The 89,299-nt window shown below is 41.3% G+C and carries 87 protein-coding genes and 1 tRNA gene (1 of these 88 running past the window's edge); 39 read left to right on the forward strand and 49 right to left on the reverse strand.

What is annotated here, in order from left to right; translation table 11 throughout:
* From CRO16_RS10610 to CRO16_RS10660, 11 genes are all read right to left on the reverse strand, one after another.
* Positions 1–904, reverse strand: the 5' portion of a protein-coding gene (locus tag CRO16_RS10610; RefSeq protein WP_097056347.1) for a glycosyltransferase. 104 nt of this gene lie to the left of the window's left edge; the window shows 904 of its 1,008 coding nt (coding positions 1–904); it begins with the start codon at positions 902–904; the stop codon falls past the left edge of the window.
* Between the two features lie 94 nt (positions 905–998).
* A complete protein-coding gene (locus tag CRO16_RS10615) occupies positions 999–1,820 on the reverse strand; it encodes an enoyl-ACP reductase FabI (RefSeq protein WP_097056348.1) in 822 nt (273 codons plus the stop codon).
* A 49-nt stretch (positions 1,821–1,869) separates the two neighbouring features.
* Entirely contained in the window at positions 1,870–3,522 is a 1,653-nt protein-coding gene (gene recN / locus CRO16_RS10620; RefSeq protein ID WP_097056349.1) for a DNA repair protein RecN, read from the reverse strand.
* Positions 3,523–3,802: 280 nt separating this feature from the next.
* On the reverse strand, positions 3,803–4,693 hold the full coding sequence (porD, locus tag CRO16_RS10625) for a type IX secretion system protein PorD (RefSeq protein WP_097056350.1): 891 nt from the start codon (positions 4,691–4,693) through the stop codon (positions 3,803–3,805).
* Entirely contained in the window at positions 4,686–5,897 is a 1,212-nt protein-coding gene (gene coaBC / locus CRO16_RS10630; RefSeq protein ID WP_097056351.1) for a bifunctional phosphopantothenoylcysteine decarboxylase/phosphopantothenate--cysteine ligase CoaBC, read from the reverse strand. The genes porD and coaBC overlap by 8 nt, the downstream gene beginning before the upstream one ends.
* A 6-nt stretch (positions 5,898–5,903) precedes the next feature.
* On the reverse strand, positions 5,904–6,230 hold the full coding sequence (locus tag CRO16_RS10635) for a DNA-directed RNA polymerase subunit omega (RefSeq protein WP_394341395.1): 327 nt from the start codon (positions 6,228–6,230) through the stop codon (positions 5,904–5,906).
* Positions 6,231–6,245: 15 nt separating this feature from the next.
* Entirely contained in the window at positions 6,246–7,055 is an 810-nt protein-coding gene (locus CRO16_RS10640) for an outer membrane protein assembly factor BamD (protein ID WP_245859006.1), read from the reverse strand.
* A 104-nt stretch (positions 7,056–7,159) separates the two neighbouring features.
* Positions 7,160–8,032: a 4-hydroxy-tetrahydrodipicolinate synthase gene (gene dapA / locus CRO16_RS10645; protein WP_097056353.1), complete on the reverse strand. Its 873-nt coding sequence runs from the start codon at positions 8,030–8,032 to the stop codon at positions 7,160–7,162.
* Complete coding sequence (locus CRO16_RS10650) at positions 8,029–8,544, reverse strand: DUF6913 domain-containing protein (protein WP_097056354.1); 516 nt, start codon at positions 8,542–8,544, stop codon at positions 8,029–8,031. The genes dapA and CRO16_RS10650 overlap by 4 nt, the downstream gene beginning before the upstream one ends.
* A gap of 55 nt (positions 8,545–8,599) precedes the next feature.
* Complete coding sequence (locus CRO16_RS10655; protein ID WP_097056355.1) at positions 8,600–9,298, reverse strand: hypothetical protein; 699 nt, start codon at positions 9,296–9,298, stop codon at positions 8,600–8,602.
* Positions 9,299–9,407: 109 nt separating this feature from the next.
* Positions 9,408–10,010, reverse strand: coding sequence for a hypothetical protein (locus CRO16_RS10660; protein ID WP_143544514.1), 603 nt, complete (start codon positions 10,008–10,010; stop codon positions 9,408–9,410).
* A 259-nt stretch (positions 10,011–10,269) separates the two neighbouring features.
* Between CRO16_RS10660 and CRO16_RS10665 the strand changes: the two genes are divergently transcribed.
* From CRO16_RS10665 to CRO16_RS10680, 4 genes are all read left to right on the forward strand, one after another.
* Positions 10,270–11,022: a 5'-nucleotidase C-terminal domain-containing protein gene (locus CRO16_RS10665; protein ID WP_097056357.1), complete on the forward strand. Its 753-nt coding sequence runs from the start codon at positions 10,270–10,272 to the stop codon at positions 11,020–11,022.
* On the forward strand, positions 11,022–11,933 hold the full coding sequence (locus tag CRO16_RS10670; protein WP_097056358.1) for a bifunctional metallophosphatase/5'-nucleotidase: 912 nt from the start codon (positions 11,022–11,024) through the stop codon (positions 11,931–11,933). The genes CRO16_RS10665 and CRO16_RS10670 overlap by 1 nt, the downstream gene beginning before the upstream one ends.
* A gap of 316 nt (positions 11,934–12,249) precedes the next feature.
* Positions 12,250–14,235, forward strand: coding sequence for a hybrid sensor histidine kinase/response regulator (locus tag CRO16_RS10675; protein WP_179670525.1), 1,986 nt, complete (start codon positions 12,250–12,252; stop codon positions 14,233–14,235).
* Between the two features lie 193 nt (positions 14,236–14,428).
* Complete coding sequence (locus CRO16_RS10680) at positions 14,429–14,686, forward strand: hypothetical protein (RefSeq protein WP_097056360.1); 258 nt, start codon at positions 14,429–14,431, stop codon at positions 14,684–14,686.
* Here the strand turns inward: CRO16_RS10680 and ligA are convergent.
* From ligA to CRO16_RS10710, 6 genes are all read right to left on the reverse strand, one after another.
* Entirely contained in the window at positions 14,678–16,669 is a 1,992-nt protein-coding gene (ligA, locus tag CRO16_RS10685) for an NAD-dependent DNA ligase LigA (protein ID WP_097056361.1), read from the reverse strand. The two genes, CRO16_RS10680 and ligA, sit on opposite strands and share 9 nt — an antisense overlap.
* Positions 16,666–17,331 (reverse strand): VOC family protein, encoded by a 666-nt coding sequence (locus CRO16_RS10690; RefSeq protein ID WP_179670526.1) that lies wholly within the window; start codon positions 17,329–17,331, stop codon positions 16,666–16,668. The genes ligA and CRO16_RS10690 overlap by 4 nt, the downstream gene beginning before the upstream one ends.
* Entirely contained in the window at positions 17,328–18,173 is an 846-nt protein-coding gene (gene prmC, locus CRO16_RS10695; RefSeq protein ID WP_097056362.1) for a peptide chain release factor N(5)-glutamine methyltransferase, read from the reverse strand. The genes CRO16_RS10690 and prmC overlap by 4 nt, the downstream gene beginning before the upstream one ends.
* Positions 18,174–18,344: 171 nt before the next feature.
* Complete coding sequence (locus CRO16_RS10700) at positions 18,345–18,830, reverse strand: GNAT family N-acetyltransferase (protein WP_179670527.1); 486 nt, start codon at positions 18,828–18,830, stop codon at positions 18,345–18,347.
* A gap of 311 nt (positions 18,831–19,141) precedes the next feature.
* Positions 19,142–19,516 carry a hypothetical protein gene (locus CRO16_RS10705; RefSeq protein ID WP_097056364.1) on the reverse strand — a complete coding sequence of 125 codons (375 nt, stop codon included), beginning with the start codon at positions 19,514–19,516 and terminating at the stop codon, positions 19,142–19,144.
* A gap of 146 nt (positions 19,517–19,662) precedes the next feature.
* Positions 19,663–20,715 (reverse strand): helix-turn-helix transcriptional regulator, encoded by a 1,053-nt coding sequence (locus tag CRO16_RS10710; protein ID WP_097056365.1) that lies wholly within the window; start codon positions 20,713–20,715, stop codon positions 19,663–19,665.
* A 237-nt stretch (positions 20,716–20,952) separates the two neighbouring features.
* Between CRO16_RS10710 and ribD the strand changes: the two genes are divergently transcribed.
* From ribD to CRO16_RS10730, 4 genes are read left to right on the forward strand one after another with little or no spacing between them, the layout of a single operon-like run.
* Positions 20,953–22,002, forward strand: coding sequence for a bifunctional diaminohydroxyphosphoribosylaminopyrimidine deaminase/5-amino-6-(5-phosphoribosylamino)uracil reductase RibD (gene ribD / locus CRO16_RS10715; protein ID WP_097056366.1), 1,050 nt, complete (start codon positions 20,953–20,955; stop codon positions 22,000–22,002).
* Positions 21,995–22,603, forward strand: a complete 609-nt coding sequence (locus CRO16_RS10720; RefSeq protein ID WP_097056367.1) for an HAD family hydrolase — start codon at positions 21,995–21,997, stop codon at positions 22,601–22,603. Before ribD ends, CRO16_RS10720 begins: the two co-directional genes overlap by 8 nt.
* A complete protein-coding gene (locus tag CRO16_RS10725) occupies positions 22,600–23,475 on the forward strand; it encodes an EamA family transporter (RefSeq protein ID WP_097056368.1) in 876 nt (291 codons plus the stop codon). Before CRO16_RS10720 ends, CRO16_RS10725 begins: the two co-directional genes overlap by 4 nt.
* Positions 23,466–24,083 (forward strand): IMPACT family protein, encoded by a 618-nt coding sequence (locus CRO16_RS10730; RefSeq protein WP_097056369.1) that lies wholly within the window; start codon positions 23,466–23,468, stop codon positions 24,081–24,083. The genes CRO16_RS10725 and CRO16_RS10730 overlap by 10 nt, the downstream gene beginning before the upstream one ends.
* On the opposite strand, the gene CRO16_RS10735 is transcribed toward CRO16_RS10730, so the two are convergent.
* Positions 24,077–24,475, reverse strand: coding sequence for an acyl-CoA thioesterase (locus tag CRO16_RS10735; RefSeq protein ID WP_097056370.1), 399 nt, complete (start codon positions 24,473–24,475; stop codon positions 24,077–24,079). The two genes, CRO16_RS10730 and CRO16_RS10735, sit on opposite strands and share 7 nt — an antisense overlap.
* A 213-nt stretch (positions 24,476–24,688) precedes the next feature.
* Between CRO16_RS10735 and dnaA the strand changes: the two genes are divergently transcribed.
* The 3 genes from dnaA to CRO16_RS10750 all read left to right on the forward strand — a co-directional run bounded on the left by dnaA (position 24,689) and on the right by CRO16_RS10750 (position 27,303).
* Positions 24,689–26,116: a chromosomal replication initiator protein DnaA gene (gene dnaA, locus CRO16_RS10740; RefSeq protein ID WP_097056464.1), complete on the forward strand. Its 1,428-nt coding sequence runs from the start codon at positions 24,689–24,691 to the stop codon at positions 26,114–26,116.
* A gap of 2 nt (positions 26,117–26,118) precedes the next feature.
* The gene (locus CRO16_RS10745; RefSeq protein WP_097056371.1) at positions 26,119–26,574 is read left to right on the forward strand and encodes a low molecular weight protein-tyrosine-phosphatase; all 456 of its coding nucleotides are present in this window, start codon (positions 26,119–26,121) and stop codon (positions 26,572–26,574) included.
* 69 nt (positions 26,575–26,643) lie between these two features.
* Positions 26,644–27,303: an SAM-dependent methyltransferase gene (locus tag CRO16_RS10750; RefSeq protein WP_394341400.1), complete on the forward strand. Its 660-nt coding sequence runs from the start codon at positions 26,644–26,646 to the stop codon at positions 27,301–27,303.
* Here the strand turns inward: CRO16_RS10750 and CRO16_RS10755 are convergent.
* The 4 genes from CRO16_RS10755 to dapF form a co-directional block, all read right to left on the reverse strand.
* Positions 27,281–27,955 (reverse strand): peptidoglycan-binding protein LysM, encoded by a 675-nt coding sequence (locus CRO16_RS10755; protein WP_097056373.1) that lies wholly within the window; start codon positions 27,953–27,955, stop codon positions 27,281–27,283. The two genes, CRO16_RS10750 and CRO16_RS10755, sit on opposite strands and share 23 nt — an antisense overlap.
* 195 nt (positions 27,956–28,150) lie before the next feature.
* Entirely contained in the window at positions 28,151–29,194 is a 1,044-nt protein-coding gene (mltG, locus tag CRO16_RS10760; protein ID WP_097056374.1) for an endolytic transglycosylase MltG, read from the reverse strand.
* Positions 29,194–29,715, reverse strand: a complete 522-nt coding sequence (locus CRO16_RS10765; RefSeq protein ID WP_097056375.1) for a GNAT family N-acetyltransferase — start codon at positions 29,713–29,715, stop codon at positions 29,194–29,196. Before CRO16_RS10765 ends, mltG begins: the two co-directional genes overlap by 1 nt.
* Positions 29,709–30,497 (reverse strand): diaminopimelate epimerase, encoded by a 789-nt coding sequence (gene dapF / locus CRO16_RS10770; protein WP_097056376.1) that lies wholly within the window; start codon positions 30,495–30,497, stop codon positions 29,709–29,711. Before dapF ends, CRO16_RS10765 begins: the two co-directional genes overlap by 7 nt.
* 133 nt (positions 30,498–30,630) lie before the next feature.
* On the opposite strand from dapF, the gene CRO16_RS10775 reads away from it, so the two are divergent.
* From CRO16_RS10775 to CRO16_RS10815, 9 genes are all read left to right on the forward strand, one after another.
* Entirely contained in the window at positions 30,631–31,995 is a 1,365-nt protein-coding gene (locus CRO16_RS10775; RefSeq protein ID WP_097056377.1) for a trypsin-like peptidase domain-containing protein, read from the forward strand.
* Positions 31,996–32,122: 127 nt separating this feature from the next.
* Positions 32,123–33,571: a glyceraldehyde-3-phosphate dehydrogenase gene (locus CRO16_RS10780; RefSeq protein ID WP_097056378.1), complete on the forward strand. Its 1,449-nt coding sequence runs from the start codon at positions 32,123–32,125 to the stop codon at positions 33,569–33,571.
* Between the two features lie 113 nt (positions 33,572–33,684).
* Complete coding sequence (locus tag CRO16_RS10785) at positions 33,685–34,752, forward strand: DUF748 domain-containing protein (protein ID WP_097056379.1); 1,068 nt, start codon at positions 33,685–33,687, stop codon at positions 34,750–34,752.
* A 171-nt stretch (positions 34,753–34,923) separates the two neighbouring features.
* Positions 34,924–35,505, forward strand: coding sequence for a hypothetical protein (locus CRO16_RS10790; protein ID WP_097056380.1), 582 nt, complete (start codon positions 34,924–34,926; stop codon positions 35,503–35,505).
* Positions 35,506–35,571: 66 nt separating this feature from the next.
* Positions 35,572–36,258, forward strand: a complete 687-nt coding sequence (gene trmD, locus CRO16_RS10795) for a tRNA (guanosine(37)-N1)-methyltransferase TrmD (RefSeq protein WP_097056381.1) — start codon at positions 35,572–35,574, stop codon at positions 36,256–36,258.
* Positions 36,259–36,374: 116 nt separating this feature from the next.
* Positions 36,375–36,725 (forward strand): 50S ribosomal protein L19, encoded by a 351-nt coding sequence (rplS, locus tag CRO16_RS10800; protein ID WP_097056382.1) that lies wholly within the window; start codon positions 36,375–36,377, stop codon positions 36,723–36,725.
* Between the two features lie 530 nt (positions 36,726–37,255).
* Positions 37,256–39,478, forward strand: a complete 2,223-nt coding sequence (locus CRO16_RS10805; RefSeq protein WP_097056383.1) for an NADP-dependent isocitrate dehydrogenase — start codon at positions 37,256–37,258, stop codon at positions 39,476–39,478.
* A gap of 107 nt (positions 39,479–39,585) precedes the next feature.
* Positions 39,586–40,527, forward strand: a complete 942-nt coding sequence (locus CRO16_RS10810; RefSeq protein ID WP_097056384.1) for a serine hydrolase — start codon at positions 39,586–39,588, stop codon at positions 40,525–40,527.
* 99 nt (positions 40,528–40,626) lie between these two features.
* Positions 40,627–41,568 (forward strand): LysR family transcriptional regulator, encoded by a 942-nt coding sequence (locus CRO16_RS10815; RefSeq protein ID WP_097056385.1) that lies wholly within the window; start codon positions 40,627–40,629, stop codon positions 41,566–41,568.
* 43 nt (positions 41,569–41,611) lie between these two features.
* Here the strand turns inward: CRO16_RS10815 and CRO16_RS16335 are convergent, their stop codons facing one another.
* From CRO16_RS16335 to CRO16_RS10830, 3 genes are all read right to left on the reverse strand, one after another.
* Entirely contained in the window at positions 41,612–41,809 is a 198-nt protein-coding gene (locus CRO16_RS16335) for a hypothetical protein (protein WP_097056386.1), read from the reverse strand.
* A 132-nt stretch (positions 41,810–41,941) separates the two neighbouring features.
* The gene (locus CRO16_RS10825; protein WP_097056387.1) at positions 41,942–42,742 is read right to left on the reverse strand and encodes a TIGR00266 family protein; all 801 of its coding nucleotides are present in this window, start codon (positions 42,740–42,742) and stop codon (positions 41,942–41,944) included.
* A 77-nt stretch (positions 42,743–42,819) separates the two neighbouring features.
* A complete protein-coding gene (locus CRO16_RS10830; RefSeq protein WP_097056465.1) occupies positions 42,820–43,275 on the reverse strand; it encodes a DUF4442 domain-containing protein in 456 nt (151 codons plus the stop codon).
* Between the two features lie 144 nt (positions 43,276–43,419).
* On the opposite strand from CRO16_RS10830, the gene CRO16_RS10835 reads away from it, so the two are divergent.
* Genes CRO16_RS10835 through CRO16_RS10845 form a run of 3 tightly spaced genes read left to right on the forward strand, consistent with a single transcriptional unit; the run spans position 43,420 to position 46,023 of the window.
* Positions 43,420–43,917, forward strand: a complete 498-nt coding sequence (locus tag CRO16_RS10835; RefSeq protein WP_097056388.1) for a DUF4870 domain-containing protein — start codon at positions 43,420–43,422, stop codon at positions 43,915–43,917.
* A 59-nt stretch (positions 43,918–43,976) separates the two neighbouring features.
* A complete protein-coding gene (locus tag CRO16_RS10840) occupies positions 43,977–44,321 on the forward strand; it encodes a PadR family transcriptional regulator (protein ID WP_029037413.1) in 345 nt (114 codons plus the stop codon).
* On the forward strand, positions 44,314–46,023 hold the full coding sequence (locus CRO16_RS10845) for a PspC domain-containing protein (protein ID WP_097056389.1): 1,710 nt from the start codon (positions 44,314–44,316) through the stop codon (positions 46,021–46,023). The genes CRO16_RS10840 and CRO16_RS10845 overlap by 8 nt, the downstream gene beginning before the upstream one ends.
* 210 nt (positions 46,024–46,233) lie before the next feature.
* Here the strand turns inward: CRO16_RS10845 and trxB are convergent, their stop codons facing one another.
* Positions 46,234–47,205, reverse strand: a complete 972-nt coding sequence (trxB, locus tag CRO16_RS10850; RefSeq protein WP_097056390.1) for a thioredoxin-disulfide reductase — start codon at positions 47,203–47,205, stop codon at positions 46,234–46,236.
* A gap of 143 nt (positions 47,206–47,348) precedes the next feature.
* On the opposite strand from trxB, the gene CRO16_RS10855 reads away from it, so the two are divergent.
* Together CRO16_RS10855 and CRO16_RS10860 are read left to right on the forward strand one after the other, a co-directional pair.
* Positions 47,349–47,993, forward strand: a complete 645-nt coding sequence (locus CRO16_RS10855; protein ID WP_097056391.1) for a trimeric intracellular cation channel family protein — start codon at positions 47,349–47,351, stop codon at positions 47,991–47,993.
* Positions 47,994–48,128: 135 nt separating this feature from the next.
* Complete coding sequence (locus CRO16_RS10860; protein WP_097056392.1) at positions 48,129–48,482, forward strand: hypothetical protein; 354 nt, start codon at positions 48,129–48,131, stop codon at positions 48,480–48,482.
* A 107-nt stretch (positions 48,483–48,589) separates the two neighbouring features.
* Here the strand turns inward: CRO16_RS10860 and CRO16_RS10865 are convergent, their stop codons facing one another.
* The 10 genes from CRO16_RS10865 to CRO16_RS10910 all read right to left on the reverse strand — a co-directional run bounded on the left by CRO16_RS10865 (position 48,590) and on the right by CRO16_RS10910 (position 56,819).
* Positions 48,590–49,498 (reverse strand): NAD(P)-dependent oxidoreductase, encoded by a 909-nt coding sequence (locus CRO16_RS10865; protein WP_097056393.1) that lies wholly within the window; start codon positions 49,496–49,498, stop codon positions 48,590–48,592.
* A gap of 158 nt (positions 49,499–49,656) precedes the next feature.
* Complete coding sequence (locus CRO16_RS10870; RefSeq protein WP_097056394.1) at positions 49,657–51,198, reverse strand: acyl-CoA carboxylase subunit beta; 1,542 nt, start codon at positions 51,196–51,198, stop codon at positions 49,657–49,659.
* Between the two features lie 19 nt (positions 51,199–51,217).
* Entirely contained in the window at positions 51,218–52,660 is a 1,443-nt protein-coding gene (gene accC, locus CRO16_RS10875; RefSeq protein ID WP_097056395.1) for an acetyl-CoA carboxylase biotin carboxylase subunit, read from the reverse strand.
* Positions 52,661–52,709: 49 nt separating this feature from the next.
* Positions 52,710–53,195 carry an acetyl-CoA carboxylase biotin carboxyl carrier protein subunit gene (locus CRO16_RS10880; RefSeq protein ID WP_097056396.1) on the reverse strand — a complete coding sequence of 162 codons (486 nt, stop codon included), beginning with the start codon at positions 53,193–53,195 and terminating at the stop codon, positions 52,710–52,712.
* 124 nt (positions 53,196–53,319) lie between these two features.
* The gene (locus tag CRO16_RS10885) at positions 53,320–53,706 is read right to left on the reverse strand and encodes a DUF3703 domain-containing protein (RefSeq protein ID WP_097056397.1); all 387 of its coding nucleotides are present in this window, start codon (positions 53,704–53,706) and stop codon (positions 53,320–53,322) included.
* Between the two features lie 91 nt (positions 53,707–53,797).
* The gene (locus tag CRO16_RS10890) at positions 53,798–54,286 is read right to left on the reverse strand and encodes a DUF2231 domain-containing protein (RefSeq protein ID WP_097056398.1); all 489 of its coding nucleotides are present in this window, start codon (positions 54,284–54,286) and stop codon (positions 53,798–53,800) included.
* A 2-nt stretch (positions 54,287–54,288) separates the two neighbouring features.
* Positions 54,289–54,603, reverse strand: coding sequence for a hypothetical protein (locus CRO16_RS10895; RefSeq protein ID WP_097056399.1), 315 nt, complete (start codon positions 54,601–54,603; stop codon positions 54,289–54,291).
* 79 nt (positions 54,604–54,682) lie between these two features.
* Positions 54,683–55,303, reverse strand: a complete 621-nt coding sequence (locus tag CRO16_RS10900; RefSeq protein ID WP_097056400.1) for a class I SAM-dependent methyltransferase — start codon at positions 55,301–55,303, stop codon at positions 54,683–54,685.
* Entirely contained in the window at positions 55,296–56,348 is a 1,053-nt protein-coding gene (locus CRO16_RS10905) for an MBL fold metallo-hydrolase (RefSeq protein WP_097056401.1), read from the reverse strand. The genes CRO16_RS10900 and CRO16_RS10905 overlap by 8 nt, the downstream gene beginning before the upstream one ends.
* Positions 56,349–56,354: 6 nt before the next feature.
* Complete coding sequence (locus CRO16_RS10910) at positions 56,355–56,819, reverse strand: methyltransferase family protein (protein WP_097056402.1); 465 nt, start codon at positions 56,817–56,819, stop codon at positions 56,355–56,357.
* A 134-nt stretch (positions 56,820–56,953) separates the two neighbouring features.
* Between CRO16_RS10910 and CRO16_RS10915 the strand changes: the two genes are divergently transcribed.
* Complete coding sequence (locus CRO16_RS10915; RefSeq protein WP_097056403.1) at positions 56,954–57,787, forward strand: TlpA family protein disulfide reductase; 834 nt, start codon at positions 56,954–56,956, stop codon at positions 57,785–57,787.
* A gap of 76 nt (positions 57,788–57,863) precedes the next feature.
* Here the strand turns inward: CRO16_RS10915 and CRO16_RS10920 are convergent, their stop codons facing one another.
* Complete coding sequence (locus CRO16_RS10920; protein WP_097056404.1) at positions 57,864–59,663, reverse strand: hypothetical protein; 1,800 nt, start codon at positions 59,661–59,663, stop codon at positions 57,864–57,866.
* A gap of 342 nt (positions 59,664–60,005) precedes the next feature.
* The gene (serA, locus tag CRO16_RS10925) at positions 60,006–61,898 is read right to left on the reverse strand and encodes a phosphoglycerate dehydrogenase (protein WP_097056405.1); all 1,893 of its coding nucleotides are present in this window, start codon (positions 61,896–61,898) and stop codon (positions 60,006–60,008) included.
* Positions 61,899–62,220: 322 nt separating this feature from the next.
* On the opposite strand from serA, the gene CRO16_RS10930 reads away from it, so the two are divergent.
* On the forward strand, positions 62,221–62,649 hold the full coding sequence (locus tag CRO16_RS10930) for a hypothetical protein (RefSeq protein ID WP_097056406.1): 429 nt from the start codon (positions 62,221–62,223) through the stop codon (positions 62,647–62,649).
* 144 nt (positions 62,650–62,793) lie between these two features.
* The gene (locus CRO16_RS10935) at positions 62,794–64,107 is read left to right on the forward strand and encodes a rhodanese-like domain-containing protein (protein WP_097056407.1); all 1,314 of its coding nucleotides are present in this window, start codon (positions 62,794–62,796) and stop codon (positions 64,105–64,107) included.
* Positions 64,108–64,188: 81 nt separating this feature from the next.
* On the opposite strand, the gene CRO16_RS10940 is transcribed toward CRO16_RS10935, so the two are convergent.
* The gene (locus CRO16_RS10940) at positions 64,189–65,658 is read right to left on the reverse strand and encodes an SLC13 family permease (RefSeq protein ID WP_097056408.1); all 1,470 of its coding nucleotides are present in this window, start codon (positions 65,656–65,658) and stop codon (positions 64,189–64,191) included.
* Between the two features lie 137 nt (positions 65,659–65,795).
* Between CRO16_RS10940 and CRO16_RS10945 the strand changes: the two genes are divergently transcribed.
* The 6 genes from CRO16_RS10945 (at position 65,796) to CRO16_RS10970 (ending at position 71,600) form a co-directional block, all read left to right on the forward strand.
* Positions 65,796–66,257: a hypothetical protein gene (locus CRO16_RS10945; protein WP_097056409.1), complete on the forward strand. Its 462-nt coding sequence runs from the start codon at positions 65,796–65,798 to the stop codon at positions 66,255–66,257.
* Between the two features lie 277 nt (positions 66,258–66,534).
* Positions 66,535–67,758 carry a hypothetical protein gene (locus tag CRO16_RS10950; RefSeq protein ID WP_097056410.1) on the forward strand — a complete coding sequence of 408 codons (1,224 nt, stop codon included), beginning with the start codon at positions 66,535–66,537 and terminating at the stop codon, positions 67,756–67,758.
* Between the two features lie 137 nt (positions 67,759–67,895).
* A complete protein-coding gene (locus tag CRO16_RS10955; RefSeq protein WP_097056411.1) occupies positions 67,896–68,330 on the forward strand; it encodes an RrF2 family transcriptional regulator in 435 nt (144 codons plus the stop codon).
* Between the two features lie 14 nt (positions 68,331–68,344).
* Positions 68,345–69,292 (forward strand): quinolinate synthase NadA, encoded by a 948-nt coding sequence (nadA, locus tag CRO16_RS10960; RefSeq protein WP_097056412.1) that lies wholly within the window; start codon positions 68,345–68,347, stop codon positions 69,290–69,292.
* Between the two features lie 5 nt (positions 69,293–69,297).
* Positions 69,298–70,824 carry an L-aspartate oxidase gene (gene nadB / locus CRO16_RS10965; protein WP_097056413.1) on the forward strand — a complete coding sequence of 509 codons (1,527 nt, stop codon included), beginning with the start codon at positions 69,298–69,300 and terminating at the stop codon, positions 70,822–70,824.
* A 77-nt stretch (positions 70,825–70,901) separates the two neighbouring features.
* Positions 70,902–71,600 carry a hypothetical protein gene (locus tag CRO16_RS10970; RefSeq protein WP_097056466.1) on the forward strand — a complete coding sequence of 233 codons (699 nt, stop codon included), beginning with the start codon at positions 70,902–70,904 and terminating at the stop codon, positions 71,598–71,600.
* Here the strand turns inward: CRO16_RS10970 and CRO16_RS10975 are convergent.
* The 3 genes from CRO16_RS10975 to trhA are packed head-to-tail and all read right to left on the reverse strand — an operon-like array spanning position 71,584 to position 72,988.
* Positions 71,584–71,913 (reverse strand): DUF202 domain-containing protein, encoded by a 330-nt coding sequence (locus CRO16_RS10975; RefSeq protein ID WP_245859009.1) that lies wholly within the window; start codon positions 71,911–71,913, stop codon positions 71,584–71,586. The genes CRO16_RS10970 and CRO16_RS10975 overlap by 17 nt on opposite strands.
* Positions 71,900–72,277, reverse strand: coding sequence for a rhodanese-like domain-containing protein (locus tag CRO16_RS10980; protein ID WP_097056414.1), 378 nt, complete (start codon positions 72,275–72,277; stop codon positions 71,900–71,902). Before CRO16_RS10980 ends, CRO16_RS10975 begins: the two co-directional genes overlap by 14 nt.
* 60 nt (positions 72,278–72,337) lie before the next feature.
* Positions 72,338–72,988, reverse strand: a complete 651-nt coding sequence (trhA, locus tag CRO16_RS10985; RefSeq protein WP_097056415.1) for a PAQR family membrane homeostasis protein TrhA — start codon at positions 72,986–72,988, stop codon at positions 72,338–72,340.
* A gap of 221 nt (positions 72,989–73,209) precedes the next feature.
* Here trhA and CRO16_RS10990 point away from each other — a divergent pair, with 221 nt between their 5' ends.
* From CRO16_RS10990 to CRO16_RS11000, 3 genes are all read left to right on the forward strand, one after another.
* Positions 73,210–73,554: a hypothetical protein gene (locus tag CRO16_RS10990; RefSeq protein ID WP_097056416.1), complete on the forward strand. Its 345-nt coding sequence runs from the start codon at positions 73,210–73,212 to the stop codon at positions 73,552–73,554.
* 69 nt (positions 73,555–73,623) lie between these two features.
* Positions 73,624–73,794, forward strand: a complete 171-nt coding sequence (locus CRO16_RS10995; protein ID WP_097056417.1) for a DUF1059 domain-containing protein — start codon at positions 73,624–73,626, stop codon at positions 73,792–73,794.
* A gap of 139 nt (positions 73,795–73,933) precedes the next feature.
* On the forward strand, positions 73,934–75,304 hold the full coding sequence (locus CRO16_RS11000; RefSeq protein ID WP_097056418.1) for a short-chain fatty acid transporter: 1,371 nt from the start codon (positions 73,934–73,936) through the stop codon (positions 75,302–75,304).
* 16 nt (positions 75,305–75,320) lie between these two features.
* Here the strand turns inward: CRO16_RS11000 and CRO16_RS11005 are convergent, their stop codons facing one another.
* The 3 genes from CRO16_RS11005 to CRO16_RS11015 form a co-directional block, all read right to left on the reverse strand.
* A complete protein-coding gene (locus CRO16_RS11005) occupies positions 75,321–75,782 on the reverse strand; it encodes a hemerythrin domain-containing protein (protein ID WP_097056419.1) in 462 nt (153 codons plus the stop codon).
* A gap of 9 nt (positions 75,783–75,791) precedes the next feature.
* A complete protein-coding gene (locus tag CRO16_RS11010) occupies positions 75,792–76,406 on the reverse strand; it encodes a hemerythrin domain-containing protein (protein WP_245859011.1) in 615 nt (204 codons plus the stop codon).
* A gap of 269 nt (positions 76,407–76,675) precedes the next feature.
* Positions 76,676–82,552 (reverse strand): HAMP domain-containing protein, encoded by a 5,877-nt coding sequence (locus tag CRO16_RS11015; RefSeq protein WP_143544519.1) that lies wholly within the window; start codon positions 82,550–82,552, stop codon positions 76,676–76,678.
* A 253-nt stretch (positions 82,553–82,805) separates the two neighbouring features.
* Here CRO16_RS11015 and CRO16_RS11025 point away from each other — a divergent pair, with 253 nt between their 5' ends.
* Positions 82,806–83,489: a site-2 protease family protein gene (locus CRO16_RS11025; RefSeq protein ID WP_097056422.1), complete on the forward strand. Its 684-nt coding sequence runs from the start codon at positions 82,806–82,808 to the stop codon at positions 83,487–83,489.
* 3 nt (positions 83,490–83,492) lie between these two features.
* Here the strand turns inward: CRO16_RS11025 and CRO16_RS11030 are convergent, their stop codons facing one another.
* The 4 genes from CRO16_RS11030 to CRO16_RS11045 form a co-directional block, all read right to left on the reverse strand.
* The gene (locus tag CRO16_RS11030; protein ID WP_097056423.1) at positions 83,493–84,350 is read right to left on the reverse strand and encodes a universal stress protein; all 858 of its coding nucleotides are present in this window, start codon (positions 84,348–84,350) and stop codon (positions 83,493–83,495) included.
* An 11-nt stretch (positions 84,351–84,361) separates the two neighbouring features.
* A complete protein-coding gene (locus CRO16_RS11035; RefSeq protein WP_097056424.1) occupies positions 84,362–85,987 on the reverse strand; it encodes a BCCT family transporter in 1,626 nt (541 codons plus the stop codon).
* Positions 85,988–86,020: 33 nt separating this feature from the next.
* Positions 86,021–87,163 carry a hypothetical protein gene (locus CRO16_RS11040; protein WP_245859013.1) on the reverse strand — a complete coding sequence of 381 codons (1,143 nt, stop codon included), beginning with the start codon at positions 87,161–87,163 and terminating at the stop codon, positions 86,021–86,023.
* 429 nt (positions 87,164–87,592) lie between these two features.
* Positions 87,593–87,666, reverse strand: a tRNA-Pro gene (locus tag CRO16_RS11045).
* A gap of 520 nt (positions 87,667–88,186) precedes the next feature.
* Here CRO16_RS11045 and CRO16_RS11050 point away from each other — a divergent pair.
* Positions 88,187–89,077 (forward strand): arsenite methyltransferase, encoded by an 891-nt coding sequence (locus CRO16_RS11050; protein ID WP_097056426.1) that lies wholly within the window; start codon positions 88,187–88,189, stop codon positions 89,075–89,077.
* The last annotated feature ends 222 nt before the right edge of the window (positions 89,078–89,299 follow it).

Genomic DNA, 89,299 nt, shown 5'->3' on the forward strand with positions numbered 1-89,299 from the left:
ATTGCACCAGTACCGCTCCTACGGAAAGCAGAGCGATCATCAGGTCCTTGTTCAGGTAAAGAGAATGGAGAAACAATATGAAAAAGTAGCACACGTAAAGCCAAAGCAACCAGTACCCTCCAAAAATGGCAAAAAGGACAGCTGTTATTAATCCAAGGCTAAAGATCGAGGGAAACCAGTAAGTGATCTTAGCCGATTGCGGATGCCATTTATTCAGGATAGGTCTTACCATTCCGAATTTTTTGACCTGAGTGTAAAATTTTTGCCAGTCAATACGTCGCTTGTGGTAGACAAAAGCCTCAGGAAATAACCGGGTTGAAAAATGCCCTTTTTGAAGCCTTAGTGCCAAATCGGGATCTTCCCCCGGATGAATCCTTCCGAAGCCATTAGTTGCCAAAAAAGCCTTTTTGGACAAGCCCATATTAAAGCTGCGAGGCTGGAATTTACCCAGCATTTTCTTGCCGCCACGAATTCCACCGGTAGTGAGAAAAGAGGTCATGGCATAATTAATTGCCTTCTGCAAATCGCTGAATCCTTCATGAGCTGCATCGGGACCGCCAAAGCAATGGACGAAATCTTCCCGCAGTTCTTTATCAACTTCGGCTAAATACTGCGGCGGCAGGATAACGTCACTGTCCAGGATCAAAAAGTAGTTTCCGGTCGCTTTTTTCATTCCGAAATTTCGGGAATCTCCGGGACCGGAATTTGGCTTATAAAAATAGCTGATATTCAGGCGACCGGTGAAATCCAACACCACCTCTTCCGAAGGAACAGTAGAACCATCCTCAATGATCACCACCTCAAAAGGGTGATTATAATCAAGCTTTTGCATGCTCTCCAGCAGCTCCCTTATCTCCCCGGGACGGTTGTAAACAGGAATAATGAACGAAAAGGAAAGCTCCATGGCACAAATGTATTAAAGAATAAGATGCAAAAATAAAAGGCCCCAAAAATGATATTTTTGAGACCTCTCACCTATAGAAATTTGAACTAGCTTACTATTCTTTTCCCTTGATAAATGCTTCCATTACCTGCTGGCTCACTCCCATATTGGAGAAACCGCCGTCATTGAAGAGATTTTGAAGGGTTACGCGTTTTGTAAGATCCGAGAACATAGCTACGATATAATTGGCGCAGTCCATTCCCGTTGCATTTCCAAGCGGCGACATCTCATCTGCATAGGCGATAAATCCGTCGAAACCTTTTACCCCTGTACCTGCAGTTGTAGGTGTCGGGGACTGGGAAATGGTATTTACTCTTACTTTTTTCTCCTTTCCGAAGAAATACCCGAAACTGCGGGCAATTGACTCAAGATATGCTTTATTGTCGGCCATATCATTATAATCTGGAAACACCTTTTGGGCAGCGATATAAGAAAGTGCCATTATACTTCCCCACTCGTTCATCGCATCCTTTTTATATAGGCTCTGCATGGTCTTGTGAAAAGAAACAGCCGAAACATCCCATCCCTTGGCTGTATAATCATAATTCATGTTGGTATAATGATTCCCTTTTCGCACATTGACCGACATTCCTATCGAATGCAGGACAAAATCCAGTTTTCCATCAAGGATCTCCATGGCTTTTTCTACCAGGTTGTCAAGATCTTCTACACTTGTAGCATCTGCAGGAATGATCTCTGCATTTGTTTTTTCAGCAAGTTCTTTGATATTCCCCATTCTCATGGCGATAGGTGCGTTGGTAAGGACAAATTGCCCTCCTTCTTCATGCACTCTCAAAGCTGTTTTCCAGGCGATAGAATTCTCATCCAGGGCTCCAAAAATGATCCCTTTTTTTCCTTTAAGTAGATTATATGACATGGTTTGGTTTTATAGTGTTTGTTAAGCGGGTAAATATAAGAAACATCTTTTAATTCAATAGTGCTTTAGCATGTGCCACGGCAGATTCACTGATGTTTTTCCCGCCAAGCATCATCGCGAGTTCCTCAATTCTTGCTTCCCCCTGCAATTCTCTAATATTAGTAATTGTGCTGGTCGCTGCATCTTCCTTATATATCTTGAAATGCCTGTCCCCTTTTCCTGCAATCTGCGGAAGATGGGTGATCGCAATCACCTGCATGTTTTTCCCCATTTTTTGAAGGATACCGGCCATTTTCTGTGCGATATCTCCTGAAACCCCTGTATCGATCTCGTCAAAAATGATGGTTGGCAAATTGCTATAGGTCGCAAGTATACTTTTTACCGCCAGCATGATCCTGGAAAGTTCCCCGCCAGATGCTGCTTTTTTAATATCATTAAAACTGCCGCCTTTGTTTGCCGCCAGCAACCAGGTAAGTTTATCCTGCCCGTTGCTGAAGAATTCCTTTTGCTGCTCCAGCTCTATCTTTAAAGTAGCATTCGGCATTCCCAGGTCTTCCAGGATGGTCTGAACTTCATTTATAAACTTCGGAATAATGCTTTTCCTGGAGGCATGTATTTCTGAGGCTATTTTGTGAAGCTCTTCTTTCTTCTCAAAAATGGCTTTTTCTGAACGAGCTATTTCTTCATCGGCATTTTCTGAAACCGATATCTTTTGCGCCAGCTCCTCCTGAATCTGCTTTAGCTCATCAACAGTAGCAACATTGTGTTTCTTTTGAAGGTTGTATAAAACCTGAAGCCTGGAATTTACCTCCTCGAGCTCGGCCGGATTCGCCTCCACTTTGTCTAAAGCCGATTCCAGTTCTGTAGCGATATCATCAATTTCAATATTGACGCTTTGCAGGCGCTCGAACAGTTGATAATAATTCGAAGATATTCCTGAAATTCTCTGCAGGTTATTTTTAGCTTCCCGTAAAGAAGCCGCTGCCCCTATTTCTTCCTGCTGAATGTTATTGATCGCACTTCCCAATTGCTCGGTAAGTTGTTCGACATTGCTCAATTCTTCATAGCGCTCCTCCAGCTCCTCCTGCATTCCGGTGGTGAGCTTTGCCTGCTGCAGTTCGGTGTGGAGAAAGAGGTTGTAATCGTATTCCTTTGTGGCCTGCGCCTGCTCTTCTTTTAGCTCTAATAATTGCTTCTGAAGTTTTTTAAGCTGCTGCAATCCCGCCTGATATTCCTTTAACTTTCCTGCATTTTTGGCAAGAGAGTCGATCACAAGGAACTGATATTCGTTATCTCCCAGGCTCAGGGTTTCATGCTGACTGTGAATATCTAACAGCCTCTCTCCAAGGACCTGTAAAGAAGAAAGATTTGCAGGAGTATCATTAATAAACGCCCTACTCTTTCCTGAAGGCAGGATCTCTCTCCTTATGATGGTCTGTTGTTCATAATCCAGGTCTTCTTCAGCAAAAAGGGATTTCAGGTCGTAAGCTGCGATATTGAAACTTCCTTCTATTACACACTTTTTATCCTGGTCCCTTATTGCACTAAAGTCGGCACGTTTCCCAAGTAAAAGAGAAAGCGCCCCAAGCATGATGGATTTACCCGCGCCGGTTTCCCCTGTAATAATGGTAAAGCCACTTCGAAGATCCATCTGAATGTCTTCAATAAGGGCGTAATTTTTTATAGAAAGGCTTGTAAGCAAGAGGTTTTAATTTGAGTTTAAAGATAAGGGAAATTACAATTCACCTAAAGCAATTAACTAGAAGCAAATTTAAAAGAATAGAAATTGAAGCACCAAATTACGAAAGGATTTAAAATTCAAAATTCAAGGTTCAGAATTCTATTTAGAAAATTGCATTGCCAAAGGTTTCCCGGAGATAACGCAGATCTGCACAGATTTTTTCAACCTTAAAAGGTCTTGACTTTTGGCTCTTGAATCTTGGTTCTTTCGAAACTGATCACTGATCAACGATCACTGAATACTAATACCTGATATTTCCCCATTTTTCAGAGTGATTGGGTGCCATGCTATTCAATGCATCTACAACTTCTTTAATGTCAACTGAAGGTCCGCCGCTAAAGATCTGGGCAACCTCATCGGCTTTGGCATCGAAAAAGGTACGCAGGAGCAGAGAATTAGGTCTTCGGCTGTTCATCCGGTTAAGATTAACAATGGCCGTAGCAATAGCTTTCTTTCCTTCGGCCGGGGACATGTGCATCACGTCCAGCCCGTTTCGGTGGTAATTATAAAGCGCATTGCGGTATCCCGAGTAAGTATTGGAAAGCAGGTCGGCATTTAGTTGATATCGGGAACGGTTACCATCTGTGGCTTTCCAGCCGGGATGAGAACTTTGTTGCGCAGTTCCTACAATTTGATTTGCGGTTTGAAAATAAGATGTGCCTCCCTGTTCACTAAAAGTATCGGCATCCAAACCAAGGATAGTGTATACATAAAAGCTCACCGTGGAAACCAGGTTGGAGTCGAATTGATTGGGGCTGTAACTGAATGGCTGATATTCGGTATAATCAAAAGCGAGTTGCTCATCATTAAAATTGAATACCGGGCTTACCATAGTAGAACCGTAAACAGGTCGTGAGGATTGGACCTGGATAGTGCCCGCAAAACTATTCCCGTCATAACTGGTGATATTGATGAACATACTGCAGTTAATTCTTTCGTGAGGCAGGAAATCCTTGTTGGTCCATCGGGTCTGATTGACAAATTCGGTCAGGGAATTCTGAAGCGTTTTAAAAACGGAAGCATTTGCCTGCCCCGTTTTTTCCGCACTAACCACCACCTGACAATTAAGCTCCTGCCCTACCGCCGCCGTAGTGAACATGACCAAAAACAATACAACAAAAACTCTACTCATTGCTTAACAGGATAATTTCGTTCAGAATATCTTCTGCAACTTCTTTTTTTGATTTAAGATCAAAGGTTTTGACATTTCCGTCTTTAAACAGGATCTTGATCTTATTCGTTTCAGATTTAAATCCGGCGCCTGAATCATTCAGCGAATTTAAAACGATGAAATCCAGGTTCTTTTTCTTCAGTTTTCCTGCGGCGTTTTCCTCCTCATTCTCAGTTTCCAAAGCAAAGCCAATTAGTAACTGATCCTTTTTAGCCTCACCCAAAGTAGCCAGAATATCGGGATTTTTCACAAGTTCCAGCTGCATAATTTCTGAATTCTTCTTGATCTTCTGCATCGCCGATACCTTTGGCCGGTAATCGCTCACCGCAGCAGCTGCTATAGCTATATCAACTTCAGGAAAAAATTTTGTCGCTGCATCAAACATTTCCAACGCACTCTGCACCCTTACCAGCTCAATGTTCTCATGAGGATTTGCCAAGTGAGTGGGTCCTGAGACCAGGATCACTTTGGCACCTGCCGCATTTGCTGCAGCAGCGAGTTCAAATCCCATTTTTCCACTGGAATGGTTTCCTATAAAACGCACGGGATCAATTGCTTCGTATGTAGGGCCGGCAGTGATAAGTACTTTTTTATTAATAAGAGGAAGACCTTCAGCGAGATGATCTTCAATAAAAGCTACGATATCCTCAGGTTCTGCCATTCTTCCTTCCCCCGATAGTCCGCTGGCCAATTCTCCCGAAGTAGCAGGGATCATCACATTTCCGAAGGAAATAAGTTGATCAAAACTATTCTTTGTAGAAGGATGCTTGAACATATCCAGGTCCATCGCCGGAGCAAAGTAAACAGGACATTTAGCCGAAAGGTAGGTGGCAAGGAGAAAGTTATCGCTGTTGCCGGTAGCCATCTTTGAAAGCGTATTGGCAGTAGCCGGTGCAATTAGCATGAGATCTGCCCAAAGGCCATACTCCACATGATTGTTCCACTGTTTGCCATGATCATCCTCTTTTGTAAAAGAAAAAACCACCTCATTCTTTGAAAGGGTGGATAAGGTAAGAGGGGTAACAAATTCTTTAGCGGCAGGCGTCATGATCACTTTCACCTGCGCCCCGGCCTTAATAAATAACCGGACCAAAAATGCTGTTTTATAAGCGGCAATACCCGCGGTAACGCCGAGAAGTATTTTTTTGCCGCTTAATACAGACATATAATTTTATTCTTCGCTTTTAGTATTGCGATAGTAGATCTTGTCATCAAGCCACTCCTGAACTGCTAAAGCGTGAGGCTTTGGCAATTTTTCGTAGAACTTGGAAACCTCGATCTGCTCCTTGTTCTCAAAAATTTCGTCCAAACTGTCATTGTAAGTCGCAAATTCATCAAGTTTCTCAAGAAGCTCTTTCTTGATCTCGGAGTTGATCTGCGTCGCTCTCTTTGAAATTATTGAGATCGCCTCATAAACATTGTTAGTCTTCGCATCGATCTTGTTCTTATCAAGAGTCGTTGTGTTTATTGGAGCATCTGTCTTCTTTAAATCTATCATAGTCTCGTCTCAGATTTATAGTTGTTGTTCTTTTTGTTCAATATCTTTAATCGCGGCATTTGCAAGTTCAATGAATTCTCCTTCAGGATAATACCGTTGATAATCTTCATAATAGCTGCGCGCTTTTGCCAACCTTTCGGGCATGGCGTAAGCATAACTGTTGATTGCATAGAGATAAGCCGATTCTAACCTGTAATAGAAAGCCTGCTCTCTAAACGGGGACCCGGGATAATCTGAAATAAAATTGTCAAAAGCTGTAACGGCAGCAATGTAGTTCTCTGTATGATGATACTGCTTTGCAATTTCATAAGCCTTTTTTTCAAGCTTTACCCTAAGCTCGGTGACAAGGGTATTGGCCTCATCCATTTTTTCACTTTCCGGAAAACGGTTAATATATCCCTGTAATTTGGTGATCCCCTGTTGGGTTTCGGTTTGATCCAAATAATATGGAGGAGAAAGGAAGTAGTAACTTTTTGCGCCTTTAAATGCAGCTTCTTCCAGCTTCTCACTTTCAGGATAAGTTTCCACGAAACGCTCAAACTGGTAACCCGCAAGATAATAATCTCCTAATTCGTAGTAGGTATCAGCATACAGGAAAGACAATTTTTGCCCCTGAGGTTTCCCTCTGAATTCCGGCATAAGCTGTTCAAATAATCTTAATGCTTTACGATACTTTCTTCTGCTGTCTTCCTCTTTGGCTTCATTATAAAGCTTTTCGGCAGTGGAATATTTTACCGCCGTATCCTTGGATTTAAGTACCTGCTGATATTCTCCACAGGAGATAAAGAGAAAAACTACACTTAGTAAGAGAAATATTTTCTTCATTCTAAAAATTAACATCCGGCAAAAATACTCTTTTCTGCCTTATTATAAAAACTTTAGTTTCAGCCGAAATTCTGCTTAAATAGAGGTCTGAAACTTTTTTAACTCTAGAAATTATCAATGAATGCGTTGATCTTTCCCGAAAGGCCTTCCGTAGACCTTACCAGCGGCAGGCGCAGTTTATTTTCCACAATTCCCTTTTTCTCTAAAAGAGCTTTTATACCTACCGGATTCCCTTCAGCAAAAATCAGGTCAATGGAAGGTGCTACCTTGTAATGTAATTCATAGGCCTCATCTACTTTTCTCTCAAGTCCCCAAGCTACCATTTTGGAAAATTCTGCCGGGAGCCCCTGAGCAATTACAGATATAACCCCGTGACCTCCTGCCAGTACCATAGGCAGGGTGATCATATCATCTCCCGAGATCACAAGGAAATCTTTTGGAACCAAAGAGATCAACTTCATGGCCTGCACCATATCTCCTGCTGCTTCCTTGATCCCTATGATATTTTCAATTGCCGAAAGCCGCTGCACAGTTTCAGGAAGCATGTTTGAACCCGTTCTTCCCGGAACATTGTACATGATAATTGGCTTGGGAGAAGCGGCTGCAACTGCTTTATAATGCTGAAAAATTCCTTCCTGAGAGGGTTTATTATAATAAGGCGAAACCGACAGAACAGCATCAAAAGCTGAAAGATCTGTCTGTTTTACTTCCTCCACCACTTTTGCGGTGTTATTCCCGCCAATCCCGAGTACTAATGGGATCCTGCCGTTATTTTCGGAGATAACTGTGTCAATAACCAGTTCCTTCTCCTTAGAAGTCAGGGTAGCGCTTTCGCCTGTGGTACCAAGTACTACCATATAGTTTATGCCATTGTCGATCTGGAAATTCACCAGCTTTCTCAGGGCCTCCACATCTACCGACAGGTCATTTTTGAACGGCGTGATCAAAGCCACTCCCGTCCCTATAAATTTGTTCATGCTGTTGTTGTATTTAATATTTTGAGATATTTCTTTAATTCGGTTATAAAAATTTTCGGTGAGGAAAGTGCTGCGGAAATATTGAGGTCAAAAATACCCTTTTCATCTATTGTTTTTCTACCGACTTTCAATCTTGCCCGGGAAACGGAAACGAGGAAATCGGCCATTTTATTTTCTTCCGCAGTAAAAGAAATTAGCACGTCATATTCAGAATTAAGAAATTCTGAAGCTGTTTCGCCGGTTTTACCATTCCATCCAAAATCCTTTCGGGTAATCACAGGGGTGTCAAAAATTAAATTTTGAGCAGACTTTTCCAGGCAAAAAACCTGCAAAAATTCATCCTGTTTCAGGTGCAAGTCATCCTTTAGGTGTTGAAAAGCTCTAAAAATTGTTTCCTCTTCAGAATCCAAAATAATTCCCAGTTTTGGACTGCCGGCATTTCCTGCGGAATTTTCGGCCATACCCAGCAATTGTTTTCTCGCAAGAGCAAGCTTGATATCAAATATTTTCACGAAGCGAAATTAGGAATTAAAGGCTTTCAAAATGTTGTGCAGATTACCTTTTTTGCTAGACAAGATGTAACAGTCGCAGTTTTTTTTCGCGGGTGACAAAAAACAGGAAGGAAAGTTTTAATGCGGCAAATTTGATAAGAGAAGCCACGACCTCCACACTAATATCCCTAAAATAAAAAACCTCCATATCCCGTAAAACATCTGCAAAAATAAAGGAGAGCGTAAGGCAGATGAAGAATACCGATTTTTTAGAGAATGAGTTCAAATAATAAACCAGGGCAGCCACTGCCAGGAAAAGTATATTTAGATAGTAAATGATGTACAGGGAAAAGGTAAGGTCATTGCCCAGGTTTCTCTCTATTTCCATGATATGACTGGATAAAAGATAGACGTAAATGGCAATAATTGCAACAAAGTAGAGGGTCGTGAATTTGCTTCCTCTTTCATACTCTGTATGCTTAATAGCTTCTCTCGAAAGAAAAATATAACTACCCAGCCAAAGGCCAAGGGTGATCTCCCTAAAATACCAGATGTTGCCCATACATCCGGAGACGGTAGCCGCGATTGCGAAGCTTAAAAAGAGGAAAATATTAAGGTTCTTAATGTGTATCTTTCTATGGTAATATGCAATTAGCGGAAGAAAAAACAACACCTCTCCTGACCTCCTCAGCAGAAAATCTTCATTAATAATTCCCGCGAGATTGACCATCATGGCAAGAATTGCTAAAAATCCCAATAAGATCTTTTGTTTCATTTCGGGGGAAATTATGTGCAATATAAAAATTTCAGGAATAAAAAATAATATTCCTTCAATAATTAGTGATAGAACCCAAAAATAGATGAAGATTTCTTAAAAGACATTTTTAAAACCCTGGCAAGCTTGAGGTTTTTCTGCGATGAATGGCGTGTTCTACAAAGGCGTAAAACGAAATCACGTGAAACAAAGGGAAAAAAATATTTACACTAACATCAGAGATCACAAACATCTTGAAGAACAAAGAAAGTTCAGAAACCAATAGAGACGCTGCACCCAGCATAAGCCAAAGCGAAGCATAATGGGATTTTAAAAGATACTGGGTAAATGTAAGGGCAAGCAGGAAGATCAATCCTGCGAGGTAAAAGTAAGTTATGGCCCTATGGGAAGAGGTCACCTGTGGCACGAGCTCGGCAATAGTAAAAAATAAGAACCCCAAAAACCCATACATAATGATTAAGGAGAGGATCTCAATGTTGAGCATTGTGGACCTTTGAAAAGAAGTAAAGGAAAACATGTAAATGATAATTATTGCAAAGGCAAAAGTAAACATGATCCAGAAGGCATGATCAAAAAATCCCGCAACTATTAATAGATCCCTTATATAAAAGAGCAGCAAAGCAATAACCATGGCAAGGAACCACTTTTTCACTCTGTATCTGTAGTACAGGATCAAAGAGGGTACTAAAAAAAGACTGGAAATTGTGACCATCAGGCCGATTTTAAAAATTGATCCTATAATAAACATTACTCCAAATCCAAGAAAGAATAGTAACACCTTAAGACTTGTCTTCAATATTTGATCAATTTTTATGGGAAATTCCTCCGGATTTATTGCTGAAAATTAAAACAAATTTTCATTTCTTGTACCTATGCTTTAATAAAGTAGATAAAAATATCCTGTATAAAGAAAACTGAACCCCTGGAAAGGTTTTAAAAATTTTAATTTTGTCCCACATTTACTCCACTTCATGAAAAAATTTTCTTTTCTGCTGTTCCTATTCCTTACTTCCTGTAAATTCAGCAGTGACTACACTCCCGCCAGGATCGAAGGAAAGCAACTGCAAATTACCGACTCAATTCCTGCCGACGAGTCTCTCTCTGAATTTATACAACCCTACAAAGAAAATATCGATCGGGAAATGAACCAGGTACTCTCCTACTCTTCATTTGATCTTACCAAAAGAGACGGAGAGCTGAATACTGCTATAGGAAATATGATGGCCGATGCCGTGATGGAGCTTTCTAATCCTGTTTTTAAATCGAGGACCGGAAATAGTATTGATATAGTGCTTCTGAATCACGGGGGAATTCGTTCCTCCATTAGCAAAGGACCTGTTACTACCAGAACTGCATACCAGGTGATGCCTTTTGAAAATGAAGTAGTGGTTGCCAAAATGAATGGAAAATATGTAAGGCAAATGGTGCATTATCTTATAGATGCAGGCACAGCTCATCCTGTTTCAGGTTTAAAATTGGAAATTGGAAAAGATAACAGTATAAAGAAAGTTCTTATTAAGGGGCAACCTTTGGAAGACAACAAAGATTATTATGTTGCTACTAATGATTACTTGTTGAACGGGGGAGACAACATGGTGTTTTTCTCTAATGCTTCTGAAGTCACAGACCTTGATTACAAAATCAGAAATCTGTTGATGGATTACTTTAAACAACAAGATACTATTGCACCGGTAAGGGATTATCGATTTATAAGAATTAACTAATGAAAAGACGCGCATTTTTAAAAAGCAGTGCAGCGGCAGGAGCATTTGCCGGAGCAGGTAGTTTGGGACTTCTTTCCTTTACAGCCTCAAAGAACCTGAAACATATCACCATTTTACACACCAATGATGTTCATAGCCACATAGAACCTTTTGAAAAAGACCACTCCCAATATCCGGGAATGGGTGGCGCTGCAAGACGGTACACCTTGATCGAATCCATTAGGAAAGAAAACCAAAATACCCTTTTACTGGATGCAGGAGATATTTTTCAGGGAACACCCTTTTTCAATTTTTACGGAGGAGAACTGGAGTTCAAGTTAATGAGCAAAATGGGCTATGATGCCGCCACAATAGGGAACCATGATTTTGACAATGGCATAGAAGGACTTTATGCGCAACTGCCGCATGCGGAATTTCAGTTTTTGAGTGCCAATTATGATTTTTCTAATACCATTATGGAGGGACGTGTCAAGCCATACCAGGTATTTTTGAAAGATGGAATAAAGATCGGGGTTTTTGGTCTGGGAATAGAGCTGGAAGGCCTGGTGGGGAAAGACCTTTATAAAGAAACAGAATACCTGGATCCTTTGGAGATAGCAAAGGAAACAGTTAAAAAATTAAAGCAGGATGAAAAATGTCAAATTGTGATCTGTCTTTCTCATTTAGGATATAGTTACCGCAGCGAAAAGATCAGCGATATGAAGCTGGCACAACAAACAAAGGATATTGATCTCATTATTGGCGGTCACACCCACACGTTCCTCCCCCAACCTACAATAGCTCAAAACAGCGAAGGAAAAAATGTGCTCATCAACCAGGTGGGTTGGGCCGGAGTAAACCTGGGAAGAATAGATTTCTACCTTGACGACTCGGGAAATGTTGACAGCACAGGAGCTACAATCATTGTTTAGAATTATAACTGCAGATGTCAAAGATCTTCGGGGAATAATCAGGGAGAAATGATCTTTATTAATAAATGACCATTATAGTAATGACAACTTTATAGAAAATTTATTAATCTGCTGCTCCCTACATCCCTGCGCATTCAATTGATTTATGTTAAATTAGTAACTTCCTGCAGGATTGCAAGGAATACTTTTACTCCCCCCAATAGAGTCTGAATTTTATTTTAAAATTCCAGCCGGTAAGGGCAACGCCGGCAATACTATGGGACAGCATAAAAAATATTGTAAATTTCTTTTTCTCCTTCTTCTTTGCGGTTCCGCAATGGCTCAGATTAAGGAACCGGTAAAGATTGGGGTCTACAACAATTCTCCAAAGGTTTTTTTAAATGAAGATGGTGAAGCAGATGGGATCTTTATTGATCTTCTGGAACATGTCGCCGAAAAAGAGGAGCTTGAGATCACTTTTGTTTCCGGGGAATGGCAGGAACTAAAGGATCTGTTATCAAAAGGGAAAATAGATATTCTTCCCGACTTTGCTGTTTCCGAAGAAAACGATAGTCTTTTCACCATAAACTCAATACCTGTTCTAAGTTCATGGCTCGAGGTGTATGCAGTGAAAGGAGCCCGATTGTATTCCATAAGAGATCTCAACAACAAAACCATCGGTGCGCTAAAAGGATCAATTCAGCAGCAATACCTGGAAGAGTATTTACAGGATGAACTGGCACTGGCTTTTGATCTCGAGATTTGTGACACATACCCCCAATGTATTGAGGCTCTAAGAGCCGGAAAAGCAGATCTTCTTGTCGCCTCAAGATTTTTCTATTTTTCAAATCATTTTCCTGAAGACATCTCCCCCACCGGAATCATTTTTAAACCCGCCGATCTTTATTTTGGGTTTCAAAAGGAAGCAGATACTCAACTTATACAGTTGATCGATCGAAACCTGGCAGAAATGAAAAATGATCCCAACTCTGCCTATTACAGCATCCTTCACTCCTGGCTTGATCCTGCCTTTCGAAAACAACAACCAAAATATTTCCTGTGGATCCTTACAGCCCTCTTATCTATTTTACTGGTGGTGCTGGTGTTTACCTTCGTTTTGAAATATCAGGTGGATCTGCAAACAAAAGCACTTTGGAGAAAGAACAGACAGTTGACCCGAGCCAAGGAAAGAGCCGAAGAAAATGAAAGGCTCAAAACTATTTTTCTTCAAAACATGTCTCATGAAATAAGAACTCCCATGAATGGGATCATAGGTTTTTTAAGCCTCCTAAAAGAACCCAATCTCGATCCTGAGTCCCGGGAAAAATATATCGACATTGTCAATAAAAGCGGAAAAAGATTACTTACCACCATTAATAACATTATTGAGATCTCTAAAATAGATTCCCGTCAAATTGAAGTTAAAACCTCTATTGTAGACCTCAAGGAGGTGATGAATTTCTACTATAATTTTTTCCTCCCCCAGGCAAAAGAAAAAAAGATTCGTATAGAGTTGAAAAATGATATTCCTCCCGAAAAAGCTTTTATAAAGACAGACAAATTTATTCTGGACAACATCCTTACCAATCTCATTAATAATGCGCTTAAATTCACAAATACAGGAGTAGTGGAGATTGGCACCTCTTTGGAAGGCGAAAAAGTAAAATTCTACGTCAAAGATTCGGGGATTGGAATTCCGGAAGGGCGTCAAAAGGCCATTTTTGAAAGGTTTGTGCAGGCGAACCTCAACATGACCCGGGCCCATGAAGGTTCAGGTTTAGGACTCTCAATCGTAAAAGCCTATGTAGAAATTTTAAAAGGAGAAATATGGCTGGAATCAAAAGAAGGGGAAGGTTCTACTTTTACTTTTACCATTCCTTACATTCCTGCAGAACCCACCACAAAAACAGAAGAGCCGGTTAATCTTACAGAAGCTTTACAGGGCGAGCACCTAAAGATCCTTATTGCCGAAGATGACAACATAAGCTTCTTATTCATCCAACAACTGCTCAACAAACCGGAAATCACCCTTTTAAGAGCAATAGATGGAAAACAGGTAATTGAGCTGGCCAGGACCAACCCCGATCTTTCACTCATCTTAATGGATATAAAAATGCCGGTAATTAACGGGATCGATGCCACACGTAAAATAAGAGAATTTAACTCCACTGTTCCTATAATTGCCCAAAGTGCATATTCTTTCACAGGGGAACAGGAACAAGCTCTTAAGGCAGGTTGCAATGATTATATGACCAAGCCTATAAATAAAGGCAGATTACTGACAATTATTAGAAAATACACCCGGATACCTGACAAAAGCTAAATTTCATAGCCCTTCAAGCTAATAGAATTATGGTATCCTTAAGATTTTTATGTTTGAGCAGGAGACAAACATGATTTAAATCATGATGCAACTCTATACCATGATCTAATTTTGCAGACTGATAATCAGTAGAACAATAATTTGGACGGCAACAGGAACAAATATTTTCCTTCCCGCGGGTACAGCAGCAAATATGCAAAAAGAAGTTAAGGAAAGAGGTGAAATTCTCAAACTTGGGTTAAACCCTTTAAAAGCTTCTCCCGCTTCTGCAGTTAAACCTAATTTTGGCGTACCAATTATTGCTGAAAAAAGTAAAAGTAATGATCAGAAAAATGCTTTACAGAGAGTACAACAGGTTATGCTTCCAGGAAAAATCCATGGTTGCGATCATCCTTATCATGACAGTCATTCTTACAGCGATCCTGAATTCCGGCGCATAAGGCTACTTTAACATCTTCAGAAATTCCTTCTCGTCAATGATGGGGATGGAAAGGCTTTCGGCTTTCGCAAGCTTGCTGGGCCCCATATTCTCACCGGCAACCACATAATTGGTTTTAGAGGAAATAGAACCTGAAACTTTTCCGCCGTTATCTTCGATCAGCTTTTTAAGATCATTCCTTGACATCTCAAAGACTCCTGAAACTACAAATGTTTGTCCTTCTAATTTATTGGTTTGGTTCGCGAGCTTTTCTGCAGATATTTCAAGCTGCAGTCCATAACCTTTCAGTCGTTTAACGTTTTCCACATTCTCTTTAGAAGCAAAGAATTCCACCACGCTTTCTGCAATTCGGGTACCAATTTCATCTATAGCTTCCAATTCCTCCTGTGAGGCTGCCATAAGATTGTCTATGCTCTTGAAATGCTTCGCCAGCTTACGGGCGACTGTTTCGCCCACATACCTGATACCAAGGGCAAACAGAACCCGGTCGAAAGTAATTTGTTTGGAGTTTTCAATTCCGGTGATAAGATTCTCAGCCGACTTTTCGGCCATCCGCTCCAGGGGCAGGATCTGCTCCTTTTTCAATTCATAAAGGTCGGCATAATTCCCAATTAGCCCTTCATTTACCAGCAGCGCAACTGTCTCTCCTCCCAGGCCTTCTATATCCATGGCCTTTCTGGAAATAAAGTGCTGAATGCGCCCAATGATCTGCGGCGGGCAACCATTAAAATTAGGACAATAATGCTGCGCCTCCCCTTCATTTCTAACCAGTGGAGTATCACATTCGGGACAATTGGTAATATATTCGGTAGGTTTGGATTTTGGGTCACGTTTGGTAAAATCCACACCAATGATCTTTGGGATGATCTCCCCTCCTTTTTCCACATACACTTCATCCCCTTCTCTAATATCCAGTTTTTCAATCTGGTCGGCATTATGTAAGGATGCTCTTTTTACTGTCGTTCCACCCAATTGAACCGGTTCAAGATTAGCCACCGGAGTTATAGCCCCGGTACGACCCACCTGATAGCTGATCTTGTTTAGATGAGTGGATACCTGTTCTGCCTTGAACTTATAAGCCATAGCCCACCGGGGGGATTTCGAAGTGTACCCCAATTCCTCCTGCTGGTGCAGGCTGTTTACTTTCACTACAACCCCATCGGTTTCATAAGGCAGATCATGACGATGGGTGTCCCAAAAATTGACAAAATCAAGTACCTCTTTTAAACTTTTAGCAAGCTTCGCTTCTTCAGGAACCTTAAATCCCCATTCCCGGGCTTTTTGCAGACTTTCATATTGTGTTTCAATTCCATGGTTATTTCCCACCACGTTATAAAGCAAACAATCAAGGGGTCTGCGGGCAACTTCTGCACTATCCTGAAGCTTCAAACTTCCGGAAGCAGTATTTCTCGGGTTTGCATAGGGCTCCTCCCCTGCTTCGACTCTGGCTGCATTGAGATGTGCAAAGCCTTCATAAGGCAATACAATTTCTCCCCTAATCTCAAATTTCTCGGGATAATCCCCCTTCAGCTTTAGAGGCACAGAGCGAATAGTTCGCACATTATTGGTCACGTCATCTCCTTTAAAACCATCTCCACGGGTAACAGCCTGCTTAAATTCCCCTTTTTCATAAGTTAGGCTAATAGAAGCCCCGTCAAATTTAAGTTCACAAGTATAGTTCACTTCCCCGTCAACCTGTTTTCTGATCCTTTTCTCCCAGTTCTCAAGATCTTCCTTTGAATAGGAATTATCCAGGGAGTACATGCGATGCTCATGCACCACGGTCGCAAAATTCTTGGTCACGGCACCGCCAACCCGCAGCGTTGGAGAATTCTCATCATAAAACTCCGGATGTTTTTCCTCCAGCTCCTGCAGCTGTTTTAATTTCTGGTCAAAATCGTAGTCAGAGATTTCGGGCTTATCCAGTACATAATACAGGTAATTATGCCGGTGCAGTTCTTCCCGCAGCTGCTTGATCTTATCTTCAGGTTTCATAGAAGGCTTAGTCTTTCGTTTTTATATGAGGCTCCAAAAATGGCATTTTGGACAGATATTTTTATATCAAATTCTGAAGCAAATGCTTTATCTCCAACCGGGATCCAGTCTTTTTGTTCTTTGTTGATGATAATGAAAAGTCCTTCATCATCTCCTGTAGCGCAGAAATGTTCGTAATCGCCGGTGAATTTGGTCAGCCCGAAATGGTCGTTCAAAAAATTGAATTTTTCATGCACATCACTGGTAGCAAGACCGATCTCACTGATACCTAAAATACTTGCTGCGGAAAATTCTCCGGAAGCTGGTTCAAACAAATGGCTCCTGGAAATAAACTCTACAATGTTTTTATCCCTGTCGTAGAAATACATGGATTTTGCTTTCCAGGCAGGAAAGTCAATGAGCTTTTGATCCCCATCGGGTAAAATTTCTACCCGCTCTTCAAGCCATGCCAGCGCTTTCTCTTCCTGTCTCGCCGGAATGTGAAAAGCTATGTGATATGGCTTCGCAGTTTTTTTGTATTGAAACTCCAAAAGGGATTGAGGCAACTGCACCTGAAAGTTTGCTTCTGAAACCTTCTTCACCGGGAGCCCCAATACTTCAGCATAAAACTGAAATTGCTCTTCAATGTTCGAAGAATAAAGCTTCAAAAATTCGATCTTCATGATTTAATGCCCCTTAACATACGGTCTACCCCGAAAATATCCTTTTTAAGGCGGGTTTGGAAATTTTTTTCAGTTAAAAGTGTCTCAGTCTCTTTTCCCAGGTACTGGTTGATCTCAAAATATAATTTTCCTCCGGGAGTTAAATGCTTTGCAGCCAATTTAGTGATCTTGCGGTAGAAAATGAGAGGATCATTATCCTTTACATATAGAGCGGTTTCCGGCTCATGTTCAAGGACATTCCGCTGCATCTCAGTTTTTTCGAGTTCCCGTACATAAGGCGGATTTGAAATGATAAGGTCATACTGCTGAGAAAGTGCATCTGTGTTCAATATATCCTTTTGAAGAAATTCTACCGACACCTGGTTAAGTTCCCCATTTCCCCTTGCGACTTTTAGCGCCTCCCCGGAAATGTCTATAGCTGAAACCTTCGCCTGCGGCATATTTTTAGCCAGGGAAATCGCAATACACCCACTTCCGGTGCCAATATCCAGAATTTTGAGTGCTGCAGAAGGTTCTAAATCCGCCAGTATCCATTGAACAAGCTCCTCGGTCTCGGGCCTCGGAATGAGAACATTCTTGTCAACTTTAAATTTTAATCCGAAAAATTCTGTTGAGCCGGTGATGTACTGAATAGGTTCATGACCCTGAAGTCGATAAAGAGCCTGCTCCAGCCTTTGCATTTGTTCCTGAGAAAGCTCCCGCTGCGGATCGAGTGCAAGATCTAATCTTGTAAGTCCGCAGAATTCCTGAAGCAGAATAAAAAAAAACGAGCCAGCTTCCTCTTTAGGATAATCTTCCTGTAAGGTGTCAAAAAAGTAATCTTTAAAGGCTGTTATTTTCATTCTTCTTTAACGAGTATAATTTTCCCACAAAGCTCACTAAGATAACTTTCAGCTCACAAAGAAATCAGGTTCACTTCTACATCACTTTCCCGCAGATCAAGCAGACTTCCGCAGATTCAAAATTCTCTTCAAATCGATTTGGAATTTGGGGTTTGTGATTTGGAAATTGATCTATAGATCTCTTATCATCCACACCGAACAGTTATAATGACCGGTATCTCCCAAGGGACCTTCAAGTTTTGTGAATCCGCTGCGGGTATACAATTTTTGAGCATGCTCCATATAAGGCATAGTTTCCAGGTAGCACTTTTTAAAACCTTCCTGTTTAGCGAAATTGAGGCACTTGTGCATCATTTCGGCACCGGCACCCTTCCCTCTTATTTCAGGTAAAAAGTACATTTTTTGAAGCTCACAAATTTTACCGTCGCCATTGGCTAAGGGAGCGATCCCGGCTCCGCCTATGATTTTACCATCTTCTTCCACCACAAAATATGCCTGCCCCGGCTTGTCATATTCACTATACATATCGTTGAGAGAAGCATCTTCATAGGCAGTCCCTACTTTGGGAACTCCCATTTCTACAAGAACGCTCTGCACTACCTGTTTAACCTGCAGGTTATCCTTTGGTTCAATTTGTCTTATCCTGTAATTCTTCATTGGAATTAATAATTAACAGGCGTAAAAGTAATATTTAAGGAAGTCTCTGCCAATTGAGGAAGGATACCTGAGGAAAGAAATTTCTTTAACTGATTTTTATCATCTTTTTTTCAAGAACTAACCTTTATATTTAATCGACAAATGCTCTATTAATTTTGATTTCAGTCTGAATATCTGGCATTTAGGTAAAAATATTCTGGTTATGGACTACGGACCTTTTATTCTGGGTGGAGTTATAACAGTAATACTCTTTGCCATCTACTGGATTTGGAGTAACTATTTTGAATGATGGTAAAAGGTTTTTTAAAAACTTAAAGATCTATCAGCATCCAGGTAAGCAGACAAATGATTAGAATTAAACTAAGCAATACTCCCAAAATCAAAGGATATTCCACCAGTCTTTTTTCTCTCCTCACCAGATTGTTTTCGGAATAAATTAATTGGCGGTCTTTCACAAAATTCTTCACTCCACCCTTGCTTACGGCATTTTTTCCAAGTCTTGTAATGTAACAATGATCTCCTTTGAGGGTCAACAAACCAAGACTTTCCAACAAATCAACGGTTTCTGGGGGCACATCCGGAAAACCGCAGGTTACATCCATATTAAAAAATAACTTTAGCAAGAGGAGATCGCAGGAGGCGAATAAATTTTCTGTTTTCTGATCGTATTGATCATTGTATTCCATAATAGCGTTTATACCAGAAGCAGAATTTCATTTCATCCTACTGTACAGAAGGACAGGCAAGAAAACTATTTCCTTAAAAACAAAAATCAAATAAAATGCTAAAGAACTTTAACGGTTTTGGAAAACCTTTGCCACTATTGAACCTTTTAAATGGTTTCCCCTTCCTGTAAAAACATAGAAGATTCATGTTTCTGAATTTCCCTGGGAAGGACACCATATTTATTTTTAAAGATCTTAGAGAAATAACTTCTACTATTAAGGCCAATTTCTTCTACAATTTCACTTATTGTTTTTTCTCCCTCCGAGAGCAGAGAAAGTGCCCTTGAAAGTCGGCCATCTCTAATGAATTCATTTAGGGTTTGGCCATAAATGGTCTGGAATGCCCTTTGAAGTTTGTTCAGATTCATACCCGCCATTCGGGCCAATTGAGGATTAGTCTCCAGGTTCTTAAGATTTTGATTGATGTGTTCAGAAACCCTGTCAACGGCTTTATAGTCTCTCCTACTAAGGTTTTGATAAACGTCACCATCTTTTTCTTTACGGTAACGGGAAAGCATATAAGATAAAATTTCAAGGGATTTTGCCCGCAAAAAATTGATCCTTGGAAAGCCGGTTTCTTCACAATTGAACACCTCTCTTATAATATCTGAAACCTTGAGACTAAATTTTCCGGAATGATATTTACCCTGTAGCGCATTTACATCTCCAAAAAGTGTATAAAACAAAGGTTCTACCTCGCTTAGCTTAAAAGGAAGAGATTTCTTGAATTTTATTCTATCAATTTCAATATAACACAGCTCCACCTCTGTATTTGCCGGAAAGGTCATCACATGTGATTCACCCGACTTGGGAGCAATAAAATAATGTTCATGGTTTCCAATTTCAATTTCCTCCCCCAGCCCTGTATGGGAATTAATCACTTTCCCATTAAGGCAGTGGACAAGCCTTACTGGGTTTATTACCACATTACGCAATTCCATTTCAACCTCCTCTTTAAAGGTGCACTGGAACGTATACAGACCCAACCCATTATAAAAGTTTATGGCTGTGATCTTTCCTTTACCCAGGGAATTGGGAATAAACAAAGTGTATTCAGACAATTTGCATCTATAGCCAATCTTAAATTGAGCGGCCAGTTTAGGAATGAAATCATTCACATCCTGCAAATCTATATTAAAGCGGTGCATAACCTTATCCATTAAATAAAGGGGTCAAAAAAACATAAAATTATGCGTATGGGGAATATTCTTTTCTGCTTCTTGAACCAAAAAATAAAAATAATTATTAATAGGTTTAAATAGTGTTAAGGATTTGTTGAATAACGCTATTGAAGGAAACGAATCTGTCTATTTCTTTCCATTCCTATGAGGAAAATGACCTCCATCCCAATAAAAATCCTGGTATTGTTACTTCTAATTAAATAGTATTTTTGCGAGGTGACTGTACATGATAACTATATAAAACGTTGCATACAGCTTGCTGAAAACGGCCTGGGAAGAACTTACCCCAACCCGGTAGTGGGCAGCGTCATCGTCTATAATGACAGGATCATTGGTGAAGGCTGGCATCATAAAGCGGGAGAAGCCCATGCAGAGGTAAACGCAGTGGCTTCGGTAAAAGAAAAGAGCCTGCTCTCAAAATCCACTATATACGTTAGCCTGGAACCCTGCAGTCACTATGGCAAAACTCCTCCCTGCAGCAATCTTATTATCGACAGCGGGATCAAAAAGGTGGTTATAGGTACGGTGGATCCTTTTTCGGAAGTAGCGGGAAAGGGAATTAAAAAACTACTGGATGCAGGCTGCGAGGTAAGAGTTGGAGTGATGGAAAAAGAGTGCAGGGAATTGAACCGGCGCTTTTTTACTTTTCATACCAAACAGCGGCCTTATATCATTTTAAAATGGGCTCAAACCGCCGATGCCTTTTTAGCTCCCCTGCCACAAAAAGATGCTGAACGTAAGCCGGTTTGGATAACTAATAAATATTCTCAGCAACTGGTCCATAAATGGAGAGCCGAAGAACAGTCCATCATGGTGGGAACAAATACCGCTGTTGCCGATAACCCCAGGCTGAACACGCGTCTCTGGAAAGGTAAAGATCCGGTGAGAATAGTGTTAGACCGAAAGCAAAGAATTCCCGCCGATTCTCACCTTTTTGACAATTCAGTAAAAACAATTTTTCTTACCGAAAATCCTTCCCCAGAAAGAGCTGCCGAAAATGTCATTTTTGAGCAGGCAGATTTTTCCAGGAACCTACCTCAACAGGTGTGTGAAGTACTCTACCGCCATGAGATCCAGTCGGTGATCATAGAGGGAGGCCGGCAAACACTGCAGACATTTCTCGACGCCGGAATTTGGGATGAAGCCAGAGTATTCGAAGGAAGCATCAGGTTCACTGAGGGCATTAAAGCTCCCGAAATTACAGGGGAATTGAGTTATGATTCAGAAATTACAGGCGACCGATTAAAGATCTACAGGAATGATTAAAACCATCATATTTGATTTTGGAGACGTTTTTCTAAACCTCGATAAACCCGCGACTGCAAGAGAATTAAAGAAGCATGAAATTTCAAATTTTTCAGAGGCAATGCTTCAGAAGAACAGGGAGTATGAAAAAGGCCTGATGACTTCGGAAGAATTCGTTGAAGAATATTGCAGCTCATTTCCGCAGCTAAATTCAGAAGTATTTACCGGCTCCTGGAATGCCATTCTGCTTGATTTTCCGAAGCACCGATTGGAATTTCTGAAGAGGTTGAAAAGAGAAGGAAAATACACCCTGATCTTGCTAAGCAATACCAATGACATTCATATCGACTGGGTGAAGGAAAATGTGGAATTCTTTGACGAATTCAAAAATTGTTTTGATGGCTTTCATTTGTCTCAGGAAATAAATTTACGCAAGCCCGATGCCGAGATCTATGAATATGTCCTGGCACAGCACGGCGTCACTCCGGAAGAGACTTTATTCATTGATGATACTTCCGAAAATACCAAAGCTGCAGCTGAACTCGGAATACAGGTATGGAATATCGACCCTGCAAAAGAGGATGTAACAGATCTTTTCACCATTAAAAAGGACCTCTTTTGATCTACCTGCTGCTAAGTGTTCTCTCCTCGAGTGTGATCTTCGTGATCTTTAAATTATATAACAGATTTAAGATCAACACGCTGCAGGCCATTATTTTCAATTATTTTTTCGCCTTTGCATCGGGGATGCTTATCGACCAGAGGATACCCGGGCAAAGAGTTTTTTTTGAGCCCTGGTTTCCCGGAACGGTTATCCTGGGATTTATGTTCATAGCGGTTTTTTATCTCGCGGCGCTCACCACCCAACGCAGCGGCTTATCTGTGGTATCTGTAGCTACAAAAATGTCGGTGGCCATTCCGGTTTTCTTTGGGATTATTCTTTACAATGAAAGCACGGGTATTATCAAGATATCGGGAATTCTTCTTGCCCTGGCGGCTGTTTATCTCACTTCTATTAAAAAGAAGGAAGGAATTAAGATCCAAAAAAGGAATTTGATCTTTCCTTTACTGGTATTCTTTGGAAGTGGAATAATAGACACTACCATAAAATTCCTGGAGACCTCTTACGTTGTGGAAGCCGATGTCGCGCTCTTTTCTTCGACAATTTTTGCCATCGCAGGTTGTGTGGGAGTGAGTATTTTGATCATTCAGGCCTTTATGGGAAAACTGAAACTGAGTTTCAAAAATGTGCTCGGAGGCATTGCTTTGGGAATTCCCAATTTTGGGTCTATTTATTTCCTGGTGCTTGCCTTGAGGACTAAAGGAATGGAAAGTTCCACTATATTCCCGTTAAATAATGTAGCCATTGTAATGATCTCCACTTTCCTGGGGATTCTTTTGTTCAGGGAGAAAATGCTGCCTAAGAACTGGATCGGGATAGCTCTCGCTGTGGCCAGTATCATTCTAATCGCAACTTCGGAATCATGGATGTAAAGGATACTTACAGAACGATCACAAAAGCTTCGGAAGAAGTGCTGTACAAAGAGAAGAACAGCAAATTCTTTGGTTATGCTTTTCCCGTAACTTCCGAAGAGGAAATAAAAGATCATCTCGAGGAACTAAAGAAGAAACACCACGCCGCAAGACACTGGTGTTACGCCTGGCAACTTGGAAAAGAAGATCCTCATTACAGGGCAAATGATGATGGAGAACCATCAAACTCAGCCGGAATGCCAATCTATGGACAGATCCAGTCCTTTGATGTCACCAATGTCCTTATAGTGGTAGTAAGATATTTTGGAGGCGTGAAGCTCGGAGTGGGCGGATTGATAAGCGCTTATAAAACTGCGGCGCAAATGGCCCTGGAAGCATCAATGATCGTCACCCGCACGATCGATGTCAAATTCGAGATCAAATTCGACTACCCCGAAATGAATAAGGTAATGCGGGTGATCAAAGAAAATAATCTGAATGTGGAAGACCAGATCCTGGAGCTGGATTGCAGGATCATCTTGTCTGTTAGGAAAAAGGAGGCCGAAAGGATCTACGAAAAATTTGATGCCACCTATAAAGTTTCTATCACAGAACTGGAGGATCAATAACCCAGCTTTTCCAGAACGTACTGCGGACATTTGATAGGTTTGTTCCTGGCAATGTCCATAAAGATGAGTGTAGTTTCAGCTTCTGTAAGTAGTTCATCGTGTTGATTAAAGATCTCATACTCAAACTCGATCCTTACCCCGGGTTTACCTTTCAGAGTTGTTTCAATTCTTAGATCATCATCGAACTTAGCAGATTTTTTAAATCGGAGTTTTAGTTCATAAACAGGAAGCATCACCCCCTCCTCTTCCATCTTTTTATATGAAATACCAATGTTGGCAAGCCAATCTATACGGGCGATCTCAAGATATTGTGCATAATTACCGTGATAGACAACACCCATTTGATCTGTCTCGGCATATCGAACTTTAACATTGGTTAAGTGGCTTTTCATGTTTTTTTTTGGTGATTATTTGATTGGGTTTTGTACTTTCACAGATGAACGAAGTATGCTAAAATTTTTGTTAAAATTCAAGTACAAAAAGGTTTTTTTTTCAGATAATTTGTTCACATATTTGTTGCTCTAATCAACCCGGGAGAAAGAAATTTTTCTCTTTTTCTTATGGAAGTCACAACTAACGAAATTATTAAAAATTTAGAATCCGGAATGTCAGAAACTGCGCAATCAGTTTGGAATAGCTGTCTAGCTTTCATTAAAGATAATATTACTCCCCAGGCATATAAAACCTGGTTTGAACCTATACAAGCAGTTAAACTTTCGGACAAAGCTTTAAGCATTCAGGTACCCTCAAAATTCTTCTATGAGTGGCTTGAGGAACATTATGTTAAACTTCTTAAAGTTTCGTTAAATAGAGTTCTTGGGGAACAGGCAAAATTAGTCTATGTCATTAGGATGGAAAACACCTATGGTAATAAACAACCTTTCACCGAAAAGATACCCAGTACGAATAGATCCAATGTCGCTTCCCAGGAAGTTGATGTGCCAATAAAGAATAAAAATCCGGAGCTTAAAAATCCGTTTATCATCCCCGGGATAAGAAATGTAAAGATCGAATCCCAGTTAAATCCCAATTATAACTTCGATAATTTCCTTGAAGGAGATTCGAACAGGTTAGCGCGCTCAGCAGGATTAGCTGTAGCCAACAAGCCGGGAGAAACTTCTTTCAACCCTTTGCTGATCTTCGGGGGAGTAGGATTAGGGAAAACCCACCTGGCGCATTCGATAGGGATCGAGATCAAAGACAAGTATCCTGAAAAGACGGTTCTTTATATTTCTGCAGAAAAATTTACTCAGCAGTATATCGAATCTGTAAAAAAGAACAACAGGAATGATTTTATTCATTTCTACCAGATCATTGATGTGCTCATAGTTGATGACATCCAACTGCTTTCGGGAAAAGCAGGAACTCAGGATGTGTTCTTTCATATTTTTAATCATCTGCACCAGAACAGAAAACAGGTGATCCTTACCAGTGACAAGGCGCCGGTAGATATGCAGGATATCGAACAGAGATTGCTCTCCAGGTTTAAATGGGGCCTTTCTGCCGAACTGCAACATCCTGATACTGAAACCCGCGTATCTATCATCAAAAGCAAGTTATACCGCGACGGTGTTGACATGCCCGAGGAGATAGTGGAGTTCCTTGCCAATAACATTAAAACGAACATCAGGGAGCTTGAGGGGGCGATCATTTCTTTAATTGCTCATTCTTCCTTTAACAAGAAGGATATTACCCTTGACCTGGCTAAGAAGATCGTAGATAATTACGTCAAGAATACCAAACGTGAAGTTTCCATAGACTACATTCAGAAGATCGTAAGTGAATATTTCCAGATGGATGTGGAAACGCTCCAGTCAAAAACCAGGAAACGTCATATTGTACAGGCCCGCCAACTGGCGATGTTCTTCGCAAAGAAATTTACTAAAGCCTCTTTGGCGAGCATAGGTTCCCAAATTGGTAAGAGAGACCATGCAACGGTTCTTCACGCCTGTAAGACTGTGGACAACCTCGCTTCAACCGATAAGCAATTCATGAAGTTTGTTGAGGACATCAACAAAAAACTGACCCTTTAGATATGAAAACCCGGATCCTGATGGTGTGTCTTGGCAATATTTGCAGGTCACCCCTGGCCGAAGGCATTCTCAAATCAAAAGTAGATCCCAATAAAATTTTTGTGGATTCTGCCGGAACCAGCAATTATCACGTGGACGATTCTCCCGATCCCCGATCTATTGCTATTGCAAGAGAGAAGGACCTGGATATCACTTCCCAACGCGGGAGACAATTTTCTGTTAAGGATTTTGACAATTTTGACAGGATCTATGTGATGGATATGTCAAACTACCACGATGTGATTTCCCTTGCGAGAAGCGAAGAGGACAGGAAAAAAGTTTCCCTTATCCTCAACGAGATCTTTCCGGAAGAGAACGTGGAAGTTCCCGATCCTTATCATGGCGGTACAGATGGGTTTACAAAAGTCTATGAAATGCTTGATGAAGCCTGCGAGGTAATAGCTCAAAAACACCAATAATTGAATAATCCTTTCGCTTACTCCGGAAAATTATATTTACTACCTACTACCTTGGGAGATAATGACCCGATGGAAGTTTTACCCGCGAGTGTTCAACAGAAGGTTCAGCGGCTGGAAATTTTTATTGCTGAAAATGAAAAGACCGCCCGTCGCGCTATCAAAAAACTGGTGCCTGAAAAGTCCCAACCTTCACTTAAATTTTTTCTTCTCAATAAACATACAGATCCCGCAGAGATTCCCTCATTTTTGAATGCCTGTAAAGAAGGTGAAGATATTGGCCTTTTAAGCGAAGCAGGTTGTCCCGGGGTAGCCGATCCAGGAGCCGAAGTGGTAAAGATAGCCCACAGGGAAAGAATTCAGGTGGTGCCTATGGTTGGCCCTTCCTCTATTTTACTTGCAATGATGGCTTCAGGAATGAACGGACAAAATTTTGCTTTTAACGGCTATCTCCCAATTGACAAGGCAGCCAGAAAAAGCGAGATCAGAAATCTCGAAAAACTTTCAGTAGAAAAGAATCAGGCGCAGTCTTTTATTGAAACTCCTTACCGGAACAACAAAATGCTGGAGGATCTGATTCAGATCTTAAATCCTTCCACAAGAATTTGTGTTGCCTGTGATCTTACCCTTGGTACAGAATTTATTTCTACCAGAACAGCTTCAGAATGGGCTAAAACAAAAATGGACCTTCATAAAAGGCCCACTATTTTTATAATACAGAAGGATTACTAACCTTCGCCGACCTGTCCGGCACTACGAAGGAGGTGTCATATCCCTCAAATTTCTTGAAGTAATGTTTGATCGAAGTTCCAAATCCGTCATTAAAGCTATTGGTCCCGTTGCTGCGAAGAAATTTCTTTACATTTCCCGGACCGGCAAGATGAGCTGCTGCTAAAATTCCCGACTCGGTGATATTTATACCATTTACAACTTTATTGGTAAAGCGCTCAATGTCCCTTCTAAGGATCCATTTATTGCGGGCAGCGTTCGCATAAAATGCAGCTTCCTGCAACTCGGGAGAATTTAAGAAAAGATTAGTATCCCTAATCCCAATCAATTTAAGAGTGCCTCTTCCAAATTGATATTTTCCCATATAACCAAAATCATTGATCACTTTATAATCTCCACCCGACTCCTTGAAGCCAAGAGCTTCTTTAAAGGCTACATATGATTTCCCTAATTCGGGATATGCGCGTAGGCTGTGATCCATAACCGGAACCTCTGGTGCGGCAGGAACATCGTAGACCAGTTCCTCATTCACCGCCAAAAACTCATTTAAAACTGCATCTGAAAAATCATTGGCCTTTTTAGTAGAAAAGCCGTATATAAATATAGATGCTCCTAAAACCGGTAATACTGAAAATTTTGCAATTCTCTTCTTCATCCTTTTTAATTTTACGTTCAGAAAAAGCTGTAAGAATTTTCCAAATCGGCCTGCAAATGTAAGAATTTTTTTAATAATCTTACAATCAGGATGTTAAACCCTTCTTAACAACTTTTCGGTTGAATTCGGGATGTTGCATAGAACGTGCCAAAAGAGGTTTTAGTATTGAAAACTGTGCTATACCGGAAAATAAAACTATCTGTTAATTCTCTGCTCATTGATCCAGCGCACGTATTCTCTCTTGTTTGCATTGTGCTGGGCCAGAGTTTTAGCGAATTTATGATACCCAAAATTTTTTACATCTGCCACAAAATAAAAGAAATCATGGTTCTCATAATTGAGCACGGCATCTATGGAGGAGATATCGGGCATAGTGATAGGCCCCGGAGGTAAATCGATATTCTTATAGGTATTGTAAGGCGAATCTATGGTGAGATCTTTATACAGCACCCGTTTTATAATAGTATCAAAGTTATTAAGATTATCCTTTAACGCATAGATCACAGTTGGATCTGCTTCAAGTTTCCATCCTTTTTTAATCCGGTTCATGTAAACACCTGCTACTTTTTTCCTTTCATCCACCTTAGCTGTTTCTTTTTGAACGATGGAAGCAAGGACCATTACTTCATGAGGGCTAAGACCAATTTCTTCAGCTTTTTTTAATCTTTCCGAAGTCCAGAACCGATTGTATTCTGTTCTCATTCTCTCCCTGAATTCTTCTGCTGAAGTATTCCAGTAAAATTGATATTTATTGGGAACATACATTCCCAAAGCATTGTGTTTATTGAATTCATACTGTTTCAAAAAAGCTGAATCTCTCATGACTTTTAACAAGGCTAAACTATCGGCTTCAATTTGACCGGCCACTCTGCCGGCAAGATCTTCCAGGCGCTCTTGGTTATTAAAGGTCACCCATACCGGCTCATTGGTACTTCTAAGAGTATTAATAATATCATTATTGCTCATGCCTTTCTTCAGGATAAATCTTCCTGCTTTGATATTAGTAACATATCCTTTCTTTTCTGCAACCAGATCAAATTCCTGCCGGTCATCTATATATGGATATAATTCCTCCCTTACATCCTGGTAAGATGCACCTGTAGGGATGTAAACATCAACGGTATCTTCTGAAAAAGCTGTATTAGAAGAGAAAATGACATTGTAAATGTAATAAGAGAAACCTGCCAAACCTACCAGGCCTAAAAGGGCAATTATGACTAATATTTTTTTGATGTACATTAATTTATAAGTTGATAGGTGAGTTCTGCTTTGTATTCTCCGTTCACAAGATTCCAATCCTTTTTATTGGCAATAAGCTCAAATCCTGCTTTTTCAAAAAGTATTTTACTGGTAGTGTTATCTTCTCCCACGTGTGCATAAACCTGGTGCAGCCCCAGATGGGTAAAGCAATATTTACAGATCAATTCTAAAGCTTCGGTCCCATAGCCTTTTTTTCTGTTCTTCTCATGAAAAATAACAATTCCCAGGGCTGCTCTACGATTCTTAGGATCAAAATCAAAAATGTCGATAAAGCCAACTGTATCCCCGGCAATAGTACAGATTACCAAACGAAGCTGCTTCACCTCATAGATATCCTTATGGGAATTTTCCAGGTATTGCTTTAGAATGTAACGGGAGAAAGGATAGCTTGTGGCACTTACCTCCCAGAGATCTTCCTTGTTCTCCACCTCGAATAAAAAGTCAAGATCTTCCGGTTCCAGGGCACGCAAATAGACCAATTCTCCTGTTAATGTTAACATGATATTTCTCCTTTAAAAACTTGTTTTGCAGGTCCTGTAAGCCAGATATCTTTAAAGGTATCTCCTGCCGGAGTAAATTTTACTGAAAGCTCTCCTCCCGGAGTGCTAAGGTGAACGGTTGATGCTGAAGTTTTACCTGATGCATGTGCAGCCAGGGCCACCGCTGTAACTCCTGTTCCACAGGAAAGAGTTTCATTTTCCACTCCCCTTTCATAGGTTCGCACCTTAAAAGTAGCTTCATCCACAAAAGTCGCAAAATTTACGTTGGATCCGCCGTGTGGGGCATAAGTTTCTGAATATCTTATGGCGGCACCTTCTTTTTTGACATCCACTTCATCCACATCTTCTGAAAAAATGACATGATGAGGGGAACCTGTATTAAGGAACAGGGCATTTTCCTTCTTTTCTATTCCTGTCACATCCATCATTTTTAAGCCTACCAGTTCATTCTGAATAACAGCTTCATGAAATCCGTCAATTGCAATAAAAGCCGCTTCTTCTGAAATAATGCCTAAATATTTCGCAAAGGCTACGAGACATCTGCCACCATTCCCGCACATGCTGCTTTCATTTCCGTCAGAATTAAAATAGACCATTTTAAAATCATCCCGGGGATCCTCAGAATTTTCCAGCAGGATCAATCCGTCTGCTCCTATACCAAATCTTCTGTCACAGAGAAATTGAATTAGATTGGTATCATTTTTGGATAAAACTGAAGTACGATTATCTACCATTATAAAATCGTTCCCGGTTCCCTGATATTTATAAAATGTAAGATTCATCGGGTGAAATTTAGGGACCAAAGATACAACAAACCTAAAAAAATGGTTGACGATAAAAATTTGATTAAGATCGAATCGTTAATTATTAAACATGGGAATTATAAGTACAATTTTAATTAAATCGATACATAAAATGAAGAAAGTTTTCAGCCTAGTTATGATTTCTGTTCTCGGCGGAATCCTCACCCTTGGAGGTTACCTCCTGTTTTTTGATAATGATCAAATTTTTGTCCAGGAGAGTCCGGGAATTCCCGCTTATACTCCGGTGAACATGAGCAGTTTGCCTGAGGCTGCTAATGCCGATTTCACCGAAGCCGCCGGCAAAACAGTAAATGCCGTGGTGCATGTTAAGAACATGGCCATCACCAGAAACCCTTTTTATGGCACCCGTGAAGGAAGAACATTGCAGGGTACCGGGAGTGGCGTCATTGTTTCGCCAGATGGTTATATTGTCACCAACAACCACGTGATCCAGAACGCCAACCAGTTACAGGTAACCCTGAACAATAACAAAAGTTATATGGCCGAGGTTATAGGAACAGATCCCAACACCGACATTGCACTTTTAAAGATTGACGCAGAAGACCTGGAATATCTTCCTTTTGGAGATTCAGATAATGCAGAGATCGGGGAATGGGTCCTGGCAGTTGGAAATCCATTTAATCTTACCTCCACCGTCACGGCCGGAATAATTTCAGCAAAATCCCGGGATCTAGGGATGAATAATCATCCTTCTTCTTTTATACAAACAGATGCAGCTATTAATCCAGGAAACAGCGGAGGTGCTTTGGTAAATATTTATGGCGAACTCATAGGGATCAATACTGCTATCACCTCCCAAACAGGGACCTATGTGGGATATGCATTTGCCGTGCCTTCCAATAATGCCAGGAAAATTGTGGAAGACATCCTTGAATTTGGAGATGTACAGCAGGGAATTTTAGGTATTCGTGGAGCCCAGGCTGCAAACCTTCCAAAAGAATTAGAAGTTAAAATTTCTGAAGGGGTTTATGTATACCAGGTGGAAGAAGGAAGTGGTGCAGACAAAGCCGGAATTAAATCTGGAGATATTATTAGAAAAATAGACGATGTGGTAATCAACAAATTCTCAGATCTTACCGGCTATATAGGTTCTAAGCGTCCCGAAGATGTGGTGAAGGTTCAGGTAATAAGAGATGGAGATAATAAAGTCTTTGATGTAAGGCTTACCAAGTATGAAGTATTTCAAATAAAGGAAATAGGTCTTGAAGTGGCCAATGCTACCTCTGCAGAATTGAAACAACGTAATATTTCCAACGGAGTGAAGATCACCCGTGGCCTTACCCCTCAAATGCAAAATGAACAACTATATGGCACCATCATTATTGCCATTGATAATGAGCCGGTAAAGAATATTGAAGATGTAGAAAGGATCATGAATAGCAGGAAAAGCGGAGATCCCATTTCTGTGACTTTTGTAAGTCCGAATGGAGAAAAACAGAAATATGTCTGGAGATAAATTTTATCATCATCAATACAATTTAAAATACCTGCAAAACAGCAGGTATTTTTTTTGTTAAAACCTCTTTACGAAAACGTTTGAAATATATATTTTTGCCGCAGTTTGTAAAACAACAACAATCAAAATGAACTCGAACGAAGTTTACGAAAAAGAATTAGCCTTCCAGGCAGATCGCCGTAGGGCTGCAGTCCAATTTATTAAAACTGTCAGTGACCTTTGGTATGACAAATCCATCGAGCTTGTGCTTTTCAGGAATCAGTTAATAGACAGGAATGTCAGCGACATTCTCGACCTTCATGAATATGCAGGGGAATTTGTACAAAAACCTATTTCCATCTTTGATTCCGTAGAAATTGCAGAAGCCATTCAAAGGTTGGATTTTCCTCCTTCAAAACTGGATATTGGAAAGTTAACCTATGAATATCACCTGGAAGATCAAAAGCATGCAAATGCCACTGCTTTTGTTTCAGATAAACTAAAGGCTGCCAAAAAAGTTGAAGAACTTACTCCAAAGGATGTAGTGCTTTATGGCTTCGGAAGGATTGGAAGATTGGTTGCAAGGGAATTGATGACCCGCACAGGAAAAGGTAGTCAATTACGTTTAAGAGCTATTGTTACCCGCGGAAAGATCGATGAAACTGTTCTTGAAAAAAGAGCCAGTCTCCTCAAAAATGATTCTGTGCACGGAGATTTCTCCGGAACCGTTTCCTATAATACCGAAAAGAAGTGCCTTATTATCAATGGCACCACAGTTCATATGATCTCTGCAAATGAACCTGAAGAAATTGATTACACCGCTTACGGAATTAAAGATGCCCTTATTATTGATAACACTGGCGCCTTTAGGGACCAGGAAGCACTTACCAGGCACCTTAGCTCCAAAGGCGCAAGTAAAGTTTTGCTTACTGCCCCGGGAAAAGGTATTCCAAATATTGTTCATGGCGTTAATCACACAGCGTATAATCCCGATGAAGTTTCCATATTTTCGGCAGCTTCCTGTACAACAAACGCTATAACCCCTGTACTAAAAGCAGTACAGGATTCTTTAGGAGTAGTACACGGGCACCTGGAGACCATACATGCATATACCAATGACCAGAATCTGGTGGACAATATGCATAAAAAATACAGAAGAGGACGTGCTGCCGCACTCAACATGGTTATAACCGAAACAGGCGCGGGACAAGCTGTTTCCAAAGCCCTGCCTGTTTTTGACGGAAAATTAACCTCCAACGCAATTCGCGTTCCCGTTCCTAATGGTTCTCTTGCCATTTTGAATTTACAGGTAGAAAATCCTACTTCTAAAGAGGCCGTGAACGAGATCATTAAAAAATATGCCCTGGAGGGAGATCTTGTAGAACAGATCAAGTATTCTATCGATAATGAATTGGTATCTACAGATATTGTTGGTTCTGCCCAGCCTTCGATCTATGACAGCAATGCAACCATTGTGTCAAAAGACGGCAACAATGTAATACTTTATGTGTGGTATGATAACGAATACGGTTATAGCCATCAGGTAATAAGATTGGCAAAGTATATCGCAAAAGTGAGAAGATTCACCTATTATTAATTGGGAGTTTAGTTAGTGAAGAGACCCGCCTTTTTGAGGCGGGTTTTTTATTACTTCCTTAACTCATGACTTATTTGAATTTTTGAAACTTTACTTCTACAGATTAGCCGGTCATGCAAAAAAAGAGATTTTGGCTTTTGGCGCTTCTTGGTCTCCTTATTTTAGCAAGGATACTCCTGCCATATTTCCTGGAAAGGTACATTAATGGTGTACTAAGGGATATTCCGGGTTATACCGGTTATGTAGAAGATGTTGACGTAGCACTATATCGGGGAGCCTATGTGATTGAAGGGCTGCACCTGGATAAGGTCAATGCTGAAGTTTCTACTCCCTTTTTAAATTTTCCAAAAGCAGATATCTCCATAGAATGGCGGGCGCTATTTAAGGGAAGAATAGTTAGTGAGATCATTTTACATGAACCCATTGTCAACTACATCTATGAAGACCAGAAAAAAGAAACTCCCGAGGGAAAACCTGAAGTAGCCGACTGGCAAAAGGCGCTCATGGATCTCGTACCCATCGAAATCAACCATTTCCAGGTAATAAATGGAAAATTCAGTTATGTGAAGTTTTCTGAAGATCCAAATATTGATCTGGTTATGGAGCACATTAATCTTATTGCTACAAACCTGAGAAATGTGGAGAATTCCGATAATGTTTTGCCTTCATCGGTACATGCCACAGCCGTATCTTTTGGAGGAGGTAGTGTATTATTGGAAGGAAGAATAGATATCATGAGGCAAATTCCCAATCTGGATATGGAATTCTCCCTTCAAAAAGCCGATGTAAGGGCATTAAACGAGACCTCCTTAAAGTTTGCCGGTGTCGATTTTGCGCGGGGAACTTTTGAACTTTACGCAGAGGCTGCAATTGCAGATGGATATATAAAGGGATATATAAAACCAATGTTCATAGATACCGAGCTTATTGGAGAGGAAGATCAGGGTTTTTTTGAAAAGTTATGGGAAGGTTTTGTGGGTGTTTTCAAATTTTTATTTAAAAACCAGGGCACAGATACTCTTGCCACACGCACTCCTTTTGAAGGAGATCTTAATGAGATTGACACCGGAGTTTTTAAAACCATTCTCAATATATTTAAGAATGCCTGGTTCAATGCCTTTTCTGCAGAGGTTGAGGAGGATATTGATTATCGTGATGCGAAAGAAGCCTCAAAAGATTAACTAAAAAAAATTCTGAAGGTAGAAAATTGTGCAGTTTTAATTCTTTAGTTTTGCACCGCTTTCTCATCGGGTACAGATATTCAGGAAGTTAAAGGGGAAAAAATATATTTCTCTTTGGCAATATCGGGTATCAGGTTCCGTTGTGGTAGTGACAAAAAAAGAATAACTGTTATGAACAAAATCCTATTTTCCTCCCTTTTACTGCTTTACATTAACGTTACTGTTGCCCAGGTTTCTACTGAAACTACTATTGATGAAAAGTTTCAGGAATTAATTACAAATTCTAATAATTTCAAAGGATACAAAGTAGTTGACACAGATCAACTCACCACTTTACAAAAATTAACTTCCAATCGCATAGCTGAACTTAAGGAAGAGATCGCAGCTTCTAAACAGGCAACTGATGCCCAGGAGGCACAAATGGCTCAATTAAGGTCCGATCTTGAATCTATGGAAGCACAATTAAACACTGTGACCTCTGAAAAAGATAATATTTCCTTTCTTGGTATGTCTTTAAGCAAAGCCGGGTACAACACCACTATGTGGAGTATCATTGGAGTCCTTGTATTGGCGCTGGCTTTATTCGTTGTTAGATTTAAAAGAAGCCATATTCATACTACCGAAGCCAGGAAGAATCTCAATGAACTTGAAAAGGAATTTGATGCTTATCGTGTAAAAGCATTAGAAAAAGAACAAAGACTCGGTCGCCTTTTACAGGACGAAAAAAACAAGCAACTTAAGCTGGCGAAATAAGAAAAAGGCTTCTGTTCTTTTGACTAACTTTGACGTTTCAACCGGCAAAGCCGAATTCCCTTTGTTATGCGCATTGATATTATCACCGTAGTTCCCGAAATCCTCACCAGTCCTTTTGAAGCTTCCATCTTAAAGAGAGCCATTGAAAAAGGTCTGGTAGAGATACATCTCCATAACTTGAGAGACTATGTGACCGACAATTACAAACAGGTAGACGATTACCAGTTTGGTGGTGGTGCCGGGATGGTCATGATGATCGAACCCATAGACAAATGTATCTCAGCTTTAAAGGCTGAAAGAGACTACGACGAGGTGATCTACATGACTCCAGATGGAGAAACCTTAAAACAGGGAGTTGCCAATCAACTGTCATTAAAGGAAAATTTAATAATCCTTTGCGGCCACTATAAAGGAGTGGATCAAAGAGTAAGAGAACACTTTATTACCCGGGAAATTTCTGTGGGAGATTATGTATTATCCGGTGGAGAACTTGGAGCTGCTGTATTATGTGATGCGGTAATAAGGTTGCTACCGGGTGTTTTAGGGAATGAAACCTCTGCCCTCACCGACTCTTTTCAGGATAATCTTTTGGCTCCTCCAATCTATACCAGGCCGGCTGAATACAAAGGGTGGAAGGTGCCGGAGATTCTCACATCAGGTAATACCCCAAAGATCGAGGAATGGAGAGAAGAACAGGCATATAACCGCACAAAAGAGCTACGTCCCGATCTTTTAAGTGAGGAAGAAAAATAAATAAATTCTTCCTTTTAAGATTAAGAAAATTTATTACTTTTGCACACGTTTCTGAACCAACCTCTGGCGATCATCGTGAATGTTGCTTTAGACTTTATTTTTAAACCATTAGAAACATGGAATCCTTAATTAAGTTTGTACAAGACGAATTTGTAACAAAGAAAGATTTCCCTGATTTTTCAGCCGGAGATACAATTACTGTTTATTATGAAATTACTGAAGGGCAAAAAACCCGTACTCAGTTCTTCCGCGGGGTAGTGATCCAAAAAAGAGGGACAGGATCTTCTCAAACTTTTACTATTCGAAAAATGAGTGGAACTGTAGGTGTAGAAAGAATCTTTCCTTTAAACCTACCGGCTCTTCAAAAGATCGAAATCAACAAGCGTGGTAAAGTTCGTAGAGCAAGGATCTACTACTTTAGAGAACTTACCGGTAAAAAAGCACGTATTAAAGAAAGAAGAAGATAATCTTTCAAATATACCATTCAAAAAAGCCTCAGAAATTGAGGCTTTTTTTTATGCTTAAAATTTAAGAAATAATTATAACTCGCTGAACCCAAAATACTTGCAAAACCCAATTTCCTTTCGTAAATTTAATACAGAGTTTAAAGCAAAAGAATGTCGCAAGGAATTCTACTTCTAAACTCAGTGTAAAGCAAGATCTTTACATAGGTTTTTACTCTTTTGAACAACAATATACTTAAAATGTATAGTTTGGTTTAATTCAGTAAAAACGTTTGAACCAATACACACACTCTTTTGGGACATGTATTGATTCAAGTTGAAATAACAACATTGCTTGTGAAATGATAGATTTCACTTGAGAATGTAAAAGTTCAGCAATTGATATTGTTATTTCAATAGAGCCATTTCATTATTCAAATAGTGAAATGGCTTTTTTTTTGTCCTTTTTCGACCCCTTTCTTCCCAACATCCCCTGTGAAATAAGCTATAAAAATGGTAAATTGCACATCCTTGAAAAAATAAACACAAAACATATGTCACGAACTACCAGGATCATTTATACAAAGACGGATGAGGCTCCTGCTCTCGCAACCTATTCTTTACTACCTATTGTTGAATCTTTTACAAAACCTGCCAATATCGCTCTAGAAACGCGGGATATCTCCCTTGCGGGAAGGATACTCTCCCAGTTTCCGGAAAGATTAAAGGCAGATCAGCAGATTTCAGATGACCTGGCAGAACTCGGAGAACTGGCAAAGCAGCCGGAAGCAAACATTATTAAGCTGCCAAACATCAGCGCTTCCATTCCGCAGCTAAAAGCCGCTATTGAGGAACTTCAGAAAAAGGGCTATGACCTTCCCAATTATCCTGATGAACCAAAGACAGAGGAAGAGAAAGAAATTCAGGCAAAATACGATAAGGTTAAAGGAAGTGCGGTAAATCCCGTACTCAGAGAAGGGAACTCAGACAGACGAGCACCTAAAGCTGTAAAAAACTATGCAAAGAAACATCCGCATTCCATGGGAGAATGGAGCAAAGACTCCAAAAGCCATGTGGCCACTATGGGCAAGGATGATTTTCGCGACAATGAAAAATCTGTAACTGTTTCCGAGGCTACTACTGTAAATATTCAGCTGGTTGATAATTCAGGAAATACTACCATCCTCAAGAAAAACCTGAAGCTTCAAAAAGGGGAAATTATTGATGGTACTTTTATGAGCAAAAAGGCCCTCTTAAAATTTCTGGAAGAACAGGTAAAAGATGCCAAAGAAAAAGGCGTTCTTTTTTCGCTTCATATGAAAGCTACCATGATGAAGGTTTCCGATCCTATTATTTTTGGACATGCAGTAAGGGTTTTCTTTAAAGATGTTTTTGATAAGTATGGAAAGGAACTGCAGGAAGCAGGCGCCGACCCAAATAGTGGCCTAGGAGATGTTCTTAGCGCGATCAACAGCCTTCCTGAAGAAAAAAAGAAGGAGATCAATGCTGCCATCGAAGCCGATCTTAATGAGGGCCCCGATGTAGCAATGGTAAATTCAGATAAAGGAATTACCAATCTGCACGTACCCAGTGATGTGATCATTGATGCTTCTATGCCTGCAATGATAAGGACTTCAGGAAAAATGTGGAATGCTGAAGGGAAACCACAGGATACCAAAGCAGTGATCCCCGATAGCAGCTACGCCGGATTATACGAAACTACCATCGAATTCTGTAAACAGAATGGTGCTTTTGACCCTACTACCATGGGAACGGTTCCCAATGTGGGTTTAATGGCTCAAAAAGCAGAAGAATATGGATCTCATGACAAAACTTTCGAGCTTAAGGAAGCCGGAAAGGTCCAGGTGATCACAGAAGAGGGAAAAGTTCTTATAGAACATGAGGTGGAAAAAGGGGATATTTGGAGAGCCTGTCAAACCAAGGATGCACCGGTTCAGGATTGGGTGAAACTGGCGGTTTCCCGTGCCAGGGCTACAAATTCTCCGGCAGTATTCTGGCTGGATAGCGACAGGGCTCATGACGCAGAGATCATCAAAAAAGTTAAAGAATATCTTAAGGATCACAACACAGAAGGACTGGAGATCAAGATCATGTCTGTGGAAGATGCTACGCAATTTACACTCGAGCGACTAAAAGCCGGAAAAGATACCATTTCGGTGACCGGAAATGTACTAAGAGATTACCTGACTGACCTCTTCCCTATTCTTGAATTAGGAACCAGTGCAAAAATGTTGTCTATCGTACCTCTTATGAATGGCGGCGGATTATTTGAAACCGGCGCAGGAGGTTCTGCTCCCAAGCACGTACAACAATTTGTGGAAGAAGGACATTTAAGATGGGATTCTTTGGGAGAATTTCTTGCTCTCGCTGTTTCCCTGGAACATCTCGGTGAAAAATATGGCAATGAAAAGGCATTGGTGCTGGCCGATGCATTAGACAAAGCCACAGAAGAGTTTCTTGAAAAAGATAAATCCCCATCCCGAAAAGTGAATGAATTGGATAACCGGGGTAGTCATTTTTACCTTGCGCTCTACTGGGCACAGGCGGTGGCTGAACAAAACAGGGATAAAGAATTAAAAGAACACTTCTCTAAAATAGCAAAACAGCTTAAGGAAAATGAAGAACAGATCCTTCAGGAATTAATAGATGCTCAGGGCAAACCTGTAGATATTGGAGGCTACTACAAACCTGAAGAGGATAAGATCAGCAAGGCGATGAGGCCAAGTAAAACACTTAATAATATTCTGCACTCATAGAATTATCATAAATGCAGTTTCTAAAAGTCGCTTTTCATTAAGCGGCTTTTTTTGTTTTTATTAAATTTTGAATCTCTTTGTATCTTTCAGTTTAAAAATATTTGATCATGACAAGCCAGGCTAACCTACTTCTCCTCTTTTCTCTCTTAATTTCTGCAACCTCTACAGTGTTTTCTCAAAAAAGACAAACAGACAAGGAACTGGAAAAAGCTTTAAAAGAAATAACTTCAGATTTTAATGGTGACGTTGGGATCTATGTCTATAACTTAAAAACAAATAAGGAAGCAGCTATTAATGCCGATACGATTTTTCCAACAGCAAGTGTCATAAAAGTGCCTATTTTACTCGGAGTTTTCCAGAAGATCATCAATGGAGAGCTCAAATACAACGAACCTTTGGTTTATGACGCCAAAAGAGCTTACGGCGGTTCCGGGTTGATGCAATTCTATAAAGACAGCACGCAGACCGATCTACGTACTTCCCTTGCACTTATGATGGGTTATTCAGATAATACCAGTTCCCTCTGGAATCAGGAATTAGCAGGCGGCGGAGAAGGGATCAACACGCTACTCGAATCTCTGAATTTTCAGGATACCCGTGTAAATTCCCGTACAAAAGGCAGAGAGGATATCTGGAAAAGATATGGTTGGGGACAGACCACTCCGCGGGAAATGACAGATATTCTGGTAAAAATACGCAGGGGAGAAATGTTTAATTCTGCTGCCAGTGAAGAGATGTACCGCCTAATGACTAATAGCTTTTATACAGATTATGCCCTCTCGGAGATCCCTCCTTACGTTCAAAGTGCGAGTAAACAAGGGATGGTAGACGACTCGAGGTCTGAACTGGTTATGGTCAATGCTCCTTCGGGAGACTACGCGTTTTACTTTACCACCAAAAACATTGAAGACGAGTCATGGGAATATGAAAACGAAGCCTGGGAATTATCCCGGGAAATTTCCGCTTTTCTGTGGAATTATTTTGAGCCGGAATTGACCTGGAAACCTGCTGAAGGCACAAAAGAATTGACTACAGGAATAAAATACTAGTGTAGAGCTGTGTTATCTTATTATAGAGAGGGTGATAAAAATCACTTAAAACTATAGAATTAATCAATACTTTTGCAGAAGTAAAAAAGTAATTACAAGATGACCATCACTCAACTGCATTATGTTCTTGCGGTAGCCGAACACCAGAATTTCACCAAAGCAGCACAAAAAGTATTTGTAACACAACCTACCTTAAGCATGCAGATCCAGAAGCTGGAGGATGAGTTAGATGTATTGATCTTTGACAGAAGTAAAAAACCCATTGAACTTACCGAAACGGGAAAAAAGATCGTGCAGCAAGCCAGGAATATCGTCAATGAAAGCGATCGTATCAAGGATATTGTAGATCAACAAAAAGGATTTGTTGGCGGACTTTTCAGGCTTGGAGTCATTCCCACGGTCATGCCGACCCTGCTTCCCATGTTTCTTAATACCTTCATTAAAAAATATCCTAAAGTCCGATTAAAGATAGAGGAACTACATACCGAAGCTATTATTGAGAAATTGCAGGATGGGCATTTGGATGCGGCAATTGCAGCCACACCTTTAGAGCTTCCTAATATTAAGGAACAGGTTCTTTATTACGAACCTTTTGTTGGATATATTCCACCGGGCCATAGGCTTCATAGTCAAAAGAAAATTGAGGTAGACGATCTTGACCTCAATGATATTTTGCTTCTTGAGGACGGTCATTGTTTTAAAGATGGAATTTTAAACTTATGTAAAGCTACAAGGAATGCCAACGGAGATCGTTTTCAGCTGGAGACGGGAAGTTTTGAAACCATGGTCAAGCTTGCCAATGAAGGGTTGGGAATGACCCTATTACCTTATTTGCAGACCATAGATATGAAAGAAAACGAGCAAAAGAACCTGCGGATGTTTTCTGAGCCCATCCCCGCCCGGGAAGTAAGTCTTATCTTCAACAAAAGCGAATTGAAGATGCAGATCATTGAAGCTTTAAGAAGTACAATTGCAGGCGTTGTTAAAGGTGCTATAGCTTTTCAAAATGTAAAGATCATTAGTCCCCTCTCCAAAAAGTAGGAATAATAAAAAAGCGGCTTTAAAGCCGCTTTTTTATTTAGATTTAAGGATTAAGGTAAATTAGACACTGGTTTAATTCCGGATTCTGCCGAATTAAGGTGAAAATGTAAAGCTTCAATTCCTCAATTTCGTAAGGTAATAATCTTTGAAGCGCTTTTTTCACCTCCTTGCAGAAAAGCGTTACATCAAAACTTACTTTACTAAGCACGGTCTTGGTGTACTCAAACATCGCTCTTGCCATAGTTGTGATAAATAATTAGTTAACCTGATTAGAATAAGTAGTGGTTATCTATAAGCGAAATCGTTTTCGTTGACTAATTAAAAATACATTTTTTTATTGAAATGACCTGAACAAGAAGCTAATTTAACAACATTAAAATCTATTATCTCCTCCTACCATATTCCCGAGCCCACCAAGAATACTTCCTTCTCCTTTGTCCTTACCGCCTCCCTGAGGTGCCGCCGCTAAAATTCTTCCCGCAAGCCTGCTAAAGGGCAAGGATTGAACAAAAACAGTTCCCGGGCCAGTAAGGGTGGCATAGAATAATCCTTCCCCTCCAAAAAGGCTGTTTTTGATGCCGCCTATAAATTCAATGTCGTAATTCACATCTTTGGTAAATCCTATAATACAGCCTGTATCCACTTTTAATTTCTCACCAGGCGACAAAACTTTTTTTGCAGTTGTCCCTCCCGAATGGACAAAAGCCATCCCATCGCCTTCCAGCTTTTGCATAATGAATCCTTCTCCACCAAAAAATCCACGCCCCAGTTTCCTGCTGAATTCTATGCCGATAGCCACTCCTTTAGCAGCACATAAAAAGGCATCTTTCTGGCAGATGAATTTCCCGCCATATTCTGTAAGATTGATTGGTATTACCTTTCCCGGATATGGGGAGGCAAAGCTTATTTTCTTCTTTCCCGGGACCTGATTCGTGAAAATAGTCATGAACAGGCTCTCCCCTGTCAACAACCTTTTTCCGGCTCCAAGAACTTTTCCCAGAAATCCTTCATTCTGTTTAGATCCGTCACCAAAAATGGTATCCATCTTTACGCCGTCTTCCATCATCATAAAGTTACCGGCTTCAGCAATAACCGCCTCCTGTGGATCTAATTCCAGCTCCACGTATTGCATCTCCTCTCCAAAGATCTTGTAATCAATTTCATGTGCATTCATCTTATAAAAGGTTTAAGGTTTAATATTTAATGTCTAATGCTTTAAGTTCAGGGCTTCAGGTTTAACTATTATAATCTTTAACTCTTCGCCTTTACTGTCCATTCAAATTCAAAAACAGAAACCTCTTTTCCTTCCTCATTCACTCCGCGGGAGCGCATCCAAAAGGTTTGTCCTTCGCCGGTCTTAAGAGTTTCTTCTATTGCAGAGGAGATCAAATGACCATCGTTACAAATAAAGGAGATCTTCCCGGTCGCTTTTTTGGAGAAGCGGGCATTATTTTGAGCCACCAGCATGGAGACAGGCTTTCCGGATTTTTGGATGGCGCTCATCACCAGAGCCCCCGTACTTAATTCAGCCGCCATAGCCTGTACTGCAAAATACAGGGAGTTAAAAGGATTTTGATTGATCCAGCGATGAGTTACTCCTGTTACACAGTTATCTGAATCAATTTCTTTAACCCTTACTCCACAAATCCAGGCACTGGGTAACTTGAACATTAGAAAAGAATTCAGTTTTCGGGAGGAAACTTTCATAGTTATTAAAGGTTTTTCTAAAAGTATTACAATTCCTGAACATGCTAAAATGTTAAATTTTAAAGCCTCGTAAAAAAATACAGTACTTTGTTTTGCATAATACCATCTTAAAGATATATATTTGTATAAGAAAATCAATTAAAAATGACTCAATCAATCAAACCAGACAAAACAGTAGCAGCCTTAATCCACCTGTCTACTTTTTCACAGTTCTTTTTCCCTTTTGGAAATTTCATATTTCCATTGATCTTTTGGACAGCTAAAAAAAATGATCCCTTTGTAAATGAGCATGGGAAGCAGGCTTTGAACTTCCAGATCAGCTTTTTCCTATATGTACTTTTTATTGTACTGGCAGGTATTGCCGGTGCCGTAATTATTGGAGTGAATCTTAACATAGAAAATTTTTACTGGAATGACCATGGACATTTCATAGGTAGCCCAGAAAATGCTACTCCTGTGATCATTTATGTAATGATCATGATCTTCCTGCTCCTTAGCCTGCTGATTCTTAATTTATATGCAGTAGTATCGGCCACTGTAAAGGCGGGAGAAGGAAAATTATATAAGTATCCGCTCACGATCAATTTCCTGGGTGCTTCAGGAGCTCTTCCAGCTTCCGAAGCTACTTCAGAAAAAGAATAAATATTAATCATCAATCAATCAAAAAATGAACAGTTCCTTAACAATCAAAACCAAACACTATGAAGATTGAAAACACTAAGGCTCAAATGCGTAAAGGTGTTTTGGAATACTGCATCTTATCTGTACTTAAAGACAATGATGCCTACGTAGCCGAAATTCTCGATACTCTGAAAAGTGCCAAACTGCTGGTGGTGGAAGGTACAATTTACCCACTGCTCACCCGACTGAAAAATGCGGGGCTGCTAAACTACCGCTGGGAAGAATCCACAAGTGGTCCCCCGCGAAAATATTATGGCCTAACCGAAACCGGAAAGATATTTTTAAAAGAGCTCACCCACACCTGGGATGAACTGCAAACCGCAGTAACAATCGTAACCACCCAAAAACCTAAAAACCATGAATAAAACAGTCAATATAAATCTCGCCGGCGTTTTCTTTCATATAGATGAAGATGCTTATGCCAGGCTGCAACATTATCTTGAGGCTATAAGACGGTCCCTAACCAATACTCACGGGCAGGAAGAGATCATTCATGATATTGAGGCTCGTATTGCTGAACTTTTTTCTGAAAAGATCAAGACAGAGAGACAGGTAATAGGAGTTCGCGAGGTAGATGAGGTGATCGCTGTTATGGGACAGCCGGAAGATTATGTGCTCGATGAGGAAATATTTGAAGATGAACCTGTCTACACTAAAAGAAGAGGTAAAAAGCTTTTTCGGGATACAGAGAACAGCTACGTAGGAGGAGTTTCGTCAGGACTCGCTCATTATACAGGGATAGATGCCTTATGGATAAGGTTGCTATGGATCCTGCTTACTATTTTCTCAACAGGTGCTTTTATCCTTATTTACATCGCTCTCTGGATCTTTGTTCCCGAAGCTAAAACCACCGCAGATAAACTCGCCATGCATGGCGAGGAGGTGACCATTAGCAATATTGAGAAAAAGATACGTGAAGGTTTTGATGAAGTTTCGGGAAAGGTAAAGGATATCAATTACGAAAAATACGGATATAAAGCCAAAGCAGGTGCCAGTTCCGCAGCCACCGCAGTGGGAGATGTGGTAAAATTTCTGCTCAACCTGTTCGTAAAACTAATTGGTGTCTTCCTATTGTTAATAGCCGGGGCTACGCTAATAGGATTGTTTATAGGTCTATTCTCCATAGGAACATTTGGGATTATTGAAGCGCCCTGGACAGATTTTATTGAGATCACAGGTCCGGGAGCCGATAGCATCTGGATCATTTCTGCACTCGCTTTCTTTGCAGTAGGAATTCCATTTTTCTTCCTGTTCATCCTGGGGTTAAAGATCCTCGTGAAGAATCTAAGGTCTATAGGAAAAACTGCAAAACTGGTGTTACTGGCGTTGTGGATCATCTCTATACTCGGACTTGTTTTCTTCGGAATACAGGAGGCTACGGAAAGAGCTTTTGACGGTGAAGTAAGGATTTCTGAAACTCTTCCGGTCACTTCAAACGACACACTGTATATCAGTATGATGGGAGATCCGCAGTTGAATTCTACTCCCTACCGTTCCGGAGACTTCAATATTTCCTATGATCAAAATGACCAAAAGGTCATCTGGTCACAGGATGTGCAGTTGATCGTTAAATCTACTACAGATTCTGTAGGAAGAATGGAGATCATCAAATACGCTGAAGGAAAAAATTATGAAGAAGCACGTGCCAGAGCCGAAAACATCAACTATTCGACCTCTTTCTCTAACGGAAGACTTGAACTGGGCGGTATCTTAACCACAGATCCTGAAAACAAGTACAGGGACCAACGGGTACAGGTAACCTTGTTTCTGCCAATTGGAGCAGTGATCTATGCTGCAGACAATACTTATTCCTTCCACAGGAATTCAGATTATTACGATGATATTCTGCATAATGGTTATGAGGAGAGACACCTAAGGATCACCAGGGAAGGCACCGAGTGTCTCGACTGTCCTGCAGAAGAAGAAGAAGAAGAAGATCCCTGGGGAGACTCAGAGGAAAGTGAAGACATGGAAACCGATTGGGATACTGAAGCTGCAGAAGAAAATGCTTCAGAAGTACCAAATACAAACCTACGGGACACAACTGCAGTTGACACAATTCCATAATTATGAGTGTGCTCATCGAAGTAATAGTAGGAGCAGTACTTTCAATTTTGATGAGTGCTGAGGTAAAAAGAGACATGGTATCTAACGATGTGAAATTAGAACAGGTCTCTGAAGTCACTGTTCAGATAAATTGTAACAGATAAAGATTTTTGGAAACTAAAAAGGCTGCCATAACCGGCAGCCTTTTTTATTACTATACTCTATGATTCATTACTCTGTGGTAACTTCTTCACTACTTTCAACAGCCGCAAGATATCTTTCGGCATCAAGAGCCGCCATACAACCCGTACCGGCAGCAGTGATCGCCTGCCTGTATTCTTTATCCTGCACATCGCCTGAGGCAAATACCCCCGGATAATTGGTTTTTGTTGTTTTTCCCTGAGTGATCAAATACCCGGTGCTGTCCATATCCAGCTGACCTTTGAAAATTTCGGTATTTGGCTTATGCCCAATTGCAATGAAAAGACCTGTGATCTTGATCTCTTCTTTTTCTCCGGTTTGATTATTGAGCATTCTCAACCCTTCAACCACCTGATCTCCCAATACCTCATCAACTTCAGTATTGAATCTAAGGTCAATATTCTTAGTATTGAATACCCTATGCTGCATAGCCTTAGATGCCTTTAATTCATCCTTTCTAACCAACATAGTCACCTTATTACAAATGTTTGCCAGATAGGTAGCTTCTTCGGCTGCGGTATCACCACCTCCAACGATGGCTACATCCTGGCCTTTGTAGAAAAATCCATCACATACAGCACAAGCTGAAACTCCGCCTCCTCTCAATCTCTGTTCACTGGGAAGCCCAAGGTATTTTGCCGTTGCTCCTGTAGAAATTATTACAGATTCGGCTTCTATCCAGGTTGAATTATCTACGCATATCTGGTGTATTCCACCCATTTCATTGCTTAACCTCACTTCGGTCACCATACCTATCCTTACCTGGGTCCCAAACCTCTCAGCTTGCTTTTGTAGGTCTATCATCAATGCAGGGCCATCTATTCCCTCTGGATAGCCAGGGAAATTATCAACTTCGGTAGTTGTGGTAAGTTGGCCACCCGGTTCCATCCCCGTGTACATTACAGGATGAAGATCTGCGCGGGCAGCATATATGGCCGCAGTATAACCAGCCGGACCGGAGCCTATGATAAGGCATTTAATTCTTTCTTTAGTTTCACTCATTACTGTAGAATTTTTCTCAAAACAAAAGTACTAACTTTCATAGAAAATTTTTCGGTTAAAACATACAGATTTGTTATTCAGGTATAAAGCTTCCGCATTTTGAAGATGTTTCTTTACTCCTGCTATTCCTTTACCTTTGTCGCATGGTTGAACTTTCATTTTTCAACATTTTGGATCTTTTGGGTACCAGTGCTTTTGCGATTTCAGGAGCCCTGGCCGCAATGAACCGGCGGCTTGATCTTTTTGGAATTTTTATCATCGCCTTTGTGACAGCAATTGGAGGAGGTACTATTAGGGATATTCTTATTGATAACACCCCGGTGACCTGGATGGAGAATACTGTTTACATTTATTTAATTGGAGTTGTCACCATTATTACCATCATTTTTAGAACGCAGCTCGACCGACTAAAAAAGTCTCTTTTTCTCTTTGACTCCATCGGCCTTGGGATCTTTACAATTACCGGAGTAGAACTGGGGATACAAAACGACCTCAACCCGATCATTTGCATTACCCTTGGTGCAATGACCGGAACATTTGGTGGGGTGATAAGAGATATCCTATGTAATGAGATCCCTGTCATCTTTAGAAAAGAGATCTACGCTACAGCATCTATAATGGGTGGCCTGGCTTTCATCCTCCTTCATGAATTATATTTCAACCAGGATGTCATCTATATAATTACCTCCCTAACGGTAATAATCATAAGGTTGATGGCTGTAAAATTCAAGATCTCTCTTCCCTCCTTTTATCTTTCAGAAGAGAGAAATCCTAATTTAGATCTTTAAGCTTTTACCTTAACAGGAAAAGATTTACAGAATTTTTTATCCCTCACTGTAACGAACTCGTTTTCAGACAGTCTTTAAAGTAAGAAGTCAAAATCCCCCAGGAAAATTGATTATTAACTATTAAAGATTTGTGTCATGGGACGATTAAAAATTTTATTGGTAACGCTGATTTTTACTATTAGCACTGTTATTTTTGCTGAAAGATCCGCAAGAATATATGACCTTCAAGGGCTTTCTGCCGAGATAGAAATGTTACTTAGAGATTCTGATAAGCCTCTAATGGAAGGAAATAGCGTAACCGTATTTTTCTCCATTTCTGAAGATAAGACCATTCAATATGTTACTGTAGCAGCACCAAATGGTGAAATGAGCCAACTGCTTCAGGAAAAACTTTTCGATCACCAGCTCGACGGAAATAAATGGAGAGAAGGTATCATCTATGAATTAACTATTGAAGGTAGAACTTCTGTGGCCTGTCTTTCCAAATAAAAATTTCCGGGTTTCTTTACAACTACCCAATTCTTCAAAAACTAAAATAACCCGTGCTACCAGGCCGGGTTATTTTTTTACAAGTTTCCTGACGACTACCTGCCGCATCAATGAAAAATCTCTTCTGAACTATCCTTTAAATTCTGTAAAACCTTTTCTGAAAGGCGCTTCTGTGTTTCTGCTGCCCAGCCCGCACTTTTTGTGGCAGTGATCATTCCGCGTAATTCTTCTGTCCCTTCCGAAAGTTCCTTTTTCCCATCCCCGTCAAAAATGGCAAAATTCCCTCCTTTCTTTATCCAATCCACAAATTCTGCTTCTTGAAATGGCAACCCCAGGGAGGTGTTGATAAGGATCTTCCCCGTCCCAAAAATGTCAAATTCCTTAGCTCCTAATATTTTTGTGTTTTTTGGGAGATGAAGAGAGACCACATCCACCGAGCTGAGTAATTCTTCCAACTCCAGGTAAGTCACTCCCTTTTTCTCCCATTCTTTTTTCCTGCTTCGGCTAAAGTAATACAGATCAGCTCCAAAAGGAAGAAGACATTGCGCCAGCAACTGGCCGGTAGTACCCAGGCCAATAATCCCGATTTTCTTGTCGGTTAATTCTACCGGCATTTCCTTCCATTGGTAATCTCCAAGGCCGTGAAACAGCCGTATCAATTCTGAAATAATGAATTCCGCCACCCCGGGATCGCCGTAATCTTTGATTCCTTTTACCAATATACCTCTGCTACGGGCAAAATCCACTGCAACGTTAGCAGATTCATTATCATACAGACTACAGGCCATCCCGATATATTTGAGATTGGAACATTTTGATAAAATCTCCTTATCCAATTTTGTCCTCCACGAAACAATTACTGCATCTGCATTTTTTATCCTTGCAATGATCTCTTTTCTGCTCCCCGGATAGTCTTCAAAAACCTCAATTTTCTCTTCACTATATCCCTGAAGCTCTTCCAGCGCCCACGGCTCTAGCTTAGTATGATCAACACAAACGATCTTTTGGAATTTCATAAATAGATGTTAGATATGAGATGTGAGATGTGAGATGTGAGATGTGAGACTTTAGATTTTTGTTGCAGGTTACAGGTTGCTGGTTGGGGTTGAATTGACCGTCACACGTTGAACTTTGATTTTAGAACCTGAAACCTGGAACCTGAAACTTTGAACCTTTAGAGCGGAATATTGCCGTGTTTCCTATCGATCCTCAATACCTCTTTATTCTCCAGCATACTAAATGCCTTTAATAATTTTCTTCGGGTATCACGTGGTTTGATTACCTCATCTATGAATCCTCGTTCTGCAGCTTTAAATGGGTTCGCAAATTTTTCCGCATACTCCTGCTCTTTTTCTGAAAGCTTCAGCTCAGGGTTTTCTGCTTCCTTAATTTCCTTTCTAAAAATGATCTCGCTGGCACCTTTTGCTCCCATCACCGCAATTTCGGCTGTTGGCCAGGCAAAATTGAGGTCGGCACCAATATGTTTGGAGTTCATCACATCATAGGCACCCCCATAGGCTTTTCTGGTGATCACCGTCACCCTTGGCACGGTAGCTTCACTCAGTGCATATAATAATTTTGCACCATGTAGAATGATCCCGTTCCACTCCTGATCGGTTCCCGGAAGGAAACCCGGAACATCCACCAGCACCAGTAGCGGAATATTGAAGCAGTCGCAAAAACGGGTAAATCTGGCGGCTTTTCGGGAGGAATCCACATCCAGAACGCCTGCCAGACTCATGGGTTGATTGGCTACTATTCCAATACTCCTGCCCCCTAGTCTTGCAAAGCCGACGATAATATTATCGGCGTAATTCTTATGGATCTCAAAAAAGCTGTTTTCATCGATGATCCCTTTGATCACCCCGTGCATATCATAAGGTTTACTGGAGCTGTCTGGTACTATATTCTCCAGCTCTTCGCGAAGCTCATCTCCCAGTTCAAAATCGAATTTTTCGGGAGTATTTTTATTGTTCTGTGGCAGGTAGCTCAACAACTTCTTAATGTCTTCAAGACAGCTGATATCGTTTGCAGAAGTAATGTGCGTGACCCCGCTTTTTGTAGAATGTGTACTTGCACCTCCAAGCTCTTCGGAAGTTACTTCTTCATTCGTTACAGTCTTCACCACGTTCGGCCCGGTTACAAACATATAGCTGGTATCCTGCACCATAAGTGTAAAGTCTGTCATAGCGGGAGAATAAACAGCTCCCCCCGCACAGGGGCCCATGATTGCAGAGATCTGCGGGATCACTCCCGAAGCCTGTACATTGCGATAAAATATATCAGCATAACCACCCAATGACCTCACCCCTTCCTGTATCCTTGCTCCGCCTGAATCGTTTAAACCAATTATTGGGGCTCCCACTTTCATGGCATGGTCCATAACCTTGCAGATCTTTTCGGCATGGGTTTCAGAAAGGGAACCTCCAAAAACGGTAAAATCCTGGGCAAATACATAGACAAGTCGGCCGTTGATGGTCCCGTATCCCGTGACCACGCCATCCCCGTAATACTGCTGCTTTTCCATACCAAAGTCGGTAGTGCGATGGGTTACAAGGATGCCGATCTCTTCAAAAGAACCTTCATCAAGCAGGTAATCCACCCGCTCCCTGGCAGTAAGTTTTCTTTGTTCGTGTTGCTTTGCAATTCTTTTCTCACCTCCGCCTTTTAAGGCTTCAGCGATCTTTTTATTTAACTTTTCGGTATTCTCACTCATAGCTTTTCTGCTTCCGAAGTTATTTGTTGGGTAATTTTAGTTGCTGCCGGTCCTTAAGATATTCCCGAAGTGCAATAATTGAAGCCAGCTCTGCCTCTTCTTCAAACTGATTACGCAGCTTATCTGCCGAATAATATTTTTTGACGAAATGAGTATCGAAATTTCCGCTCCTGAAGGCTTCATGTTCAAAAACAAATTTCCCGAAGGGAAGCGTCGTACTCACCCCTTCCACTTCATAATTATTAATTGCCTTCAGCATACGCTGTATCGCCTCTTCCCGGGTTTTTCCGTAGGTAATGAGCTTGGCCAGCATAGGATCATAATAGATGGGAACTTCCATCCCTTCTTCAAAACCATCATCAAGGCGTACTCCTTCCCCTGAAGGTCCCCGATATGTTTGCAGCAGCCCTACACTGGGCATAAAATCTTCAAGAGGATCTTCGGCATATACTCTAAGTTCCACCGCATGGCCGCTGATCTTTAGGTCTTCCTGAGTAAACTCTAGAGTTTCTCCCCTGGCAACTTTTATCTGTTGTTCTACGAGATCTATCCCGGTAATGAGCTCAGTGACGGGATGCTCCACCTGCAAGCGGGTATTCATCTCCAAAAAGTAGAAATTTCGCTGTTCATCCAGGAGGAATTCCACTGTCCCTGCGCCTACATAATCACAGGCCTTAGCTACTTTTACCGCAGCCTCACCCATTTTTTTTCTCAACTCCTCATCAAGAATTACCGAAGGAGCTTCCTCCACCACCTTTTGATGTCGCCGTTGTATGCTGCATTCGCGCTCGAACAGGTGCAGGTAATTGCCATGGGTATCGGCTAAAACCTGTATCTCAATGTGCCGCGGGCTTCCAATATACTTTTCAATAAAAACCGAACCATCCCCAAAAGCAGATTCTGCTTCACTAATGGCACGTTTCATTTGATCCTCCAGGTCCTTTTCCCGTTCTACGATCCTCATTCCTTTTCCGCCTCCTCCCGCGGAAGCTTTTATTAGAATGGGAAATCCTATTTCGGCTGCAATCTTTTTGGCTTTTTCGGGATCTGTAATGGCTTCATCTATTCCGGGGACCATAGGAATGTCATATTCCCTTACTGCATCCTTGGCAGCAAGTTTGCTCCCCATAACCTTTATGGCTTTTGAACCGGGACCTATCCATATGATGTTATTCTGTTCTACTTTTTCGGCGAAATCGGCATTTTCACTTAAAAAGCCGTAGCCGGGATGTATCCCATCGACCTCAAGGTCTTTTGCTACCTCAATGATCTTGTCTCCCAATAAATAAGATTGATTAGAAGGCGCTTCTCCAATGCAAACAGCTTCATCTGCAAATTTTACATGCGGCGCGTTACGGTCTACCGTGGAGTATACTGCAACTGTTCTTATTCCCATTTTTTGGGCTGTTTTCATTACACGTAACGCGATCTCTCCCCGGTTTGCAACTAATATCTTTTTCATTCTGAATTTTTAAAACTGGAATTGCTTATTTAGGATCTAATTTTCAGATTTAATCCATCTCAATTAGCAACTGACTCTTATCTACTGTTTCCCCTTTTTGGACGCTTACAAATTTTACTACGCCGTCCCTCGGCGCGGTAAGGGTATTTTCCATCTTCATGGCTTCCAGCACCAATAAATAATCTCCTTCCTTGACTTCCTGCCCTTCCTCAACCAGGACATCAAGGATAAGTCCCGGCATGGGCGCTTTAATGTCATTCACTACCTGTGCGGCAGCAAGACTTAGACCCATTTCATCTATCAACAAGTCAAGTTCATTTGAGATCTTTACCTGGTAAGACTTTGAATTGATCTTTACGGTATAGGTTTTCGAAAGAAAATCGGATTCCTGAAGTTCTGCTTTAAAGGAGCGGCTATTGTGTAATATATGGAATGCCGAAGAGGAACTTTTAGAAACATCTGGCGCCGAAATTTGATCTTTTGTAAATTCAAACTCCAGTTCTCCATTCACCTTTACTTTATATTTCTCTTCCATAAATGCGATTTTTCTGCGCTTTTGGTAAATATAAAAAAATATTTTCCTTAGAAATTGTCAATATTTTAATACCTGAAACAGATTACAGGCTTCAGGTAAAAAAATCTCACAAAAGAAAGATATCCTAAAATGTCTTTTTTGGAAGTTGGCTTTCCGGAGAAAATAATTTTTCAATATCCTTTGGAAGAGGCATGGACCGTAAGGGGGGCACATTAGCTCCCCCGGTGTTACCCAAAGGAATTTTCCCTACAAATGATTTAACCCCGCCCACCAACAGTCGGGGCAGTTGACCCAGGATCTCCTTAGTATCTTTTATGGCAAAACCAAACTTCAGCATTAGCCAATGTGCATAGGAATGCTCGAGAGGATAAGACTGGCCTATGATATGAGCACGCTCTAAATGATGAAATGCCTGTTGCAGATCACCGGCATTATAAAAATTACGATAAAGCACCAGCTCCCTCAAAAAATAGTATTTAAGACGTTTCGGAATTCTAGTATTAAAGCTCATATCATCCTGCTAAAAATAACAGCACAATTTAGAAAAGAAATTCTTCAGAATGTAAACAGAGAGTACTTTTTAAAATGGCAAAAGTTCATGATCACTCAAACTCTGCGCAGTTTCCCGAAGGAGTATAAACACCGGCGGCTTGTTGATATACCAGGGTAGCTCCAAGATGCCCAGTATAAGAAAGGGTTCCGGTGCCTATCGCGAGCAGCAGGATCATGAGCAATCTAAAAAGCAGGTTTCTAAAAATAGGATATTTGAGCTGCCTTAAAAGATCCACCCCCAATGCTGCAGAAAACAGCCAGGCAGTGGTCCAGGCAAGATTCTCATGCTCTTTTAATACAGTAGGATCACATATCTTTCTTGAAACAATACCATCGGCAAGATCTCCGGTAAATATGGCTATCCACACCGTAGCAACTCCGGCAATAAGCAATACCGAGCCTCCACGCTCCCAAACCTCCCGGGAATATTTAAGAGCGACTATTTTAAACAGGAAAGCCACCACCAGCAGGGCGATGGGAAAATGAACAGACAGAGGATGAAAAACCTCTGTCCGCCAAAAATCTGGTATTTCTTCCATAATTATTCAAGTACCCGCACGGCAAGTGGGTTTAGTCTTTTTCCTTCTTTCTCAACATCTACTTCAACTCTCATCCCCTCTTCCAAAGTGGAGAAATCTACAGTACTACCATCCCTGGTAAGCTCGGTATTGTCAGAAAAATAGAGTTCTAAAGTCTGGTTATCGTCTGTTTCAACATAGATCTCAGTTTTGGATGGCTCCACTTCCTTTATAGTGCCCTGGTATGTGCCCGATTCAACTACATCGGTTCCCTCTCCGCAGGAGATGAACAATAGTAAAAAAGCAGAAAAAACAGTGGTGAAAATTTTAGTTTTCATAATTTCTTGGTTTGAATTTATTGGTACCTCTAATTTAAGGAACTTATTTTATCTCCGCGTGCTCGTTCTCCTTAATTTTCTAATCCTGTTTCTTCTGAAAGCTGCAAAAAGTAAAATTTTGGGTCCCTCCTGAAGGTGTGGTATGATCCACATTCGTTCCACTCAGCACATTAAAATCCTCGATAAAAAGCTTTTGCATATCTCCTATGGAATACTGAGTGATCTCAAGGCCACTGCACTTAGTTGGCCCTTTTTCTGAAAAGGTTGCCAGGATCACATAACCTCCAGGTTTCACGGCTTTTTTAAGGGTTTGTAGATAATTCTCCTTTTTCCCGGCATCGGTAAAAAAATGAAAGGTGGCGCGATCGTGCCAAAGGTCGTATTGTTTTTCGGGTTTAAATTCTGAAGCATCAGCAACGACCCAGGTAATACTATCTGCCTTTTCACACATTCTTTCCTTTGCACGCTCAATTGCTTTTGAAGAAATGTCTACCACTGTAATATCTGTGTATCCTTGTGAAACAAGGAACTCTGCCAAAAAACTGTCTCCCCCGCCAATATCGATGATCGCCGCATCCTTCTCCAGTTGGAATCCTTTAATGAGGTTAAGAGAAACCTCGGGCATTGGCTCATACCAGCTCACTTCTATGGGTTGTTTTTCGGTATATACCTTTTCCCAGTGTTTTTTATTGTTATTCATTTGCTTCAGTTTTATGTTCAAAAAGCCACCAGGGCTCCTGATTATTTTGATTAGTAATATTTACCGCTTCTCCAATTTTAGGGGCATAATAGGCAAGGCCAGATTCTTCCGCAGCAGCAGTAAATCTTTGTATGGGCTCATTCCAGGGGTGATGAGATAAAACGAATTTTCCCCAATGTACCGGCACCACTTTTTTCGCCTGGAGGTCCTGCCCTGCCTTTACCGTTTGTTCAGGAAACATATGGATCTGCGGCCAGTATTTTCCGTATTGCCCGCATTCCAGTAGCGCTAGATCAAAGGGACCGAATTTTTCACCTATGTTCTTAAAACTGCCATCGTAACCTGAATCGCCCCCTAGAAATATCCGTAATCCGAATATCTCCAGCACAAAAGATGACCATAATGTCTGCGCTCTTTTAAAGGTCCTGCCGGAAAAATGGCGGGAGGGTGTAGCAGTAATCTTTATCCCGGATCCTATCTCCTGAGTTTCCCACCAATCAAGCTCGGTAATTTTATCATTTTTGACACCCCAGGTCTCCAGATGGGCACCCACTCCCAGGGAGGTAACAATTCTTTTAGTTTTCTCATGCAGCTTACTGATGCTGGGATAATCAAGATGATCGTAATGATCATGAGTTAAAACGAGCAGGTCCAGCTGGGGAATTTCTTCTGCATCGTAATGATCTGCGCCGGAAAAAGCTTTCCCGAAGAAGCGAAAAGGAGAAGCATTGCCGCTAAATACAGGATCTACAAGAATTCTGAAGTCGTTTACCTTCAAAAAATAAGATGAATGGCCAAACCACACCAGTGTTGGAAAGCCTGCGGTAAGTTCTTTTAAATTGGTTTTGACGTTAGGAAGCTCTGCGGAAGGAGAAACTGTTGATGGCCGGGTGATCATCTTTTTGAGGATCCTGAACATCGATACATCTTTAGGATTTACAGATGTGTGCTCCACATTCCTGAAACTGCCATCCCTGTAATTGGGGGAACTTTTTATCCTCTGAAGCCTTTTCCCTTCGGGATTCTTACCGAATCTTTTTACCATACACCTTTAAATTCTCCAATTAAATTTAGGGAAAAATCTGCCTGTATGTTTTTTGTACTCCACATATTCGGGAAAAGTCTCCTGGAGGAGCTGCTCTTCGTACCTGCTTTTCAGGAAAAACAACAGGTACAGTAAAACACTAATGATCAGTTTATAACCTGAACCCAACCAGACAGAGATTCCGAAGGCCATAAAAAGAATTCCGGCATAGATGGGATGGCGTGCAAAGACAAAAACTCCTCCGGTTATCAATTTTGTTCCTTTTTTAGGACTGGGAAACGGGGAAAGGCTGGTTTTAAGTTGTAGCAGGGCAACCAGCACGAGAACAAGACCTATTCCTCCACAAAAAAGGGCAAGTTTGTGCATATTTTCAGAGATCCTGAACATCAACATTTCGACTTCCAATAAATAGGCTATGAAAAGCAACAACTGAAGCCCCACAAAAATTTTATCCTTTTTAGGAATCGCCATAAAAAAGCTTTAAAGATTAAACAGCTACGTAAAGATAAGGAGAATGCCCGGGCAAATAGTAGCAGCGGCATTCAACACCTTCTCTTCTACAAAATCCCTTATCTTTATGCCCATCTTCAAAAATTGCTTTTCGCATGAAAAAAAATTGTTCCCGACTGTTTTTTTATTCCACCACACTTTTGTTTCTCTTTCTGGTTTCCTGTGAGGAAGAGAAAAAAAAGATGACCGAAACCGATCTTATTTTTTCATCAATTAAAAAAGATCAGGCAAAATGGTACCGGTATCATAAATCAAATATCCATTTAGCTTCAGAATTTTTGCCGCTGGACCAGACCGGAGATACCATTGCCAAAAAGGTATTTTTAGAGGCTCTGCTCACCGGTGATTTTATTGCGATGGAAATAAAATCCAATACTTCGGAAGATACTTACCGGCTTTTCAAGCTTGATGAAGAGTCAGACGAGAATATTGGTGTCACCATAACAGCAGATACTTACCCCGAATACCGTCATTTTATGATGGAAGGAAAGGAATTTCCCGACTTTGAATTTACAGACCTGGAAGGAAAAACTTATTCAAAAGATAAACTAAAAGGAAAAACTGTAGTGGTGAAGACCTGGTTCATTGCCTGTAAACCTTGTATCGAGGAAATGCCGCAACTTAATCAACTGGTAGAAAAATACCGGGATCGTGAAGATGTGGTTTTCCTTAGCCTTTCAACAGATCCTCAACAAGACCTGGAAAAATTTGTCACCACAATGGACTTTCAATACCGTATTGTACCTGATACAGGGCAATTCATTAAAGAAAAATTAGGCCTGTCGGTTTTTCCGACACATATCATCGTAGATGAGAACGGGGTCATGAAGAAAGTGGTGAACACCGCTCCTGAGATGATCTCATTTTTGGAAAGTACCTCAATTCCCGATCTTCAGGAAGATGAGGTTCCTCCACCGCCACCCATGTAATGGTTCAAGGTTCAAGGTTTAAGGTTTAAAAAAATATAGCCCTCAAAAATGGTTTTTTGAGGGCTATATTTTTGTTCTACTTCAATTCAAATCGCTTCTGAATCTCTGTAATTGCGGATTCCATTTGCTGCAAACCTTGTGCAAAAGCTTCTTTTTTCTCTACCAGCTCCTGCTCCAGCAGTTGCCGATAATGAGAAATTCCCTCCAGTAAGTTGGAACAAAAGCCTTTCCAGCCTTTAATATCTCTGGGAACCGGTTGAAAAGTGTTTTTAATTTCTTCTTTCAAATAGTCCACATAAAGCTGCAGCTCCTTAAGGAACATGTGAGGACGATTTGATTCTCCGGGCAATGCTTTGCGTCCGTAAATATGATCTGTCATTTCCTGCAGGCTTGCCACCTTTTTAAAATTAACGATGTTGGGTCCGGGGCAGATGGTCACTGCGTCCAGTTTTTCCACGACCGGCACCTTGTAGTTCAATCCGGCAGAATTACTAAGGCCAATGCACAGGCATTCCTTGCTCAGCAGGTCATCCACCTGCAGGTCATATTCCTCCTTAGGCAGATCGGCGGCTGCCAATTGTTCCAGTTTAAGCTTCTGGTATTTTCTGGAGGCTGTACAGATAGGTTCTTTGGTAAATTCGGTATTGGAGACCAGGTATTTTTCAGTACACGGGCTTCCGGGTTTTCCTTTGTCTATTCTTTGCTGTCTCTCTATTTCTGCGGTTGTACCTTTAAGGTAATTAAATCTTACCCCCAACGGCGAAGCTTTACTTAATACCACATCATTTTCCTTACTTTTTACCAAAAGATCAAGAGTGTTTTCATCTACCGTGGTAGCCTCGGGACATAAGAGGAACGGTGTTCCCCAACCTGTGCCGTTCACACCATAATACCCGTAAAGGAGTTTTTGCTCTGCAGCAGTACCAATCCCTCCCTGCACGGTCACATTGATGGGGTGTGGTTTTTCAAATCCTGCCTCTCCCCTCGCTTGTATGGCCGGGTTATACAAACTGAAAAGCTCATTTGCCAGCTCATCTTTTTTATTTTTGAATTCTTCCAGGATGGGACCCAATAGAAAACCCTGGGTAGCAAAGGCATGCCCGCCGCAGTTGAGACCAGATTCTATCCGGAATTCACTTACCCAGATTCCCTTTTTTGCCAGATATTTTCCCTGGATCAAAGCCGAACGATAATCGCTTACTTTGATGATCACTTTCTTTTTAAAAACTCCCGGGGCGGAAGCATCAAACTCTTTAAAATTCTCAAGGTAATTGAACAACCTGGGATTCATTCCTGCAGAAAAGATCAAGGCAGAATTTTCAAGGTCACTCTCGGCATAGGCTTTTAAAGCACCCAGGGCATCAGAACCATCAGGCAGGATCTCTCCTCCTTTGTCGTAATTATTCTTGTCGACCTTGGTCATGATGTTCACCTCAATCCCGCCGGGGCGAATGTGTGTACGGAGAAAATTTTCAAGTTCGGCTTTGGCTTCGCCATGTGCTTCCAGGAATTGATGGTATTTTTCCTTGAGACCACTTTCTTCTGGTAACATCTCAAAATATTTCACGATTTCAGAACCTTTTTCAAAAGCGGATTCCTTCAGCTTTTCGAATTTTGTCTGCACGTTTCGGTTTACCAGGTTGAGATAATCGGTGATCCGGCGCACGCGGTAATTCTCCTCGTGCTTTTCAATCGGAATATAAGGCTCCTCATTTTGCTGGTAATAATATTTTCTCATCATTTCGACGAGATTGTCCTCTATGATAGACAGGGCCGAGGTGATCCCATAGGACGCAACCTTTATTGGCGTATCAATCGTAAAGGCAATCCCCATCACCGGGATGTGAAACCGGTGGGGTGTTAGATCATATGTCATAGCTATTGGTTTTCAAAGGCAAAACCTCAAAGATGAAGAACCTGCCGTTAGCAGAATATGATCTGGATCAGGTTTACTAGATGTTAGATATGAGATATGAGATGTGAGATATTTTGAAGTGATCAGTGGTTAGTGGTCAGTGATCAGTGATCAGTGGTCGGTGGGCAAAAATTTTAATCTTCGAAAAAATATGAAACCGCAGCAGAAAAAAAACCTGCAACCTGGAACTTGCAACATTTTCCCAAATAGCAACTCGCAACCCGCAACCCGAAACCGGCAACAGGCAACCCCGCAACTCGCAACCGGCGATTAAACAAACGCTACTCCTTAAACCTTAATCCTTTAATAAAGTACTCTAAACCTAATGGTCCCTTCAATACCTTTCATCTCCTCGATAACCTCTTCGTTATAGGCTTTGTTGATATCGGTGATCACGTAACCTATAGTTTCATTGGTTTTTAGATATTGCCCGACGATGTTGCAATCATGTTCTGAAAGCACGTTGTTGATATGAGCGATGATCCCCGGTTTATTATGGTGAATATGGATCAACCTGTGGGCATTTTCCAGAATAGGCAACTGCAGATTAGGGAAGTTAACGCTGTTGGTGGTGCTTCCGGTGTTAATGTACTCAATGATCTTACCGGGCACAAAATTCCCAATGTTCACCTGAGCTTCTTCGGTGCTTCCGCCAATATGGGGTGTTAAAATGACATTTTTGAGACCTCTTAATTCAGATTCAAAAACCTCCTCATTGGTCTTGGGTTCCTTAGGGAAAACATCTATCCCTGCACCCTGGATCTTTCCGGATTCCAGATGCCCTTTCAACGCCTGCAGGTCGACTACATGCCCGCGGCTAAGGTTTAGGAAAATAGCACCCTCCTTCATGAGGTCCAACTCTCTTTCTCCTATAAAATTGTGATTTTCCTTGCGACCGTCTACGTGCAGAGTCACAATATCACTTATTTTTAGAAGTTCCTCCAGACTTTTACATTTGGTAGCATTTCCCAACGCCAGCTTTTCCATTAAATCATAGTAGTACACATCGAATCCTATGGCTTCAGCAACCACCGAAAGCTGTGCGCCTATATTTCCGTAGCCAACAATACCCAGCTTTTTTCCGCGGACTTCCCTACTCCCGGTGGCCGATTTATTCCAGGTACCCGCATGCATCTCCCCAATTTTATCGGGGAGGCCGCGCATCAAAAAGATGATCTCCCCAATGGCCAATTCTACCACAGAACGGGTATTGCTGAAAGGCGCATTAAATACGGCAATTCCCTTTTTTAGACATTCATCAAGATCGATCTGGTTGGTACCAATGCAAAAAGCACCTACTGCAATGAGACGGTTGGCATTTTCAAGAACCTTTTTTGTAAGCTGGGTCTTTGAGCGGATCCCTAATACCGAAATTTCTTTGATCTCTTCTGCCAGCTCCTCTTCATCAAGGGCCCCGGGAATAACAGTTACATTATAGCCCTCATTTTTCATGATCTTCACGGCATCTTCATGTACATTTTCCAACAGGAGGACCTTTATCCGGTTCTTAGGATAAGAAATGGCTTTATTCATTTTGTGCAGGTATAAAAATTCATCAAGGCTTGGCGTAATATGATCGGCTTTTTGCAGAACGTTGTCGCGTTCTACATTTTCTGTAAAAGCATAAAATTTATTGGCGAGACCGGCAGCTTTGATTTCATAATCTGTATAACCATCTCCTATGACGTACACATCCCCCTGCAGATCCAGACCTTTTAGCATTTCAACCTTTCCATTGTTGGAAGAAAGCACATTATCTGTATCAAAGGCATTCAGTTTTCCCTGTGAATCGGGACGAAAGGTATTGGCAAAAACATTTTCTTCTTTAATACCAAATTCTGAAACAATGGGAACTATGAACTCCTTAAAACCATTGGAAATAATGTAAATATTCTCGTGGTTTTCATTGAAGAACTCCCTGTTACGAATAAAGCTGGTGGAAACTTTGCTTCTAAGCCTGTTGACCAAAAGCTCCAGGTGTTTTTCTTCAGCATTTAGAAGCGCCAGCCGCTGTTCCAGGGATTCTCTAAAGGAAAGGTCACCGGCCATCCCGCTGTTGGTCAGGTCGGAAAGCTTTTTAAGACGTTTTTCTTTTTCAGGATGGTCCTGCAGGGAAATTTCCCCCAGGATATCAAGAGCCTCCACCTGGGTGAATGTACTGTCGAAATCAATTATAAAATGCCTGTTGTTCTTCATGCCGAATTTGTTGAAATCATTCCAAAACTAAGGTTTTTCTGGAAGACCGGGAACCTTTAGCAATACAAGAATTTATATTTGACACATCACGAATTAAACCTTCTTAATATTGTATTTTTCTGAATCTTTCCCGGCAGAAAAGTATTTTCTGTAAAAATTCCGCTTAGAATAAAAACGGTGTAACTTATCTTTCCATGATAACACTAATTGAAGACAGTATAAAATGATTGCTGGAGCCGGTATTGATTCATCTTTATTGTTCTTTAAGGTAATACCGGCATAGGTAATCTATGGATACATACTTTTTAATAAAATAAAACTAATGAAACCTATACAATTACTGCCACTGCTGTTGCTAAGCATTTCCCTGACCTCATGCGTGGAAAAAATTACAAGAGTGGAGACCAAAGAACATATGGTGACCATCGCGCCCGAATTTTCTGTGGAAGAAGAAACATTGAAAAACAGGATTTCGGCCATTATTCCCGCGGAAGAGATCAACATTACCTCATCCAAAACTACAAAGACCGGTGAAAAAGATTTTCACACTCTGAACATTAAAATTGTTCCTGATTCCCTCCCTAAAAATGGAATTGGCTTCTACCGATTGACAGATGAAATTCGTGAAGCTGTTGAAAGCGGTATCAGTAACCTGGATCATTACCAAAAAATAACGATTGAGGTAGGCAGGACAGAAATAGAAAATGGGGTGGAACACAAAAGGTCGTATAAAAAAGAGCTGGACCAGTAGGCGAAATCTTCAGCTTCAGGAAGATTTAGGAATTTCTTAAGCCCCTGCAGCCTTCAGAAAAAATCGAATTTAAGTATCTTCGGAAAAATGAAATATTAAGAGCTTCTTAGGAAGTTCTTTTTTTACCCGAAATTCAGAAAAAAGATGACAAAATTCAGGGAGGTAACCGCTCAGGAACTTTTAGATAAACAAAAAAAAGGCGCATTGGTTATAGATGTGCGTCCTGTTGACGCCTATAATGGGTGGAGACTCCATAATGAGCCGCGAGGCGGCCATATTAAAGGAGCGAAATCGCTGCCGGCCAAATGGGCAGGTTATATGGATTGGATCGAGATCGTGCGGCATAAGGAAATTGATCCTTCCCGGGAATTGATCATCTACGGCTATACGCCCGAAGAAGCTCAAAAGGTGGCCGAAAGTTTCGAAAAAGCAGATCATACAAAAATAGAAGTTTATAACTACTTTTTGGAGGAGTGGACGAAAGATGATACGCTGCCCATGGAACAGCTTTCCCGATACCGGCAACTGGTTCCGGCGCAGTGGGTGCAGGACCTTATTTCCGGAAGAAAACCCGCGGAATACGACAACGATAAATTCGTTTTGGTTCATGCCCATTACCGCAACCGCGATGCCTATTTGAGCGGACATATTCCCGGGGCAATTGATATGGACACCAATGCGCTGGAATCTCCCGAAACCTGGAACCGCCGTAGTCCCGAAGAGCTAAAGAAAGCCCTGGAAGAACATGGAATAACTGCCGATACCACAGTAGTACTCTATGGAAAATTTATGTTTCCAGATAATGATGACGAATTTCCGGGCAGTGCTGCCGGTGACATAGGTGCGATAAGGAATGCTTTTATCATGATGTATGCCGGGGTCAAAGACGTGCGGGTACTCAATGGCGGCTTTCAATCTTGGGAAGATGCAGGTTTTGAAGTAAGTACAGAAGATGTTCCAAAACAGCCGGTCGGGAATTTTGGAGCTGTAATTCCGGCAAAGCCTGAGTTGGCTGTAGATGTGCCCGAAGCTAAAACCATGATCGCCGCCCAGGATGCCGAACTGGTATGTGTGCGTAGCTATCCCGAATATATTGGTGAGGTAAGCGGCTACAATTACATAGAAGCTAAAGGACGAATACCCGGAGCTATTTTTGCCGACTGTGGGAGTGATGCATACCATATGGAAAACTACAGGAATGTAGATCACACCACCAGGGAATTTCATGAAGTCATTGAGAACTGGAAGCAAAATGGTATTACTCCTGATAAACATCTTGCTTTCTACTGCGGTACAGGATGGCGAGGCAGTGAAGCCTGGTTCAATGCCTGGTTATTGGGCTGGCCAAAAGTTTCGGTTTATGACGGCGGCTGGTTCGAATGGAGTAATGATCCAAATAACCCTTTTGAAACCGGGGTCCCGGAGAAAGAAACATCAACAGAAAAACCTCAGCACTAGCCAGAAATTTACCCGGGGAATTAAAACAGAAAAGAATCAAATCAGGAGAAAGCCGGTTTCTATCTCTCAGTCTTCCCCAATCTAATTAAATACAGCCGGGATTTCGTCGACCTTTATTTTCCAGATAACAGGAAGCAGGAAATAAATGATCAGGGTGATGATTAGAATAGAAAATATGTTCATCCATACCCCTGCCCTAACCATATCTTTTATCTGCAAATGACCGGAGCCAAAAACCACGGCATTAGGTGGGGTGGCTACAGGTAACATAAAAGCACAGGAAGCAGCGAGGGTTGCGGCCACCAGCAAAAAATAAGGATGAATTTCCATGGCTATTGCCATAGGCGCCAAAATGGGTAAAAGCATTGCAGTTGTAGCCAGATTGGAAGTCACTTCGGTAAGGAAATTCACAGCGGCAACTAGAACCAGGACCAACAGGATCAGGGGAAGATTTTCCAGATCGGTTAACTGCTCTCCTATCCACACTGCCAGCCCTGTCTCTCCAAAAGCCTTTGCTAAAGCCATTCCGCCCCCAAAGAGAATAATAATTCCCCAGGGTACCTTCACCGCGTCTTCCCATATCAGGATCCTTCCACCTTCTTTTCCAGAAGGCAGCAGGAAAAGGACGATTCCCGCTCCTATCGCAATAATGGTGTCATCAATAAAAGGAACGATCGGCTGAAGAAGAAATGAGCGGGTAATCCAGGCGACTGCTGTTAGAATGAAAACGATAAGAACCGTTTTTTCCTGCCGGCTGATCTTTCCCAGATCATTTTTTAGTCTTAAGATTTCAGCTTTTCCGCCGGCAAGGGTCATTCCCTTAAAATTAAAGGCAAAACGGGTGAGGTATTTCCAGCAGATGGCCAGCAGCAACACAGAGATTGGAAGCCCCAGCTTTATCCATTGCAGGAAAGTGATTTCAATGCCATATAACTTTTGAACTATCCCTGCAAAAACCAGGTTGGGAGGAGTTCCTATTAATGTAGCGATCCCTCCAATGGAAGCGCTGTATGCTATCGCGAGCATCAATGCCTTACCAAAAAGGGCATTTTCGTTCTCTTCTGTTTCAGGATTATCCTTTAACTGGCTTATTATTGCAGCGCCAATAGGCAGCATCATTACTGAGGTAGCAGTATTGGAAATCCACATAGAAAGAAAAGCAGTGGCCACCATAAAACCAAGAATGATAAATTTAATATTGGTTCCAATGAGATTAATAATATTGAGCGCGATACGACGATGAAGGTCCCATTTTTCAATTGCAATAGCCAGTAAGAAACCTCCCAAATAGAGAAATACATATTTATCTCCATAGGCTGCGGTGGTCGAAGCAATATCAAGGGCCCCGGTAAGTGGGAACAGCAAAATGGGCAACAAGGCTGTCACCGGGATGGGAACAGCCTCTGTCACCCACCATAGTGCCATCCAAATAGTTACGCAAAGTACATCCCAGGCAGCAGGAGACATTGAGGAAGGACCTTCGAGGATCTGGAGCACCAGGTAAACGAGAGGGCCCAGAATTAGCACTAAAGACCTGAGAGTTAACTTCATCTGCAATTAGTTAAGGATACCTTAAGAAGCTCTTTTTCCCGGGAATTTTGTATTAATTTCATAACAACCAAGGTTTTGTCCTTCTAAATTATGAAAATGGACGGAACATGATCCAAATATCAACCAAACTTTAAATTATGAAAAGATCAATTTTACAACTTGCAGGATTTATGAGTTTACTACTCATATTTTCCATCTTCACTTCCTGTGATGAAGATGAAGAAAGAGTACCCGATTTATCCGCCAATCCTGAAGCCAGGGAAGAAATTTACGAGCAAATCCTAAGTGATGAGCAGCTGCTTTCAGAATTCATGAATGACATGGGAGAAAATGAAATGGCCATGGAAAATTTCAGCAATAATCCCGGGATGACCAAAAGAATGTATGGTGGCGACCGGATGCACCGCATGATGAGAAATAATCCACAAATGCGGGATTCCCTGATGCAGGGTATGATGATGGGAATCGAACGCGATTCCACTATGCGTCCCACTCCACAAATGCGTCAACGCATGTTGCAGCATGTGCAGATCATGATGCAAAGAGATAGCGCATTTGCTTCCGAATTACGTCAAATGATGGACCAACCTGTCAGGTAACCCGGACGAAATATTGCTCTTCCGGGCATATTTTTAATATCCAATCAGAGAAAAAAGTTTCCCGCAGTAACTTCTGCCGGAAACTTTTTTTTACCCTCAAGATAAGGTTCTTACATGGCCCCTTTAAAATTAGCTTCCGAGAAAATAATTTGAGTCAGGAACCCGGGGGATTACTACAATGTCCCCGGATTCAATTAATTACCATACACCAAATCAAGATACCATTCGTTTTATGGTATAGAAAATTATTTATCTTGGCCCCCAATTTTAAAAATCTATGAAGAAAAGTTTTTTCCTATTATTCCTGTTGGCACTGCCCCTGCAAAGCCACAGCCAGTCTTTACAAGATTCTGTTGATCAACTATACATCCGCTACTATGAAGTCCTCAAATCCCAGGATACCATAACCCGTTTGGCAGGAAAGATCAATCATCTTGAAAAAGAATACAACAATTTCAATGAGCTGGTGAAATCCAATAACGAAGTCATCAAACAATTAACCGATAAAGAATTATTTTCCCAGCAACAGCAGCTGGCTCAAAGGCGTAACAAAATAGTGCGTACCGCCGATTTCGTTATTGCCGCAAATGTGAGTCTTAATGCCATAAAACAACTCGACGCTACTTCAGATTTTCACAGCAAGATCGCATCCTTAAATAATCCGGATAATAAAGACCTGGGTTTTTCTCTTTCGGGAGAAGTAGAAGCTTTGCTAAAGGAAAAGATCATAAGAGGCAACAAAAAACTCAACGGAGTAAGATCAGACAAATTTATTGGATTTGTCAACGACATTATTTCCTCTCCCCTTACCGAAGCGGTGACAACAGCGATCCCGGTAGTGGAGTCTATAAGATCTGTGATCGACCTTGTGGCAGGAACTGCAATAACCGGCAAAGATATTTCCCTAACAGAAGTGCAGGACCTAAAGAACTCTTTAAAAGTTTATATTGTTCACTATGAAGGGCTGGCAAAAGCCCAGGCAGAATTTGATCAGAACCTTGCAAACCTGGACATCAGGAAGAATGCTTTGAACCTGCTCCTTAACCAGTATATTACCGATAGGATCAATACGCTTAATCCCAATACCATCAATACAGATCCCAATGTTCAAAACCAGAACAACAATGATCTTATCAACAAGTACTTTAATAAGAGTATGGTGGAGGCAAAAGTGGACAAAATAATCAATTCCGATCCTAAAAATTACAACCGCCACTTAAATGACGACCGCCTACTCTACCCTAATTACACGCTCAACCAGGCAAAATTCATAAGAGATGAGATAGAATCTCTTGGGAAGGAGTATATCTCGATCTACGATTCCTATCAAAAAGCTCTTGAAAAAACCCTCAATAACAGCAAGAATATAGGGGATCCTCAAAAGATCCAGAACACAATAGATGTTCTCAAGCAAAACCTGGTAAAAGTAGAGGAGAACTTTAATCAAAGCTTAAACATTGTGCAGCTTAACCAGCAATTCAGCGATCTAGTAAAATATTAATGTATAGCTGCTGAAAAATTTAAAAACCTTCCCTTCGGAAGGTTTTTTTTTGAGTTTTACCGCTGATAGTGACCAAGGTCATAAAATAAGGACTAAGAGGTCTTTAATTTTGAGCGGTAATCCTCAAATCGAACAAGATGTTTTCAAAAGCCTGTGAGTATGCTATAAGAGCTGCGATCTATATTGCTTCGGAATCCCAAAGTGGAAGACGCTCAAGTCTCAAAGATATTGCAAGGGAGATCGATTCACCTGAAGCTTTTACTGCAAAGACCCTTCAGAAGCTATCCCGAAGCGGAGTGGTAGTATCTACAAAAGGAGCTCATGGAGGATTTCATATTCTTCCGGAACAGCTACCCAAGATCAAGGTATCACAGATCGTGCTGGCGATTGATGGAGATAAGGTTTATACCCGGTGCAGCCTTGGATTACATGATTGTTCCGAAGACCACCCCTGCCCTTTTCATTCCAGGTTCAAACCTGTTAGGAGCGATTTGAGACAGATCATTGAAAACACCAGCCTGGGAGATCTTACCAGCGGCCTCGTCTCCGGTGACACCTTTCTTAAAATTTAAAAAATAAAGATTCTATGTCTATAACCACCCTGCAAAAATCAGATTTACAGGAACAGGTCATCCGTTTAAAAAAAGAAAAAAATGCAGTAATTCTGGCTCACTACTACCAGGAACCCGAAATCCAAGAGGTAGCAGATTTTATTGGAGATTCTCTTGAACTGGCAAAAAAAGCCGCACAAACCACTGCAGATATCATTGTTTTTGCCGGAGTGCATTTTATGGCAGAAACTGCCAAGATCCTTAACCCTTCAAAAAAGGTATTATTACCCGATCTTAAAGCAGGCTGCTCCCTTGCCGAAAGTTGTCCGCCGGAGGCTTTCAGGGAACTAAAGCAAAAATACCCCGATCATGTGGTGGTGACCTACATCAACTGTTCGGCAGAGATCAAAACCTTGAGTGATATCGTCTGTACCTCCTCTAATGCTGAAAGGATCATCAATGCTATTCCTCCAGATAAACCCATCATTTTTGCGCCCGACAAGAATCTTGGAAAATATCTAATCGAAAAGACCGGCAGAAAAATGCTCCTGTGGGATGGCGCCTGTATCGTACATGAAGCTTTCTCTCTCGATAAGCTGCTGGAACTTTATAAAGCCCACCCTCAAGCAAAGATCATCGCCCATCCAGAATCTGAAGCTCACATTTTAAAAGTGGCAAATTATGTAGGATCCACTTCCGGGATGTTGAACTATGTGAAGCAGAGTCCTAATCATACCTTTATAGTTGCTACTGAAGCGGGAATCCTGCACCAGATGCAAAAAGATGTTCCGGAGAAAATTTTGATCCCCGCCCCGGCAAAAGAAGATAATACCTGTGCCTGCAGTGAATGTGCTTTTATGAAAATGAATACCCTGCAGAAGCTGTACAATTGCCTGGAAAAAGAAGATCCGGAAATCACACTTTCCGAAGATATTATGCATAAGGCATTAATTCCCATTGAACGAATGCTTCAACTATCCTAAGGAAGATGAGAACAGATATAATTGTAATAGGATCGGGAGTTGCAGGTTTGACCTTTGCCATAAAAGTAGCTGAAGCGAGGCCTGAGGTTTCCATCATGGTGATCACAAAAGAAGACCGTAATATTTCAAATACCGCCCAGGCCCAGGGAGGTATTGCTGTTGTACTTGACAAAACACAGGACAGTTTCGAGCTGCACATCCAGGATACTTTGAAAGCGGGACGAAATCTTAATGATCCTGAGGTTGTGAAAATGGTAATTTCCCAGGCTCCGGAAAGGCTTCTGGAATTGATCGGGTGGGGCACTTCTTTTGACGCCTCGGGATCGGGAAAATTCGAGTTGGGTCTGGAAGGCGGCCATTCCCGTCGTCGCATTGTACACCATAGAGACCTGACGGGTTGGGAAATTCAGCGGAAATTAGTGGCGAAGGCATCAGCTTTAAAGAACATCAGCTTCAATGACCATTTCTTTGTTACCGATCTTGAAACAGATCCATCTGAAGGTACATGCACAGGAGTAAAGGTGCTGGACAAGAAAACAGGGCAGCTACATAAGATCGCTTCAAAAATCACATTTTTGGCAACCGGTGGCAGCGGAGTTCTTTTTGGGAATACCACTAATCCTTCTGTAGCCACAGGAGACGGAGTGGCTATGGCCTGGCGCGCCGGTGCAGAGGTGAAGAACATGAATTATATTCAGTTTCATCCTACAGCACTTTTTGAAGAAAACAAACATCCTTTGTTCCTTATATCTGAAGCTGTTCGCGGCTTTGGGGCTTATCTTGTAAACCAAAAAGGGAACAGGTTTGTCTTTAAGTCCGACGCAAGAGGAGAACTTGCAACGAGAGATGTAGTTTCTGAAGCTATTGTAAAAGAGCTGAAAAATTCCGGCGAGAAGCACGTTTTCCTTGACTGCAGGCACCTGGATCACAGGACCTTTAAAAGTGAATTTCCTACCATTGTTTCCTACTGCAGCAGTTTGGGGATTGATACCAGAATCCATTTGATTCCGGTAGTCCCTGCGGCACATTATCAATGTGGGGGAATACAGGTGGATCAACAGGCAAGAACCTCCATTAAAAATCTCTTTGCTTCCGGGGAATGCGCACATACCGGGCTACATGGTGCGAACAGGTTAGCTTCTAATTCACTTCTGGAAGCTTTGGTATTTTCTCATGAAGCCTCAAAAGTGGTAATTGAAGAACTTGATTCCATAGCAGAACCCAGTATAAAAAAGCAAAACTTTCTTTTAAGGGAAGAAGAAGAATGCGACGGGGAGATCATTTTGAGTTTAAAACAACGTCTCAATGAGATCATGACCTATGAACTCCTCCAGGCCGCTTCAAAAAAAGAAAAGACCGAAGCCTTTGAACAACTGCAGCTCCTGCAGGACATGCTCGAAAATTACCCGCCTTTCAATTCCGGAACTGTGCCTTTTTTCGAACTGAGAAATATGGTGCAGACTTCGATCCTTATTCTTAAAGATGCGATAGATATGGTTCCTAAAAGGGGAATTCCGCAGAACATTTTTTAGCTAAAAATGCTTTCACAGGGCAGCCTCTGCAGCAAGAATTATTATACTTGTAAAAATTTTAGCAAAAAATAATGCCCATTGTAAGACGTAAAACTGCAGGATGGATCAGGAAAGCCCATCGATATCTGGGAATTTTCCTCGGATTGCAATTCCTCATGTGGACCATTAGTGGAATGTACTTTAGCTGGACAGATATTGATGAGATTCACGGGGATCATTTTAGAAAAATCCATGTACACCCTACTTCTTTTTCAGGTCTATCAGGCTTGACTGATATAGCTGCTGAAGAAGAGATACATTCGGTAGAACTAAAGGATATTGCGGGAGAACCATACTATTGGCTCAATGGGGAGAAGCTTATTCATGCCAGAAGTGGAAGGGAAAAGAAGGAGATCACCGAAGCTGAAGCGGTGCAAATTGCCGGTAAGTATATGATGGATACCTTAAAAATTTCCGCTGTTGAACGAATTACCTCCACAGGTGACCATCACGAATACAGGGGCGGAACGCTTCCTGCTTTTGTAATTTCCTATGCCGGTCCTAAGAATATAAAAGCTTATGTCTCTGCTTTAGACGGCACTTTTAAATCTGTTCGGTACAGGGACTGGCGCTGGTTTGATTTTCTGTGGATGACCCACACCATGGATTATGATACCCGGGACGACTTCAATACCACCGTGCTCCGGGCTTTTTCCCTGCTCGGCCTTATCACTGTCTTGAGCGGATTTGTACTGTGGTTCATCTCTTCTCCCAGGATGATCAAACTCTTTGGGTAGTAAGGTCTATTCCTCTCCCACTTTTCATTTTAACGGTATAATATTTCCTGATATGCCTGCGCACGTAAAGGAACCTTGCGAGGCCTATGATAAAAATTATTGGAGCAATGGCTAGAAGGAAGATCCCCAAATCGATCATGTCTTGCAGGACCTCAACTCTCAATATTGCCACTCCCGAACTCAGCACAACAATAAATGTGCGGAGGTAAGCAAGGAAAGTCCTTTCGTTAGCCATGCGGGTGCGGTCTATCGCCAGCCAGTCGCGTGTAATAAGATCTTCCTTTATTTTTCTTGTATGTTTACTTTTCCGCAAAATCTTTCCAGGCCTTATAGCCTCCTTTTAGATCAATGATTTGTTTAAAACCCATTTCTGAAAGCCTGGCTGAAGCCTTTGCACTGCGGTTACCACTGCGGCAATAGAGATATAAAGGTTCTTCCTTATCAAACTTTTCCATGTTTTTGAAAAAATCATCTGCAAGAAAATCAATATTCTCTGCTCCTTCTATTGAACCTGCTTTATATTCTTCGGGAGTACGAACATCTATGAATTGAATAGAATCCTCGGTTATCTGCTGCTTGAATTCCGCAGGTTCCAAAACTTTTATTTGAGGTTCCTCCTGAGCAAATCCAGGTAAGCTTACTATCGAAAAGAGTAAAACAAACATTAGCTTTTTCATATCTTTTAAAGGTATTATTTTTATAGTAGTGGAGCAAAATTCGCACCACACTTCCACGACTTATACTTGAACGTGATTGTAGATCGCCATAAAATGGCAGTAACTTCCTAAAAGCACAAAAAAATGAAAGATGGCATGATTGAATTTAATCCTGCTAATATTATATAAAATGGCTCCTATAGTATAAGCCAGTCCTCCACCCATTAACCAGTATAAACCTTGCGAAGAAAGATTCTCATTCAAAGGTTTTATGGCAAAAATGATCACCCATCCCATGCCTACATATAGCAAAGTTGACAGGATCTTGAACCTCCCGGTAAAAAAGAGTTTGAGAATAGTGCCAAAAAGGGCAATTCCCCAAACCACTGCAAGAATGATCCATCCGGTTTGACCTCGTAGTGTAATTAAAGCAAAAGGGGTATAGGTGCCGGCAATTAGGATGAAGATCGCTATATGATCGAAGATTTTATAGATGAAGCGCTTGCGCAGATCCCGGGTGCTGTGGTAAAGTGTTGATGCGGAATATAACAGAATAAGTGATGATCCAAAAATGACAAAACTGATCAAGAGTTTAGTGCTGTCAAATTTTGTTGCTTTTAAAAGGAGCAAAAGTAATCCCAGGATACTTAAAGCCAATCCCACTGCATGGGTGATAATATTTAGCTTCTCCTCTAGGGAAGGATAAAATCTGATCTTTAAAGGTTTCTTCATCTCATATATTCCCTGCAAAAATACTTGGATAGAGGAACTAATTCAAAAAAAATCAATATCACAATGTAAGAATTAACCTACAATTTTATTCCGTAAAGTATGCTAAATCCGATGATCTACATAAATTTTTGGTTTAATAACCAAAAATTTTGTCAAAAAACTTGCTAAATAAATTTATTGGCTTACATTAGCTGCCTAAGGAACAATCATTTAATCCATTTATGGAGCTACTTATTGCCCTCATTTCTATCGAAATCATAGCCTCCAAGTTTCTGGCTTCTTATATTTCATCTTATCGTCCCGAAGGTCCTTACGAGGAAAAAAATCCCTTGCTTCGTCTTTTGCTGGACAAGTTAAAAGTAGCTCATGATGAATGGCTTTCCTTCTTCTGTACGATTCTGGCAGTAGGAACTTCTCTTTACCTGCTCAATTCTTTATATACAGGACCGGCTTACCAGTTCCTTTTCGTATTTACGGGATTTTATACTACAATTCTCAATTTGGGCGCCGCTCACAGCAGCTACTTTAGAAGAACCAATTTTATCACCCGAAGACTCTTAAGATAACAATTACAAGATTTCCCCTATTGGCTTTGAACCAAAAGCTGAAGTAACTTCATTTTTAAAATAGAAGTTATGAAAACTTTACATTGTCGCGACGCCGGCTATGATTGTGATGGCGTTATAAGAGGAAATTCTGATGAAGAAGTAATGGGACAGGCTGCGCAACATGCGCGGGAGGTGCACGGAGTAGAAGCCACTCCCGAAATGTCTGCTCAACTAAAAAACCTAATCCGGGAGGAATAGGAATAAATTTTTCCATTCCTGGAAACCTCAGCAAAAATTTGCTCCGGAGGCTGCCATGGTTTATCTGTCCCGAATTTAAAATTTCACCTAACAACGTCTCTTATTAAGCTATTCAAACTTTTTCCTCATATTTGAGGGTATGAATATTTCCCGGCTCATCGAATCAGGATTCAGGCGATTTATTCCCTCCCCTTTTACCTTAGCGGTCTTGCTAACCCTGTTCACTATGGCGTTAGCTTTTTTATTTACCGGAAATTCAGGTTTTTCAGGAGCAGTAAATATTCTGGATTACTGGCAAACCGGAATGTGGGATTCAGGTTTACTGGTTTTTGCTGTACAAATGATGCTCATCCTGGTCCTTGGTCATATTCTGGTGCTCAGCAGGCCGGTAGCTAAACTAACCTCCCGCCTCACTTCTATTGTTAAGGGAAATACAAGTGCTGTATTAATTGTATCCATCTCAACAATGATGGTAGCTTTTTTTAACTGGGGCCTTGGATTAATCTTTGGAGCCATTATGGCCAGGAAAGTTGCAGAAGCTGCAAGAGAAAGAGATTTTGAAATTAATTATCCCCTGATTGGAGCTGCAGGTTATTCAGGACTCATGGTGTGGCATGGAGGAATAAGTGGAAGCGCCTCTTTAAAAGCTGCTGAAAAAGGGCATCTACAAAGTCTCTTTCCCGGAGCCGGAAACGCAGACATTGCCGCTCGACTTCCTGAATATATTTCTACTGAAACTACGATCTTTTCCTCCTGGAACCTGCTCATCTTTGCCATTCTACTCCTCGTGATCCCGGTAATTTTATATGTAATTTCTAAAGTCACGAAGACTGAAAAAGTTGATCTTCCGAAGGAAAAAGATATAAAAGACTCAAAAATTATTTCCGGAGCAGAAAAACTTGACCATTCTCCCCTGCTAAAAACAATTTTTGGATTGCTGTTAATTGCTGCCTTTTTTGCAAGCTACTATGGCAACCTGAGCGAAGGAAATCTTACTCCTAATATGCTCAACTTTCTTATGCTGGGGCTTTGCATCCTTACGCACAGATCTTTTGTTTCTTTTGTAAATGCTCTGGACGAGGCAATTTTGGGCGCAGGAGCGATATTGATCCAGTTTCCGCTCTACTTCGGAGTGATGGGGATCATGAGAGAAACGGGAATGGTCAATGAAATAGCACTGTTCTTTGTGGGAATAGCTTCAGAAGTAAGTCTGCCGGTATTTACCTTTTTCAGTGCAGGACTGGTTAACATCTTTGTTCCCAGCGGAGGGGGTCAATGGGCAGTGCAGGGACCTGTGGTCATTGAAAGCGCATTACAATTAGGTGTTCCTCTAAACAAAGCAATAATGGCCTTTGCCTATGGAGACCAGCTCACCAATATGTTACAACCTTTTTGGGCATTACCTCTACTGGCCATTACCAGGCTTAAAGCCCGGGAAATCCTGCCTTACACCCTCCTGATGATGTTGGGAGGTCTGGTAATTTTTGTCACGGCCCTTTTTCTAATTTAGAGATAGAATTGATCTTCTAAGGAAGCCAGAACTTATCCTGCCACTCATCTTCAGAAAAGCTGATTCTATCATGCAGCTTTTCTATATGCACCAGATCTTCGGGAGTCGCGTGTAATGCTATTTCTTTGTAAAGAACGCGCTCTTCGAACCTGATGTAAGTGCTTAGCTCTTCTTCCAGCAGATTTAAAACCCTTTCATTATCACAATCACAGCTAAGTAATTTGTTGATGCGCCTGTGATTCGCCAGCGCCTTTTTTACTCTTACATTACTTCCCAAAAGGGGAAAAATATGCTGCTCTTCAAGGTCGAAATGCAGATCCAGGTATTCCTGCTTAAACCAATTTGTATAACGTCTTATCCGGTCCTTTTCAACATTCTTTTTCAAGCCAATCCTTATGTTCTCACAAACCTGAAGTACCTGAAGGTGTTCCAATGAAAGCGTCTTTAATGCATTTGTTTCAACTGGTGTTGACCTCATGGTAGTATATTATTTCTTTTTTTGCTCCCAAAAATGATCTTCCCACAAATCATCGGAAAATGGTACCGCATGATGTCTTTTCTCAATCTCCTCAAATTCCTTTGGGGAAGCAATTTTCTGCACCTCATTGAAAAGAATTCGCTCTTCAAATCTAATGTGGGCATCCAACTCCTCTTCTATAAGACTAAGGGATTTTGTTATTTCAGATTCATCATCAAAAAGCCTGCGCAACCGGCGGTGTTCCGCAAGCGCTTTTTTCACCATTGGATCTTCCTCCTCCAGGACAGGGAATACAAATTCTTCTTCCGCTTCAAAATGGGGATATAAATATTTTGTTTTAAACCAATTGGTGTATTTCTTCATGCGCCGTGGTTCCACCTGGAATTTGAAACCCTGCCTCAATTTCCAGCACAACAACAAACCGTGATGATGATCCCGGCTTAGGGGTTTTAGAGCTTCATGACGTTTAATAGGTTTTTTATTTTCCATGGATTTGTGGGAGTTCAATAATTCTTTTTTGCCAGGTTCATTTCTCAGATCTCCACATACATTGCAGATCTTGACAGGTTCTTTCGAAGCCCCGGACCTTGCTTTTGTAGATGGATGGTTATCTTGTTCTGACATAGGAATTAGCGATTAGGACAAATATATCTTATTTATTTCCCCTGTCTTATGAGGTAAATCATATAAATGATCCGATATTAAAGTATTGGGGTTTTAAAAAGAGTAAGAACCCCTGCAGATTTTAAGTTGCAGTGTCAGAATTCCTTCAGAAGAAACAAAGCTTCAAACTTGATTCCCAAAAAAGCAATTAGGCGAAAAATCCTTAAAAATCTTTCGCCTAATCTTAATAACAAAAATCTGGTCAAAAGCCGGTATCTCCCAGCTATGCGCTAATTGCGATATAACCACAAATGCATAAGGCTAATAAGTTTATTGACATTAACAGGTTTGGTGAGATAATCATTGGCCCCGGCCTCCAGGCTTTTTGCCTTGTCTTCGGGCATCGCCTTAGCTGTTAAGGAAATAATTGGTAAATTTTCATAAGCTTCATTATCCCGTATTTTGGAAGTTGCCTCATAGCCATCCATGACCGGCATCATCACATCCATCAACACGATATCAATATCCTTTTCCTGCTCAATTTTCTCTATGGCTACTTTTCCGTTATCTGCAAAGACCACTTTCATTCCTGCATCCATGAGTGTTTTAGAAAGTGCATAGGAGTTGCGTTCATCATCATCCACCAACAGTACCTTTTTACCTTTCAGAAGATTTTTAGGATCGTGTAATTCTGTCAACATTTTTTTCTGTCGGGAGGAGAGCCTCCCTTCTTCACTGTGTAACATTAAAGAAACCTCATCAAGCAGTTGTTCCGGAGTAGCTGCCCCCTTAATTAAAAGCCTGTCTGTAAAACTATGCAACACTTTTGCATCCTTTTTTGAAAGTTCTCTACCCGTAAATACAACCACGGGTATAGTATCTTCTTTCTTTAATGAGTCCATCTTTTTGAGAAGTTCCAGGCCGCTAATATCCGGAAGGTTTGGATTTAAGATCATACAATCGAAATTTTCTGACTTGAGCTGTGAGAGACCATCTTTACCCGAAGCAGCTATAGAAATAGTCATCTCCTTGCTTTCTATGATACTCTTAATTTTTTGCTGAGAGTCCTCCTCCCCTTCAATGATCAACAACTTTTTGGTCGAAGAAGACTGTAGTTTTTTAACTTTCTGAAGTGCATTTTCCAGAACTTTAAATGGTACCGGTTTTAGATTAAAGCCCATTGCTCCCCTGCCTAAAGCCTCACGTCTAAGATCTTCCCCTGCAAATAAGAATACCGGAATATGCCTGGTCTTCAAATTGAATTTAAGATGATCAAGAACAACGAGGCCTTTCATATCTCTCAGTTGATCATCCAGTAAAATTCCGTTTGGCTGAAATTGTTCGGCTAGCCTTAATCCATCTTTCCCATCCATGGCAAAAAGAAATTTAAAGCCTTGTTTCTGAAGAATTCCTTTTACTATTTCCGCAAAGAAGATATCACCTCCTAAGATCAAAACCGAAGCATCAGAAACTTTAATATGCTCCCTGTCATCGGCAAGAACAACATCCTCGTTAATAACGGATCCATTTTCAGCAGCATCCATTGCGTCTAAATTCCTCGTCTTTGGAAATCCTGCCTCGCTGTAAGAGGACATGGCATCTTCCATTTCCTTTATTGGGGCGCTGGTAAGGTCGACCGGAATATAAACCTTAAAGACACTTCCTTTCCCCTCGGTACTTTTGATATGGATCTCACCTCCAAGCAATCTTGAAAGTTCCCTCGAGATCGTCAAGCCAAGGCCTGTACCTCCATATTGACGGCTGGTACCCCCTTCTGCCTGTTGGAAAGCTTCAAAGATCATCTTCCTTTTGGTTTCAGGAATACCTATTCCTGTATCTTTCACTGAAACCTCAAGAACCTCTGATACCGGTAAAGAAATTTCCTGAAATTTCACCCCTTCATGAGGTTTACAGATAGAGACTTCTACTGAACCTTTTTCTGTAAATTTTATGGCGTTGGAAATAAGATTTTTTATGATCTGTTCTAACCGCTGCCCATCTGTAATAATTTGTTTTGGAGCATTCGAGTTAGCCTGGATGGTAAATTTAAGTTTCTTGGATTTTGCCAAAGGTTTGAACTGATCCTTAAGATTATTGACCAGGTTCTCTACCGTTACCTCCTCAGGGTGTATCTGAAGTTTTCCGGCCTCAACTTTTGAAAGATCAAGAATATCATTAATCAGATTCAATAGGCTTAAACCACCTTCATAAATTATACTGGCCGACTTTTGCTGGTCTTTGTATAAATTTCCTTTACTGTTATCGCTAAGATCTTTTGAAAGAATAAGAAGGCTATTAAGCGGCGTTCTCAATTCATGAGACATATTAGCCAGGAATTCTGACTTATACTTACTGGCAAGTTCCAGTTCCTTTGCTTTTCGTTCCACCTCAACCCTGCTGTACTGCAGATCCTCCTTTTGCATCTCAAGATCTTTCGTCTTTGATTCAAGATCATCATTGGCCATTTGAAGTTCCTTACTCTGGATCTTGAGTTTTTCCTGTTGTTTAAGAAGCTCTTCAGACTGTCGCTGCGACTCTTCCAGCAGGTCTTTCATTTTCTCTCTATCCAGGGCAGAGTTTGTAGTAATTGCTATGTTTTCTCCTACGGAGCGCATCAATTCGAGCTGATTGTCATTGAATGACTCAAAGGATCCAATTTCTATCACCCCTTTTACTTCCCCATCTATCATAAATGGCTGTACCAGAATATGTCGGGGTTTTTCTTCTCCCAGTCCCGAAGAGACACTAATATAATCGGATGGTATTCCTGAAATAACGATCACTTCTTTTTCCAATGCGGCCTGTCCTACTAATCCCTCTCCAAATTCAAAGGTTGTTTTTAAAGATTTGCGTCTGGTAAAGGCATAGGAGCCGGTCATTCTCAAATGTTTCTTGTCCTCAAATCTTTCGGCCAGATAAATGACCCCAACTTGCCCGTCAAGATATTTTGTGAGATAAGAAATAATATTTTTAGAAAGGGTAAGCAGGTCCTGTTCTCCCCTCATCCTGTCGTTAAGCCCGGCCTGTCCTGTTTTGATCCAGGCTTCATTTTCATTCTCTTCAGAAATGCGCTTCAGGTTTTCGGTCATAGAGTTAAGGGCGATACCTAATTGATCGGCCTCAGATCTCAGCGGCATCTCGATAGAGAAGTTCCCTTCAGCAATAGTGTTGGCCGCCTTAACAATAGTGGTAAAGGAGTCTACCATCGCATTGATGTTATTCTTAAGTTCCTGCACCTCTCCCTTAACTTCCACATCGATCTTCCTCGAGAAGTCCCCTCGTGCAAGTGCGGTGGATACTCCCGCGATATCCCGTACCTGAGAGGTAAGGTTACTCGCCATCTGGTTCACATTATCTGTAAGATCTTTCCAGGATCCTGCCACGTTAGGTACTTCGGCCTGACCTCCCAAGATTCCTTCAGTTCCTACCTCACGTGCCACGTTGGTTACCTCATCTGCAAATATGTTAAGTGCATCCACCATGATGTTAATGGTGGTGGAAAGTTCAAGTACCTCACCTCCTTTCCCCTGCTCAGAAATTTTCTGGGAAAGATCCCCGTTTGCCACTGCAGTGGTTACGGAAGCAATTTCCCGTACCTGGGTGGTAAGGTTACTTGCCATGGTGTTCACATTATCGGTCAATCCTTTCCAGGTTCCTGCGACGTTTGGCACTTTTGCCTGCCCGCCCAGCATACCTTCTGTTCCCACCTCACGTGCCACACGGGTTACCTCTGCCGCGAAAACGTTCAGGGAGTCCACCATCTGGTTGATGGTATCTTTTAATTCGGCTATTTCGCCTTTTACATCAATTGTAATTTTTTGGGAAAGGTCACCATTCGCAACCGCCGTTGCTACATTTGCGATCTCCCGCACCTGGCTGGTAAGGTTACTTGCCATGGTATTCACATTCCCGGTAAGATCTAACCAGGCACCTGCAACGTTGGGCACTTCTGCCTGTCCTCCCAGCATCCCTTCGGTACCTACCTCACGCGCCACACGGGTTACCTCGTTGGACAGAATGTTAAGGGAATCCACCATCGTATTAATAATGGTAGAAAGTTCCAGTACTTCCCCTCCTTTTTCTTCTTCGGAAATCTTTTTGGAAAGATCCCCGTTCGCTACCGCTTTCGTAACTGAAGCAATCTCCCTTACCTGAGTGGTAAGGTTGGAAGCCATCGTATTTACGTTCTCGGTCAATTCCCACCAAGCACCTCCAACATTTGGCACCTGGGCCTGGCCTCCCAGAATACCTTCCGTACCTACTTCTCTTGCCACACGGGTTACCTCATCAGAGAAAATGTTCAGGGAATCCACCATTGTATTGATGGTTTCTTTTAATTCTGCAATCTCTCCTTTGGCCTCAATAGCAATTTTTTGTGCAAGATCTCCTTTTGCCACGGCAGTTGCCACGTTAGCGATCTCCCGTACCTGCGTGGTAAGGTTTGATGCCATGTAATTCACATTGTCAGTAAGGTCTTTCCAGGTACCGGCGACATCGGGCACCATCGCCTGACCACCAAGAATACCTTCGGTACCCACCTCCCGGGCCACACGGGTTACCTCATCAGAGAAAATGTTCAGGGAGTCCACCATCTGGTTAATGGTTTCCTTCAGTTCCGCGATTTCCCCTTTTACATCGATGGTAATTTTTTGTGACAAATCCCCATCTGCCACCGCGGTAGCTACGTTTGCGATTTCCCTTACCTGGGTGGTCACGTTGCTCACCATGATATTAACATTGTCGGTAAGATCCTTCCAGGTACCCGCAGCACTTGGTACAGTAGCCTGTCCTCCCAGTTTTCCTTCGGTACCTACCTCCCGTGCTACACGTGTTACCTCGGCCGCAAAGAGCGTCAGGGAATCCACCATGCTGTTAATTGTGTTCGAGAGGACAAGTACTTCTCCTCCTTTTCCTTCTTCAGTAATCTTTTGTGAAAGGTCCCCCTGTGCTACCGCAGTGGTTACCGAAGCAATTTCCCGTACCTGATTGGTCAGGTTGTTTGCCATGGTATTTACATTATCGGTAAGATCTTTCCAGGTTCCGGCCACATCGGGCACTTTCGCCTGCCCTCCCAGTTTTCCTTCCGTTCCTACTTCCCGTGCCACACGGGTTACCTCATCAGAGAAAATATTCAGGGAGTCCACCATCTGGTTGATGGTGTCTTTAAGTTCTGCGATCTCCCCTTTTACGTTGATCGAGATCTTTTTGGAAAGGTCACCATTCGCAACCGAAGTTGCTACTCCGGCGATCTCCCGTACCTGGGCTGTAAGATTGGAAGCCATGGTATTTACGTTCACAGTAAGATCCTTCCAGGTTCCTGCAACATCAGGCACATCTGCCTGTCCTCCCAATTTTCCTTCTACCCCCACTTCCCGGGCCACATTGGTTACCTCGGCAGCAAAAATATTCAGGGAGTCCACCATCCTGTTAATGGTTGTGGACAGTCCCAGTACTTCTCCACCCTTTCCTTCTTCTGTAATTTTCCTTGATAGATCTCCATCTGCAACCGCAGTGGTTACACGTGCAATTTCCCTCACCTGCTCGGTAAGATTACTTGCCATTTGGTTTACGTTATCGGTAAGGTCTTTCCAGGTTCCTGAAACGTTAGGTACACTAGCCTGTCCCCCTAATTTTCCTTCAACACCCACCTCCCGGGCCACCTGGGTTACCTGTTCAGCAAAGATATTAAGACTTCCCAGCGTTCGGTTAATTACGTCGGCCATGGCCCGAAAATCTCCTGTAACAGTTAAGCTAAATTTATCTTCCAGTTTTCCTGCTGCAATACTGTTTAGAATTCGGCTTACTTCAAGTACCGGCTTTGCAATAGCCTCAATAAGAATGTTAATGTTGTCGATCATATCCTTCCACACCCCGGTAGAAGCCTTAAATTCTGCCCGGGCATCCAGGTTACCTTCAATACCTCCTACCCTCGAGATACGCGACACCTCTGTACTTACCCCTCCAATCATTTCAACCATCGAGTTGTAAGCTTCTGCGAGATCGGCGAATTTATCATTGCGCTCTTTGGAAAGCCTCACAGAAATATCTCCCTCTCTAAAAGCTTCCAGTGCGAAAATTAATCTATCAAGTTGTTCGTGAACGTAATCACTGTCTTTGAACATTTCCTTGTGGGGTACCCGTTTGGATTTGGAAATTACATAGTCCACAGGTTACCACCTGAAGTTTTGATATTTAAGTTTCGTGGATTTTGGTACCTAAACTCAAGATTTATGAATCCTTAATTGCATCCATTCCTGGAAAAAAGCTCTGCCGGCTGACTGATTTAGAATTTGGTGCTTGAAATTGAAATTTTTCTGAAGAATAAATGATTTAGAGAAGCCTAATTTAAATATCCCCCATGACTGGCTAAGGAGTTGAAGACTAATCCTATTGCTAAGAATCTTATAATAGAAAATATTCATGTTTGGTATTAGCGATCTTCCTAAATTTTTTCTGGCCTTTTTCCTGGTGATGCCGCTGATTTCGATATTACATGAAGGGGGACATGTGTTTTTCGCCTGGCTTATGGGTGGTAAGAACATCAAGGTAAGTGTTGGTACCGGAAAACCCATTTTTAAGTGGAAGATGATCGAGGTACGTAAATACTACTTCTGGTATGGGATGTGCACTTTCGAGAATCTCAAGATTAACCAAAGATGGAGCAATATCCTCATTTTTGGGGGAGGAAGTCTTTTTAATTTCCTTGGGGTATTGGCTGTAATGATCCTTGTAGAGGAACAGCTGATAGAGACCAACATGTTCACTTACCAATTCACTTATTTCTCCCTGTACTACATCTTCTTTGCACTATTCCCCATGCCTTATCCTGATGGAAACTACAGCGATGGGAAAATAATTCTGGATCTCATGCAAAACAAAAAGTTTGCTGTTACGGAAAGAATCTTCAGGGTGCAGTGGAATGCTGAAAAAAATCAATGGCATGTCCTCAATCATGATCAGGAATTCGTGGAAGCTTTCGAAAATGAAGAGGAGGCTTGTAGTAAAGCAAAGGAGGTAGCTGAAAAGTATAAACCGAGTAGAGTCATTAATGTAAAAGATGGGGAGGAAAAAGAAATCCACAACTTCCCCCGGGTTCCACTCTAGATTCTATTTTGCCACCCACAGAGGTACTCCAAAATTAGCATTGAATAATTCTTCTGTAACACTTCCCACTGCAAAAGGGGAAAAAGTATTGCCGCCTTTATCTGAAATCACGAGCAGGTCTGCTTCCGATTTTTGAATGTTCGCTATGATCTTCTGCGCAGCCCCTGATTCCCTTCCCAGGAAAACCAGAGGTTCAATTGGTTCAGAATAATCTATTTTCTTTATGAACTTATTAATTTTCTCCTGCACATGTTTTTCTACTTTGGGAGCCATAGATTCCGGAGAGACATAAGGGGAGAATTGCACCGGTACACTGTAAACATGAACCAATTTGAGAGAAGCTCCACCGGACTCCTGTAATATTTTGGTTACATTAAAAACTTTTCGGGATTCGGGGGAAAGGTCGGTTCCTGCCCAGATGAGTTCGATCTTCGGCTTAGCTGCACGCGGTACTGCTAAGATATCACACCTAAGTAACCTCAGAAGTTTTCCGCTCACCAATCCGGTGCCTTTCTCGTGTTTTTTATTGCCCACAATGGCAAGTTGGACAGCATATTTATCCACCACATACTTAATGAGGGATTCGCTGTAGGGGTCTTCAGAAATTAAAACTTCCCAATCTACTTCAGCCGTAAAATGCTCCTGAACTTTATCATTAAGTTCATCTCCAATAACCTGGTCAAGATTAACATCTTTAAGTTGTTCTTCAAAGAGTTCTGAAATCTCATATTTCTTGATGTTATGAACAAAATAGACCTTTTCTGCTCTAAGGCGGTGAGCAATAAAGGATGCATATTTTATGAGCACTTCATCCAGGTCTGAAAGATCCAGGGCAACCAGTATATTCTTGTAATTTTTCATTTTAAAGTGGATTAGAGATTAGGTTTTGATTTTCCGGTACTGCGTTTTTTAATAATATCGGCTACCTTTTCTTCATAGCTTTCCCATTCTTTCTGGGCCTGCCGTTCTTCAGCCTGTTGATGTTCATCTTTTAGAGCAGTGTACAGGGAATAACACATGAACAGGAGAATAAAAGCGAACGGAAGTCCTGTGGCTATAGACGCGGTTTGCAAGGCCTGTAAACCACCACCTATTAAAAGAACTGCTGCAACGGTACCTTCGGCAACTGCCCAGAATATCCTTTGCCCCACAGGAGCATCGATCTTTCCTCCAGAAGTAAGACTGTCCACGACCAGGGAACCAGAATCTGAAGAGGTAACAAAAAATCCGGCAATTAGGATCACTCCTATAACATTCAGCACTACTGCAAAGGGATAATCTTCAAGAAAAACAAAAAGCGCCGTGGCAACATTATCATCAACTGCGTTTAGAACTGTTTCATTTCCAACTAATGCCTGCTGAATTGAGGTGCTTCCGAAGGCAGTGATCCAGAAAAAAGTGATTAGTGAAGGCACTATAAGTACACCTGAAATAAATTCCCTTATGCTTCTCCCCTTTGAAATTCTGGCAATGAACATTCCCACAAAAGGAGACCAGGCGATCCACCAGCCCCAGTAGAAAACTGTCCAGGCGTTTTGCCAGTTATTCCCTGTATAACTTTCTGTCCATGTCGAGATTTGCAGAAAACTGTAAAAATAGTTACCGGTGTTCTGCACGAATGACTGAAAAATGAAAATGGTAGGTCCCAGCAGGACCACCAAAACCAGCAAAAGCACTGCTATCCTCATGTTCCATTCACTCAAAAACTTTACGCCTTTATCCACTCCCAATACTACTGAAGCTGTTGCGATAAGGGTAATCCCGGCAATAAGGGTAACCTGGGTGACGATTCCGCTACTAAGGCCAAACACGTGAGCGAGTCCGGCCGCGATCTGCTGAACTCCCAATCCCAGGGAGGTCGCCAAACCGAAAAGCGTCGCCAGAACAGCAAAAATATCGATGAGGTCTCCCCATTTCCCATAGATCTTATCCCCCATGACAGGGTAAAAAACAGAACGAATGGTCAAGGGTAGTCCGTGGGAATAGGTGAAATAAGCCAGCGAAAGTCCCACAAGCGCGTAAACACCCCAGGCGTGAAAGCCCCAGTGCAAAAAGGTGAAATTCATCGCCTCCTGCGCTGCCAGGGGAGTTCCACCCTCTGCAAGCGGCGGATTCATAAAATGCGTTACCGGCTCAGCAATACTCCAAAACAACAAGCCAATTCCCATTCCCGCACTAAAAAGCATCGCGAACCACGAAAGGGTTTTAAACTCGGGCCGGGCATCTTTTCCGCCTATCCTTATATCGCCATATTTGCTGAAGGCAAGATAGATTACGAAGATCAAGAAAACATTTACACACAGCACAAAAAACCAACCGACTGTGTTGGAAATAAAATTCTGAATTTCAGTAAAGTAATTTTCTGCCTGCTCTTTGAAGATGAGAGTGAGTGCAATACTGATAATGATGAAAATGGTAGAGGTAAAAAACACCGGACCATTAACATCCAATCCCATGATCGATTTTCGCTCGTCGCTTCTTACAATTTTTTTAGCCATAAGTGGTTTTTCTCAGTATGTTTTAATAGTCGATTAAAAATAATATCCAATATTAATATTGAATCTCGCCTCCCATTTCGCGCCGGGAGTGCCACGGCTGAAATCATCAATATAATTGCCCCCCAACCAGGAATGATTCAGGCCGGCGGCATAATCTATATAAGTGTAGATATTCCCTGCTGTTAGAAGTACGCCGGTCACATTCATAGCCGAATCTTCAAAATCATCTTCCTTCTTCTGCATGTATCCAAAATCATTATAGAATTGTAAAGCCGATACAGGTCCCCAGTCTACAGGAACATTGCGGGCAAGGGTTAAAGTGTACATATTAAAATCTGCAGCAACTTCATAAGGTGCACCATAGGCCGCCATTAAAATTACTTCTCCGGAACTGCCCAAGGTGTTTTCAGGATTGTGAGCGATGTTCATAGCTTCACCCTTGAGATTCCAGTCCTTATAGGTTGCTTCGTAATGCAAGGCAAGTCCGTAATGGTCTCCCTTCTCTTCGGTGTCAAGGTTATAGAGGCTACCATATTGTCCGGAAACTCCAATCCTCTGCAGCACATTTCCCCCAAATTTAAAGACGAATTTCCCATTGAACTGGTTGACCTCCTTATTCCTCCCTGCCACATCATAGGAATATCTGCTATGGGAAATTTCCGTATCATTTCCGAAGCGCAATTCCTCGGCATTCTTGAAGAAAGCTAAATGATATTCTATGTTCTCTCCCAGGTGAATGTATTTTATCCCCATATCATGATCGTCCTCGAGACCAACATAATATGAAAGATTGAAGAACCAGTTATTGGAATTATACTGCTGAATTCCAAAAGGCACCTGGGTAAGTCCCAGCTGTAGCTCATCTTTTTCGCTGAAGCGGTATCCAAACCAGCCCTGTTTCAGCATTCCACCGCCAAAAGCTTCGGAGTAAAAACGATATTCGGCATTGAGGTAGATCCCTTTGTAAGCTGCATTTGCATTAATACGGAACATGTCATACCCAAAATCCCCGCCCCGGTTTTTCTGTTCCGTTTTCCAGGAGGAAAGGTTGTAATTGAAACGCAATGCGCCGCCAATATCTACTTCGGGATCTTCCTGGGCATAAACAGAATTCATAATGGCTGCTACAGTGAATAGCAGCGCGCAAAGAGTGAAGGTTTCAACTTTAAGATTCATTCCATTTTTCCTTGAGCTTTTAATTTAGGCTTAGGAATTTAAAAACAAATCTATTTTTTGATAAAATATTGTTAAGCGGGCGAATTGTTAATAATGACTACCATTATCTCGGGGCGGGCGGATTTAGAATTTGGTGCTTGTAATTTTAATTACCCGAAGGGTACAGGATGTGAAGAATCCTTATAACATCCGGAGCTGGAAATACAAAAGTATTGCCGGAAGCAGTAATTGGATTTTGGAGCTTGCAATTTGGATTTTACCCGAAGGGTACAGGATTTAAAGAATCCTAATTACATCCATTGCTGGAAATACAAAAGCTCTGCCGGCTAAGGCCGTCAGCTTTTCTTGTTTAAAGCCTGCACTGCAAAGCAAGCTTTGCGTGCCACTTTAAACAAGAAAAGTGATGCTCTCGCATCACTTTTGTGCTTGTCGGGATGACAGGATTTGAACCTGCGACCCTACGCCCCCCAGACGTATACGCTACCGGACTGCGCCACATCCCGAAATAGTGGTTTTAAAAAGGAAACAGCTTTACTATCTACTTCCGACTCCCCGGGACCACACCCCCGATCGAGAATGCAAATTAAACAGCTTATTTAGAATTTTCAAAGAGAAAACAGGCTTTTTCTCCAATCATCATTCTACTAAGGTTTTATACAATTAATGCGAGTCTCCAAAACCTTATTTTGCTTCAGAAAAGATATTTTTTAGCTTAAGGAAAAAGAAATAATTATTTCCCCAATTCATAAATTCATTATATAACACATTACAGCAGTAAGAACAGCAACAATAACTTTTTCCATTGTATAAAATTTTCAGATTCAAAAAGTTGCCGTAGGGGAAGCGGTCCAAATGTATGAATTAACTTTTTATTAGGAAAGTAATATTCAGGACTATAGCTCACGTAGGTAATCAAAAGAGAAAGCTGTAAAATTTTGAGTACTCGTTTTTAAAAATTCCTACGCAACTATTCAGGAATAAAAAATTTAATCGTAATTTTACGATTAATAAATTTTACCACATATGAAAACTGAGAAAGAACTTAAAGATTCCGTAAGAGAGAGATATTCCAGAATTGCGGAGCAGGGGAAGGTAGAAAATGCTGCTTCCTGCTGCGGTGCCACTACGCCTTCCAACAAGGTATATAATATAATGATGGACGATTACACGGGCACAGAGGGGTATCTGGAAGATGCCGACCTTGGTCTTGGTTGTGGCCTCCCTACTCACTATGCAGGAATTAAAAAAGGTGACACCGTTATTGATTTGGGATCGGGAGCCGGTAATGACTGCTTTGTAGCCCGCCATGAAACCGGTGCCGAAGGTAAAGTGATAGGGATTGATTTTACCCCCACAATGATCAAAAAAGCCCGTACGAATGCCGAAAAACTGGGATTCAACAACGTGGAGTTCAGGGAAGGAGACATAGATAACATGCCTGTTAATGATAACACTGCAGATGTCGTCGTGAGTAACTGTGTTCTCAATCTTGTACCCGACAAACCTAAAGTGATCAATGAGATCTTCAGGGTTTTAAAACCGGGAGGACACTTCAGCATTTCCGATATTGTTTTAGTGGGAGAATTACCCGAAGCTCTACGCGAGGACGCAGAGATGTATGCCGGTTGCGTGGCCGGTGCCATCCAAAAAGGGGATTACCTGCAGTATATTAAAGGAGCGGGTTTTGAGAATATCAGCCTTCAGAAGGAAAAACCTATCACTATTCCCGACGATATTTTGGAAAAATATCTGAGTGAAGAAGAGATTAAAGACTTTAAGAAAGGGGAAACAGGCATTTTTAGTATTACAGTGTACGCCGAGGAACCTGGAGCTAAAAAAGACAAGCCGAAACTTAAAATGGTTGATCTCCAGTCTCAGGGTGTTTGCTGCAGTCCGGATTCCGGTTGTTGTTAGGATTCCTGCCGTCGGTTCGAGGGATTTCTTTTTTAGCGACAGCGGAGAAAGAAATTGTATCGAGAACAGAGGTATTAACCAATCCGTCGTTCTCGATACTAATTGATCCTGCTACCGCAGTCTCAATTCACTCCTTTAGACTTGTATTAGTAAATTTATTACAAGTTTAATTAAGAAAAGGGAGCTGAACTTAGGTACACTATTTTCACTCAGAATTTTTTA

Origin of the sequence: Salinimicrobium sediminis, from assembly GCF_900215295.1 — a bacterium.
In the GTDB taxonomy this organism is placed as follows: Bacteria; Bacteroidota; Bacteroidia; order Flavobacteriales; family Flavobacteriaceae; genus Salinimicrobium; species Salinimicrobium sediminis.

What these genes read in the sequence shown, in the direction of transcription:
- mltG (WP_097056374.1), bottom strand. Translation starts at nt 29,194, where the DNA reads ATGTACATCAAAAAAATATTAGTCATAATTGCCCTTTTAGGCCTGGTA.
- nadB (WP_097056413.1), top strand. Translation starts at nt 69,298, where the DNA reads ATGAGAACAGATATAATTGTAATAGGATCGGGAGTTGCAGGTTTGACC.
- CRO16_RS10635 (WP_394341395.1), bottom strand. Translation starts at nt 6,230, where the DNA reads ATGATAGATTTAAAGAAGACAGATGCTCCAATAAACACAACGACTCTT.
- CRO16_RS10750 (WP_394341400.1), top strand. Translation starts at nt 26,644, where the DNA reads ATGGAAGTTTTACCCGCGAGTGTTCAACAGAAGGTTCAGCGGCTGGAA.
- CRO16_RS10860 (WP_097056392.1), top strand. Translation starts at nt 48,129, where the DNA reads ATGGGACGATTAAAAATTTTATTGGTAACGCTGATTTTTACTATTAGC.
- CRO16_RS10980 (WP_097056414.1), bottom strand. Translation starts at nt 72,277, where the DNA reads ATGAAAAAGCTAATGTTTGTTTTACTCTTTTCGATAGTAAGCTTACCT.
- trhA (WP_097056415.1), bottom strand. Translation starts at nt 72,988, where the DNA reads ATGAAGAAACCTTTAAAGATCAGATTTTATCCTTCCCTAGAGGAGAAG.
- CRO16_RS10880 (WP_097056396.1), bottom strand. Translation starts at nt 53,195, where the DNA reads ATGGAAGAGAAATATAAAGTAAAGGTGAATGGAGAACTGGAGTTTGAA.
- CRO16_RS10615 (WP_097056348.1), bottom strand. Translation starts at nt 1,820, where the DNA reads ATGTCATATAATCTACTTAAAGGAAAAAAAGGGATCATTTTTGGAGCC.
- CRO16_RS10865 (WP_097056393.1), bottom strand. Translation starts at nt 49,498, where the DNA reads ATGAAATTCCAAAAGATCGTTTGTGTTGATCATACTAAGCTAGAGCCG.
- CRO16_RS10945 (WP_097056409.1), top strand. Translation starts at nt 65,796, where the DNA reads ATGAAAAGATCAATTTTACAACTTGCAGGATTTATGAGTTTACTACTC.
- prmC (WP_097056362.1), bottom strand. Translation starts at nt 18,173, where the DNA reads ATGAAAATAACAGCCTTTAAAGATTACTTTTTTGACACCTTACAGGAA.
- CRO16_RS10670 (WP_097056358.1), top strand. Translation starts at nt 11,022, where the DNA reads ATGAAAAGACGCGCATTTTTAAAAAGCAGTGCAGCGGCAGGAGCATTT.
- CRO16_RS10905 (WP_097056401.1), bottom strand. Translation starts at nt 56,348, where the DNA reads ATGGTAAAAAGATTCGGTAAGAATCCCGAAGGGAAAAGGCTTCAGAGG.
- CRO16_RS10835 (WP_097056388.1), top strand. Translation starts at nt 43,420, where the DNA reads ATGACTCAATCAATCAAACCAGACAAAACAGTAGCAGCCTTAATCCAC.
- CRO16_RS10680 (WP_097056360.1), top strand. Translation starts at nt 14,429, where the DNA reads ATGCAAAAAGAAGTTAAGGAAAGAGGTGAAATTCTCAAACTTGGGTTA.
- CRO16_RS10660 (WP_143544514.1), bottom strand. Translation starts at nt 10,010, where the DNA reads ATGGTCACAATTTCCAGTCTTTTTTTAGTACCCTCTTTGATCCTGTAC.
- CRO16_RS10895 (WP_097056399.1), bottom strand. Translation starts at nt 54,603, where the DNA reads ATGAAAACTAAAATTTTCACCACTGTTTTTTCTGCTTTTTTACTATTG.
- CRO16_RS10665 (WP_097056357.1), top strand. Translation starts at nt 10,270, where the DNA reads ATGAAAAAATTTTCTTTTCTGCTGTTCCTATTCCTTACTTCCTGTAAA.
- CRO16_RS10720 (WP_097056367.1), top strand. Translation starts at nt 21,995, where the DNA reads ATGATTAAAACCATCATATTTGATTTTGGAGACGTTTTTCTAAACCTC.
- CRO16_RS11025 (WP_097056422.1), top strand. Translation starts at nt 82,806, where the DNA reads ATGTTTGGTATTAGCGATCTTCCTAAATTTTTTCTGGCCTTTTTCCTG.
- CRO16_RS10700 (WP_179670527.1), bottom strand. Translation starts at nt 18,830, where the DNA reads ATGAAGAATTACAGGATAAGACAAATTGAACCAAAGGATAACCTGCAG.
- CRO16_RS10655 (WP_097056355.1), bottom strand. Translation starts at nt 9,298, where the DNA reads ATGAAACAAAAGATCTTATTGGGATTTTTAGCAATTCTTGCCATGATG.
- CRO16_RS10735 (WP_097056370.1), bottom strand. Translation starts at nt 24,475, where the DNA reads ATGAAAAGCCACTTAACCAATGTTAAAGTTCGATATGCCGAGACAGAT.
- CRO16_RS11010 (WP_245859011.1), bottom strand. Translation starts at nt 76,406, where the DNA reads ATGTCAGAACAAGATAACCATCCATCTACAAAAGCAAGGTCCGGGGCT.
- nadA (WP_097056412.1), top strand. Translation starts at nt 68,345, where the DNA reads ATGTCTATAACCACCCTGCAAAAATCAGATTTACAGGAACAGGTCATC.
- CRO16_RS10705 (WP_097056364.1), bottom strand. Translation starts at nt 19,516, where the DNA reads ATGGAATACAATGATCAATACGATCAGAAAACAGAAAATTTATTCGCC.
- dapF (WP_097056376.1), bottom strand. Translation starts at nt 30,497, where the DNA reads ATGAATCTTACATTTTATAAATATCAGGGAACCGGGAACGATTTTATA.
- CRO16_RS10990 (WP_097056416.1), top strand. Translation starts at nt 73,210, where the DNA reads ATGGAGCTACTTATTGCCCTCATTTCTATCGAAATCATAGCCTCCAAG.
- CRO16_RS10900 (WP_097056400.1), bottom strand. Translation starts at nt 55,303, where the DNA reads ATGAATAACAATAAAAAACACTGGGAAAAGGTATATACCGAAAAACAA.
- CRO16_RS10790 (WP_097056380.1), top strand. Translation starts at nt 34,924, where the DNA reads ATGAACAAAATCCTATTTTCCTCCCTTTTACTGCTTTACATTAACGTT.
- CRO16_RS10780 (WP_097056378.1), top strand. Translation starts at nt 32,123, where the DNA reads ATGAACTCGAACGAAGTTTACGAAAAAGAATTAGCCTTCCAGGCAGAT.
- CRO16_RS10810 (WP_097056384.1), top strand. Translation starts at nt 39,586, where the DNA reads ATGACAAGCCAGGCTAACCTACTTCTCCTCTTTTCTCTCTTAATTTCT.
- CRO16_RS10915 (WP_097056403.1), top strand. Translation starts at nt 56,954, where the DNA reads ATGAAAAAAAATTGTTCCCGACTGTTTTTTTATTCCACCACACTTTTG.
- CRO16_RS10785 (WP_097056379.1), top strand. Translation starts at nt 33,685, where the DNA reads ATGCAAAAAAAGAGATTTTGGCTTTTGGCGCTTCTTGGTCTCCTTATT.
- CRO16_RS10640 (WP_245859006.1), bottom strand. Translation starts at nt 7,055, where the DNA reads ATGAAGAAAATATTTCTCTTACTAAGTGTAGTTTTTCTCTTTATCTCC.
- CRO16_RS10920 (WP_097056404.1), bottom strand. Translation starts at nt 59,663, where the DNA reads ATGACATATGATCTAACACCCCACCGGTTTCACATCCCGGTGATGGGG.
- CRO16_RS10730 (WP_097056369.1), top strand. Translation starts at nt 23,466, where the DNA reads ATGGATGTAAAGGATACTTACAGAACGATCACAAAAGCTTCGGAAGAA.
- CRO16_RS11030 (WP_097056423.1), bottom strand. Translation starts at nt 84,350, where the DNA reads ATGAAAAATTACAAGAATATACTGGTTGCCCTGGATCTTTCAGACCTG.
- CRO16_RS10745 (WP_097056371.1), top strand. Translation starts at nt 26,119, where the DNA reads ATGAAAACCCGGATCCTGATGGTGTGTCTTGGCAATATTTGCAGGTCA.
- CRO16_RS10675 (WP_179670525.1), top strand. Translation starts at nt 12,250, where the DNA reads ATGGCTCAGATTAAGGAACCGGTAAAGATTGGGGTCTACAACAATTCT.
- CRO16_RS10930 (WP_097056406.1), top strand. Translation starts at nt 62,221, where the DNA reads ATGAAACCTATACAATTACTGCCACTGCTGTTGCTAAGCATTTCCCTG.
- CRO16_RS11005 (WP_097056419.1), bottom strand. Translation starts at nt 75,782, where the DNA reads ATGAGGTCAACACCAGTTGAAACAAATGCATTAAAGACGCTTTCATTG.
- CRO16_RS10755 (WP_097056373.1), bottom strand. Translation starts at nt 27,955, where the DNA reads ATGAAGAAGAGAATTGCAAAATTTTCAGTATTACCGGTTTTAGGAGCA.
- CRO16_RS10710 (WP_097056365.1), bottom strand. Translation starts at nt 20,715, where the DNA reads ATGGATAAGGTTATGCACCGCTTTAATATAGATTTGCAGGATGTGAAT.
- CRO16_RS10825 (WP_097056387.1), bottom strand. Translation starts at nt 42,742, where the DNA reads ATGAATGCACATGAAATTGATTACAAGATCTTTGGAGAGGAGATGCAA.
- CRO16_RS10950 (WP_097056410.1), top strand. Translation starts at nt 66,535, where the DNA reads ATGAAGAAAAGTTTTTTCCTATTATTCCTGTTGGCACTGCCCCTGCAA.
- CRO16_RS10995 (WP_097056417.1), top strand. Translation starts at nt 73,624, where the DNA reads ATGAAAACTTTACATTGTCGCGACGCCGGCTATGATTGTGATGGCGTT.
- CRO16_RS10830 (WP_097056465.1), bottom strand. Translation starts at nt 43,275, where the DNA reads ATGAAAGTTTCCTCCCGAAAACTGAATTCTTTTCTAATGTTCAAGTTA.
- CRO16_RS10815 (WP_097056385.1), top strand. Translation starts at nt 40,627, where the DNA reads ATGACCATCACTCAACTGCATTATGTTCTTGCGGTAGCCGAACACCAG.
- CRO16_RS10840 (WP_029037413.1), top strand. Translation starts at nt 43,977, where the DNA reads ATGAAGATTGAAAACACTAAGGCTCAAATGCGTAAAGGTGTTTTGGAA.
- CRO16_RS10890 (WP_097056398.1), bottom strand. Translation starts at nt 54,286, where the DNA reads ATGGAAGAAATACCAGATTTTTGGCGGACAGAGGTTTTTCATCCTCTG.
- CRO16_RS10775 (WP_097056377.1), top strand. Translation starts at nt 30,631, where the DNA reads ATGAAGAAAGTTTTCAGCCTAGTTATGATTTCTGTTCTCGGCGGAATC.
- porD (WP_097056350.1), bottom strand. Translation starts at nt 4,693, where the DNA reads ATGAGTAGAGTTTTTGTTGTATTGTTTTTGGTCATGTTCACTACGGCG.
- CRO16_RS10955 (WP_097056411.1), top strand. Translation starts at nt 67,896, where the DNA reads ATGTTTTCAAAAGCCTGTGAGTATGCTATAAGAGCTGCGATCTATATT.
- coaBC (WP_097056351.1), bottom strand. Translation starts at nt 5,897, where the DNA reads ATGTCTGTATTAAGCGGCAAAAAAATACTTCTCGGCGTTACCGCGGGT.
- CRO16_RS11035 (WP_097056424.1), bottom strand. Translation starts at nt 85,987, where the DNA reads ATGGCTAAAAAAATTGTAAGAAGCGACGAGCGAAAATCGATCATGGGA.
- CRO16_RS10845 (WP_097056389.1), top strand. Translation starts at nt 44,314, where the DNA reads ATGAATAAAACAGTCAATATAAATCTCGCCGGCGTTTTCTTTCATATA.
- CRO16_RS11050 (WP_097056426.1), top strand. Translation starts at nt 88,187, where the DNA reads ATGAAAACTGAGAAAGAACTTAAAGATTCCGTAAGAGAGAGATATTCC.
- CRO16_RS10940 (WP_097056408.1), bottom strand. Translation starts at nt 65,658, where the DNA reads ATGAAGTTAACTCTCAGGTCTTTAGTGCTAATTCTGGGCCCTCTCGTT.
- CRO16_RS11040 (WP_245859013.1), bottom strand. Translation starts at nt 87,163, where the DNA reads ATGAATCTTAAAGTTGAAACCTTCACTCTTTGCGCGCTGCTATTCACT.
- CRO16_RS10855 (WP_097056391.1), top strand. Translation starts at nt 47,349, where the DNA reads ATGGTTGAACTTTCATTTTTCAACATTTTGGATCTTTTGGGTACCAGT.
- trmD (WP_097056381.1), top strand. Translation starts at nt 35,572, where the DNA reads ATGCGCATTGATATTATCACCGTAGTTCCCGAAATCCTCACCAGTCCT.
- CRO16_RS10935 (WP_097056407.1), top strand. Translation starts at nt 62,794, where the DNA reads ATGACAAAATTCAGGGAGGTAACCGCTCAGGAACTTTTAGATAAACAA.
- CRO16_RS10690 (WP_179670526.1), bottom strand. Translation starts at nt 17,331, where the DNA reads ATGAAGATCGAATTTTTGAAGCTTTATTCTTCGAACATTGAAGAGCAA.
- CRO16_RS10870 (WP_097056394.1), bottom strand. Translation starts at nt 51,198, where the DNA reads ATGAGTGAGAATACCGAAAAGTTAAATAAAAAGATCGCTGAAGCCTTA.
- CRO16_RS11000 (WP_097056418.1), top strand. Translation starts at nt 73,934, where the DNA reads ATGAATATTTCCCGGCTCATCGAATCAGGATTCAGGCGATTTATTCCC.
- CRO16_RS10765 (WP_097056375.1), bottom strand. Translation starts at nt 29,715, where the DNA reads ATGTTAACATTAACAGGAGAATTGGTCTATTTGCGTGCCCTGGAACCG.
- dnaA (WP_097056464.1), top strand. Translation starts at nt 24,689, where the DNA reads ATGTCAGAAACTGCGCAATCAGTTTGGAATAGCTGTCTAGCTTTCATT.
- trxB (WP_097056390.1), bottom strand. Translation starts at nt 47,205, where the DNA reads ATGAGTGAAACTAAAGAAAGAATTAAATGCCTTATCATAGGCTCCGGT.
- CRO16_RS10910 (WP_097056402.1), bottom strand. Translation starts at nt 56,819, where the DNA reads ATGGCGATTCCTAAAAAGGATAAAATTTTTGTGGGGCTTCAGTTGTTG.
- dapA (WP_097056353.1), bottom strand. Translation starts at nt 8,032, where the DNA reads ATGAACAAATTTATAGGGACGGGAGTGGCTTTGATCACGCCGTTCAAA.
- CRO16_RS10885 (WP_097056397.1), bottom strand. Translation starts at nt 53,706, where the DNA reads ATGAGCTTTAATACTAGAATTCCGAAACGTCTTAAATACTATTTTTTG.
- accC (WP_097056395.1), bottom strand. Translation starts at nt 52,660, where the DNA reads ATGAAAAAGATATTAGTTGCAAACCGGGGAGAGATCGCGTTACGTGTA.
- ligA (WP_097056361.1), bottom strand. Translation starts at nt 16,669, where the DNA reads ATGAAACCTGAAGATAAGATCAAGCAGCTGCGGGAAGAACTGCACCGG.
- rplS (WP_097056382.1), top strand. Translation starts at nt 36,375, where the DNA reads ATGGAATCCTTAATTAAGTTTGTACAAGACGAATTTGTAACAAAGAAA.
- CRO16_RS16335 (WP_097056386.1), bottom strand. Translation starts at nt 41,809, where the DNA reads ATGGCAAGAGCGATGTTTGAGTACACCAAGACCGTGCTTAGTAAAGTA.
- CRO16_RS10805 (WP_097056383.1), top strand. Translation starts at nt 37,256, where the DNA reads ATGTCACGAACTACCAGGATCATTTATACAAAGACGGATGAGGCTCCT.
- serA (WP_097056405.1), bottom strand. Translation starts at nt 61,898, where the DNA reads ATGAAGAACAACAGGCATTTTATAATTGATTTCGACAGTACATTCACC.